This is a genomic window from Streptomyces sp. NPDC051576 (genome assembly GCF_040681835.1).
Lineage (GTDB): Bacteria > Actinomycetota > Actinomycetes > Streptomycetales > Streptomycetaceae > Streptomyces.
Genome location: NZ_JBFAZO010000001.1, coordinates 1,130,902 through 1,244,244, shown reverse-complemented (window position 1 = coordinate 1,244,244; position 113,343 = coordinate 1,130,902). Strand labels below are relative to the sequence as shown.

General features: G+C 68.2%; 109 protein-coding genes, 3 tRNA genes and 2 pseudogenes (2 of these 114 cut by a window edge). 42 read left to right on the top strand and 72 right to left on the bottom strand.

Annotated features, from left to right (window positions below; all coding sequences use genetic code 11):
- The 3 genes in view from AB0M63_RS05870 to AB0M63_RS05860 are tightly spaced (at most 3 nt apart) and all read left to right on the top strand, a layout consistent with a single transcriptional unit that may run on beyond the window.
- A protein-coding gene (locus AB0M63_RS05870; RefSeq protein WP_366018503.1) for an extracellular solute-binding protein crosses the window boundary here: on the top strand, positions 1-40 show its final stretch. It extends 1,334 nt beyond the left edge of the window; only the last 40 of its 1,374 coding nucleotides appear in the window; its start codon lies off the left edge, out of view; it ends in the stop codon at positions 38-40.
- A complete protein-coding gene (locus tag AB0M63_RS05865; protein WP_355912221.1) occupies positions 37-999 on the top strand; it encodes a sugar ABC transporter permease in 963 nt (320 codons plus the stop codon). Before AB0M63_RS05870 ends, AB0M63_RS05865 begins: the two co-directional genes overlap by 4 nt.
- A 3-nt stretch (positions 1,000-1,002) precedes the next feature.
- Positions 1,003-1,860: a carbohydrate ABC transporter permease gene (locus AB0M63_RS05860; protein WP_366018502.1), complete on the top strand. Its 858-nt coding sequence runs from the start codon at positions 1,003-1,005 to the stop codon at positions 1,858-1,860.
- Here the strand turns inward: AB0M63_RS05860 and AB0M63_RS05855 are convergent.
- Entirely contained in the window at positions 1,850-3,979 is a 2,130-nt protein-coding gene (locus AB0M63_RS05855; protein WP_366018501.1) for a tetratricopeptide repeat protein, read from the bottom strand. The two genes, AB0M63_RS05860 and AB0M63_RS05855, sit on opposite strands and share 11 nt — an antisense overlap.
- Positions 3,980-4,514: 535 nt before the next feature.
- Here AB0M63_RS05855 and AB0M63_RS05850 point away from each other — a divergent pair.
- Entirely contained in the window at positions 4,515-5,144 is a 630-nt protein-coding gene (locus AB0M63_RS05850) for an XRE family transcriptional regulator (RefSeq protein WP_366018540.1), read from the top strand.
- Positions 5,145-5,162: 18 nt separating this feature from the next.
- Here AB0M63_RS05850 and AB0M63_RS05845 read toward each other — a convergent pair whose 3' ends face one another.
- Complete coding sequence (locus tag AB0M63_RS05845) at positions 5,163-6,188, bottom strand: ATP-dependent 6-phosphofructokinase (RefSeq protein ID WP_355912212.1); 1,026 nt, start codon at positions 6,186-6,188, stop codon at positions 5,163-5,165.
- 234 nt (positions 6,189-6,422) lie between these two features.
- Between AB0M63_RS05845 and pta the strand changes: the two genes are divergently transcribed.
- The 3 genes from pta to pyk all read left to right on the top strand — a co-directional run bounded on the left by pta (position 6,423) and on the right by pyk (position 11,225).
- Entirely contained in the window at positions 6,423-8,513 is a 2,091-nt protein-coding gene (pta, locus tag AB0M63_RS05840) for a phosphate acetyltransferase (protein ID WP_355912209.1), read from the top strand.
- On the top strand, positions 8,510-9,721 hold the full coding sequence (locus AB0M63_RS05835; RefSeq protein WP_366018500.1) for an acetate kinase: 1,212 nt from the start codon (positions 8,510-8,512) through the stop codon (positions 9,719-9,721). The genes pta and AB0M63_RS05835 overlap by 4 nt, the downstream gene beginning before the upstream one ends.
- 73 nt (positions 9,722-9,794) lie before the next feature.
- Complete coding sequence (gene pyk, locus AB0M63_RS05830) at positions 9,795-11,225, top strand: pyruvate kinase (protein ID WP_355912203.1); 1,431 nt, start codon at positions 9,795-9,797, stop codon at positions 11,223-11,225.
- Positions 11,226-11,559: 334 nt separating this feature from the next.
- Here pyk and AB0M63_RS05825 read toward each other — a convergent pair whose 3' ends face one another.
- From AB0M63_RS05825 to AB0M63_RS05810, 4 genes are all read right to left on the bottom strand, one after another.
- Complete coding sequence (locus tag AB0M63_RS05825) at positions 11,560-12,894, bottom strand: hypothetical protein (protein WP_366018499.1); 1,335 nt, start codon at positions 12,892-12,894, stop codon at positions 11,560-11,562.
- Positions 12,884-13,492 carry a DUF6114 domain-containing protein gene (locus tag AB0M63_RS05820; protein WP_355912194.1) on the bottom strand — a complete coding sequence of 203 codons (609 nt, stop codon included), beginning with the start codon at positions 13,490-13,492 and terminating at the stop codon, positions 12,884-12,886. The genes AB0M63_RS05825 and AB0M63_RS05820 overlap by 11 nt, the downstream gene beginning before the upstream one ends.
- Positions 13,493-13,609: 117 nt before the next feature.
- Positions 13,610-14,260, bottom strand: coding sequence for a DUF6230 family protein (locus AB0M63_RS05815; RefSeq protein WP_355912191.1), 651 nt, complete (start codon positions 14,258-14,260; stop codon positions 13,610-13,612).
- Positions 14,261-14,906: 646 nt separating this feature from the next.
- On the bottom strand, positions 14,907-15,884 hold the full coding sequence (locus tag AB0M63_RS05810) for a tetratricopeptide repeat protein (protein ID WP_366018498.1): 978 nt from the start codon (positions 15,882-15,884) through the stop codon (positions 14,907-14,909).
- 201 nt (positions 15,885-16,085) lie between these two features.
- Between AB0M63_RS05810 and AB0M63_RS05805 the strand changes: the two genes are divergently transcribed.
- The gene (locus AB0M63_RS05805) at positions 16,086-16,727 is read left to right on the top strand and encodes a TetR/AcrR family transcriptional regulator (protein WP_355912185.1); all 642 of its coding nucleotides are present in this window, start codon (positions 16,086-16,088) and stop codon (positions 16,725-16,727) included.
- Here the strand turns inward: AB0M63_RS05805 and AB0M63_RS05800 are convergent.
- The 3 genes from AB0M63_RS05800 to AB0M63_RS05790 all read right to left on the bottom strand — a co-directional run bounded on the left by AB0M63_RS05800 (position 16,724) and on the right by AB0M63_RS05790 (position 19,391).
- Positions 16,724-18,424 (bottom strand): methylmalonyl-CoA mutase family protein, encoded by a 1,701-nt coding sequence (locus AB0M63_RS05800; protein WP_355912182.1) that lies wholly within the window; start codon positions 18,422-18,424, stop codon positions 16,724-16,726. The two genes, AB0M63_RS05805 and AB0M63_RS05800, sit on opposite strands and share 4 nt — an antisense overlap.
- A 75-nt stretch (positions 18,425-18,499) precedes the next feature.
- Entirely contained in the window at positions 18,500-18,838 is a 339-nt protein-coding gene (locus tag AB0M63_RS05795; protein WP_355912179.1) for a DUF3817 domain-containing protein, read from the bottom strand.
- 43 nt (positions 18,839-18,881) lie between these two features.
- Positions 18,882-19,391, bottom strand: coding sequence for a MarR family transcriptional regulator (locus tag AB0M63_RS05790; RefSeq protein ID WP_355912176.1), 510 nt, complete (start codon positions 19,389-19,391; stop codon positions 18,882-18,884).
- Positions 19,392-19,557: 166 nt separating this feature from the next.
- Here AB0M63_RS05790 and AB0M63_RS05785 point away from each other — a divergent pair, with 166 nt between their 5' ends.
- Positions 19,558-20,550, top strand: a complete 993-nt coding sequence (locus tag AB0M63_RS05785; RefSeq protein WP_366018497.1) for a glycoside hydrolase family 6 protein — start codon at positions 19,558-19,560, stop codon at positions 20,548-20,550.
- 18 nt (positions 20,551-20,568) lie between these two features.
- On the opposite strand, the gene AB0M63_RS05780 is transcribed toward AB0M63_RS05785, so the two are convergent.
- Both AB0M63_RS05780 and AB0M63_RS05775 read right to left on the bottom strand, forming a co-directional pair.
- On the bottom strand, positions 20,569-22,524 hold the full coding sequence (locus tag AB0M63_RS05780; protein WP_366018496.1) for a kelch motif-containing protein: 1,956 nt from the start codon (positions 22,522-22,524) through the stop codon (positions 20,569-20,571).
- A gap of 3 nt (positions 22,525-22,527) precedes the next feature.
- Entirely contained in the window at positions 22,528-24,312 is a 1,785-nt protein-coding gene (locus AB0M63_RS05775; protein WP_366018495.1) for a cellulose synthase catalytic subunit, read from the bottom strand.
- A gap of 227 nt (positions 24,313-24,539) precedes the next feature.
- On the opposite strand from AB0M63_RS05775, the gene AB0M63_RS05770 reads away from it, so the two are divergent.
- Together AB0M63_RS05770 and AB0M63_RS05765 are read left to right on the top strand one after the other, a co-directional pair.
- Positions 24,540-25,523, top strand: coding sequence for a phosphotransferase (locus tag AB0M63_RS05770; protein WP_366018494.1), 984 nt, complete (start codon positions 24,540-24,542; stop codon positions 25,521-25,523).
- Positions 25,520-26,239: a hypothetical protein gene (locus tag AB0M63_RS05765; RefSeq protein ID WP_366018493.1), complete on the top strand. Its 720-nt coding sequence runs from the start codon at positions 25,520-25,522 to the stop codon at positions 26,237-26,239. Before AB0M63_RS05770 ends, AB0M63_RS05765 begins: the two co-directional genes overlap by 4 nt.
- Before the next feature lie 556 nt (positions 26,240-26,795).
- Here AB0M63_RS05765 and AB0M63_RS05760 read toward each other — a convergent pair.
- Positions 26,796-27,089, bottom strand: a complete 294-nt coding sequence (locus AB0M63_RS05760) for an MTH1187 family thiamine-binding protein (protein WP_355912158.1) — start codon at positions 27,087-27,089, stop codon at positions 26,796-26,798.
- Positions 27,086-27,430 carry a DUF3817 domain-containing protein gene (locus AB0M63_RS05755; RefSeq protein WP_355912155.1) on the bottom strand — a complete coding sequence of 115 codons (345 nt, stop codon included), beginning with the start codon at positions 27,428-27,430 and terminating at the stop codon, positions 27,086-27,088. Before AB0M63_RS05755 ends, AB0M63_RS05760 begins: the two co-directional genes overlap by 4 nt.
- Before the next feature lie 186 nt (positions 27,431-27,616).
- Between AB0M63_RS05755 and AB0M63_RS05750 the strand changes: the two genes are divergently transcribed.
- From AB0M63_RS05750 to AB0M63_RS05735, 4 genes are all read left to right on the top strand, one after another.
- Entirely contained in the window at positions 27,617-28,249 is a 633-nt protein-coding gene (locus AB0M63_RS05750; protein ID WP_366018539.1) for an AIM24 family protein, read from the top strand.
- Position 28,250: 1 nt separating this feature from the next.
- Positions 28,251-28,901, top strand: coding sequence for an AIM24 family protein (locus AB0M63_RS05745; protein WP_355912152.1), 651 nt, complete (start codon positions 28,251-28,253; stop codon positions 28,899-28,901).
- Entirely contained in the window at positions 28,898-29,695 is a 798-nt protein-coding gene (locus AB0M63_RS05740) for an AIM24 family protein (RefSeq protein WP_355912149.1), read from the top strand. Before AB0M63_RS05745 ends, AB0M63_RS05740 begins: the two co-directional genes overlap by 4 nt.
- A gap of 92 nt (positions 29,696-29,787) precedes the next feature.
- A complete protein-coding gene (locus AB0M63_RS05735; RefSeq protein WP_366018492.1) occupies positions 29,788-30,264 on the top strand; it encodes a MarR family transcriptional regulator in 477 nt (158 codons plus the stop codon).
- A gap of 59 nt (positions 30,265-30,323) precedes the next feature.
- Here the strand turns inward: AB0M63_RS05735 and AB0M63_RS05730 are convergent, their stop codons facing one another.
- From AB0M63_RS05730 to AB0M63_RS05715, 4 genes are all read right to left on the bottom strand, one after another.
- Entirely contained in the window at positions 30,324-31,523 is a 1,200-nt protein-coding gene (locus tag AB0M63_RS05730) for an MFS transporter (RefSeq protein ID WP_366018491.1), read from the bottom strand.
- A gap of 121 nt (positions 31,524-31,644) precedes the next feature.
- Positions 31,645-31,782 (bottom strand): hypothetical protein, encoded by a 138-nt coding sequence (locus AB0M63_RS05725; RefSeq protein ID WP_366018490.1) that lies wholly within the window; start codon positions 31,780-31,782, stop codon positions 31,645-31,647.
- A 4-nt stretch (positions 31,783-31,786) separates the two neighbouring features.
- The gene (meaB, locus tag AB0M63_RS05720) at positions 31,787-32,743 is read right to left on the bottom strand and encodes a methylmalonyl Co-A mutase-associated GTPase MeaB (protein WP_355912140.1); all 957 of its coding nucleotides are present in this window, start codon (positions 32,741-32,743) and stop codon (positions 31,787-31,789) included.
- Positions 32,744-32,792: 49 nt separating this feature from the next.
- Positions 32,793-33,995 carry an acetyl-CoA C-acetyltransferase gene (locus AB0M63_RS05715; protein ID WP_366018489.1) on the bottom strand — a complete coding sequence of 401 codons (1,203 nt, stop codon included), beginning with the start codon at positions 33,993-33,995 and terminating at the stop codon, positions 32,793-32,795.
- Positions 33,996-34,144: 149 nt separating this feature from the next.
- Here AB0M63_RS05715 and mce point away from each other — a divergent pair, with 149 nt between their 5' ends.
- From mce to AB0M63_RS05700, 3 genes are all read left to right on the top strand, one after another.
- Complete coding sequence (gene mce, locus AB0M63_RS05710; RefSeq protein WP_366018488.1) at positions 34,145-34,585, top strand: methylmalonyl-CoA epimerase; 441 nt, start codon at positions 34,145-34,147, stop codon at positions 34,583-34,585.
- Between the two features lie 209 nt (positions 34,586-34,794).
- Positions 34,795-38,643 carry a polarized growth protein Scy gene (gene scy, locus AB0M63_RS05705; RefSeq protein WP_366018487.1) on the top strand — a complete coding sequence of 1,283 codons (3,849 nt, stop codon included), beginning with the start codon at positions 34,795-34,797 and terminating at the stop codon, positions 38,641-38,643.
- A gap of 195 nt (positions 38,644-38,838) precedes the next feature.
- Positions 38,839-39,774 (top strand): cellulose-binding protein, encoded by a 936-nt coding sequence (locus AB0M63_RS05700; protein WP_019073154.1) that lies wholly within the window; start codon positions 38,839-38,841, stop codon positions 39,772-39,774.
- A 49-nt stretch (positions 39,775-39,823) separates the two neighbouring features.
- On the opposite strand, the gene AB0M63_RS05695 is transcribed toward AB0M63_RS05700, so the two are convergent.
- Positions 39,824-40,066 carry a hypothetical protein gene (locus AB0M63_RS05695; protein WP_366018486.1) on the bottom strand — a complete coding sequence of 81 codons (243 nt, stop codon included), beginning with the start codon at positions 40,064-40,066 and terminating at the stop codon, positions 39,824-39,826.
- Between the two features lie 76 nt (positions 40,067-40,142).
- Here AB0M63_RS05695 and AB0M63_RS05690 point away from each other — a divergent pair, with 76 nt between their 5' ends.
- The 4 genes from AB0M63_RS05690 (at position 40,143) to AB0M63_RS05675 (ending at position 44,141) form a co-directional block, all read left to right on the top strand.
- On the top strand, positions 40,143-41,117 hold the full coding sequence (locus tag AB0M63_RS05690; RefSeq protein ID WP_366018485.1) for an ABC transporter ATP-binding protein: 975 nt from the start codon (positions 40,143-40,145) through the stop codon (positions 41,115-41,117).
- Positions 41,118-41,119: 2 nt separating this feature from the next.
- Positions 41,120-41,890, top strand: coding sequence for an ABC transporter permease (locus AB0M63_RS05685; RefSeq protein ID WP_355912121.1), 771 nt, complete (start codon positions 41,120-41,122; stop codon positions 41,888-41,890).
- 113 nt (positions 41,891-42,003) lie between these two features.
- Entirely contained in the window at positions 42,004-43,272 is a 1,269-nt protein-coding gene (locus tag AB0M63_RS05680; protein ID WP_366018484.1) for an ABC transporter ATP-binding protein, read from the top strand.
- Positions 43,269-44,141, top strand: a complete 873-nt coding sequence (locus AB0M63_RS05675) for an ABC transporter permease (RefSeq protein ID WP_355912114.1) — start codon at positions 43,269-43,271, stop codon at positions 44,139-44,141. The genes AB0M63_RS05680 and AB0M63_RS05675 overlap by 4 nt, the downstream gene beginning before the upstream one ends.
- Before the next feature lie 12 nt (positions 44,142-44,153).
- Here the strand turns inward: AB0M63_RS05675 and AB0M63_RS05670 are convergent, their stop codons facing one another.
- Positions 44,154-44,486: an ATP/GTP-binding protein gene (locus AB0M63_RS05670; protein ID WP_366018483.1), complete on the bottom strand. Its 333-nt coding sequence runs from the start codon at positions 44,484-44,486 to the stop codon at positions 44,154-44,156.
- 221 nt (positions 44,487-44,707) lie between these two features.
- Here AB0M63_RS05670 and AB0M63_RS05665 point away from each other — a divergent pair, with 221 nt between their 5' ends.
- Positions 44,708-45,736 (top strand): LLM class flavin-dependent oxidoreductase, encoded by a 1,029-nt coding sequence (locus tag AB0M63_RS05665; RefSeq protein ID WP_355912108.1) that lies wholly within the window; start codon positions 44,708-44,710, stop codon positions 45,734-45,736.
- A 78-nt stretch (positions 45,737-45,814) separates the two neighbouring features.
- On the opposite strand, the gene AB0M63_RS05660 is transcribed toward AB0M63_RS05665, so the two are convergent.
- On the bottom strand, positions 45,815-46,207 hold the full coding sequence (locus AB0M63_RS05660; RefSeq protein WP_200679793.1) for an SCO5389 family protein: 393 nt from the start codon (positions 46,205-46,207) through the stop codon (positions 45,815-45,817).
- A gap of 253 nt (positions 46,208-46,460) precedes the next feature.
- On the opposite strand from AB0M63_RS05660, the gene nucS reads away from it, so the two are divergent.
- Positions 46,461-47,144 (top strand): endonuclease NucS, encoded by a 684-nt coding sequence (gene nucS / locus AB0M63_RS05655; protein ID WP_355912104.1) that lies wholly within the window; start codon positions 46,461-46,463, stop codon positions 47,142-47,144.
- Positions 47,145-47,241: 97 nt separating this feature from the next.
- Here the strand turns inward: nucS and AB0M63_RS05650 are convergent, their stop codons facing one another.
- From AB0M63_RS05650 to AB0M63_RS05640, 3 genes are all read right to left on the bottom strand, one after another.
- On the bottom strand, positions 47,242-49,761 hold the full coding sequence (locus tag AB0M63_RS05650; protein ID WP_366018482.1) for an ATP-binding protein: 2,520 nt from the start codon (positions 49,759-49,761) through the stop codon (positions 47,242-47,244).
- 221 nt (positions 49,762-49,982) lie between these two features.
- Positions 49,983-50,306, bottom strand: a complete 324-nt coding sequence (locus AB0M63_RS05645) for an STAS domain-containing protein (RefSeq protein ID WP_043683078.1) — start codon at positions 50,304-50,306, stop codon at positions 49,983-49,985.
- Between the two features lie 146 nt (positions 50,307-50,452).
- Positions 50,453-51,301 carry a 3-hydroxyacyl-CoA dehydrogenase family protein gene (locus AB0M63_RS05640; RefSeq protein ID WP_366018481.1) on the bottom strand — a complete coding sequence of 283 codons (849 nt, stop codon included), beginning with the start codon at positions 51,299-51,301 and terminating at the stop codon, positions 50,453-50,455.
- A gap of 349 nt (positions 51,302-51,650) precedes the next feature.
- On the opposite strand from AB0M63_RS05640, the gene AB0M63_RS05635 reads away from it, so the two are divergent.
- Positions 51,651-52,223 (top strand): cob(I)yrinic acid a,c-diamide adenosyltransferase, encoded by a 573-nt coding sequence (locus AB0M63_RS05635; RefSeq protein WP_355912094.1) that lies wholly within the window; start codon positions 51,651-51,653, stop codon positions 52,221-52,223.
- A 56-nt stretch (positions 52,224-52,279) separates the two neighbouring features.
- Here AB0M63_RS05635 and AB0M63_RS05630 read toward each other — a convergent pair whose 3' ends face one another.
- From AB0M63_RS05630 to AB0M63_RS05615, 4 genes are read right to left on the bottom strand one after another with little or no spacing between them, the layout of a single operon-like run.
- A complete protein-coding gene (locus tag AB0M63_RS05630) occupies positions 52,280-52,477 on the bottom strand; it encodes a hypothetical protein (RefSeq protein WP_366018480.1) in 198 nt (65 codons plus the stop codon).
- Positions 52,477-52,866: a hypothetical protein gene (locus tag AB0M63_RS05625; RefSeq protein WP_355912088.1), complete on the bottom strand. Its 390-nt coding sequence runs from the start codon at positions 52,864-52,866 to the stop codon at positions 52,477-52,479. The genes AB0M63_RS05630 and AB0M63_RS05625 overlap by 1 nt, the downstream gene beginning before the upstream one ends.
- Before the next feature lie 51 nt (positions 52,867-52,917).
- Positions 52,918-54,384, bottom strand: coding sequence for a HAMP domain-containing sensor histidine kinase (locus AB0M63_RS05620; protein WP_366018479.1), 1,467 nt, complete (start codon positions 54,382-54,384; stop codon positions 52,918-52,920).
- Positions 54,381-55,076, bottom strand: a complete 696-nt coding sequence (locus AB0M63_RS05615; RefSeq protein ID WP_366018478.1) for a response regulator transcription factor — start codon at positions 55,074-55,076, stop codon at positions 54,381-54,383. The genes AB0M63_RS05620 and AB0M63_RS05615 overlap by 4 nt, the downstream gene beginning before the upstream one ends.
- A 167-nt stretch (positions 55,077-55,243) precedes the next feature.
- Between AB0M63_RS05615 and AB0M63_RS05610 the strand changes: the two genes are divergently transcribed.
- On the top strand, positions 55,244-57,070 hold the full coding sequence (locus AB0M63_RS05610; protein ID WP_366018477.1) for a glycoside hydrolase family 18 chitinase: 1,827 nt from the start codon (positions 55,244-55,246) through the stop codon (positions 57,068-57,070).
- A gap of 172 nt (positions 57,071-57,242) precedes the next feature.
- Positions 57,243-57,437, top strand: coding sequence for a hypothetical protein (locus tag AB0M63_RS05605; protein WP_355912076.1), 195 nt, complete (start codon positions 57,243-57,245; stop codon positions 57,435-57,437).
- Here the strand turns inward: AB0M63_RS05605 and AB0M63_RS05600 are convergent.
- From AB0M63_RS05600 to AB0M63_RS05475, 26 genes are all read right to left on the bottom strand, one after another.
- On the bottom strand, positions 57,416-57,862 hold the full coding sequence (locus tag AB0M63_RS05600) for a DUF2550 domain-containing protein (protein ID WP_355912074.1): 447 nt from the start codon (positions 57,860-57,862) through the stop codon (positions 57,416-57,418). The genes AB0M63_RS05605 and AB0M63_RS05600 overlap by 22 nt on opposite strands.
- A gap of 130 nt (positions 57,863-57,992) precedes the next feature.
- Positions 57,993-58,367 (bottom strand): F0F1 ATP synthase subunit epsilon, encoded by a 375-nt coding sequence (locus AB0M63_RS05595; RefSeq protein ID WP_355912071.1) that lies wholly within the window; start codon positions 58,365-58,367, stop codon positions 57,993-57,995.
- A 110-nt stretch (positions 58,368-58,477) separates the two neighbouring features.
- The gene (gene atpD, locus AB0M63_RS05590; protein ID WP_355912068.1) at positions 58,478-59,914 is read right to left on the bottom strand and encodes a F0F1 ATP synthase subunit beta; all 1,437 of its coding nucleotides are present in this window, start codon (positions 59,912-59,914) and stop codon (positions 58,478-58,480) included.
- Positions 59,914-60,831 (bottom strand): F0F1 ATP synthase subunit gamma, encoded by a 918-nt coding sequence (locus tag AB0M63_RS05585; RefSeq protein ID WP_366018476.1) that lies wholly within the window; start codon positions 60,829-60,831, stop codon positions 59,914-59,916. Before AB0M63_RS05585 ends, atpD begins: the two co-directional genes overlap by 1 nt.
- Before the next feature lie 21 nt (positions 60,832-60,852).
- Positions 60,853-62,442 (bottom strand): F0F1 ATP synthase subunit alpha, encoded by a 1,590-nt coding sequence (gene atpA, locus AB0M63_RS05580; RefSeq protein WP_355912062.1) that lies wholly within the window; start codon positions 62,440-62,442, stop codon positions 60,853-60,855.
- 129 nt (positions 62,443-62,571) lie between these two features.
- Positions 62,572-63,387 (bottom strand): F0F1 ATP synthase subunit delta, encoded by an 816-nt coding sequence (locus tag AB0M63_RS05575; protein ID WP_355912059.1) that lies wholly within the window; start codon positions 63,385-63,387, stop codon positions 62,572-62,574.
- On the bottom strand, positions 63,384-63,926 hold the full coding sequence (locus AB0M63_RS05570) for a F0F1 ATP synthase subunit B (protein WP_366018475.1): 543 nt from the start codon (positions 63,924-63,926) through the stop codon (positions 63,384-63,386). Before AB0M63_RS05570 ends, AB0M63_RS05575 begins: the two co-directional genes overlap by 4 nt.
- 43 nt (positions 63,927-63,969) lie before the next feature.
- Positions 63,970-64,206 (bottom strand): F0F1 ATP synthase subunit C, encoded by a 237-nt coding sequence (locus AB0M63_RS05565; RefSeq protein WP_093629141.1) that lies wholly within the window; start codon positions 64,204-64,206, stop codon positions 63,970-63,972.
- A gap of 75 nt (positions 64,207-64,281) precedes the next feature.
- Positions 64,282-65,103, bottom strand: coding sequence for a F0F1 ATP synthase subunit A (gene atpB, locus AB0M63_RS05560; RefSeq protein ID WP_366018474.1), 822 nt, complete (start codon positions 65,101-65,103; stop codon positions 64,282-64,284).
- Positions 65,104-65,328: 225 nt separating this feature from the next.
- Positions 65,329-65,742, bottom strand: a complete 414-nt coding sequence (locus AB0M63_RS05555; RefSeq protein WP_366018473.1) for a hypothetical protein — start codon at positions 65,740-65,742, stop codon at positions 65,329-65,331.
- 294 nt (positions 65,743-66,036) lie between these two features.
- Positions 66,037-67,356: an MraY family glycosyltransferase gene (locus AB0M63_RS05550; protein ID WP_355912046.1), complete on the bottom strand. Its 1,320-nt coding sequence runs from the start codon at positions 67,354-67,356 to the stop codon at positions 66,037-66,039.
- Positions 67,357-67,485: 129 nt separating this feature from the next.
- Entirely contained in the window at positions 67,486-68,724 is a 1,239-nt protein-coding gene (gene glyA / locus AB0M63_RS05545) for a serine hydroxymethyltransferase (protein ID WP_366018472.1), read from the bottom strand.
- Between the two features lie 72 nt (positions 68,725-68,796).
- Complete coding sequence (locus AB0M63_RS05540) at positions 68,797-69,465, bottom strand: protein-tyrosine-phosphatase (protein WP_355912042.1); 669 nt, start codon at positions 69,463-69,465, stop codon at positions 68,797-68,799.
- Positions 69,462-70,109, bottom strand: a complete 648-nt coding sequence (locus tag AB0M63_RS05535; protein ID WP_355912039.1) for an L-threonylcarbamoyladenylate synthase — start codon at positions 70,107-70,109, stop codon at positions 69,462-69,464. The genes AB0M63_RS05540 and AB0M63_RS05535 overlap by 4 nt, the downstream gene beginning before the upstream one ends.
- Before the next feature lie 55 nt (positions 70,110-70,164).
- Positions 70,165-71,010, bottom strand: a complete 846-nt coding sequence (gene prmC, locus AB0M63_RS05530) for a peptide chain release factor N(5)-glutamine methyltransferase (protein ID WP_355912036.1) — start codon at positions 71,008-71,010, stop codon at positions 70,165-70,167.
- A gap of 40 nt (positions 71,011-71,050) precedes the next feature.
- Positions 71,051-72,127, bottom strand: a complete 1,077-nt coding sequence (prfA, locus tag AB0M63_RS05525; protein ID WP_355912033.1) for a peptide chain release factor 1 — start codon at positions 72,125-72,127, stop codon at positions 71,051-71,053.
- Between the two features lie 105 nt (positions 72,128-72,232).
- Positions 72,233-72,457, bottom strand: a complete 225-nt coding sequence (gene rpmE / locus AB0M63_RS05520; RefSeq protein ID WP_019073185.1) for a 50S ribosomal protein L31 — start codon at positions 72,455-72,457, stop codon at positions 72,233-72,235.
- A gap of 137 nt (positions 72,458-72,594) precedes the next feature.
- Entirely contained in the window at positions 72,595-73,734 is a 1,140-nt protein-coding gene (locus AB0M63_RS05515) for an LCP family protein (RefSeq protein WP_366018471.1), read from the bottom strand.
- A gap of 197 nt (positions 73,735-73,931) precedes the next feature.
- Positions 73,932-74,393 carry a VCBS repeat-containing protein gene (locus AB0M63_RS05510; protein ID WP_366018470.1) on the bottom strand — a complete coding sequence of 154 codons (462 nt, stop codon included), beginning with the start codon at positions 74,391-74,393 and terminating at the stop codon, positions 73,932-73,934.
- Between the two features lie 54 nt (positions 74,394-74,447).
- Positions 74,448-76,481 carry a transcription termination factor Rho gene (gene rho, locus AB0M63_RS05505; RefSeq protein WP_355912023.1) on the bottom strand — a complete coding sequence of 678 codons (2,034 nt, stop codon included), beginning with the start codon at positions 76,479-76,481 and terminating at the stop codon, positions 74,448-74,450.
- Positions 76,482-76,892: 411 nt separating this feature from the next.
- Positions 76,893-77,822, bottom strand: coding sequence for a homoserine kinase (gene thrB / locus AB0M63_RS05500; RefSeq protein WP_355912020.1), 930 nt, complete (start codon positions 77,820-77,822; stop codon positions 76,893-76,895).
- Positions 77,823-78,102: 280 nt separating this feature from the next.
- Positions 78,103-79,161 (bottom strand): threonine synthase, encoded by a 1,059-nt coding sequence (thrC, locus tag AB0M63_RS05495; RefSeq protein WP_355912017.1) that lies wholly within the window; start codon positions 79,159-79,161, stop codon positions 78,103-78,105.
- 6 nt (positions 79,162-79,167) lie between these two features.
- On the bottom strand, positions 79,168-80,460 hold the full coding sequence (locus AB0M63_RS05490; protein ID WP_366018469.1) for a homoserine dehydrogenase: 1,293 nt from the start codon (positions 80,458-80,460) through the stop codon (positions 79,168-79,170).
- Between the two features lie 154 nt (positions 80,461-80,614).
- On the bottom strand, positions 80,615-82,012 hold the full coding sequence (gene lysA, locus AB0M63_RS05485; protein ID WP_355912011.1) for a diaminopimelate decarboxylase: 1,398 nt from the start codon (positions 82,010-82,012) through the stop codon (positions 80,615-80,617).
- 69 nt (positions 82,013-82,081) lie between these two features.
- Positions 82,082-83,206, bottom strand: coding sequence for an ArgS-related anticodon-binding protein NrtL (gene nrtL, locus AB0M63_RS05480; RefSeq protein ID WP_366018468.1), 1,125 nt, complete (start codon positions 83,204-83,206; stop codon positions 82,082-82,084).
- A gap of 114 nt (positions 83,207-83,320) precedes the next feature.
- On the bottom strand, positions 83,321-83,893 hold the full coding sequence (locus tag AB0M63_RS05475; RefSeq protein ID WP_355912005.1) for a response regulator: 573 nt from the start codon (positions 83,891-83,893) through the stop codon (positions 83,321-83,323).
- 58 nt (positions 83,894-83,951) lie between these two features.
- On the opposite strand from AB0M63_RS05475, the gene AB0M63_RS05470 reads away from it, so the two are divergent.
- A tRNA-Arg gene (locus tag AB0M63_RS05470) sits at positions 83,952-84,023 on the top strand.
- 223 nt (positions 84,024-84,246) lie between these two features.
- Complete coding sequence (locus AB0M63_RS05465; RefSeq protein WP_366018467.1) at positions 84,247-84,990, top strand: hypothetical protein; 744 nt, start codon at positions 84,247-84,249, stop codon at positions 84,988-84,990.
- A 78-nt stretch (positions 84,991-85,068) separates the two neighbouring features.
- Here AB0M63_RS05465 and AB0M63_RS05460 read toward each other — a convergent pair whose 3' ends face one another.
- The 8 genes from AB0M63_RS05460 to AB0M63_RS05425 all read right to left on the bottom strand — a co-directional run bounded on the left by AB0M63_RS05460 (position 85,069) and on the right by AB0M63_RS05425 (position 90,581).
- A complete protein-coding gene (locus AB0M63_RS05460) occupies positions 85,069-86,451 on the bottom strand; it encodes a tyrosine-type recombinase/integrase (RefSeq protein WP_366018466.1) in 1,383 nt (460 codons plus the stop codon).
- Positions 86,448-86,660 (bottom strand): helix-turn-helix domain-containing protein, encoded by a 213-nt coding sequence (locus tag AB0M63_RS05455; protein ID WP_366018465.1) that lies wholly within the window; start codon positions 86,658-86,660, stop codon positions 86,448-86,450. The genes AB0M63_RS05460 and AB0M63_RS05455 overlap by 4 nt, the downstream gene beginning before the upstream one ends.
- Positions 86,650-88,023 (bottom strand): replication initiator, encoded by a 1,374-nt coding sequence (locus tag AB0M63_RS05450; protein ID WP_366018464.1) that lies wholly within the window; start codon positions 88,021-88,023, stop codon positions 86,650-86,652. Before AB0M63_RS05450 ends, AB0M63_RS05455 begins: the two co-directional genes overlap by 11 nt.
- Positions 88,020-88,280: a hypothetical protein gene (locus AB0M63_RS05445; RefSeq protein WP_366018463.1), complete on the bottom strand. Its 261-nt coding sequence runs from the start codon at positions 88,278-88,280 to the stop codon at positions 88,020-88,022. Before AB0M63_RS05445 ends, AB0M63_RS05450 begins: the two co-directional genes overlap by 4 nt.
- Before the next feature lie 104 nt (positions 88,281-88,384).
- On the bottom strand, positions 88,385-88,675 hold the full coding sequence (locus AB0M63_RS05440; RefSeq protein WP_366018462.1) for a hypothetical protein: 291 nt from the start codon (positions 88,673-88,675) through the stop codon (positions 88,385-88,387).
- A gap of 32 nt (positions 88,676-88,707) precedes the next feature.
- Positions 88,708-88,902 carry a hypothetical protein gene (locus AB0M63_RS05435; protein WP_062234062.1) on the bottom strand — a complete coding sequence of 65 codons (195 nt, stop codon included), beginning with the start codon at positions 88,900-88,902 and terminating at the stop codon, positions 88,708-88,710.
- 12 nt (positions 88,903-88,914) lie between these two features.
- Positions 88,915-90,234, bottom strand: coding sequence for an FtsK/SpoIIIE domain-containing protein (locus AB0M63_RS05430; RefSeq protein WP_366018461.1), 1,320 nt, complete (start codon positions 90,232-90,234; stop codon positions 88,915-88,917).
- Complete coding sequence (locus AB0M63_RS05425) at positions 90,234-90,581, bottom strand: hypothetical protein (RefSeq protein WP_366018460.1); 348 nt, start codon at positions 90,579-90,581, stop codon at positions 90,234-90,236. Before AB0M63_RS05425 ends, AB0M63_RS05430 begins: the two co-directional genes overlap by 1 nt.
- Before the next feature lie 203 nt (positions 90,582-90,784).
- Between AB0M63_RS05425 and AB0M63_RS05420 the strand changes: the two genes are divergently transcribed.
- Both AB0M63_RS05420 and AB0M63_RS05415 read left to right on the top strand, forming a co-directional pair.
- Positions 90,785-91,525, top strand: a complete 741-nt coding sequence (locus AB0M63_RS05420; protein ID WP_366018459.1) for a GntR family transcriptional regulator — start codon at positions 90,785-90,787, stop codon at positions 91,523-91,525.
- A 525-nt stretch (positions 91,526-92,050) separates the two neighbouring features.
- Positions 92,051-92,941 carry a hypothetical protein gene (locus AB0M63_RS05415; RefSeq protein WP_366018458.1) on the top strand — a complete coding sequence of 297 codons (891 nt, stop codon included), beginning with the start codon at positions 92,051-92,053 and terminating at the stop codon, positions 92,939-92,941.
- 135 nt (positions 92,942-93,076) lie between these two features.
- Here the strand turns inward: AB0M63_RS05415 and AB0M63_RS05410 are convergent.
- Positions 93,077-93,171 (bottom strand) — tRNA-Ser (locus AB0M63_RS05410).
- Between the two features lie 88 nt (positions 93,172-93,259).
- On the opposite strand from AB0M63_RS05410, the gene AB0M63_RS05405 reads away from it, so the two are divergent.
- The 5 genes from AB0M63_RS05405 (at position 93,260) to AB0M63_RS05385 (ending at position 98,807) form a co-directional block, all read left to right on the top strand.
- Positions 93,260-94,720 carry an RNA-directed DNA polymerase gene (locus tag AB0M63_RS05405; RefSeq protein ID WP_366018538.1) on the top strand — a complete coding sequence of 487 codons (1,461 nt, stop codon included), beginning with the start codon at positions 93,260-93,262 and terminating at the stop codon, positions 94,718-94,720.
- Between the two features lie 15 nt (positions 94,721-94,735).
- Entirely contained in the window at positions 94,736-95,524 is a 789-nt protein-coding gene (locus AB0M63_RS05400; RefSeq protein WP_366018457.1) for a hypothetical protein, read from the top strand.
- A gap of 354 nt (positions 95,525-95,878) precedes the next feature.
- Positions 95,879-96,493 carry a hypothetical protein gene (locus AB0M63_RS05395; protein WP_366018456.1) on the top strand — a complete coding sequence of 205 codons (615 nt, stop codon included), beginning with the start codon at positions 95,879-95,881 and terminating at the stop codon, positions 96,491-96,493.
- The gene (locus AB0M63_RS05390) at positions 96,490-97,512 is read left to right on the top strand and encodes a DUF262 domain-containing protein (protein ID WP_366018454.1); all 1,023 of its coding nucleotides are present in this window, start codon (positions 96,490-96,492) and stop codon (positions 97,510-97,512) included. The genes AB0M63_RS05395 and AB0M63_RS05390 overlap by 4 nt, the downstream gene beginning before the upstream one ends.
- 929 nt (positions 97,513-98,441) lie before the next feature.
- The gene (locus AB0M63_RS05385) at positions 98,442-98,807 is read left to right on the top strand and encodes a Pycsar system effector family protein (protein WP_366018453.1); all 366 of its coding nucleotides are present in this window, start codon (positions 98,442-98,444) and stop codon (positions 98,805-98,807) included.
- A gap of 186 nt (positions 98,808-98,993) precedes the next feature.
- On the opposite strand, the gene AB0M63_RS05380 is transcribed toward AB0M63_RS05385, so the two are convergent.
- The 4 genes from AB0M63_RS05380 to AB0M63_RS05365 form a co-directional block, all read right to left on the bottom strand.
- The gene (locus AB0M63_RS05380) at positions 98,994-100,088 is read right to left on the bottom strand and encodes a TIGR02391 family protein (protein ID WP_366018452.1); all 1,095 of its coding nucleotides are present in this window, start codon (positions 100,086-100,088) and stop codon (positions 98,994-98,996) included.
- A gap of 450 nt (positions 100,089-100,538) precedes the next feature.
- Positions 100,539-100,859, bottom strand: coding sequence for a hypothetical protein (locus tag AB0M63_RS05375; RefSeq protein ID WP_366018451.1), 321 nt, complete (start codon positions 100,857-100,859; stop codon positions 100,539-100,541).
- 4 nt (positions 100,860-100,863) lie between these two features.
- The gene (locus AB0M63_RS05370; protein ID WP_366018450.1) at positions 100,864-101,184 is read right to left on the bottom strand and encodes a hypothetical protein; all 321 of its coding nucleotides are present in this window, start codon (positions 101,182-101,184) and stop codon (positions 100,864-100,866) included.
- Entirely contained in the window at positions 101,174-101,710 is a 537-nt protein-coding gene (locus tag AB0M63_RS05365) for a bifunctional DNA primase/polymerase (protein ID WP_366018448.1), read from the bottom strand. Before AB0M63_RS05365 ends, AB0M63_RS05370 begins: the two co-directional genes overlap by 11 nt.
- Positions 101,711-102,139: 429 nt before the next feature.
- Between AB0M63_RS05365 and AB0M63_RS05360 the strand changes: the two genes are divergently transcribed.
- Entirely contained in the window at positions 102,140-103,387 is a 1,248-nt protein-coding gene (locus AB0M63_RS05360; protein WP_366018447.1) for a hypothetical protein, read from the top strand.
- Positions 103,388-103,408: 21 nt separating this feature from the next.
- On the opposite strand, the gene AB0M63_RS05355 is transcribed toward AB0M63_RS05360, so the two are convergent.
- Positions 103,409-104,335 (bottom strand): aminoglycoside phosphotransferase family protein, encoded by a 927-nt coding sequence (locus AB0M63_RS05355; RefSeq protein WP_366018446.1) that lies wholly within the window; start codon positions 104,333-104,335, stop codon positions 103,409-103,411.
- A gap of 109 nt (positions 104,336-104,444) precedes the next feature.
- Here AB0M63_RS05355 and AB0M63_RS05350 point away from each other — a divergent pair.
- From AB0M63_RS05350 to AB0M63_RS05340, 3 genes and pseudogenes are all read left to right on the top strand, one after another.
- Positions 104,445-104,517: transfer RNA gene (locus tag AB0M63_RS05350), tRNA-Arg, on the top strand.
- A 1,216-nt stretch (positions 104,518-105,733) separates the two neighbouring features.
- A pseudogene (locus AB0M63_RS05345) lies at positions 105,734-106,909 on the top strand (helix-turn-helix domain-containing protein); the annotation flags it as partial.
- Entirely contained in the window at positions 106,909-107,958 is a 1,050-nt protein-coding gene (locus tag AB0M63_RS05340; protein WP_366018445.1) for a hypothetical protein, read from the top strand. The pseudogene AB0M63_RS05345 and the gene AB0M63_RS05340, both read left to right, overlap by 1 nt.
- Before the next feature lie 130 nt (positions 107,959-108,088).
- Here AB0M63_RS05340 and AB0M63_RS05335 read toward each other — a convergent pair whose 3' ends face one another.
- Positions 108,089-108,223, bottom strand: coding sequence for a hypothetical protein (locus tag AB0M63_RS05335; RefSeq protein WP_366018444.1), 135 nt, complete (start codon positions 108,221-108,223; stop codon positions 108,089-108,091).
- Between the two features lie 537 nt (positions 108,224-108,760).
- On the opposite strand from AB0M63_RS05335, the gene AB0M63_RS05330 reads away from it, so the two are divergent.
- Complete coding sequence (locus AB0M63_RS05330; protein ID WP_366018443.1) at positions 108,761-109,276, top strand: hypothetical protein; 516 nt, start codon at positions 108,761-108,763, stop codon at positions 109,274-109,276.
- Positions 109,277-109,436: 160 nt separating this feature from the next.
- On the opposite strand, the gene AB0M63_RS05325 is transcribed toward AB0M63_RS05330, so the two are convergent.
- The gene (locus tag AB0M63_RS05325; protein WP_366018442.1) at positions 109,437-109,691 is read right to left on the bottom strand and encodes a hypothetical protein; all 255 of its coding nucleotides are present in this window, start codon (positions 109,689-109,691) and stop codon (positions 109,437-109,439) included.
- Between the two features lie 350 nt (positions 109,692-110,041).
- Here AB0M63_RS05325 and AB0M63_RS05320 point away from each other — a divergent pair.
- Positions 110,042-110,347, top strand: a pseudogene (locus AB0M63_RS05320) (transposase); the annotation flags it as partial.
- Positions 110,348-110,657: 310 nt separating this feature from the next.
- Here AB0M63_RS05320 and AB0M63_RS05315 read toward each other — a convergent pair.
- The 3 genes from AB0M63_RS05315 to AB0M63_RS05305 form a co-directional block, all read right to left on the bottom strand.
- A complete protein-coding gene (locus tag AB0M63_RS05315; RefSeq protein WP_366018441.1) occupies positions 110,658-111,254 on the bottom strand; it encodes a TetR family transcriptional regulator in 597 nt (198 codons plus the stop codon).
- Positions 111,255-111,292: 38 nt separating this feature from the next.
- Positions 111,293-112,843, bottom strand: coding sequence for an MFS transporter (locus AB0M63_RS05310; RefSeq protein ID WP_366018440.1), 1,551 nt, complete (start codon positions 112,841-112,843; stop codon positions 111,293-111,295).
- 147 nt (positions 112,844-112,990) lie between these two features.
- Positions 112,991-113,343: the final stretch of an EthD domain-containing protein gene (locus tag AB0M63_RS05305; protein ID WP_366018439.1), read on the bottom strand. 430 nt of this gene lie beyond the right edge of the window; 353 of the gene's 783 nt are visible here — the last part of the coding sequence; its start codon lies beyond the right edge, outside the window; it ends in the stop codon at positions 112,991-112,993.

Below are 113,343 nucleotides of genomic sequence, written 5' to 3'. Positions count from 1 at the left end.
ACTCAAGACGGCCACCGACAACCAGGTGATCAAGAAGTGACCACCGCACCCCAGCACGCGCCGGGCCCGGACCTGACGAAGGTCCCCGCCGACCCGGACCCGGCGCCGTACAAGCCCACCCGCCCTCGGGGTCCGCACCCCGTGGCCCGTTCCCTGGCCCGGCTCCTCCCCCTCTCCCCCGCCCTGATCATCCTGCTCCTCTTCCTGGCCGGCCCGATCGGGTACTGCGTCTACCTCGCCTTCACCGACCTCCAACTCACCGGCCAGGCACACTCGTCGTTCGTCGGCTTCGCCAATTTCCGGGCGGCCTTCAAGGACACGGAGTTCCTCAACGCGGTCTGGCTGACGCTGGTCTTCACGGTGCTGTCGTCCCTGGTCGGCCAGAACACGCTGGGGCTGGCCCTCGCCTCCCTCATGCAGCGCGCGTCGAAGCCGGTCCGCACGCTGACGGGCGCGATCGTGATCACGGCGTGGGTACTGCCGGAGGTCGTGGCCGGCTTTCTGCTCTACGCCTTCTTCCGCCGCGAGGGAACCCTGGACGCCATCCTCCAGTGGCTCCATCTCCCGTCCCAGAACTGGCTGTACACCCTGCCGATCCTCGCGGTGTCGTTCGCGAACGTGTGGCGGGGCACCGCCTTCTCGATGCTGGTCTACTCGGCGGCCCTGAACGAGATCCCCAAGGAGATCACGGAGGCCGCGGAGGTCGACGGCGCGGGCGGCTGGCGCCGTATGTGGCACATCACGCTCCCGATGATCCGCCGCTCGATCGGCACGAACCTCATGCTCAACACCCTCCAGACCCTGTCCGTGTTCGGCCTGATCTGGGTGATGACACGAGGCGGCCCGGGCAACAGAAGCCAGACCCTCCCCCTCTTCATGTACGAACAGGCCTTCCAGAACAGCATGATCGGCTACGGCACGGCGGTGGCCCTGCTGCTGCTCCTGGTCGGCGCGCTCTTCTCCCTCGTGTACGTACGGCTGTTGCGGACGGAGGTCTGACCCATGGCACTCACCCCCACCTCCCGCTCCCCGCTCGTCTCCCGCCGAACGAGCCGACGCCTGGCCGCGGATGCCGGACTCCTCGTGGTCGCCGCCGCGTTCGCGCTGCCGCTGGCCTGGGTCGTCCTGTCCTCCCTCGACCCGCACGCGGGCCTGCGCGTGAAGGCCCCCGACGGCCTCACCCTCGACAACTTCGACGCGATCCTGAAGCCGGACATCACCTTCACGCCCCTGCTCAACAGCCTGATCCTGTGCGGCGGCGGCACACTCCTGACGGTCGTCTGCGCGGCCCTCGCCGCCTACCCCCTGTCCCGCTTCCGCTCACGCCTGAACCGCCCCTTCCTCCTCACGATCCTCTTCACCACCAGCCTCCCGATCACGGCGATCATGGTGCCGGTGTACGCCCTGTTCGTGCAGGTGAACCTCATCGACACCATGCAGGGCACCATCCTGTTCTTCGCCGCCTCTCAACTCCCCTTTGCCATCTGGCTGATGAAGAACTTCATGGACGGCGTACCGAAGGAACTGGAAGAGGCGGCCTGGACGGACGGGGCGTCGTCGTTCCAGTCCCTGCTCCGGATCGTGCTCCCCCTCATGGGCCCGGGCGTCGCCGTCGTGACGATCTTCTCGTTCGTGATGATGTGGGGGAACTTCTTCGTCCCCTTCATGCTGCTGCTGACGCCGGACCAGATGCCGGCGAGCGTGAGCATCAACGAGTTCTTCGGGAACCGGGGGATGGTGGCGTACGGGCAGTTGGCGGCGTTCTCTGTTGTCTACTCGACGCCGGTGATTTTGTTGTATGTGCTGGTGGCACGGCGGTTGGGTGGGGGGTTTGCTTTGGGGGGAGCGGTCAAGGGGTAGATGAGCCGGGCAGCGAACGCTGTTGTTCCTCGGCCAGAGCACGCGATTCGGCGGCCTCCGCCGCAGCGTCCGCTCGTCTATAGGCGTCGGAGGCCTGAAGCCACAACCCTGCGGCCCCAGCAGGGTCGTGTGCCTCGACGCTGAGCGCAGAGTTGTACAGAACCTGACCTGTCCAGTACCAGTCGCCCAGTTCCTGGAAGATGCCCCGTGCAGTTTCGAAGCTCTCGGTGGCCTCTCCCAACCGGCCGACCACAAGCAGGGCGACGCCGAGGTTGTTCCAGGCGCCGGCCTCTCGTCGCGGGTCCGCAACGGCCTTGAAGAGGTCACGGGCACGGGTGAGCGCCTCAACCGCATCCGCGACCCGCTCCGTCTGCGACAGGGCATTGCCGAGGCATTCCCATGTGACGGCCTCCGCATGGAGGTCGTCGACTGCGTGGAAGAGGTGGCGAGCACGGGTGTATACCTCGATCGCTTCCGCCTGCCGACACGCTGCCGCCAGATCCAAGCCCAGATTGTTCAGCGCCACAGCCTCGTGTCGGACCTCCCCGACCTCTCGAAAGAAGTCGCGAGCGCGCGTATGGGCCTCGATGGCTTCAGCGGTCTTTCCCACCGACCGTAGGGCGTTTCCGAGGTTGCTCAGCGCACCGGCCTCACGGTCCCGATCCCCGAGGCCGTGGGCAGCAAGCTGGGCGGACCGGCACGCTGTGAGCCAGTCGTCGAGATGCCGCTGCCTCTGCAGGTACACCGTCAGGCATGCTGCCAGCAGCACCGCGCTGCTCGCATATCGCTTTTCCTCCGCCCATCCGACCGCCACGACCAGGCCGGCCCGCTCCCCGTCGAGCCATGCCAACGCTTGGGCCGAGTCGGCGAACCACGGTGGCTCGGGCATCCCCTGCAACCACCGCAATCGTGCGTCAGCCGCATGCGCCCGCCGCAAGTACAGGTCCAACACCCGTTCCCGTGCCAGTTCCCCCTCATCCTCCGGGCCGGAATCCACTGCCAGCGCGAACGCCCGCACCAGGTCATGCAAGCGCCACCGCCGGCGCTCTCGCTCTGTCCCCCGGTCCACCAGATGCGTGCGGAAGAGCGCCTCCAGGACCCGGACGGGAGGGGTGTCCGTCCCGATCAGCGCGGCAGCGACTTCTTCACTCACGTCAGGCCCCGGCGCCAGAGCCAGCAGGCGCAGCATGCGGGCCTGCTCGGGCGGCAGCCTCTTGTACGACAGGTCGAAGGCCGCGCGGACACTGCGCTCACCGTCGTCGAGGTGCTCAAGCCGGTGCCCGAACTCGGTGAGTTCGGAGACGAGTTCGGCGACCGACTTCCCTCGGTCCATCACAAGCAGCGCCGCCGCGATCTGGAGAGCAAGCGGCAAGTACCCACAGCAGAAGGCGAGTTCCGCAGCCAACTCGACCTCGTCCGTGACACGGCCGTCGGAGGGATCGGCGATTCTCAGGGCGCGATCTAGGAGTTCGTACGCCTCCTCCTCACTCAACTCGTCCAACGACATGAGCCGCGCCCCCAGTTGAGGCAGCTTGCTGCGAGAAGTGACGAGCAACCGGTGCCGCGTCCCACCGGGAAGCAGTGGCCGCACCTGCTCGGCCGAGGATGCGTTGTCGGCCAGCACCAGCACCGCACCCCGCTCCCGCCCACGTTCCACGAGCGCCGACCGATACAGCGCTGCTCGCGCGTCGACCCCGGTCGGAATGTGTTCCGGCTCGACGCCCAGGGCCCTCAGCAGGGCCTCCACCGCCTGTTCCGCCGCGACGAGATCATCGTCGTAGCCATGGAGATTGACGAAGAGCACCCCGCCCGGGAACCACCCCTTCTCGCAGGCCGTGTGCGCCGCCTCCACCGCGAGCGCGGTCTTGCCGATCCCGCCGAGCCCGGACACGGCCGCGACCACCACGGCTTCCGGCGCATCGGCCACGGAGGGGTCGAACGCGTCGAGCAGCTGGGCCAGTTCATCTCCCCGGCCGGTGAACCCCGCCGCCCTCGCCGGCAGCGCATCCAGCGCGGTGGGCGCCGCCCCATGCTGGTGATACTCCGCCTTCGCGGTGAAGGGCCCGCTGAACTCCGCCCGCCCGAAATCGAGATGGTCCCCGCCGTACCCGGTCGTCATCGCACCGTCCCCGCGCCCCGTCGAACCCCACACGACATCACGGTACGCCGCCCCGACCCGACGCCCCTCAAGGTGCCCCAACCACACCCCGGCCCCGCCCCGAGGCACCCCACCATCGAAATCCCGCCACCCCCACTTCCTCCCACACCCGACCACCACCCCCACCCCAACCGCACTCCCCTTCGACCCCCGCCCACACACCCGACGCCGCCCGAACAACCCCCGCACTCCACCACCCCGGCAAATGGCAAGGTAGAGCGGCATATTCACCGCCCGGTAGCCGCCGCCGGACACCCTCAGTCGCCACGCACCGTCACCATTCACCCCCACCCCACCCCCAACCGATCTCTACCGACCGACCGGATCCGTACGTTCGCACAATCCGTAATCCTGGCCGAACAGACCGTAGTCACCGCACTCAGGCGCCCCTAGCTTGTGGCGCGTGCGCCGACCCCCTGCTCAGTCCAGCCAGTCCACGCCGCCCACGCCGCCCTTCAACGCCCCCGCCGCTCGCCGGCTCCGTACCGCTCTCAACATGGGGCCCGAGCATGTCGCGTACGGCATGCGTGCCTCGTACGGGCTGCCGTATGTCACGCCTGACCTGGTCATCGCCTGGGAGCGCGGGCTCACCGCGCCCTCCGGGCCCGAACTCATCGCGCTCGCCGGTGTGTTGTGGTGTTCCGCGGGTGAACTCATCGGCAGGCCACGCACACTGCGTGAGCACCGTCTCTCGCACGGCCTCGCGCCGGAGGACGTCGCGCGGACAGTCGGGCTCGAACTCCTCGCGTATCTGCGGATGGAGGAGCACGACCAGTGGCGCGGCACCGAGCGGCAGTCCGCCGCGCTCTCCGAGCTTCTCGATCTCTCGCTGCCCGACTTCGTCAGTGTCACCGGACGCGACGTGAAGCTCGCGGAGCTGCTGCGCAGTGCCATGACCACGCGCTGGCAGGGGTACGTACGCCCGATCGCCAAGATGGTGCCGCTGGACCGGCGTCTCCTGGAGGACGCCCTCCAGGAGTTGCACGACGACTACCAGGCGCAGATGGTCGCCACCCTCAGTTGGGGCGGCGGCAGTTCGGCCGTCGACGCGGGCGAGGCCGGCCGGGACTTCCTCGACCAGATCATCAGCCGGTTCTGGTCCATGGTCGAGAAGAGCACGTACTGAGCGGGAACGACCGAGGGCCTAGAAGACCGACTCCGCCTCGTCCATCCGGTCCTTCGGGACCGTCTTCAGCTCGGTGACCGCCTCCGCCAGCGGGACCATCACCACGTCCGTCCCGCGCAGCGCGGTCATCCGCCCGAACTCGCCCCGGTGCGCCGCCTCCACCGCGTGCCAGCCGAACCGGGTCGCCAGCACCCTGTCGTACGCGGTCGGTACGCCACCGCGCTGGATGTGGCCGAGGATGACCGGCTTGGCCTCCTTGCCGAGGCGGCGTTCGAGTTCGTAGGCCAGTGCCGTGCCGATGCCCTGGAACCGCTCGTGGCCGAACTGGTCGATCTCGCCCTTGCCGTAGTCCATGGAGCCCTCGGCGGGGTGCGCGCCCTCGGCGACGCAGACGACGGCGAACTTCTTGCCGCGGGCGAAGCGCTCCTCGACCATCTTGACCAGGTCGGCGGGGTCGAAGGGGCGCTCCGGGAGGCAGATGCCGTGGGCGCCCGCCGCCATGCCGGACTCCAGCGCGATCCAGCCCGCGTGGCGGCCCATGACCTCGACGACCATCACGCGCTGGTGCGATTCCGCCGTGGTCTTGAGGCGGTCCATCGCCTCCGTGGCGACGCCGACCGCCGTGTCGAAGCCGAACGTGCGGTCCGTGGACGAGATGTCGTTGTCGATCGTCTTCGGGACGCCGACGACCGGGAGGCCCGCGTCGGACAGCATGCGCGCCGCCGTCAGCGTGCCCTCGCCGCCGATCGGGATCAGCGCGTCGATGCCGAAGTCGCGCGCGATGTCCAGCGCGTTCTCGCAGGCCTCGCGCAGGCGGTCGCGCTCCAGTCGTGAGGAGCCGAGGATCGTGCCGCCGCGGGCGAGGATGCCGCTGACCGCGTCGAGGTCGAGGGTGCGGTAGCGGCCGTCGAGCAGTCCGGCGTAGCCGTCCTCGAAGCCGATGACCTCGTCGCCGTAGTTGTCGACCGCTCGGTGCACGACCGATCGGATCACTGCGTTCAGGCCGGGGCAGTCGCCGCCTGCGGTGAGAACTCCGATGCGCATCGTGCTGTGTCTCCTGCTCGCTGTTGATACCGGTGAGCCGACTCCAATTGTTTCACGTCCCTCAGGGCGGTGCCGCTTCCACCCGACCGGCGGGCGCCCTATCCACCCCCGGAGGTATTGTCAAGATGGTCCTGCTCACCTCGGTGGGCGATTTTTATGACCGCCGAGGACCGGCATCGAAGACCGCCGAAGGCCACCGCAGAAGGCCACCGCAGAAGCAAGGGGAGAACACGCGTGACGCGCAGCGTGTACGTGACCGGGATCGACCGCGGTGACGGCCGTCAGGTCGTGGAGCTGGGGGTCATGGAACTCCTGACCCGGCAGGTCGACCGGGTGGGGGTGTTCCGGCCCCTCGTCCACGACGGCCCCGATCGCCTGTTCGAGCTGCTGCGTGCGCGCTACCGGCTGTCCCAGGACCCGGCGACCGTCTACGGCATGGATTACCACGAGGCGTCCGCCCTCCAGGCCGAGCAGGGGACGGACGAGCTGGTGTCGACGCTCGTCGACCGGTTCCATCTCGTCGCCCGTGACTACGACGTCGTCCTCGTCCTCGGGACCGACTACGCGGACACCCAGTTCCCGGACGAGCTGTCCCTCAACGCCCGCCTCGCGAACGAGTTCGGCGCGTCGGTGATCCCCGTCGTGGGGGGACGCGGGCAGACCGCCGAGTCCGTGCTCGCGGAGACCCGGAACGCGTACCGGGCCTACGACGGGCTCGGGTGCGACGTCCTCGCCATGGTCGCCAACCGGGTGGCCCGCGAGGACCGGGACGCGATCGCCGGCCGGCTCGACGCCCGGCTGCCTGTGCCCTGCTATGCCGTACCGGACGAGCCCGCGCTCTCCGCGCCCACCGTCGCGCAGATCACCCACGCGCTCGGCGGCAGGGTGGTCCTGGGCGACGACTCGGGGCTCGCCCGCGACGCGATGGACTTCGTCTTCGGCGGAGCGATGCTGCCCAACTTCCTCAAGGCGCTGACCCCGGGCTGTCTCGTCGTCACGCCCGGCGACCGCGCCGACCTCGTCATCGGCGCGCTCGCCGCGCACAGCGCCGGCACCCCGCCGATAGCCGGCGTCCTGCTCACCCTGAACGAGGTGCCGGGCGACGGCATCCTCACCCTCGCCGCCCGCCTCGCCCCGGGCACCCCGGTGGTCTCGGTGCCCGGCACCTCCTTCCCCACCGCCGCCGAACTCTTCTCCCTGGAGGGGAAGTTGAACGCGGCCACCCCGCGCAAGGCGGAGACCGCGCTCGGCCTCTTCGAGCGGTACGTCGACACGAGCGACCTGCTCAAGCGGGTCTCCGCGCCCAGCAGCAACCGCCTCACGCCGATGATGTTCGAGCACACGCTCCTGGAGCGGGCCCGCTCCGACAAGCGGCGGATCGTGCTCCCCGAGGGCACCGAGCCCCGCGTCCTGCACGCCGCCGAGGTGCTGCTGCGCCGGGGCGTCTGCGAGCTGACCCTGCTCGGGCCCGAGGACCAGATCCGCAAGCGGGCCGCCGACCTGGGCATCGACCTCAGCGCCGCGCAGCTCGTCGACCCGAACACCTCCGAACTGCGGGACCGGTTCGCCGAGAAGTACGCCGAGTTGCGCGCCCACAAGGGCGTGACCGTCGAGCTGGCCTACGACGTCGTCGCCGACGTGAACTACTTCGGCACGCTGATGGTTCAGGAGGGGCTCGCCGACGGCATGGTCTCCGGGGCCGTGCACTCCACGGCCGCGACCATCCGGCCCGCCTTCGAGATCATCAAGACCAGGGCGGACGCCGGCATCGTCTCGTCCGTCTTCTTCATGTGCCTCGCCGACAAGGTGCTGGTCTACGGCGACTGCGCGGTCAACCCCGACCCGAACGCCGAGCAGTTGGCCGACATCGCCATCCAGTCGGCCGCCACCGCCGAGCAGTTCGGCGTCGCGGCACGGATCGCGATGCTGTCGTACTCCACCGGTACGTCCGGCTCGGGCATCGACGTCGACAAGGTGCGCGAGGCGACCGAACTGGTCCGGCTGCGGCGGGCCGATCTGCGGATCGAGGGGCCCATCCAGTACGACGCGGCCGTGGAGCCGACGGTCGCCGCGACCAAGCTGCCCGAGTCCGAAGTCGCGGGCCAGGCAAGCGTGTTGATCTTCCCCGACCTGAACACCGGCAACAACACCTACAAGGCCGTGCAGCGTTCGGCCGGCGCGATCGCCGTCGGGCCCGTGCTCCAGGGCCTGCGCAAGCCGGTCAACGACCTGTCCCGGGGCGCCCTCGTCTCGGACATCGTCAACACCGTCGCCATCACGGCGATCCAGGCCCAGCACCCGAACGAGAAGGCTGCCCAGCGGTGACCGCGACCCGTGTCCTCGTCCTCAACTCCGGCTCCTCGTCGGTGAAGTACCAGCTTCTCGACATGCGGGACGGCGAGCGGCTCGCCATGGGACTCGTCGAGCGCATCGGTGAGGAGACCTCCCGGCTCAAGCACACCTGCCGTACGACCGGCGCCGTACGGGAGCGGACCGGGCCGATCGCCGACCACGAGGCCGCCCTGAAGGCCGTAGCCGATGAACTGGCCGTGGACGGGCTGGGGTTGGACTCCCCCGAACTGGCCGCCATCGGGCATCGGGTGGTGCACGGCGGGCTGAGGTTCACCGAGCCGACCCTGATCGACGACGTGGTGCTCGCCGAGATCGAGCGGCTGATCCCCGTTGCTCCGCTGCACAATCCGGCGAACCTCGTCGGGATCCGTACGGCGATGGCGCTACGGCCCGATCTTCCGCAGGTCGCCGTGTTCGACACCGCGTTCCACACGACGATGCCGGAGTCGGCCGCCCGCTACGCGATCGACGTGGCGACCGCCGACGCGTACCGGATCCGGCGGTACGGGTTCCACGGGACCTCGCACGCGTTCGTGTCGCGGGCCACGGCGAAGCTGCTGGGGAAGGCGCCCGAGGACGTCAACGTGATCGTGCTGCACCTCGGGAACGGGGCGTCGGCCTCGGCCGTGCGGGGTGGGCGGTGTGTGGACACGTCGATGGGGCTGACCCCGCTGGAGGGGCTGGTGATGGGGACCCGGTCCGGAGACCTGGATCCGGCCGTCATCTTCCATTTGATGCGTGTTGGCGAAATGTCCACTGATGAGATCGACACTCTTCTCAACAAGAGGAGCGGTCTGATCGGGTTGTGCGGGGACAACGACATGCGGGAGATCCGGCGCCGGATCGACGAGGGTGACGAACGGGCGGAACTCGCCTTCGACATCTACATTCACCGTTTGAAGAAGTACATCGGCGCCTACTGCGCGGTCCTCGGCCGGGTGGACGCGGTCGCCTTCACGGCGGGCGTCGGGGAGAACGCGAGCGCGGTGCGGGAAGCCGCCGTCGCGGGCCTGGAGCTGCTGGGGCTCGAGGTCGACGGCGCGCTGAACTCCCTACGGAGCGAGGAGCCGCGGCTGATATCGCCCGCGTCCGCGCGGGTCGCGGTCGCCGTGGTGCCCACGGACGAGGAATTGGAGATCGCCACACAGACCTATGCACTGGTCGGAAATTCCAACGCCTGAGCGCCTGCCCGCCCATTTGTATCTTCCGCCAGACGGAATATTCCGTAGCGAAACAAACCGATAGGATCGTCCCATGCGCCGTTCGAAAATCGTCTGTACTCTCGGCCCCGCGGTCGACTCCCACGAGCAGTTGGTCTCGCTGATCGAGGCCGGCATGAATGTGGCCCGTTTCAATTTCAGCCACGGCACCCACGCCGAGCACCAGGGGCGGTACGACCGCGTCCGTGCCGCGGCCAAGGAGACCGGCCGTGCCATCGGTGTCCTCGCCGACCTGCAAGGACCGAAGATCCGCCTGGAGACCTTCGCCGAGGGTCCCGTCGAGCTGGTGCGCGGTGACGAGTTCACCATCACCACCGAGGACGTCCCGGGCGACAAGACCATCTGCGGGACGACGTACAAGGGCCTGCCCGGTGACGTCTCCCGCGGCGACCAGATCCTGATCAACGACGGCAACGTCGAGCTGAAGGTCCTGAACGTCGAGGGCCCGCGGGTGAAGTCGATCGTCATCGAGGGCGGTGTCATCTCCGACCACAAGGGGATCAACCTGCCCGGCGCGGCCGTCAACGTGCCCGCGCTGTCCGAGAAGGACGTCGAGGACCTGCGCTTCGCCCTGCGGATGGGCTGCGACATGGTCGCCCTGTCCTTCGTCCGCGACGCGGGCGACGTGTACGACGTCCACAAGGTGATGGACGAGGAGGGCCGCCGGGTCCCCGTCATCGCCAAGGTGGAGAAGCCGCAGGCGGTCGCCAACATGGAGGCCGTGGTCGCGGCCTTCGACGCGGTGATGGTGGCCCGCGGCGACCTCGCCGTGGAGTACCCGCTGGAGAAGGTCCCGATGGTGCAGAAGCGCCTGGTGGAGCTCTGCCGGCGCAACGCCAAGCCGGTGATCGTGGCGACCCAGATGATGGAGTCGATGATCACCAACTCCCGCCCCACGCGCGCCGAGGCCTCCGACGTGGCCAACGCGATCCTGGACGGCGCGGACGCGGTCATGCTGTCCGCCGAGTCCTCCGTGGGCGCCTATCCGATCGAGACCGTGCAGACGATGTCGAAGATCGTCGTCGCGGCCGAGGAGGAGCTGCTCAGCAAGGGCCTGCAGCCGCTCGTGCCGGGCAAGAAGCCGCGGACGCAGGGTGGTTCGGTCGCGCGTGCCGCGTGCGAGATCGCCGACTTCCTCGGCGGCACCGGCCTGGTCGCCTTCACGCAGTCCGGTGACACCGCCCGCCGGCTCTCCCGCTACCGCGCGGCCCAGCCGATCGTCGCCTTCACCACCGACGAGGGCACCCGCAACCAGCTCGCGCTGAGCTGGGGCGTGGAGTCGCACATCGTGCCGTTCGTGAACAGCACGGACGAGATGGTCGACATGGTCGACGCGGAGATGGCGAAGATCAACCGCTTCAACCCGGGCGAGATCGTCATCATCACGGCCGGCTCGCCCCCCGGCGTGGCCGGCACCACCAACATGCTGCGCGTCCACCACCTCGGCGGCACTCAGGGCAACTGACGCCCGCGTAGCGGGTCTTGTACGGCGCTGAGGGCGCCCCCTGGAGAAGGGGGCGCCCTCAGTGTGTGCGTGATGGTCAGGCGGCGATCAGGACCTGCCGCCGCCCGGGTCGTCGATCACCGGAGCGATCTCCCCCTCCGGCGGTAAGCACCACCCCCGCGACATCGAACATCTTATCGAATCAAGATGACATGTCCAGGGAGAATCGGGTCTTGATCGGGACCCCCCCGGCACCGTCCGGCTTCGAAGGGCTCACACACGAACTGAGGGCGCCCCCTGGCAAAGGGGGCGCCCTCAGTTCGTACGCGGCTCCCGAACGGGCTTGTGGACGGGCTCAGTTCTGGTAGCTGTGCAGCCCGGGGACGGTCAGCGTGCCGCCGAACTGGCCGGCCTGGACCACCTTCACGTTGGTGAAGTAGATCAGCGGGATGTTCAGCGGCGGCGGGTTGTCCGGGTCGAACGTGATCGGGATCAGTCCGAACAGGTTGCCCGAGATGGACTCCGTGTACATCACCGTGTCGCCGTCGCGGATCGTGGACGTCGAGCCGGCGGCCGCCTGCACGTTGTACGTCTTGCCGGACTGCTTGTCGTTGACCGTCTGGTGCAGGTCGCCGATGTCGGTGCCGTCGGAGATGACGTACTTCAGGACCTTCTTGACCGTGCCGTTGGCGGTCTTCACCTCGACGACGCCCTGGTAGTCGGCGCCCTTGAGCAGCAGCGAGCTGGCGTTCAGGTACCACGGGTCGTCGGGCAGCAGCACCTTGTTGTCGACACCGCTGGTGTCGTCCGTGGCGACCGGGCAGTCCGAGGTGTCGGTGCTCGCGCTCGCGGACGGGCTCGGGGTGGCCGTTGACGTGGCCGCGTCCTCCACCGCCTTGGTGGTGTCCTCGGCCGCCTTGGACGCGGCGTCGGTCGTGTCCTTCACGGTGTCGTTCACCGTGTCGGTGACCTTCTTGGTCGTGTCCTTGACGGTGTCGGACACGCTGGAGGAGTCGTCCGAGGACGAGTCCCCGCTCGCGCTAGCCGAGGCCGACGCGGTCGGCGTCGGGGTGGCGCTCGCCGTCGAGCCGGAACTCGACGAACCGCCGGTGAAGATGCCGGTGATGGCGTCACCGATGGTGTCCAGCAGGTTCCCGCTGGACGCGGACGCCGAGGGCGTCGCGGTCGCGGTGGAACCGGACGACGTACTGCCGGACTCGCTCGACTTGCTCGCGGAGGCCGAGGCGGACGGCGTGGGCGTGGACGTGTCGTCGGAACCTGAATCCGAGGACGCGGCCTTGTCCGAGTCCTTCGAGCCGGAGTCCGTCGCCGTGGCCGACGGCGTCGCGTCGTCCTTGGACGAGTCGGAGGACTCGCTCGCGGACGCGGACGGCGTGGCCGAGGCGCCCGCCGTCGAGTCGGCCAGCGCCGCGACACAGTCCTTGTACTCGTCGGCCGTCAGGCTCTTCGACGACGGCGAGGTCGTCGAGCCGTTGTCGGCGAGGGCGAGGGAGGACGTGAAGCCCATCCCCATGATGACCGCGGTCGGCATCGCCACCGTGGCTATCGCCTTGCCGGCGGGCATGTGGAACCTGGTGAACAGCGGCTTCTTGGGTGCCGCATGGCGCGGCCCGGTTCTCACACGGGACTCGTCCACATCAGTCCCGTGGGTCACCTCGTCAGCCGGCACTGTGCCTCCCGTTCGCCCCGTAGCTCACCGGGCTCGTTCCTGACAGATCGTTCGGCCCGCTCGCCTCGTCACCCGGTGCGTACGGCGCGGCCTCGGGGGCCTGCGCGTACGGCGCCGCCTCCTGAGGAGCCTGGTACGGCGCGGCCTCGGCGGGGGCGCCGCCCTCTCCCTGTGCGTCGTCCTGCACCGCCTGCGGCTCCGGCGGCGCGCCCGGCGCCCACGACACGGCCAGCGCCCCGCCGACCATGGCGAGGAGGAAGCCGATCAGGAAGCCGCCGAGATTGGACACGGGGATGGACACCAGCGCCAGCAGGATGGCCGCGGTACCCGCGAAGGTGCGTACATGCTTCTGGAACCAGAGGCTGAAGCCCAGGACGACGAGCAGCACGCCGATGATCAGGGACCCGGCGCCCGCGGTGGTGGACATCGCCAGGGTCAGATGGCCCACCTGGAGATGTGCGTACGGGAAGTAGGCGATCGGGAGTCCGCCGAGCATGACGAACAGACCGGCCCAGAACGGCCTCGTGCCACGCCAGCCGCGGAACTGCAGCCTCCGGCGGGTGAACTGGCCGGGTGCGGCAGGAGTCTCGGCGCTCATCGAAAACAGCTCCCTGGTACGGCGTTGCTGTGGTGGAGGGGTGCACCTCGTGTGAAGGTGCTGGTGGAAGAGGGACGGGCGGGGGCGCCACCGGCTCCCCCGCCCGTCGTCAAGTGCCTAGTAGCACTCGTGGGTGCCGGCCGAGACCGACATCTTCAGACCGCTGAGCTTGAAGGTTCCGGCAGTGGTGGCCCACGCCGTCTGCTGCACGTGGGTCAGTGTGGCCGACTCAGCCTGCTGGGCGAAGCCGTAGGGGTTGGCAGCCTCGCTGCCGCCCTTCATGCCCGGTCCCTTGCCGCCCTTGTCGGCACCCGTGTCGCCTGCCGCAACACCGATGTCGATGCCGTGGAACACGGCATCGGCGCTGAGGTCCTGGACGTCGATGTACAGGTTCTCGGCCTGTACCGGCGTACCACTGCCGCCCGCCTTCAGCACCAGGCTGACCGATCCGAGGATCGGGATGTTCGGGGTGACCACCGACTGACACATGTTGGTGATCGACGCGGACTTGAACGACGAGACCGCGACGGGGTGAGCCGTCTTGCTGCCGTCCAGGTTGTAGCCCGAGTCAAGCGCTCCGTACTGAGCGAAACCCGTGCCGTTGAGCTCGTCGGCCGTCACCTTGAACGACTGACCGGAAACGCTGAATGACGCGGCGAGAGCGCCCTGCGCGAGGGCCACACCTATACACGCCGTAGCGGCGACGCTGGGCACCATGACCACAGCGAAGCGCTTCCATCTGGTCCCGCCACGCACCTGGGACTCCATATTTCCTCCTTCTCGGACGTACATCTCCTGGCCCTGACTGCCCCCAGTTGGCGGCTCAGCCGGGCAGGGATGGGAGAAGTGCTACGTCCTCGGGAAGGGGAGCGCCTGTCTTCGGAGGCGCGAACCGCGCACCGATCACCGGCGATCACCCCCGAGCGACAACCACTGGTCGCGCCTGACGCACATCACGCACAACCTTGCTGGACAGGCTCCGCCGTACGGCGAAGACCCCCCTGCCCAAGAGCCGGCTCCACTGTCTCCGGCTCTACTCGGTGGGGACCCAGGAGACTCCGTCGACCCGACCGGCTGTCGGGGTGCGGAAATGGACCGAGCGTCGCCGATCGTGGTGCATTCTCGCCGCCCGCACAAGGGGCTTCGTTACTGGGTAGTAACGGCCGGATAACCGAACAACGACCCGCCGGTATCGGTCGGCGACGCTGGGTGCCATCGTGGGCCAGGACAAAACTGTTGATCCTCGGACGGAATCCGACAGAACAACGCCCTCGTCTTACTCCAAGTAACAGCGGCCGCGATTACCAAGATTTGGTAAAGCGCGGCCGCAGTGACACTCCGTCGGCAAATCTTTCACATCGGCACCACAGGTCCCGAGGTTTACCGACTGGTCAGAACCGGCCCCGCACCCCGCTCAGAACAACGCCCTCGCCAGTGCCCGCCGCGCCGCCGTCACCCTGGGGTCATCGGCGCCTACAACCTCGAACAGCTCCAGCAGCCGCACCCGTACGGCATCCCGGTCGTCACCCACCGTGCGCCGCACGGTGTCGATCAGCCGGCTGAAGGCGTCCTCGACATGACCGCCCACCAGATCCAGGTCCGCCGCGGCGATCTGCGCCTGCACGTCACCCGGCTTCTCGGCCGCCTCCATGCGCACCCGCTGCGGGTCGAGCGTCGACACCCGCTGGAGCAACTCGGCCTGGGCGAGCCCCAGTTTGGCCTCCGAGTTGGCCGGGTCGTCGCTCAGCACGTTCCTGTACGCCTGTACGGCCCCGCCGAAGTCCCCCGCGTCCAGGGCCCGTACGGCGGCTTCGAGCAGTCCGTCGTACGGTCCCGCCGGCATCTCGGCCGGGGCCTCGGGCCGCTCCCCCGGCGCGGCGTCCGGGTCGACCTCCAGCCCGGTGAGGCCGAAGCGCTGCTCGGCGACCTGGATCAACTGGTCGAGGGTCTGCCGGATCTGCTGCTCGCCCGCGGCCCCCTGGAAGAGCGGCAGCGCCTGGCCGGCGACCACCGCGAAGACCGCCGGGATGCCCTGCACCCCGAACTGCTGCATCAGCATCTGGTTGGCGTCGACGTCGATCTTGGCAAGGACGAAGCGGCCGTTGTAATCAAGGGCGAGCCGCTCCAGGAGCGGGCTGAGCTGCTTGCACGGCTCGCACCACTCGGCCCAGAAGTCGATGACGACCGGGACCTCGGTGGACCGCTGCAGGACCTCGCTCTCGAAGCCCGCCTCATCTACGTCGATCACCAGATCGGCCGGCGAGACGGCCCCGCCGCCGCCCTGCCTGGCGGTTTCGGCGCGCGCCTGCTCCGCCTTGACCTTGGCCTCCTGGGCCGCCTTCACCGCGGCGAGGTCGACGACTCCGCTCATGGACATGTTCCGTGGCTGCATGCGTCTATCCTCCCCCGTCCGCCCGTGTGAAGGAAAAGCGTTGTGAAAGCCGGTCCGCTTCCCGCTGTCCGACGCCGGGTCCCCACCCGCGCCCGTGGTTTCGCTACGAGTCGTAGCGTAATGGTGCCGGGTGCCTCTCGGATACCGATACCCGGTGATCTCCCTCACTGCACCACAGGAACCGACGGTTATGGTCGGGGGATGCAGAGCCGCACCCCCGCCCCACGCGCCGCAGGACGCCCCCGCAGCACCGCCGCGGACACCGCGATCCTCGCCGCCACCCGGGAGGCCCTGGTCGAACTCGGCTGGTCCAAGCTCACGTTGGGAGACGTCGCCACCCGCGCGGGGGTTGCGAAAACCACCCTCTACCGCCGCTGGGCCGGCAAGAACGAACTCGTCGTCGACGCCGTCGCCGAACTCTTCGACGAACTCCGCCTCCCCGACCGGGGCACCCTGGCCGCCGACATCGAGGGCGTGGTCCTCCAGTTCGCGGCGATCCTGGCCCGCCCCGAGGCCAAGAGCGGACTGATGGCGGTGGTCGCCGAGTCCATCCGCGACGACGCCCTGCGCGAGCGCATCCGCGAGTCGATCGTCGACCGGCAGAAGTGCCTCGTCGTGGAGGGCAGGGCACGCGCCCAGGCGCGCGGTGAACTGCCCCCGGAGACCGACCCGGAGGAAGCCGCCCGCACCGCCGACCTGATCTTCGACGTGGTGGCGGGCGCGGTGGTCCACCGCACCCTGGTGAGCGCGGAACCGGCCGACGAGGACTGGGTCCGCAGCTTCACCCAGGTCCTCCTCCTCGGCCTGACCTCGCTCAGCTCAGGTCAGGCCCCGACACCCTAGAAGCCGGCGGGCTCGGTGTAGACCCCCCACTCCTCCCGCAGCACCCCGCAGATCTCCCCCAGCGTCGCCTCCGCCCGCACCGCGTCCAGCATCGGCCCGATCATGTTCGACCCGTCCCGCGCGGCCGCGAGCATCGCGTCCAGGGCCGCCCCTACGGCCGCCTCGTCCCGTACGCCCTTGCGCGCCCCCAACTCCCTTACCTGCTCCCGCTCCACCTCGTGACTGACCCGCAGAATCTCCAGGTCCCCGGTGACCGAACCGTGGTGCACATTGACCCCCACGACCCGCTTGTCGCCCTTCTCCACGGACCGCTGGTACTGGAACGCGGCCTCGGCGATCTCGCCGGTGAACCAGCCGTCCTCGATCCCGCGCAGGATCCCCGAGGTGACCGGCCCGATCGGGTGCTGCCCGTCCGGGTGGGCCCGCAGCCCCCGCTCCTTGATCTGCTCGAAGATCTTCTCGGCGTCCGCCTCGATCCGGTCCGTGAGCTGCTCGACGTACCACGAACCACCCAGCGGATCCGCCACGTTGGCGACCCCGGTCTCCTCCATCAGCACCTGCTGCGTGCGCAGCGCGATCTCCGCGGCCTGCTCGCTGGGCAGCGCGAGGGTCTCGTCCAGGGCGTTGGTGTGCAGCGAGTTGGTCCCGCCGAGCACGGCGGCGAGCGCCTCGACCGCCGTACGCACGACGTTGTTGTACGGCTGCTGCGCGGTCAGCGAGACGCCGGCGGTCTGGGTGTGGAAGCGCAGCCACTGCGCCTTCTCGGACCTGGCGCCGTAGACGTCCCGCATCCAGCGGGCCCAAATGCGGCGCGCGGCACGGAACTTGGCGATCTCCTCGAAGAAGTCGACATGCGCGTCGAAGAAGAAGGAGAGGCCGGGCGCGAAGACGTCCACGTCCAGGCCGCGGCTGAGCCCCAGCTCGACGTACCCGAAGCCGTCCGCCAGCGTGTACGCCAGCTCCTGCGCGGCCGTGGAGCCGGCCTCGCGGATGTGGTAGCCGGAGACGGACAGCGGCTTGTAGGCGGGGATGCCGGACGCGCAGTACTCCATGAGGTCGCCGATGAGGCGCAGATGCGGCTCGGGCTGGAAGAGCCACTCCTTCTGGGCGATGTACTCCTTGAAGATGTCCGTCTGGAGCGTGCCGTTGAGGACGGCGGGGTCGACGCCCTGCCGCTCGGCGGCCACCAGGTACATGCAGAAGACGGGGACGGCAGGCCCGCTGATGGTCATGGACGTCGTGACATCGCCGAGCGGGATGTCCTTGAAAAGGACCTCCATGTCGGCGGCCGAGTCGATGGCCACCCCGCAGTGGCCGACCTCGCCGAGCGAGCGCGGGTCGTCGGAGTCGCGCCCCATGAGCGTCGGCATGTCGAAGGCGACCGACAGCCCGCCGCCGCCGTTGGCCAGGATCTTCTTGTACCGCTCGTTGGTCTGCTCGGCGTTGCCGAACCCGGCGAACTGCCGGATCGTCCAGGTCCGCCCCCGGTAGCCTGTCGCGTACAGCCCGCGCGTGTACGGATACTCGCCGGGCCAGCCGATCCGCTCGAAGCCGTCGTACGTGTCCCCGGGGCGTGGCCCGTACACCGGCTCGACGGGGTCTCCGGAGAGCGTGGTGAAGTCGGCCTCACGCGTACGTGAAGCGTCGAACCGGGCCTGCCAGCGTCGGCGGCCCTCTGCGATGGCGTCAGCGTCCATACCCTCGAATTTACTAGGACGTCCTAGTAAATGTCGATGGACAACCGCCGTACGCGACCCGTACGGCGGTGGGACCTACACCTTGGCGGCGACCGGAGCGGGGTCCACGATCTTGGACTCCAGCTCGTGGCTGATCTTCCGCTCCACGAAGAACGCGGCCGTCGGGATCGTCCCCGCGAGCAGCACCCAGAGCTGCTTGCCGACCGGCCACTTCGCCTTGGAGCCCAGGTCGAACGCGAAGAGCAGGTAGACGACGTACAGCCAGCCGTGCGCGATGGCGACGACCTCGGTGAAGCTTCCGGCGCCGTCGATCTTGAGGAGGTACTTGGCGATCATGCTGAGGCACAGCAGGACCAGCAGGACACCCGTGACGTACGCCATGACGCGGTAGCGGGTCAGCACGCTCTTTTTCATGAGGACGAGCGTAACGACCGGTTCCGGGCGATCTTTCCCCGGGTCAGTCCTCGTCGAAGTCGGCGGCGGCGACCCGGAGCGGCCGCAGCATCGCGAAGATCTCCGCGCACTCCTCGGCGTCGTAGGCCCCCAGCCCGAAGTCCATCTCCATCAGGTCGCGGGTGGCCGCGTCGCAGACCTCGCGGCCCTTGTCGGTGATGGAGGCGAGGGTGCCGCGGCCGTCGTTGGGGTTGGGGCGCTTGGCGACGAGCCCGGATCTGGCCAGCCGGTCCACGGTGTTCGTCACGGACGTGGGATGCACCATGAGCCGCTCGCCGATCTTGGACATCGGCAGCTCCCCCGCCTTGGAGAAGGTGAGCAGCACCAGCGCCTCGTACCGCGCGAAGGTCAGTCCGTAGGGCTTCACGACCGCGTCGACCTCGGCGAGCAGGATCTGCTGCGCCCGCATGATCGAGGTGATGGCGGCCATGGACGGCACGTTTCCCCAGCGCTGTCTCCAGTGTTCGTCGGCGCGGGCGATGGGGTCGAAAGGGAGACTGAGCGGCTTCGGCACGGCACCAGACCTTACCGGCCGGTCACATCGTGGTCAGCCCCGTCTCGCCCATCGGTCCCACCCGGCCGTGTCCGTGCGCCCGGTGTCGCGCCGAGGCGAAATGGCCCATTCATGTCAGGATTACCGACTGATTGTCACTGTATGTCCCCTCGCGCAAGGGAGCAGCATGTCCCGGCTGATCCACACCGTCGCGGCGCTCGCGGCGCTCGGGCTCACGGCGGGCTGTTCGTCCGCGTCCGACGTCGACGAGGCCTCCGTCGCCGGTGCCCGGTCCAAGGACCCGGCCCGCGCCACGTCCTTCTGGGTCGACCCGGCGAGCCCGGCGGCCGAGCAGATCCAGATGTGGGAGCGGGAGGGACGCAAGCAGGACGCGGCTCTGCTCAAGCGGATCGCCGACCAGCCGACCGCGCTGTGGCCGGCCGGGGAGATCGACCCGGGCCCGGTGATCAGGTCGGCGACGGCGGCCGCGCGGCAGGAGGGGCGCACCGCGCTCTTCGTGGCCTACGACATCCCGCACCGGGACTGCGGTCAGCACTCCGCGGGCGGGGCGGAGGACGCGGACGCCTACCGGGCGTGGATCGGCAAGTTCGCCGAGGCGCTCGGGGACTCCAGGGCGCTGGTCGTGCTGGAGCCCGACGCCGTCGCGCACATGGTGGACGGGTGCACACCCGGCGAGTACCAGGCCGAGCGGGAGCAGTTGCTGAGCGAGGCGGTGGTCCGGCTGAAGCAGCAGTCCGGTACGACGGTGTACCTCGACGCGGGCAACCCGGCCTGGATCCAGGACCCTTGGAAGCTGGTGGAGCCGCTGAAGCGGGCCGGGGTCGAGCAGGCCGACGGGTTCTCGCTGAACGTCTCCAACTTCCAGACGGACGCGGTGACGAAGGAGTACGGCCTCCATCTGTCGCGGGACCTCGGCGGCAAGCACTTCGTCGTCGACACCAGCCGCAACGGCAACGGGCCGCTGCCCGGCGCCTGGTGCAATCCGCCGGGCCGGGGTCTGGGCACCCGGCCGACCACCGACACCGGCGAGGCCGCCCTGGACGCCTATCTGTGGATCAAGCGGCCCGGCGCCTCGGACGGCCCCTGTGAGGGCGGTCCCGACGCCGGGCAGTGGTGGCCGGAGTACGCCCTGGAGCTGGCGCGCAACTCCAAGGCGTAGCAAGGCGGTTCATCAACCTCACTGGACCTGGATCCACTTGGCTTCCGACGGTGTGCCCTGCCCGTCCGTCACGAACAGCATGTACCAGCCGGGCGGTACCAGCGCCCGGTCGTTCGGTACGTCCACCGTCACCGACTTGCCGTCCTTGACCAGGCCCAGTTCGATGGAGCGCTGCTCGACGTCCGTCGTGTGGGTCACCGAACTCGGGCGCATCAGGCGGGCCTTGACGACCCGTTCGGGGTGGTCGGTGCGGAAGGTCGCCCGGTGGTGGCGGTCGAGGGTCTCCGGACCGTCCTGGAGTACGGGCCTGTTGGAGCCGTTCTTGTGCAGCGCGGGCGGGGTGAAGATCTCCATGCGCTGCTCGAAGTGGCCGAGTTTGGTGTTGGCCTGGTCGTCGAAGAGCGGGTCGGAGCCGAAGGTGACGACCCGGCCGTCGGGCAACAGCAGCGCCTCGGAGTGGTAGTTGCGGCCGACCATCGGGGCGGCGGCCTCGCGGAAGGCGTTGCCCTTCGGGTCGTAGAACTGCGCCTTGAAGATGTTGCTGGCGCTGCGGCCGCGGTAGTCCTCGGAGCCGTTGGTGGTGAAGACCGAGTCGTCCGGCATGATCACGCTGTTCAAGTAGCGGGTGCCCTGGGGGAGGTTGGGGCCGTCCTTGAAGACCGGGCTGTCCTGCTTGAGGTCGACGACGGCGGTGCGCGGGGTCGACTTCCTGGACTCGCCGACGCCTCCGCCGCCGAGGATCATCACCTTCTGGTCCTGTGCGGGCGGCAGGAGGAGCGAGGACGAGGTCTCGGTCTCGTCGGGGTCGCGCAGCCCGGCCACCTTGGTGAACTTGTTGGTCTTCAGGTCCCAGAGTCCGGGCTCGCGGCCCTTGGTGGCGGGGCCGTAGCCGGCGTTGGAGGCCGGGTAGAAGAGCTTGCCGCCCTTGGTGAGGAAGAGGGCCGGGTAGGTGGGGAAGTAGCGCTTGGGGCCCGGGGTCCACTTCTTGGTCTTCGGGTCGTAGATCTCGTTGTCGCCCTGGTCGATCACGCCGACGTCGTCGAGGCCGGAGACGGCGAGGACACGGCCGTCGTCGAGGCCGACGAGGGTCGGGTACCAACGCGCCTTCTCCATCGGGTCGACGGCGATGTACCGCTCGGCCTTGGGGTCGAACTCGTAGGCGGCGCGGATGCCTTGGTAGTCCTGCTTGTCCAGGGTGATCTTCTCGGAGAGGCCGTACGTGTTGTGCGCGTCGATGCCCTTGAGGCCGACGATGTCGTACTGGGCCTGCTTCTCGGTGACGGACATCGGGCCCGCCTCGGCGGCCTCGACGAAGACGCGGACCTCGCTCGCGGTGACCTTGGTCTGCCAGGGCTGCATGACGCCGCGGGCGTTGTACGTCACCTTGAACTCGCGCTTGGCCTTGGGGACCGTGACGTCGAACCTGGTGACGTAGTCGACGCCGGCCGGTGAGCGGAAGACGGTGCCCTTCTTGAGGAACATCGCCTTGTTGGGGTTCTCGTTCTTGACCCGCATGCCGCCGCCGGCCCGCTTGACCTCGCCGTCGAGGAGTTCGTAGCGGGCGGTGCCGCCGGCCACCAGCAGGTTGCCGCTGGGGAGTTGGCTGTGTCCGCCGCAGAAGAAGTCCACCGGGGTGGGGATCTTCTTGAAGGTGTTCGCCTTCGGATCCCACAGGACGGTGTCGAAGGACCCGGCGTCGAACTTCTTCTGCTCGTTGCCCGAACCGGCCACGATCAGCACCTTGCCGGTGTGCAGCAGCGAGGCGTGGATGGCGTTGGTCCGGTACTTCTCCGGGATGTCGACCTGGTCCCAGGAGCCGTACTTGGCCATGTACCCGGGCCGCGTGATCTTGTAGTCGTGGTACTGCTCGCTCACGAAGTCGAAGGCGGCCGGCGCGTTGAGACCGGCCAGGACCGCGATGCCGCCGATGCCCAGGACGGTCTTCCTGGTTCTCTGGGATGGCTGGAAGGCCATGGTCTAGTTGCCCCCTGTCGTGGAGCTGGAGACGGACGGACCGGCGCCGGTGGTGGCGAGCGCGGGCTCGGCGGTGTCCACCGCGCGCGCGCCGCCGAGCAGCGACCGCCGCTCCCGGCGCTCCTTGAGCAGCGAGCCGGTCCACACCCCGAGCGGCGCCAGGGAGATCACCATGGCGAGGACGGCCCAGGTGCGCATGGCCGCGTGGGTGTGGTCGAGGACCACCGAGGCGGCCAGCGAGGTCGCCAGGAGGATCGCCCAGAAGAGGTGGATGCGGAAGGTCATCACCCGGTCGGGGCTGGCGTCGCCGCCCTTGGGGGTGACGACGAACCGGCTGGGCCTGCGGATGAGCGCCTCACCGAAGGACTTCAGATAGATCGGCGCGGAGAGCGCCGACATCGCCATGCCGGCGAGACCGCCGGACCCCTCCGGCTCGTGCGGGGAGACGTTGTGCCGCCGGTTCCAGAGATAGAGCCCGATCTGGAGCGCGGCGGCGTCGCTGTAGAGCATCAGCCACACCGACGCGGCGACCTGCGTACCGGAGGCGCCGAACCACAGGAACAGAAAGCAACTCATGATGCCCAGCAGCCAGTTGACGGCGGTCATCGGGTAGTAGACGAGCATCAGCGTGTACGAGAACAGCCGTCCCGGAGGCATGGTGAACGGCGCCTTCCAGTACTGCTTGATCAGCGTCTCGTACGTGCCCCGCGACCACCGCATCTGCTGGGTGAAGAAGTCGGTCCAGGAGGCCGGCCCCTCCCCCACCGCCAGCACGTCCGGGGTGTAGACGGACCGCCAGTGCGTGCGGGTGACGGGATTGCGGTGGCGGTGCAGCTCGAATCCGGTGGCCATGTCCTCGGTGATGGAGTCGTACAGCCCGCCGATCTGCTTGACGGCGGCGATCCGTACGACGTTGTTGGTGCCGACGAACATGGGGGCGCGGTAGCGGTTGCCGGCGCGCTGGATCAGCGCGTGGAAGAGAAACTGCTGCGACTCTGCGGCCTTGGTGACGGGGTTGTGGTAGTTCCCGTACACCTGCGGTCCCACGACGAAGGCCACGTCCGGGTCGCGGAAGTAACCCATCATCCGCTCAAGGAAGTTGGGGAGCGGTACGTGGTCGGTGTCGACCGAGGCGAAGAAGTCGTAGTCGCCGCCGTGCATCGCGATCCAGGCGTTGTAATTGCCGTGCTTCGTACGGGCCTTGTGGACGCCCTTGGGACGGTTCCACTCGGGAACTCCGTGCCGTGTGAAGTGGCGTACGCCCAACTCGGCGCACAGGGCCTTGGCTTGCTCGTCGTCCCCTTCGTCGAGGAGCCAGACGTCGAGAGACCCGGTATGGGTGACGCGGACAGCGCCTTCGAGAGTCGCGCGGACCATGGAGAGGGGTTCCTTGCCCGGGACGTAGGTCGTGAGGAAGGCGACGCGGGTGCCGGCTTCGGGGACGACGGGGATCGGGTCGCGGGCGACGAGGGTGGCGTGGGCGACGGAGGCGACGTTGACGACCATGAACAACTCGATGAGCCCGATGGCTATCAACATCGTGACATCGAGCCCGATCATCCACTCCTGACCGCCCTCGCGCTCCACCCAGTGGGTGGGCCAGACGAGGTAGACGAGCAGGGCTGCGGTGAGCACCGGGGCGAGGCTCATCAGGAGGACGGCGCGTATTCGGTGGGGCTCGCGCGCGAGGAGCGAGGTGTACTGCACCTGGTACGACGCACCGGACGGCTCCGTGAGCGGTCCGGCCAGTCGGCTGTAGGTGTCGTAGTCGTAGCCCTCCGGCCGCACAGCGCCCTCCATTGATTGAGGAGTGATCGACGCCCGGCGATCGATGATCGAGGGACCGTCTGGATCCGGAGATCGACCGGGCCGATAACCACACACAAGTGGAGATTTAAGGGCGTGTCGAACTGGGCGCGTCCAGGTGGGTGGGCGGTTGCCCCCGGCGGCGGAACGGGTCGAGGAGCGGCTGGGAGAGAATCCCTTCGCCGATCAGCACTCCGAAAGGGACTCGCATGCGCGACATGGCCGATCTCATCGCGGAGACCTACGCGCTCGGCGCCGGTCCGTGGACGATGACACCCGTCACCCGGGGCGCCCTGGGCCAGATCTGGAAGCTGTCGGGCGGCGGCTCCGCGTGGGCGGTCAAGGAACTCCTCTTCGGCTGCGACGAGGAACAGGTCCGCCGCGAGGCCGCGTTACGGCAGGCCGCCGAGGAGCTGGGCATCGCGTCCCCCCGGCTCCTGCCCGACCGCCAGGGCGCCTACGTCTCCCACCTCCCCCGCCCCTCCGGCGAATCCCACATCAAGCTGTACGACTGGATCGACGGCACCCGTGCGGACACCTCCGACCCCGGCCTCCTGGACTGGTTCGGGCGGACCATGGCGTTGCTGCACCGGGCGGGAGAGGGCGAGAGCCGGCTGCCGAGTTCCTGGTACGAGCGGTGCCCGGGGGACGCCGAATGGCACGAACTGCATACGAAGGTGGCGCGGGCGGGCCTCCCGTGGGCGGACGCGCTGGGCCACTTCATCACCACGTCCGCAACGGAGTTGGCGCACTGGATCACCCCGTCCGACCCCGCCGACCTGGTGACCTCCCACCTCGATCTCCAGCCCCAGAACGTCCTGGTCACCCCGGCCGGCCCGGTCCTCCTGGACTGGGACAACGCGGGATCGGCCTCCGCGGAAAGGGAGTTGGCCCGCGCCCTGTACGTCTGGTCGGGCGGCGACAAGGGGAATGTCGAGGCCGGTGCACGGGTGGCGCGGGCCTATCGCGACGCCGGAGGACGCGCCGCCGTCCATGGCCCCCACTCCTTCTCGATGCTCTTCGCGACCGACCTGAACTACGTGTACGTACAGGCCGAGTGCGCCATCGACCCTACGGTGACCGCGGCGCAGCGGGAGTTCGCGAGCGGCCAGGTGGTCGCCGCGCTGGGGCGGGTGCCGGACCTGGCGGTCGTCTCCCGGTTGAGCGGGGCCGTGGAGGGGAGTTGGCGGTGACGGTACTGGTCTCGGTGTGGGGAGCGGCTCCCGGCGTGGGCAAGTCCACCGTGTGCGCCGGGCTGGCCCGGTCACTCGCCGGTGCGGGGCTGCGAGTGGATCACTTCCACGAGGAGGAGATCCTGACCCGGCCTCAATTCGCTGCGGTGGCCGAGGAGTTCAGGGCAACGGGAGCGGTCGGCCTGAACACCCTGATCACGGCGACGGCACGCTTCGTCGAGTCGGTCCAGGCGCGGGGCGACGACGTGGTGATCGCGGACGCACTGGTCCCGTTCATGCCGACGCTGCTCGCGATGGGACACGGAGAGCAGACCATCGACACGTTCACGGCCGACCTGACGAGGGTCCTGTCCCCGCTCCGCCCGGTCATCGTCTTCCTCGACGGAGACCCGGCGATCGCCCTGTCCCGCGCCGCACTGCGGGAGGGCGCGGGGTGGCTGGACCAGTACGTCACCAAGCTCACCGCCTACGGGGTGATCCCACGGGTGACCGACCTCGCGTCGGCGGTGACGTACCTGCGACGAGAGCGCGCGATGACACTCGACGTGGCGGGCCGACCCGGGTGGGGGCTCGTCATGGTCGAACGGGCGGATGAACTGCCCCGGGAGGAGGTGCTGGGCGTCGCTGCGCGGGGGCTGGGGGCCTGGCTCGGCGGAGGTGACGGGGAGGCGCTGTTGCGTGCCGTTGAGGGGGAGAGACGTGAGCGGCCGGCCTGATGTGCCGGGAGGTCTACGCAGTGCGGCGGCTCCGAGCGGGGAGGCGCCATGGTCGAACGGGCGGATGAACTGCCCCGGGACTAGGTGCTGGGCGTCGCTGCGGGGGAGGCTGGGGGCCCGGCTCGACGGAGGTGACGGGGAGGGGCTGTCGCGTGCCGGCAAGCGGGAGGAACGTGAGCGGCCGGCCGGATGTGTCGGGAGGTCGACGCAGTGCCGCGGCTCCGAGCGGGAACACATCACGGTCGAACGGGCGGAAGAACTGCCCCCGGGACTAGGCGCTGAGCCTCGCCGGGCGGGGGCCTGCGTCCCTGACTCAACGGGGACGCCCCGTCCCGCGCCGTCAAGCGGGAAGAACCCGAGCCGGCACCGGCCTGACACGTCGGGAAGGGGTTCGTCATGTGCGAGGTGAGCCCTCCCGTGATCGGCCTCGCCTCGGCGGCGGTGACGTACCTGCGGGTGACCGGCCTCACCTTGACGGTGACGTACCTGCGGCGTCAGGTGCCGAAGGAGGGCAGACCTCACACCCTGGTACTCCCCTGCCCCCGCGACAGTCGCGCTACGGCGCCAGGTGGCGCTCGACCGTCTCCACCTTCGATGTGAGGCCGTCTGTCACGCCGGGGCGGATGTCTGCCTTGAGGACGACGGAGACGCGTGGGGCGCGGGCCTCGACCGCGGCGACCGCGCGTTTGACGACGTCCATGACCTCGTCCCAGTCGCCCTCGATGGAGGTGAACATCGCGTCGGTGCGGTTGGGGAGGCCCGACTCGCGGACCACGCGGACGGCGTCGGCGACGTACTCGCCGACGTCCTCGCCGACGCCGAGCGGTGTCACGGAGAAGGCGACGATCATGCGTTCACGATTCCTTCCTGGCGGGCGCGGGAGGCGATGACCGCGTCCTCGGCCTCGCGCTTGAGCTTGCGCTCGGCGAAGAAGCCGCCGGTGGGCAGCACGGAGAGGACGAAGTAGAAGGCCGCCTTCTTCGGGCCCCACTTGGTGCGGTTCCAGGCGTCGGCCCAGAAGAGGACGTAGAGGATGAAGAGGACGCCGTGGACCATGCCCATGACGGGCACCGCGTTGAAGTCCGTGGTCCGCTTCAGCACCGAGCAGACGAGCAGGAGCAGGAAGGACACGGCTTCGGGTGCCGACACCAGGCGGAGGCGGCGGATGGCGGTGGCGGTCTTGATGTCCACAGGTCACCTTCGGTGAGAGAGACGTCCACAGTTTGTGAACGCGAGCACAAACGTTCCCCCATTGTGGCAAACGGCTGAGCGTGTCAGGACCCGGGGTCCTGGACCCCTAGGGGCCAGGTCAGGGTCTTTCTCCACCCGCGGGCCCTGTCGGCGGGCGCACCCTGCGGCTACCTTCGCACCGTGGCGATGTTTCGACTCCAGGGCAGCAAGGTGCTCGCCGTCGACATGACCGGGGACGCCGTGAAGGCGAAGAACGGCTCGATGGTCGCGTACGACGGGCAGATGGCCTTCAAGAAGATGAGCGGCGGCGGTGAGGGCATCCGGGGCATGGTGACCCGGCGGCTCACCGGTGAGCAGATGACCGTGATGGAGGTGAGGGGGCAGGGGACCTGCTGGTTCGCGGACCGGGCCTCCGAGATCAACCTCGTGAGTCTCCAGGGGGACAAGCTGTACGTGGAGTCGAGCAATCTGCTCGCGACCGACGCCGGCCTCAGGACGGGCACGACCTTCACCGGGCTGCGCGGCGCCTCGCAGGGCAACGGGCTGTTCACGACGACCGTCGAGGGGCACGGCCAGGCGGCGATCATGTCGGACGGACCGGCGGTGGTGCTGCGGGTGAGCCGGCAGTATCCGCTGACCGTCGACCCCGGCGCCTACATCGCGCACCAGGGGAATCTGCAGCAGTCCTTCCAGTCCGGTGTGACCTTCCGCACCCTCTTCGGAGAGGGCGGCGGCGAGGCCTTCCAGATCCGCTTCGAGGGGGACGGGCTCGTCTACGTCCAGCCCAGCGAGCGGAACACGATCGCGGGGGACGTGTGAGATGGCCTTCACCGAGATCAACTCGAAGATGATCCAGGCCACGGTCATGCCGGGCCAGCGGGTGTTCAGCCAGCGCGGCGCGATGCTCGCCTACAAGGGAGACGTCTCCTTCACGCCCAACATCCAGGGTGGTCAGGGCGGTGTCATGTCGATGATCGGGCGCCGGGTGGCGAACGAGGCGACTCCGCTGATGACCGTCGAGGGCAGCGGCACCGTGATGTTCGGTCACGGCGGCCACCACATCCAGATCATCGAGCTGACCGGCGACACCCTCTACGTGGAGGCCGACCGCCTGCTCGCCTTCGAGGGCACCCTCCAGCAGGGCACGATGTTCATGGGCTCACAGGGCGGCGTCATGGGCATGGTCCGCGGCCAGGTCACCGGCCAGGGGCTGTTCACGACCACCCTCCAGGGCCGGGGCGCGGTCGCCGTGATGGCCCACGGCGGGGTCTTCGAGGTGCCGATCACCCCCGGCCGTCCCGTCCATGTCGACCCGCAGGCCTACGTCGCCCACCACGGCGACGTACGCAACAAGCTGTCCACGGCGCTCGGTTGGCGCGACATGGTGGGCCGGGGCTCCGGCGAGGCGTTCCAGTTGGAGCTGAGCGGCAGCGGCGCGGTCTACGTCCAGGCCTCGGAGGAGAAGCTGTGAGCCAGTACGCGGGGTCCGGCCCCACGGTCTTCGACCCCATGACCCTGCCGGTCGACGACAACGTCAACAAGTACACCTTCTGCGTGGAGTTGAAAGGGAGCCAGTGGTTCCTGCAGAAGGGGAAGATGATCGCCTACTACGGCTCGATGGAGTTCAACGGCATCGGGCACGGGCGACTCGACCGACTTGTCCGTACCTCGTTCCATTCGCCTCTGCACGCGAGCGACTGGGTCGTGGCGGAGGGTTCGGGCAAGATGCTGCTCGCCGACCGGGCCTTCGACGTGAATTCGTACGACCTCGAAGACGGCAACCTGACCATTCGCTCGGGCAACCTGCTCGCTTTTCAGCCAAGTCTCGCTCTCAAGCAGTCGATCGTTCCCGGTTTTCTGACACTGATCGGCACGGGCAAGTTCGTGGCCGCGTCGAACGGCCCGGTGGTGTTCATGGAGCCCCCGATCAGAGTCGATCCGCAGGCGCTCGTCGGCTGGGCCGACTGCCCCTCGCCCTGCCATCACTACGACCACGGCTACATGACCGGCCTGATGGGCGGCCTACGTGCCATGACGGGCATCGGCGGAGCCTCCGGGGAGGAGCACCAGTTCGAGTTCGTCGGGGCGGGTACGGTACTGCTCCAGTCGTCGGAGACCCTCATGGCCGAGCAGGCCACAGGGGTTGTGCCGCACGAACCCGGGGTACCGGGTGGAGGCGTAGCCCCCACAGGCCCCTCACAGCAAGCGGGCGCACCGCGCCTTCCCGGACAGCTCGGAGATCTCCAGCGTCGCTTCGGGCTGTGAGCGGTAGTCTGCGGAGTGTGACGTCGAACGTGTGCGCGCCGTCACGCCACCCTCACTAGTTCGCCTTTCAACATTTTAGGTAGACTTCATTCATGGAGACCGAGACGGCCACGCGCTGGCTGACCGATGAGGAGCAGTGCGCCTGGCGCACCCATCTGGAGGTCAACAGGCTGCTGACGTACCAGCTCGAAAAAGATCTGCAACCGTTCGGCCTGACGATGAACGACTACGAGATCCTGGTGAATCTCTCCGAGGCGGAGGACGTACGGCTGCGGATGAGCGACCTCGCGGCCGCCACCCTCCAGTCCAAGAGCCGCCTCTCGCACCAGATCACCCGCATGGAGAACGCGGACCTGGTACGCCGGGAGAACTGCGAGTCGGACCGCCGGGGACTGTACGCGGTGCTCACCGAGCACGGCCTGGAGACGATGAAGAAGGTCGCGCCGCACCATGTGGCGTCCGTACGGCGGCACTTCATCGATCTCGTGACGCCCGAGGGTCTGTCGGAACTCGACAAAACCCTGAAGCCGATCGCGGAACATCTGCGAGGGCACCGGGGGCGCCCGTAGCGACAACCGCGCGACCGGCGGCCGGAGTTCGAGCGGAACTCCGGCCGCCGTCGCCGTTCTCAGCGCCTCACCGCCGACACCGCCCCCGCGACGACCGCCACCACCCCCGCCAGCACGAAGCAGACCCCCAGCGGCAGCCGCCCGATGAGCAGCCCCGCCACCACCGAACCACCCGAACTCCCGGCGTTCACCGCCATGTTGACCCACGCCCCGGCCTGCGTCCGCGCCTCCGGCGCCGCCACCTCGTCGGCGAGCAGATACGCGGTCGTCAGCGCCGGTGCGACGAAGAACCCGGCGCACCCCACCGCCACGGTGAGTGACCACAGTCCCGACGCGAGCCCGGCCGCCGCCAGCGCCAGCCCGAGGCCCAGCGCCGACCCCGCCAGCCGGGTCCGCGCGGCCGTACGCCAGTTGACCGCGCCGTTCAGCAGTCCGCCGGCCGCGCTGCCCACCGACACGGCCGCCAGCACCCAGGGCACGACGTCGTCGCCGTATCCCCGCTGCTCGACGAAGGCCAGCACCAGCAGGGAGACGGCGCTCAGCGCGAGTCCCATCCCGGCAGCCACGACGACCGGGCCGAGCAGCCCGCGGACCCGGGTGAGCCTCAACGCCCGTCCGGGGCGCGCCTGGACGCGTACCCCGGCCAGCGCGGGTGACATGACGAAGGCGAGGGTGCCCGCGCCGATCAGGGCCGCGCTGAGCAGGACCCCGGTGGCCGGCGGGGCGAAGGTCAGGACTGCTCCGACCAGCAACGGGCCGATGACGTACAGGAGTTCCTCGGCAACCCCGTCGAGGCTGTAGGCGCGCTGCAACAGCCCGCGATCACCGACGAGTTGGGCCCACACCGAGCGCATGGTGGGGCCAAGTGGGGGCGCGCACATGCCGGTCAGCGCGGCCACCGTGCCGAGCACCACCTCCGGTGTCCCGGGGCGCCAGGTCACCGCCGCGAGGACGCACAGGAGGCAGCCGTAGAGCAGGGCCATGGGGAGCAGGGCGCGGCGTGGGCCGTGGCGGTCGACCACCGCGGCGCGCACGGGCAGCAGCAGGACGGTCGCGGCGCCGAAGACGGCCATGACCGTACCGGCCACGGCGTACGAGCCGGTGGAGCGGACGACCGCGAGCAGCACGGCCGGGGAGACCATGCCGTAGGAGAGCCGTCCGGCGAGGGCGGCGGCGAAGGTGCGGCGCGCGTGCGGGACGCGCAGCACGGCGGCATACGAAGGGCACGCCGAAGTCGGCGTGGAAGAGGGCGCGGACATGCGAGAGGTTCCTCAACTGGAGGCATGAGTAAGGGACGCCGGTGGTGTTCGGCGTGCCCTATGCCATGAGGAGGAACATGCGGGTCAACGTAGCAGCGCCTTGCGGGCGTTGACCACCGGCTTATCCCTCGGTGATGCCCGCTGCCAGTTGCTCCGCCGCCCGATACTGGTCCAGGCCTCCGATGCGGGCGCGCAGCGCCGTGACCGCGACAGACTCGATCTCGCGGGCAGCGCGGCGAGCGGCCCGGACATCGACCACCGACTCACCCCTCCGTGATACCCGCGACCAACTCATCCGCCGCCCGATACGGATCCAGCTCGCCCGCCACGATCCGCTCCGCGAGCGCGTCGAGGCGGCGGTCTCCGTGCAGGTCGCCGATGCGGGCTCGGAGGGCGGTGACGGCGATGGTCTCGACCTCGCGGGCGGCGCGGGACGCGCGGCGTTCGGCGAGGACGCCGTGCTCCTCCATCCACGCGCGGTGTTTCTCCAGGGCTTCCACGACCTCGTCGATGCCCTCGGCGCGGGCGGCGACCGTCTTGACGATCGGGGGGCGCCAGTCGCCGGGGGCGCGGGACTCGCCGAGGCCGAGCATGTGGTTCAGCTCGCGGGCGGTCGCGTCGGCGCCGTCCCGGTCGGCCTTGTTGACGACGTAGACGTCGCCGATCTCCAGGATTCCGGCCTTCGCCGCCTGGATGCCGTCGCCCATGCCGGGGGCCAGGAGGACCACGGACGTGTCTGCCTGGGAGGCGATCTCCACCTCCGACTGGCCTACGCCGACCGTCTCCACCAGGATCACCTCGCAGCCCGCCGCGTCCAGGACGCGGATCGCTTGCGGGGCCGACCAGGCGAGGCCGCCGAGGTGGCCGCGGGTGGCCATCGAGCGGATGTAGACGCCGGGGTCGGAGGAGTGGTCCGACATCCGGACGCGGTCGCCGAGCAGCGCGCCGCCGGAGAACGGCGAGGACGGGTCGACGGCCAGGACGCCGACCCGCCTGCCCTGCTTGCGGTAGGCCGTGACCAGCGCGGAGGTCGAGGTCGACTTGCCCACGCCGGGCGATCCGGTGAGGCCGACGACGTATGCTCCGCCGGTCAGCGGCGCGAGCGCCGCCATGACCTCCCTGAGCTGCGGGGACGCCCCCTCCACCAGGGAGATCAGCCGGGCCACGGCCCGCGGCCGGCCTTCCCTGGCCTGGGCCACCAGCGAGGCGACGTCCTGCATCACGGCTCCATTCCGAGTAGCAATGTACAAACGTACATACGACGACGGTTCAGGCCTTGGGCACCCGCACGATCAGCGCGTCACCCTGACCGCCGCCGCCGCACAGCGCCGCCGCGCCGACCCCGCCGCCGCGCCGCCTCAGCTCCAGCGCCAGGTGCAGCACCAGACGGGCGCCGGACATGCCGATGGGGTGGCCCAGGGCGATGGCCCCGCCGTTGACGTTCACCTTTTCCGTGGACACCCCGAGGTCCTTCATTGACTGGACCGCCACGGCGGCGAAGGCCTCGTTGATCTCGATCAGGTCGAGGCTCTCGACCTCCAGGCCCTCCTTCTTCAGGGCGTGCAGGATCGCGTTGGACGGCTGCGACTGGAGGGAGTTGTCGGGTCCCGCCACATTGCCGTGGGCGCCGATCTCGGCGATCCACTGGAGGCCCAGCTCCTGCGCCTTGGTCTTGCTCATCACGACCACGGCCGCCGCACCGTCCGAGATCTGCGAGGAGGTGCCGGCGGTGATGGTGCCGTCCCTGGTGAACGCGGGGCGCAGCTTGCCCAGCGACTCGACCGTGGTCTCGGCGCGGATGCCCTCGTCCTTGCTGAAGACGACGGGCTCGCCCTTGCGCTGCGGGATCTCTACCGGGGTGATCTCGGCCTCGAAGATCCCGTTCTGCTGTGCGGCCGCCGCCCGCTGGTGGGACAGCGCGGCGATCTCGTCCTGCTCGGGGCGGGCGATGCCGAGCCGTGTGTTGTGCTTCTCCGTGGACTCGCCCATGGCGATGTTCTCGAAGGCGTCGGTCAGGCCGTCGTAGGCCATCGCGTCGAGCATCTCGATCGCGCCGTACTTGAAGCCCTCGCGGGACTTCGGCAGCAGGTGCGGGGCGTTGGTCATGGACTCCTGGCCGCCCGCGACGACGACGTCGAACTCACCTGCACGGATGAGCTGGTCGGCGAGTGCGATGGCGTCCAGGCCCGAGAGACAGACCTTGTTGATGGTGAGCGCCGGGACGCTCATGGGGATGCCCGCCTTGACGGCGGCCTGGCGTGCCGGGATCTGCCCTGCCCCGGCCTGGAGCACCTGGCCCATGATCACGTACTGCACCTGGTCGCCACCGATACCCGCACGGTCGAGGGCGGCCTTGATCGCGAAGCCGCCGAGATCGGCTCCGGAGAAGGACTTCAGGGAGCCCAGCAGGCGTCCCATGGGCGTCCGCGCCCCCGAGACGATCACCGAGGTCGTGCTGTTCGTTCCAGACATGAGGTGCGATCCCCTTCCAGCGTGTTTCAGCTGAGGAGTGAACGAGGGTTTACTTCGAATGTACTGAGCGGTAGACCACCTCGTCATCGGGCCGTCGGTGTGATCGCGCGCACGTTGCGTAACCACCCGGTGAGCGCTGCACTACATACATGCTGACGCGAATCGACCACATCGGGATCGCCTGCTTCGACCTCGACACGACTGTCGAGTTCTACCGGGCCACGTACGGCTTCGAGGTGTTCCACTCCGAGGTCAACGAGGAACAGGGCGTGCGCGAGGCCATGTTGAAGATCAACAACACGGACGACGGCGGCGCCACCTACCTCCAGCTCCTGGAGCCCACCCGCGAGGACTCGGCCGTGGGCAAGTGGCTGGCCAAGAACGGGGAGGGGGTCCACCACATCGCCTTCGGTACGGCGGACGTCGACGCGGACTCCGCGGACATCCGGGGGAAGGGCGTACGCGTTCTGTACGACGAGCCCCGGATCGGTTCCATGGGGTCGCGGATCACGTTCCTGCATCCAAAGGATTGCCATGGCGTACTGACAGAACTGGTCACTTCGGCGCCTGTTGAGTCACCTGAGCACTGACCCTCGTACATATGGGCCGGTAGGGTTGGGGTCGGTCGTCGCTCGCAACCAGGGCAACGGCATGCCGGGGTCCGGTTTCGGGGGGCGAGCGTCGGGGCAGCAGCCCGTGCTCCGCCGTTGATCTGACACCATTCCCCGGGAGCACCGTCCGGCGGATGGACGGCGCTCGTTGGAGTAAACCGCGACCAGGGGACGGATGGGACCGCGCAGTGCGGGGCTACGAACGCCAGGAGCGAGAGCCGGCGGCTGACGTCGACCACCTCTCTCGGTTCGAGGCCGAGATGGAGCGGCTGAAGACCGAGCGGGAAAAGGCGATCCAGCATGCCGAGGACCTCGGCTACCAGGTCGAGGTGCTGCGCGCCAAGCTGCACGAGGCGCGCCGCACCCTCATGTCCCGGCCGGCTTACGACGGCGGTGACATCGGCTATCAGGCCGAGCAGATGCTTCGTAATGCCCAGGTCCAGGCCGACCAGTTGCGGCAGGACGCCGAGCGGGAGCTGAGCCAGGCCCGCGCGCAGACCCAGCGCATCCTCCAGGAGCACGCCGAGCAGGCCGCGCGCCTCCAGGCGGAGCTGCACCAGGAGGCGGTGACCCGGCGCCAGCAGCTCGACCAGGAGCTGGCGGAGCGCCGGCAGAACGTCGAGTCGCACGTCAACGAGAACGTGGCGTGGGCGGAGAACCTGCGCGCCCGCTCCGAGTCCCAGGCCCGCCGTCTGGTGGAGGAGTCCCGGGCCGAGGCCGAGCAGGCCCTGGCCGCCGCCCGCGCCGAGGCCGAGCGGGTCGCCGCCGAGGCCCGGCAGCGGCTGGAGATGGACGCCGAGGCGGCCCGCGCGGAGGCCGAGCAACTTCTGCGCCGCGCCCGCACGGACGCCGAGCGACTGCTCAACGCGGCGTCCACGCAGGCCCAGGAGGCCACCGACCACGCCGAGCAGCTCCGCAGCTCCACGGTCAACGAGTCGGATTCCGCCCGCCGTCAGGCCACCGAGCTGAGCCGGGCCGCCGAGACGCGTATGGCGGAGGCCGAAACCTCACTGCGCGAGGCGCGCGTCGAGGCCGAGAAGGTCCTCACCGAGGCCAAGGAGGCCGCGGCCAAGGCCATCGCGAGCGCCGAGTCGGCCAACGAGCAGCGCACGCGTACGGCGAAGGAGCAGGTCGCCCGGCTGGTCACGGAGGCCACCAAGGAGGCCGAGGCCACCAAGTCGGACGCCGAGCAGATCGTCGCGGACGCCCAGGCCAAGGCCGACAAGATCGTCGCGGAGGCCGAGGAGAACGCCCGCAGCCTCACCGCCGAGGAGACCGCCTCCCAACTCGCCAAGGCCGCCCGTACCGCCGAGGACGTCCTCGACAAGGCGTCCGAGGAGGCCAAGAACACCACCAAGGCCGCCACCGAGGAGGCCGAGCGGATCCGCTCCGAGGCGGAGGCCGAGGCCGACCGGCTGCGCGCCCAGGCGCACGACATCGCCGAGGGGCTCAAGGGCGCGGCGAAGGACGACACCAAGGAGTACCGGGCCAAGACGGTCGAACTCCAGGAGGAGGCCCGGCGGCTGCGCGGCGAGGCCGAGCAGTTGCGCGCCGACGCGGTCGGCGAGGGCGAGCGCATCCGTGCCGAGGCCCGCCGTGAGGCCGTCCAGCAGATCGAGGAGGCGGCCAGGACCGCCGAGGAGCTGCTGTCCAAGGCCCGGGCCGACGCCGACGAGCTGCGCCAGACCGCCACCGCGGACAGCGAGAAGGTCCGCACCGAGGCCATCGAGCGCGCCACCACGCTGCGCCGGCAGGCCGAGGAGACCCTCGACCGCACCCGCAAGGAGGCCGAGCGGCACCGCTCGGAGGTGATCGAGCAGTCCGAGGGCATCAAGGCGGACGCCGAACAGGCCGCACTCGAGCTGCGCGAGGAGACCGAGCGGGCCATAGAGGCCCGCCGCGAGGAGGCCGCCCAGGGCCTGGCGCGGCTGCACACGGAGGCCGAGGAGCGGCTCGCCGCGGCCGAGCAGGCGCTCACCGACGCCCGCGAGGAGGCCGAGCGGATCCGCCGCGAGGCCGCCGAGGAGACGGAACGCCTGCGTGGCGAGGCCGCCGACCGCATCCGCTCCCTCCAGGCGCAGGCCGAGACCGAGGCCGACCGGCTGCGCAACGAGGCCGCGGCCGACGCGTCCGCCTCCCGCGCCGAGGGCGAGGCCATCGCCGTACGCCTGCGATCCGAGGCGTCCGCCGAGGCCGAGCGGCTCAAGACCGAGGCGCAGGACACCGCCGACCGGGTCCGCGCGGAGGCGCAGGCCGCCGCCGAGCGGCTGGCCACGGAGGCGTCGGAGACGCTGGCCGCCGCCCAGGAGGAGGCCGTACGACGACGTCGTGAGGCCGAGGAGCTGCTCGGGTCGGCCCGTGAGGAGGCCGGGCAGGAGCGCGAGCAGGCCCGCGAGCAGAGCGAGGAGCTGCTGGCCTCCGCGCGCACCCGCGTCGAGGAGGCGCAGGCCGAGGCGCTGCGGCTGGTCGAGGAGGCCGACCGGCGCGCCACCGAGATGGTGTCGGGCGCCGAGCTCCACGCCCAGCAGGTGCGGGACTCCGTCGCCGGGCTGCACGAACAGGCCCAGGAGGACATCCAGGGCATCAGGTCGGCCGCCGAGCACGCTGCGGACCGTACCCGGCGCGAGGCGCAGGAGGAGGCGGACCGGGTCCGCGCCGACGCCTACAGCGAGCGGGAGCGGGCCACCGAGGACGCCAATCGTCTCCGGCGCCGGTCGAGCGAGGAGACGGAAGCCGCCAAGGCCCTTGCGGAGCGCACCGTTTCGGACGCGATCGCGGAGTCCGAGCGGCTGCGCTCGGAGGCCGCCGAGCACGCCCAGCAGGTGCGCACGGAGGCGTCGGACGCGATCGCGCAGGCCGACCAGGACGCGGCGCGGGCCCGGGCGGACGCCCGCGAGGACGCCAACCGGATCCGTTCGGACGCGGCGACGCAGGCCGACACCCTCATCACCGAGGTGACGGCGGAGGCCGAGCGGCTCCAGACGGAGACGGTCAACGAGGCCGAGCGGGTGCGCGCGGAGGCCGTGGCCAAGGCCGAGAAGCTCATCTCGGACGCGACCGGGGACGCGGAGCGGCTGCGTGCCGAGGCCGCCGACACGGTCGGGTCCGCGCAGCAGCATGCCGAGCGGATCCGCGCCGAGTCCGCGCGCCTCAAGGCGGACGCGGAGGCGGAGGCCGAGCGGGTCACCGCGGCGGCCCGCGAGGAGTCCGAGCGGACGCTGGACGAGGCCCGCAAGGAGGCCAACAAACGGCGGTCGGACGTCGCCGAGCAGGTCGACACCCTCATCACGGAGACCGCGGCGGAGGCCGACAAGCTGCTCAGCGAGGCGCAGCAGCAGGCCCAGAAGACGACGGCGGACGCCGAGGCGCAGGCCGACTCCATGGTCGGCGCGGCCCGCAGCGAGGCCGAGCGGCTGGTGTCCGAGGGGACGGTCGAGGGCAACTCGCTGGTGGAGCGGGCCCGTACGGACGCGGACGAGCTGCTCGTCGGTGCCCGCCGGGACGCCACCGCCATAAGGGAGCGGTCCGAAGAGCTGCGCGACCGCATCACGACCGAGATCGAGAATCTGCACGAGCGGGCCCGCCGGGAGTCCGCGGAGACGATGAGGTCGGCCGGCGACCGCTGCGACGCGCTCATCAAGGCCGCTGAGGAGCAGCTCGGCAAGGCGCAGATGAAGGCCAAGGAACTGGTCTCGGAGGCCAACTCCGAGGCGGGCAAGGTCCGTATCGCCGCCGTGAAGAAGGCCGAGGGTCTCCTCAAGGAGGCCGAGCAGAAGAAGTCCACGCTGATCCGCGAGGCCGAGGAGCTGAAGGCGGAGGCGATCCGCGAGGCCCGGCGCACGGTCGAGGAGGGCAAGCGCGAACTCGACGTGCTGGTCCGCCGGCGCGAGGACATCAATGCCGAGATCTCCCGTGTCCAGGACGTCCTTGAGGCGTTGGAGTCTTTCGAGGCCCCCACGGCGGCCAAGGACGGCGGGGTCAAGGCCGGAGCGGCGGCGGGCGCAACCCGTTCGGGTGGCAAGTCTGTTGAAGGCTAGTCAGACCCTGGGCAGACCCTGTGAGGTTCGGGGCGTTCTGGGGCCTTTGGCCAAGATTTTGGCAAGCGGTCCGACGGTTAGCCACTCAAAAGGGGTGTCATTCTCCAGATCAAACACGCATCCGCTCGATGACACACCGCTTCGGCCCCTAGGATTCCACCTATCACCTCACCGGTCTCATTCGACAGGAACCCCATGAGCGACACTTCCCCCTACGGCTTCGAGCTTGTGCGGCGTGGATACGACCGCGCTCAGGTGGACGAACGCATCTCGAAGCTCGTCTCCGACCGTGACAGCGCTCTGGCCCGTATCACCGCACTCGAAAAGCGCATCGAGGAGCTCCACCTCGAAACGCAGAACGCCCAGGCGCAGGTAAGCGACGCCGAGCCGTCGTACGCCGGTCTCGGCGCGCGTGTCGAGAAGATCCTCCGCCTCGCCGAGGAGGAGGCCAAGGATCTGCGCGAGGAGGCGCGGCGCGCGGCCGAGCAGCACCGCGAACTCGCGGAGTCCGCGGCCCAGCAGGTCCGCAACGACGCAGAATCGTTCGCTGCGGAGCGCAAGGCCAAGGCGGAGGACGAGGGCGTCCGGATCGTCGAGAAGGCCAAGAGCGACGCTTCCCAGCTGCGCGGCGAGGCGCAGAAGGACGCGCAGTCGAAGCGCGAGGAGGCCGACGCCCTCTTCGAGGAGACCCGCGCCAAGGCCGCGCAGGCCGCCGCCGACTTCGAGACGAACCTCGCCAAGCGCCGCGAGCAGTCCGAGCGCGACCTGGCGTCGCGTCAGCAGAAGGCCGAGAAGCGTCTCGCGGAGATCGAGCACCGCGCGGAGCAGCTCCGCCTGGAGGCCGAGAAGCTGCGCACGGACGCCGAGCGCCGCGCCCGCCAGACGGTGGAGACGGCTCAGCGCCAGGCCGAGGACATCGTGGCCGACGCGAACGCCAAGGCGGACCGCATCCGTTCGGAGTCCGAGCGCGAGCTGGCGGCTCTGACGAACCGCCGCGACTCGATCAACGCCCAGCTGACGAACGTGCGCGAGATGCTCGCCACGCTCACCGGCGCCGCGGTGGCCGCCGCGAGCTCCCCGGTCGAGGACGAGCCCATCTCCCGCGGGGTTCCGGCTCAGCAGTCCCGGTAACGAACAGCGCGACCTGAGGCCCGCACCGTCTCCCCCGGGGGTGCGGGCCTCAGCCGTGTCCGAGGAGCAGCGGCAGGTGGACGTCGACGACGATCTCGCCGAGGGTGCGGTCCTCGACCGGGTCGCGGGACCTACGGCTGTTCCGGGACCGCACCTTCACCGTCTCCTCGGTGCTGACCGACCGGCTCGGGCCGCGCACCGCGCCGCTCACCGCCGTCCTCGCGACGGTCCTCGCCCACGGGCACGGCAGCACGGCCTTCCCGCACGCGTTCGCCTGGGCGACGGCGTTCACGGTTGTTGCCTGCGGCGTCGGACTCTGTTTGCCCGTTCGGGTGGCATCCGCCGAACGGCCGTCTTAGCGTGGCCGCATGATCGAGCTCGAGGGGCTGACGAAGCGGTACGGCGAGAAGGTCGCGGTCAACAATCTCACCTTCGCCGTCAGACCCGGCATCGTCACGGGCTTCCTCGGCCCGAACGGCGCCGGCAAGTCGACGACGATGCGCATGATGCTCGGGCTCGACCGTCCGACCGCGGGTGACGTGCGGATCGACGGCCAGCACTACGACCAGCTCAAGGACCCGCTGACGTACATCGGCGCGCTCCTCGACGCGAAGGCCATGCACGGCGGGCGCAGCGCCTTCAACCATCTGCTGTGCCTGGCGCAGAGCAACGGCATCCCGAGGGCCCGGGTGCACGAGGTGCTCGACACCGTCGGACTGACCTCCGTGGCGAAGAAGAAGGCCAAGGGGTTCTCGCTGGGCATGGGGCAGCGGCTCGGTATCGCGGGCGCGCTGCTCGGCGATCCGCGGATCCTGATGTTCGACGAGCCGGTGAACGGACTCGACCCCGAGGGCATCCACTGGATCCGCAACCTGATGAAGTCCCTTGCCGGGCAGGGCCGTACGGTCTTCGTCTCCTCGCACCTGATGAGCGAGATGGCGCTGACGGCCGATCACCTCGTCGTCATCGGCCAGGGCCGGCTGCTCGCGGACACCACCATGGCGGACTTCATCCAGCAGAACTCGCGGTCCTACGTCAGGATCCGCACCCCGCAGCGCGAGCGGCTGCTCGACGTGCTGCACCAGGCGGGCATCACCGTCGTCGAGAGCGGCAGCGGAGCGCTCGAAGTCGACGGGGGCAAGTCCGAGCAGATCGGTGAGCTGGCCGCGCAGCACCAGCTCGTGCTGCACGAGCTGAGTCCCCAACAGGCCTCCCTGGAGGAGGCGTTCATGCAGTTGACCGCAGAGTCGGTGGAGTACCACGCGCATTCCGACACATCCCCCGCGCCCCTCGCGGCGCCTGCCGGACAGCAGGGCTGGGGCGACGGCTGGAAGAAGGGCTGAGCATGGCGGCGACCCAGGTCATCCGGTCGGAGTGGACCAAGATCCGCTCCGTCGCGTCGACGGTGTGGACGCTCTCGCTCGCCCTGGTGGTGACGATCGCGCTCGGCATGCTGATCTCGGCGCTGTCGAAGAGCCAGTTCGACGACATGAGCGCCAAGGACAAGCTGTCCTTCGACCCGACGTTCATCAGCTTCGCCGGGATGAGTCTCGGGCAGCTCGCGATGATCGTGTTCGGGGTGCTCGTCGTGTCGAACGAGTACAGCACCGGCATGATCCGCACCTCTCTCGCGGCGGTCCCGCAGCGCGGCACCTTCCTGTTCGGCAAGATCGTGGTGGCGACCGGGCTCTGTCTGGTCGTCGGGCTGGTGACGAGCTTCGTCACGTTCTTCCTCGGGCAGGCGATGCTCGGCTCGCACCGGGCGGAGATCGGTGACCCGGGCGTGCTGCGCGCGGTGATCGGCGGCGGCCTCTACATGACCCTGATCGCGATGTTCTCCATGGGCGTCGCCTCGATGCTGCGCTCGCCGATGCTGTCGCTGGGCATCCTGATGCCGTTCTTCTTCCTGATCTCCAACATCCTCGGCAACGTCTCCGCGACCAAGAAGATCGGCCGCTACCTGCCCGACCAGGCCGGCAGCAAGATCATGCAGGTGGTCACCCCGGTCGACGACTCCACGCCGTACGGACCCTGGGGCGGGCTCGGCATCATGGCCCTGTGGGTGGCGGCGGCGCTGCTCGGTGCCTACGTGCTGCTGAAGCGACGGGACGCGTAGCCACGGCCAAGGCTTTACTTTCCTTTGGGCGGAACCGTCAGCGCCCCGATATCCTCCTAACCCTTACGGGGGCGTGTGCCCTGCTGTCCTGATCCTTTCGATGGGTGCGGAGCATGATCGAGGCTGTCGGCCTGACCAAGCGCTACGGCGACAAGACCGCCGTGTACAACCTTTCCTTCCAGGTGCGGCCCGGTGCCGTGACCGGCTTCCTCGGACCCAACGGTTCGGGCAAGTCGACGACGATGCGCATGATCCTCGGCCTGGACAATCCCACGTCGGGCCAGGTGACGATCGGCGGCTTCCCCTACCGCAAGCTGCCGAACGCCCCCAGACAGGTCGGCGCCCTGCTCGACGCCAAGGCCGTGCACGGCGGCCGGCACGCCCGCAACCACCTGCTGAGCCTGGCCCAGCTCTCGGGCATCCCGGCCCGGCGGGTGGACGAGGTGCTCGGGGTGGTGGGCCTCCAGGACGTGGCCAGAAGGCGCTCCAAGGGCTTCTCGCTGGGCATGGGGCAGCGGCTGGGCATCGCCGCCGCGCTGCTCGGCGACCCGCAGGTGCTGCTGTTCGACGAGCCGGTCAACGGACTCGACCCCGAGGGCATCCTCTGGGTGCGCAACCTGATGAAGGCGCTCGCGGCGGAGGGCCGTACCGTCTTCGTCTCCTCGCACCTGATGAGCGAGATGGCGCTGACGGCGGACCACCTGATCGTGATCGGGCGCGGGCAGTTGCTCTCGGACATGAGCGTGCGGGACTTCATCTCGGCGAACTCGGCCGACTTCGCGCGCGTGCGCACCCCCGACAGCGAGCCGCAGTTGCGCGAGAAGCTGACCTCCGCGCTGACCGAGGCCGGCGGGCATGTGCTGCCCGAGCAGGACGGCGGGCTGCGCGTCACGGGACTGCCGCTGCCCCGCATCAGCGACATCGCGCACGACACGGACGTACGGCTGTGGGAGCTGTCCCCGCATCAGGCCTCGCTGGAGGAGGCGTACATGCGGATGACGCAGGGCGCGGTCGACTACCGCTCGACCACCGACCAGAAGGCCGGTCTGATGCAGCAGATGCCGCCGGGCGCGCAGCCGCCCATGCCGGTACCGGGCCAGGGCCAGCCGGGCTGGTACGCCCCGCCGTCGCCGCAGCAGGGCGGTCAGCCGTTCGCCATGGGACAGCAACCCCCGGCGAATCCTTACGGCACCCCGAACCCGTACGGCGCCCCTGCGGCGCCCGGCGGGGGAATGCCGGGCCCGTACGGACCTCCGGCGCCCGTGACCCCGCAGACGGCGACTCAGCCGCCTCAGGCCGCCCCGGCACCGGCGGCGGACGCCGCCCCCGCGCAGCCCTCCTCCCCCGCCACCGACCTGACCAAGCCCGAGGACGCCCGATGAGTACGCCCCAGCCCCCGATGCCGCAGGCAGCCGCGCCCAACTGGCAGGCGGCGGCCGGTCCTTCGTACGGCGGGTACACCTCGCCGATCCCGGTGGTGCGCACGCACCTCGGGCACGCGCTCGCCTCCGAGTGGACGAAGATCAAGTCGGTGCGTTCGACGCTCTGGACGCTCGGCGTGTTCGTGGTGCTCGTCATCGGCATCGGCGTGCTCGCCGCCGTCGTGGTCAGCAACTCCTCCTCCGAGCTGAACGGCGAGAACCCGCTCTCCTTCGGCTTCTTCGGGTTGCTGCTCGGCGTCATGTGCGTCATCACGCTCGGTGTGCTGACCACCGCCTCCGAGTACGGCACCGGCATGATCCGCACCACGATGACCGCGTGCCCCAGCCGGGTCCGCGTCCTCGCCGCGAAGTCGATCGTGTTCTTCGCGGTCGCCTTCACGGTCACGCTGGTGGCCGTGGCGTTCGTCGCCTTCGTGGACGTCTCGCTGCTGGAGGGCAACGGCGCCAAGGACCCGTCCGCCGGCGAGTGGCTGAAGGGGACTGTCGGCATCTCCCTCTACATCGCGCTGCTCGGACTGCTCTCGCTGATCATCGGCTCGATCATCCGGCACTCGGCGGGCGCGATCACCATCATGATCGGCGCGGTGCTCGCCCCGCTGGTCATCGCGCTGTTCATGTTCTCGCAGTCCCTGGAGAGCACGCGCCAGGCGCTGTTCGAGTACTCGATCCCGAACCAGCTGAGCGTCTTCTACTCCAACTCCCTCACCGAGTCCGGCCCGAGCGGCTGGGACCCGCTGTGGATCATCGTGGGGGTGACGGCCGTCGCGTTCGCGAGTGCCGTCGCGCTGCTGGAGAAGCGGGACGTGTAGGCCGTAGGGCCCTCAGAACCTCGGCGCGTTCCTGGACCGCTGCACCCGTGTGGTGCGGCGGTCCTTCGCGTTCCAGCAGGCCTTGTGCCAGTGGCGGCGGTCGTCCACGCCCGAGTGCTCCGGCCAGGCCACGACGTGCGGGACGGCGGAGGGGATCTGCTGGTCGCAGCCGGGGCAGCGGTACGTCTTGCCCTCCGCGCTCGCCCCGGCGACATGGCGCACGCTCCACTCCTCGCCCTGCCAGTGCTCCGTGGACTGCCAGCCGCCGTAGCGGCCCGAGCGGTCGTCGTCGGCGCTCTGGCCGGAGGAACCGGACTCCTTGGGTCGGTTGCGACGCGGGGACACAGAACACCTCACGGGGCTATACAGGAGGCAAGGGCTGTGTCCAGCGTACGTGCCCCGGACACGGGTACGCGAAGGGCAGCAACCCGCGCAAGTCCCCCTCCGGGCCGCCCATTCTGAAGACAATCCGCAAATCTCTCCGCCAGGCCGTGTCCTCGGCACGTGTCGGACGGTTATGCCCGGTGGGGGAGCTCCGAGCCGGAGCCAAGGAAGCAGGAAGTGCCATGCGCGTCGGAAGTTTTGTGTTGGCGGCCCAGTTCCCGGGGCAGGGCCAGGGGGAGGCGCTCCACCGGGCGGTCCGTTCGGTGGAGGTCGCGGAGGAAGCGGGCCTGGACACGGCCTGGCTGGCCGAACACCACTTCGTGCCCTACGGCACCTGCCCCTCCGCGGTCACCCTGGCCGCCCTGCTGCTGGGCCGCACCCGGCGCATCCGGATCGGCACCGCGGTCAGTGTGCTGCCCACCGTCCACCCGGTCGCCCTCGGCGAGCAGGCCGCGTTGCTGCATGTGACGAGCGGCGGACGCTTCTCACTGGGTGTGGGGCGCGGCGGGCCGTGGGTCGACCTGGAGGTGTTCGGTTCGGGCCTGGCCGCATACGAACAGGGGTTCCCGGAATCGCTCGATCTGCTGATGCGCTGGCTGCGCGAGCCCTCGGTCGCGGGCACCGGGGACCGCTTCGCGTTCCGTGAAGTCCCCGTCGTACCAAGGCCGTCGGAGTCGCTGTCGGACGCGCCGGGCCCCGAGGTCGTCGTCGCCTGCACCTCGCCCGCGAGCGTGCGGCTGGCGGCCGAGCGGGGCCTGCCGATGCTGCTCGGCATGCATGTCGGGGACGAGGAGAAGGCCGAGATGGTCACCCAGTGGCGGCGGTTGGCGCGGGCGGCCGGGCGGCCCGAGGAGGAGATCCGCGGTGCGGCCCATGTGTCGGCCGGGGTCTGCCAGATCGCGGACCGGCGTGCCGACGCCGTGGAGGCGCTCGTGAAGGCGATGCCGGGCTGGCTGAGGCAGGGGCTCGACGCCCATGTCACCGTGGACGACCGCGAGCGCCGGATGCGCGACCCGCTGGCGTACACCGAACTCCTTTGCGGGCTGCACCCGGTGGGCACCCCGCGCCTGTGCGTCGACCGGCTCGCGGCGACCTCCGAGCGGACCGGCATCTCCCGCTTCGCGCTGCTCGTCGAGGGGTCCGGAGACCTCGCGGCGACCGAGGAGAACGTACGGCGGCTCGGAGCCGAGGTGCTCCCCCACCTCGGCTGAGCGAACCGCGGGGAGCTTGCCGCCCCAGTACAGAGCACCTCCCGCGTACGGAGCGGCAAGCAGTGCGCCACCGCCGCGTCAGCAGTCCCTGAACTCCGGGGACTGGTTCAGCAGTTGACTGCGCACCGAGGTGAAGCGGGTCAGCGTCTCGTCGACCGAGCCGTCCAACGGGAACACTGCCACCCGATGGCAGTTCTGGAAGGCCAGCCGCACACCGAAGTGCCGCTGCAGCGCGCCGCGTATCGCGTCACTCGCGAGCGCACGCAGCAACTGACCGCGTGCCTGCTCGTCCGGCGGCGGCGTCTGGTTGTCGGCGAACGCACCGCCGTCGACCTTCAGCTGAGCCACCAGGGAGCTGATCATCTCCCATGCGTAAGGCAGGGAGGTCCGGACGCAGTCGACGAATTCCGCTTCGTCGACCTCGCCTCGCTCGGCCTTTTCGAGTAGGGCCGGTGAGACGTCGAGCGACATGGGTTCTCCTCTCGCACCCCCAACACCCGGGGGTTGCCGGACAGATAAGGGAGTCCGCGATTACGAACACGCTGCGTACACGTCTCGCGACCTCCCGTTTATACGGTAGGCAACGGAGGGGGGCGGCACCAGGAGAATGCGTACATAGGGAACTCCCAATAGGCCCACAATCGGCCATGAATGAACAAGGGGCGTCACGGGTCTTCCAGGGCGAATCGCGTGCACCCACGCCCGTCGAGTAGCGTTGCCGACCATGCGTCTCGTCATTGCCCGGTGTTCCGTGGACTACGCGGGCCGGCTCACCGCCCACCTCCCCTCCGCCCCCCGTCTCATCCTGGTGAAGGCGGACGGCAGCGTCTCGATCCACGCGGACGACCGGGCCTACAAGCCCCTGAACTGGATGTCGCCGCCCTGCACGCTGAAGGAGGAGTCCGGTGACTTCCCCGAAGGCGCCGTCGGCCTCTGGACCGTCATCAACAAGGCGGGCGAGAAGCTCATCATCACGATGGAGGAGATCCTGCACGACTCCTCGCACGAACTCGGCGTGGACCCCGGCCTGATCAAGGACGGCGTGGAAGCGCACCTCCAGGAGCTGCTCGCCGACCGCATCGACACCCTCGGCGACGGCTACACCCTCATCCGCCGCGAGTACATGACGGCCATCGGCCCGGTCGACATCCTGTGCCGGGACGCCGAGGGTCAGACCGTCGCGATCGAGATCAAGCGGCGCGGCGAGATCGACGGCGTGGAGCAACTCACGCGCTATCTGGAGCTGTTGAACCGCGACCCGCATCTCGCCCCCGTCCGCGGCATCTTCGCCGCCCAGGAGATCAAGCCCCAGGCCCGCGTCCTCGCCACCGACCGCGGCATCGGCTGCACGGTCCTCGACTACGACGCCCTGCGCGGCATCGAGGACGACAAGCTGCGGCTGTTCTGACCGACTCGGACTTCGCACGAATTCAGTGCGGACCTCACTACGACGAAAAGGGCCGGTTCCGATCATCGGAGCCGGCCCTTTCGTGTCGTACGGAGTGTCAGATCACGGTGTCCGCGGCCGCGCTGCTGCTCTGGGGCGCGGCCGAACCGGTCGTCTCCACGGGGGCACTTGAGGAGGCCGCGCCGCTCGCCGAGGTCTCCGTGGACGGGGCGCTGGACGTGTCCGTGGGCGTCGGCGACGTGGTGTCCGTCGGCGGAGTCGTGGCCGGCGTGGAAGGGCTGCTCGGCGTCGTCGGCCTCGAGGTGGTCGGGCTCGGCGAGGTGGGCTTGCTCGTCGTGGGCTTGGACGGCGTGGGTGTCGTCGCCCCGCCCCCCGAACCGCTCGTCCCGCTCGGCTTGTCCGAGGGCTGCCCGCCACCATCCGTGGGCGTCGGGTCGTCGGACGTGCCGTAGGTGCCGTCCGGGCCGGGGTCGGTCGGGCTGCTACTGGCCGTGCCGGTGTCGGTGCCGTCGCCCTTCTTCGCCTTGTCGGCGCCGAGGCTGTCGTCGTCGGTGCCCTGGCTGGCGGACGGGTTGACGCCGACCTTGTCGGACGGGTCGTCGGCGTTGTTGTTGGACGTGGCGCCGAGGGTGACGACCGTGCCGAGGACGACGGCGAGCAGGACACCCGCGCCGGCCGCGACGAGGTTGCGCCGGGCGTAGCCGCGCAGACCGCCCCGCGCCTTGTTGTGGGGCGTGGGGGTCGAGGGCTGGTGGGAGACGAGGGTGTAGGTCTCGCCGGGCGGCTGGAGCGGCGGGAAGGGCGCCGGTGTCCCGGCGGGCGGTGAGGCGGACTCCTCGTAGCGGGCGTCGGGCACCTCTTCGCCGACCATGGAGCCGAGGCCGATCGTGACGCCGGAGCGGTCGGCGACCAGGGCGAGGGCACGGCGGCCGGCGACGGTGCCGCGCTTGTCGGCGGCGGCCTCGCGCAGGGCGAGGGAGGACTCCAGCTCGGCACGGGCCAGGTCGAGGTCGCCGTCGCACAGCGCGAGGACGCCCAACTCATGGTGGAAATAGGCCTGTTCACCCACGTTGCCGGCGAGCTGGGCGGCTTCGGAGCCCGCCCGCAGCACCCGCTCCCAGGCGCTCCAGTGCAGTCCTGCGGCGAACGCGGGCGCCGCCGTGCGGGCCAGTTCGACGGTGGCGCTCTCCTCGCCCTCGCCGGGCGGGGTCGTCGCCGGCAGGTGGGCGACGAGCGCGGCGAGCAGGGCGTCCGCCTCGGCGCAGACGCGCTCGGGTGTGACCGAGGGGTGTCCGGCCCACCAGGAGTAGTGCAGGGCGGCGATGAGGGCACCGGAGTCGACCTCGTCGCCGTATCCGGCGGCCTCCAACTGGGTCTGGACACCGGCCGCGAGCCGGTATCGGGAGCCGACCGGGGAGACCAGTCCGCAGCCCGCGAGCTCGCCGAGGGCGGCGTCCGCGTGGGTGTCGCCGACGAGCGCGGGCAGATGCGCCTGGTGCGGCACCTCGCCGCCGAGCGCGACGGCGAAGCGCAGGGTGGCGCGGGCCGAGGCGCTGAGCCGGGAGGCGAGCAGCGGGGCGGGCGCGGCGGCCTCGCCGAGGGACGGCAGAGGTATCTCGTCGGCCGTGTCGGAGGCGAGGGGCGCGTCGAAGGGGGCGTCGGCCGGGGGCGCGTCCTGGAAGACGCCGAACTCCTCGACGGCGCTGGTGCCGACGCGCAGTTCGTCGCGCTGCCGGAGCAGGGCGCCGGCCTGGACGAAGCGCAGGGGCAGGCCCTCGGACTCGAAGTAGAGGTCGCCCGCCCAGTTCGCCTCCTCCTCGGTGAGGACGCGGCCCGCGGTGCGTTCCAGGACATCCACGGCGCCCGCCCGCTGCAGACCGCCGAGGAAGACCTCCTCGATGACGGAGTCGGCGGCCGGGGCCGGGACCTCCGGGGTCGCGGCGATCAGGAAGGCGCACTCGGGGGTCGCGTCGAGGAGTTCCTCCAGGGCGGCGCCGCCGAACTCGATGTCGTCGAGGACGACGACCGCGCCGATCTCCCGGGTCAGAGTGAGCAGTTCGTCCCGGTCGGGCCGGTACAGCGGGGCGTCGTAGACGGCGTGGAAGAGGTCGTGCAGGAGGTCGGTGGCCGTGCGGTGGAAGCCGGTGAGGCGGACCACGCCGTCGGGGGCGAGGTCCAGGCAGTCCTCGGCGACGAGGTCCAGCAGGCTGGTGCGGCCCGAGCCCCCGGGGCCGGTGAGGCGCACGGAACGGCCGCGGGCGAGCAGCCGTACCAGCCGCTCACGCTCTTCCTGGCGTTCCAGGAGTGGTGGCGTGGGCCGGTTCAGGCCCGGCGGTACCGGCGGCTTGGCGGCGCGGGCGGTCTCGGCGCGTTCGGCGGCGGTGCGCTTCGCGGGCCGGCCGGGCCGCTGTCCGGGCGGGCAGGCCTCGATCTCGCTGCCGTCGACCGGGTTGACGGTGAGCAGAAAGTCGCCGGTGACCACCTGCACGGTGCGCGCGAGTGCGGGTGTGTGCTGGCCGAAGTCGGGTGTCAGGGGTTCCCGGGGCGGACGCTGACGCGACGACGTGTCGCCGGCGTCATGGCCGTACTCCTCGGGTCCCCGGTCGATCGGGTCCATAGGTCCAAGCCCCCCAAAAGCGTCGTGTGCGGGCCACAACGGCCCAGGCCCCTCCCGGCCTTGCTGCACACCGCGCTGTCGCTTCTGGTCCGGGCCCGCTCGAAGGGTTGTCTGGCAGCGGGCGACCGAACCCTAAACCTTCGCACAGTATCTACGACAGACCGGGGTACCGCGCCGTCCGAGACGTCACAGTCTCATGAGGATTGTGCGCGGTGGAACCGTCACACCCTGGGAAGCGACTCGACCCCGATCCCGCCCTCGATGGCCAGGATGCGGTGCAGCCGGGTGGCCACGAGCAGGCGCTGCATCTGCGGCGGTACGTCGCGCAGCACCAGGCGGCGGCCGCAGCGGCCGGCCCGTCGGTGGGCTCCCATGATGACGCCGAGGCCGGTGGCGTCCCAGGAGTCGAGCTCGGACAGGTCCAGCACCAGATCGCCGACGCCGTCGTCGACCGCCGAGTGCAGGACCGTACGGGCGTCCGCCGCGCTGCGGACGTCGAGGCGGCCCCCGACGACCAGCTCGACGTGGTCGCCCCTGATGTACATATGCGCTCCCCGTGAGTGCGGTGGCGTACTCCGTGATGTAGGTGATGCACCCTCTGACTGCGTGAAGTGTCGAGAGGTTGCCGTCTGTGAGCGAACCGATACCGAATTCACCCCTGGGTGTGATGGCTCAGGGGTGCTGTGCGGTTTCAGTGCTTGTAGAAGCCCTGCCCGCTCTTGCGTCCGATGTCACCGGCGTCCACCATTCGGCGCATCAGCTCCGGCGGGGCGAACTTCTCGTCCTGTGACTCGGTGTAGATGTTGCTCGTCGCGTGCAGCAGGATGTCGACGCCGGTGAGGTCCGCCGTCGCCAGCGGGCCCATCGCGTGGCCGAAGCCCAGCTTGCAGGCGAGGTCGATGTCCTCGGCGCTGGCGACGCCCGACTCGTACAGCTTCGCCGCCTCGACGACGAGCGCCGAGATGAGACGGGTCGTCACGAAGCCGGCCACGTCACGGTTGACGACGATGCAGGTCTTGCCGACGGACTCGGCGAACTCCCGCGCGGTGGCGAGGGTTTCGTCGCTCGTCTTGTAGCCGCGGACGAGTTCGCAGAGCTGCATCATCGGGACCGGCGAGAAGAAGTGCGTGCCGACCACGCGCTCCGGACGCTCCGTCACGGCCGCGATCTTCGTGATCGGGATGGCGGAGGTGTTGGAGGCGAGGACGGCGTCGTCCCGCACGATCTTGTCGAGCGCGCGGAAGATCTCGTGCTTGACTTCCAGCTTCTCGAAGACGGCCTCGACGACGATGTCGGCGTCGGCGACGGCGTCCAGATCGGTGGTCGCGGTGATCCGGCCGAGGGCCGCGTCGGCGTCGTGCGCCTCCAGCTTCCCCTTGCTCACGAACTTGTCGCACGAGGCCTTGATGCCGTCGGTGCCACGCTTCAGGGCCTCGTCGGTGACATCGCGCAGGACGACGTCCCAGCCCGCCTGCGCGGAGACCTGGGCGATACCGGAACCCATGAGTCCGGCGCCGATGACGGCAAGCTTCCGTGCCACTGTGCGACTCCCCTTTGAAACGCCAACAGCGTGTGTCCGTGCGTATCCGTATGCCTCTTCGGCGGACCCTAGCGAAGGTGGGCGGCTGTGTGGCCGGTAAGTAACGCGCGTCACGTCTCATCTGACGGACATCACACCGGCAGAGGTCATTCCGCCGCTCGTACGGCGTAGTTGAGGACCTTCCGGCTCAAAAGGTCCTCCCTGTCGTCGAGCGGACCGAGGGCTTCGGATCTCGTGCCGCTCCTCCATCTCCTTTTCTTCGGGCCGCTGCTGACGCATGACCCCCGTGAGCCGGCTCGCGCTGCTCGGTGTGTGTTCCGAACCGCCGGGGCGTAACTACGCTGGCCACATGGTCAATCTGACGCGCATCTACACCAGGACCGGCGACCAGGGCACCACCGCCCTCGGCGACATGAGCCGGGTCGCCAAGACCGATCTGCGGATCTCGGCGTACGCGGACGCCAACGAGGCGAACGCGGTGATCGGTACGGCGATCGCGCTGGGCGGTCTCGACGAGGAGGTCGTCGGGGTGCTCACCCGCGTGCAGAACGACCTGTTCGACGTGGGCGCCGATCTCTCCACTCCAGTGGTCGAGAAGCCCGAGTTTCCGCCGCTGCGCGTGGAGCAGTTCTACATCGACAAGCTGGAAGCCGACTGCGACCGCTTCAACGAACGGCTGGAGAAGCTGCGGTCCTTCATCCTGCCGGGCGGTACGGCGGGCGCGGCCCTGCTGCACCAGGCGTGCACGGTCGTCCGGCGGGCCGAGCGGTCGACGTGGGCCGCCCTGGAGGTCCACGGCGAGGTGATGAACCCCCTGACCGCGACCTACCTGAACCGGCTGTCGGACCTGCTGTTCATCCTGGCCCGAACGGCGAACAAGGACGCGGGGGACGTCCTCTGGGTGCCCGGCGGGGAGCGCTGAGGAGTGCCGGGCGGGGAGCGCTGAGCCGAAGCGCCCCCCGCCCTCCCCCCCTCTTCTCAGTGGCTCGTGTCCTGGGCCGCGTCCTCGTCGGCCTGTGCGAGCGCCGACTCGGCGGCGGCCACCTTCTGCTGCATCCCCGGGTATCCGGAGGGCGACGCCGAAGGAGACCCGTCCGCCGCGCCCCCGTGGCCCGCGCAGCCCACGGCCGAGGCGGCGAGGAGGGCGATCACTGCCGCCGCCGCCCTCAGGCGCATCAGCTCGCGCCCTCGTCGTTGTTCTCGCACCACGTCTTCACGTCCACCAGGTCCTGCTGCCGCTGCTGAAGCGTCGGCACCAGGGACTGCCGGAAGGTCAGCCGGTCCTGGAGATACGTGGCGATCTCGTCGTCGCCGGCCGACTTGGCCTTGTCGACGCGCTGCTGCAGGCGGGCGATGGAGCCACGCTTGTCCGCGGCGGCGTTCAGCCGGGTCAGGGCGCGGTCGATCCGGTTGTCGATCTTCGGCAGTCGCTTGCAGAGTGCCTGGGCTCCGTCGCCGGTCGGTGTCGGCGCGGGGGTGCTCTCCGCGCTGGCCGCCGTCGTGGCGCCCGCCAGCAGGGCCGCCGCGGCGAGGCCCACGAACAGGTGCCGTCCCCTTGCGTGCATGGTTGTCCTCCGTTCTCGGACGGTCCCGTCGGCCGTCCGACGCATCGGAGGCTAGGAGGCTTCTTTGGGGAAACTCTGTGACCGGTTTGTCCCGGCTGTGCCGATCAGCCAGTCGCGGTGGGCGGGCAGCACACCGCCGGTGGACGGCAGCCACACCTCGAAACGGGCCCCGGTACCGGACGGGCCGTCCGTCACCGTGACGCTTCCCCGGTGCAGGGCGGCCTGCTGGGACACCAGGGTCAGCCCGAGTCCGGAGCCGGAGCTGGCCGGCCCCCGCTGGAAGCGCTCGAAGACGCGGGCCCGGGCGTCCGGGGGCACACCGGGGCCGTGATCGTCCACCGTGATCACGATCTGATCGCCCGCTCGCCGGACGCCGACGGCCACGGTCGCCGTGCCCGCCCTGTCCCGCCCGTGGGCCAGCGCGTTGGCCACCAGGTTGTCGAGCAGGAGGCGGATGCCCGGTTCCCAGCCGTGGACGGTCAGCCCGGGTGCCGCGTCCAGCGTGATCCGCGCGTCCTGGTCGCGGCGCCGGGCCTCCGCCACCGAGGCGTCCGCCGCCTCCGTCACGTCCACGGTCCGCAGCGCCTCCGCCTCCACCAGGTCCCCGCGGCCCAGTTCCCGCAGCATCACCAACAGACCCTGCAGCCGGGCGTGTTCACCGCGCAGGTCGGCCAGCACCTCGGCGCGGTCCGGTTCGGGGAGGTCGGGGTGGGCGGTGAGGATGTCGAGGTTGGTGCCCATGCTCATGAGCGGGGTGCGGAGTTCGTGGGAGGCCGCCGCCGAGAAGGACCGGGCCGTGTCCAGCGCCTCGGCGGTGCGTCGGGCCTGCTCGTCGTAGCGGGCGAGGACCGTGCGCAGGGTGGCGGCCAGGTCGTCGACCTCGGTGATGCCGGTCGGTTCGTCGGGCGGGCGGACGGTGCTGGTGCGCGGGTCGAGTCCCGCGGTACGGCGGCCCAGGCGCCGCAGCGGACCGGTCGCACCGGTGGCGATGCCCCAGGCGAGCAGGCCGGACAGGGGGGCGGCGAGCAGGGAGGTCACCGCCACCCGTCGCCGTACCAGCCGGAGTTGGGCCTGGTCGGCCGCGTTGGGCGAGAAGACCCACAGGGTGCCCGAGCCGCGCGTGGTGGTCATCGGCACGGACAGCGCACGCCAACTGGTCCCGCCGGAACGGATGGTGACCGGCCGCCCCGAAGTCCCCTTCGGCAGGCGGACCTTGGCGTCCGGCTGCGGCCCGCCGGTGAAGGTGCCGCCGGGTCCGACGACCCGTACGCCGACGTCGAGCGCGGCGCTGAACAGCCGTCGTTCCCGGGTGTCGGCGGCCCCCGGCCGACTGGCGGACGAGGCGCGCAGCAGGGCACGCGCGTCCGGGGTCACGGCTGTGGCGCGGGCGCGCAGATGGTCGTCCTCGGCGTGGTGGAGGTCGTGGTTGACCAGGCGGAGCAGCAGCCAGCCGGAGGCCAGCACCAGCAGCGGCACGGTCAGGCCGACCGCGAGGCCGATCCGGGTCGACAGTCTCATGACGGTTCTTCCCGCAGGACGAAGCCCACTCCGCGCACGGTGTGCACCAGCCGCGGCCGTCCGTCCGCCTCCAGCTTGCGCCGCAGATAGCTGACGAAGGTGTCGACCGCGTCGGTGCGGACGTCGAAGTCGTAGCCCCAGACCCGCTCCAGGAGTTGGTCGCGGGTGAGGACCAACCCGGCGTTGCGGGCCAGCACTTCGAGGAGTTCGAACTCGCGCCGGGTCAGATCGAGGGCACGCCCGTCCCGCAGCGCCGTACGCGCCGCCGGGTCGATCACCAGTCCGGCGACCCGCAGCACCTCTCCCGCGGGCGGCCGGCGTCGCAGCAACGCGCGCAGCCGCAGCACCAGTTCCTGCAGCGCGAACGGCTTGACCAGGTAGTCGTCGCCGCCCGCCTGGAGCCCGGCGATGCGGTCGGCGGTCTCGTCGAGGGCCGAGAGCATCAGCACGGGGAGATCCCGGCCGTCGTCGCGCAGCCGCGCACACACCTCGATGCCACTCATCCCGGGCATCGACACATCGAGGACGAGCACGTCGGGCGACGTCTCCTGGATCGCGTCCAGCGCCGCGCGACCACCGTCCGCCGTCCGCACGCGGAAGCCGCTCAGCCTGAGGCCGCGCTCCAGCGAGCGACGGATGGCCGGATCGTCGTCCACCACCAGCACCGCTCCGGGGTGGGCCATGTCACTCATCCGGACAGCGTACGACCCGTATGAGCCAAGGATTCGGGGGATCGTACGCCCTCAACCCCCGAAGTGGTCCAGACCTATTGACCCGTGGTCCAGACCTTCCTATTCTCGCGGGACTGTGGGTGCGAAGGCTCAGTCGCACCCCCCAACTCCCCCATAGGAGGCGCGACATGCGCTTCAGACACAGAGTCGCGGCGGGTCTCGCCACCCTGGTGCTGCCGCTCGCCGGGCTCGTCGGACTGGCGGCTCCCGCTCAGGCCGCCTCGACCGCCACCGCCACGTTCACCAAGTCCAGCGACTGGGGTACCGGCTTCGGCGGTCAGTGGACCGTCAAGAACACCGGTACCGGCGCGATCAGTTCATGGACGGTCGAGTGGGACTTCCCCTCGGGTACGTCCGTCACCTCGGCCTGGGACGCGGACGTCACCAACTCCGGGACCCACTGGACCGCGAAGAACAAGTCCTACAACGGCACCATCGCCCCGGGTGCCTCGGTCTCCTTCGGCTTCAACGGGGCGGGATCCGGATCCCCCTCCAACTGCCTTCTCAACGGCGGCAGTTGTGACGGCGGCACCACCGTCCCCGGTGACGCGGCACCCTCCGCGCCCGGTACCCCCACCGCCTCCGCCGTCACCGACACCTCGGTGAACCTCTCCTGGAGCGCGGCCACCGACGACAAGGGCGTCAAGAACTACGACGTGCTGCGCGACGGCGCCAAGGTCGCCACGGTGACGACGACGTCGTACACCAACACCGGCCTCACCGCCGGCACCGACTACTCGTACACCGTGCAGGCCCGGGACACCGCCGACCAGACCGGCCCGGTCAGCGGCGCGGTCGCGGTGCACACCACGGGCGGTACGACCACTCCCCCGGCCACCGCCGGCACGGTCAAGCTCGGGTACCTCCCCGAGTGGGACACCTACACACGCAACTACCAGGTCAAGAACCTGGTGACCTCCGGCACCGCCGCGAAGATCACGCACATCAACTACGCCTTCGGCAACGTGACCAACGGCCAGTGCGCGATGGGCGACGCCTACGCCGACTACCAGAAGACGTTCACCGCCGACCAGTCGGTCAGCGGCGTCGCCGACACCTGGGACCAGCCGGTCGCGGGCAACTTCAACCAGCTGCGTGAGCTGAAGGCGAAGTACCCGAACCTCAAGATCCTGTGGTCCTTCGGCGGCTGGACCTGGTCCGGCGGCTTCGGGCAGGCGGCGGCCAACCCGACCGCGTTCGCGCAGTCCTGCTACAACCTGGTCGAGGACCCGCGCTGGGCCGACATCTTCGACGGCATCGACATCGACTGGGAGTACCCGAACGCCTGCGGGCTCTCCTGCGACACCAGCGGAGCCGCGGCCTACAAGAACCTGATGGCCGCCCTGCGCGCGAAGTTCGGCACCGGCAACCTCGTCACCTCGGCCGTCACCGCCGACGCCACCTCCGGCGGCAAGATCGACGCCGCGGACTACGCGGGCGCGGCCCAGTACGTCGACTGGTACAACGTGATGTCGTACGACTTCTTCGGCGCCTTCAACGCGACCGGCCCCACCGCCCCGCACTCCCCGCTCACCTCCTACACCGGCATCCCGACCCCCGGCTTCACCACGGCGGACGCGATCGCCAAGTTCAAGTCGAAGGGAGTCCCCGCCGGCAAGCTCCTGATCGGCATCGGCTTCTACGGCAGAGGCTGGACCGGCGTCACCCAGGACGCCCCCGGCGGCACGGCCACGGGCGCGGCGACCGGCACCTACGAGCCGGGCATCGAGGACTACAAGGTCCTCAAGACGTCCTGCCCGGTCACCGGCACCATCGCGGGCACCGCCTACGCCCACTGCGGCAGCAACTGGTGGTCCTACGACACCCCGAGCACGATCGCCGGAAAGATGAGCTGGGCCAAGGCCCAGGGTCTCGGCGGCGCGTTCGTCTGGGAGTTCAGCGGCGACACCAGCAACGGCGAGCTGATCAGCGCCGTCAGCAGCGGGCTGAGCTGACAGTCTGTCCGGTCCACACCTGGGGCGCGCGGCGCATGCCGCGCGCCCCAGGCGTGCGCGGCATGGGGCCATACGGCCCGCCCGGCAGGAAGGTCGGCGCGTGCGGCAAGCCGCTGACCGGGAACATTCTGTATCTCAGCAGGCAAGCGGAACGACGCATTCAGGGGGAAGCATGAAACGCAGGCCACAGAAGAGCCGTACGACCAAGCGCCCCGCCAGGCGCCTGGCGACATCGGCCGGAGTCTTCGTGGGGGCGGCGGCCGCGGCCTTCATGGCCGCGGCACCGGTGGACGTGACGGTAGCGATCAGCCCCCCGCCGCACCCGATATGCGTACTGGCCGAGGATCAGGCCACGTTCACGCGCTGACCGGGCGGTGCCGCCTCCAGCCAGGCCAGGAAACCGGTCAACGCGTCTTCGCTCATGGCGAGTTCGAGACGTGTGCCCCGGTGCAGACAGGTCAGGATGATGGCGTCGGAGAGCAGCGCAAGCTCCTCCTCGCCCTCGGGGAGGCGGCGGCCGGCCACCTCGATCGCCGAGCGTTCCAGGGTGCGGCGCGGGCGGTAGGCGTAGGAGAAGACGCGGTACCACTCGATGCGGTCGCCGTTGTAGCGGGCGACGCCGTAGCTCCAGCCCTTGCCGTTGGTGTCGGGTTTCTCCGGGACGTCCCAGCGCAGGGAACAGTCGAAGGTGCCGCCGGAGCGCTGGATGAGCCGGCGGCGCAGGCCGAAGACGAACAGGCCCACCACCACAAGGGCGACAGCGATTCCGCACACAGTCAGAGCGAGGACCATCGACACCGACCTCCTCGTCTCCTAGGTAACGGAACGGAAAAAACACCCACATTCGCCTCAGCCGCGGCTGGGACCGGATTCCTCCGGTCCCAGCCGCGGCTGAGTCACGTCATCGCGTGCTATGCCAGGTTCAGTTGGTCGCCACCGCACGCAGTCGGACGTCCGCGCGGCGCTCGGCGGAGGCATCGCCTTCGGCCTTCGCCTGCTCCAGCTCACGCTCCACGCGCTGGACGTCGATCTCGTCCGACAGCTCGGCGATCTCGGCGAGCAGCGACAGCTTGTTGTCCGCGAACGAGATGAAACCGCCGTGCACCGCGGCCACGACCGTTCCACCGTCGCTGGTGCGGATGGTCACCGGGCCCGACTCCAGCACACCGAGCAGCGGCTGGTGACCGGGCATGACGCCGATGTCGCCGGACGTGGTGCGCGCGACGACCAGGGTGGCCTCGCCGGACCAGACCTGGCGGTCCGCGGCGACGAGCTCGACATGCAGCTCAGCAGCCAAGGTGGGCTCCTCGGGTCACCACCCGGCGATCGTGCCGGGTGTGGGTTCAATTCTAGTAGGCGTGAAAGAGGGGGTGGGACACGCCCCACCCCCTCAGGTGAAGCACGGGGTCAGGAGACGCCCAGCTCCTTCGCGTTCGCCTTCAGGTCCTCGATACCACCGCAGAGGAAGAACGCCTGCTCCGGGAAGTGGTCGTACTCGCCGTCGATGATCGAGTTGAAGGCCACGATCGACTCGTCCAGCGGGACGTCCGACCCGTCGACGCCGGTGAACTGCTTGGCGACGTGGGTGTTCTGGGACAGGAAGCGCTCCACGCGACGGGCACGGTGGACGGTGAGCTTGTCCTCCTCGCCCAGCTCGTCGATACCGAGGATCGCGATGATGTCCTGGAGGTCCTTGTACTTCTGGAGGACCGTCTTGACGCGCATCGCGGTGTTGTAGTGCTCCGCCGAGATGTAGCGCGGGTCCAGGATGCGGGACGTGGAGTCCAGCGGGTCCACGGCCGGGTAGATGCCCTTCTCGGAGATCGGACGGGAGAGAACCGTCGTCGCGTCGAGGTGGGCGAAGGTGGTGGCCGGGGCCGGGTCGGTCAGGTCGTCCGCGGGGACGTAGATCGCCTGCATCGAGGTGATCGAGTGACCGCGGGTCGAGGTGATGCGCTCCTGGAGGAGGCCCATCTCGTCGGCCAGGTTCGGCTGGTAGCCCACCGCGGAGGGCATCCGGCCGAGCAGGGTCGAGACCTCGGAACCGGCCTGCGTGAAGCGGAAGATGTTGTCGATGAAGAACAGCACGTCCTGCTTCTGCACATCGCGGAAGTACTCCGCCATGGTCAGACCCGCGAGGGCCACGCGCAGACGGGTGCCCGGGGGCTCGTCCATCTGGCCGAAGACAAGCGCGGTCTTGTCGATGACGCCCGAGTCGGCCATCTCCTCGATGAGGTCGTTGCCCTCACGGGTGCGCTCGCCGACACCGGCGAACACGGAGACACCGTCGTGGTTGTTGGCGACGCGGTAGATCATCTCCTGGATGAGCACCGTCTTGCCGACGCCGGCACCGCCGAACAGGCCGATCTTGCCGCCCTTGACGTACGGGGTGAGCAGGTCGATGACCTTGACGCCGGTCTCGAACATCTCGGTCTTCGACTCGAGCTCGTCGAAGTTCGGGGCCTTGCGGTGGATGGACCAGCGCTCGCCCGTGTACTGCTCGTCGACGTTCAGCACCTCACCGAGGGTGTTGAACACCTTGCCCTTGGTGAAGTCGCCGACCGGGACGGTGATGCCGTCGCCGGTGTCGGTGACCGGGGCCTGGCGGACCAGACCGTCGGTGGGCTGCATCGAGATGGTGCGGACCAGACCCTCACCCAGGTGCTGGGCGACCTCAAGGGTCAGGGTCTTCTTCGCACCCTCCTGGGCCGGGTCGGCCACCTCGACATGCAGAGCGTTGTAGATCTCCGGCATCGCGTCGACGGGGAACTCCACGTCGACGACCGGGCCGATGACCCGGGCGACGCGGCCCGTGGCAACGGCCGTCTCAACTGTCGTCGTCATTACTTGTCACTCCCCGCGGTCGCGTCGGCCAGGGCTGCGGAGCCACCGACGATCTCGCTGATTTCCTGGGTGATTTCGGCCTGGCGGGCCGCGTTGGCAAGACGGGAGAGCGTGGTGATCAGGTCTCCCGCGTTGTCGGTCGCCGACTTCATCGCGCGGCGGGTGGCGGCGTGCTTGGAGGCAGCCGACTGGAGCAGCGCGTTGTAGATACGGCTCTCGACGTACCGCGGCAGCAGGGCGTCCAGGACGTCCTCCGCCGACGGCTCGAAGTCGTACAGCGGAAGGATCTCGCCCTGGGGGACGGCCTCTTCCGCGACCTCTTCGAGGCTGAGGGGGAGCAGCCGGCTGTCGATCGCCGTCTGCGTCATCATCGAGATGAACTCGGTGTAGACGATGTGGAGTTCGTCCACGCCGCCCTCGGCCGTGTCCCGCTCGATGGCCTCGATCAGCGGACCCGCGACCTTCTTAGCGTCCGCGTACGTGGGCTCGTCGGTGAAGCCGGTCCACTGGTCCGCGATCTTGCGCTCACGGAAGTTGTAGTGGGCGACACCGCGGCGGCCGACGATGTACGTGTCGACCTCCTTGCCCTCGGCCTCAAGGCGCGCGGTCAACTGCTCCGCGGCCTTGATGGCGTTGGCGTTGAAGGCGCCGGCCAGACCGCGGTCGCTCGTGAGGAGCAGCACCGCGGAACGGGTCGGCGTCTCGGCCTCGGTGGTCAGCGGGTGCTTGGTGTTCGAACCCGTACCGACCGCCGTGACCGCACGCGTCAGTTCCTTCGCGTACGGCGTCGAGGCCTGCACCTTGCGGTGCGCCTTGACGACGCGCGAGGCGGCGATCATCTCCATCGCCTTGGTGATCTTCTTGGTCGCGGTGACGGATCGGATGCGACGCTTGTAGACCCGGAGCTGGGCTCCCATGAGTCAGGTCCCTTCCTTACGTCACTTGGCCGTGGCCGGAGTGTCCTCGCCGAGAAGCTTGCCGTCCGAGGTCTCGAACTGCTTCTTGAAGTCGGCGATCGCGTCCGCGGCGGCGGTGAGGGTGTCGTCCGACATCTTGCCGCCCTCCTTGATGGAGGTCATGAGGCCCTGCTCCTTGCGGTGCAGGTACTCAAGCAGCTCCTTCTCGAAGCGGCGAATGTCCTCGACCGGTACGTCGTCCATCTTGCCGGTGGTCGCGGACCACACGGAGACGACCTGGTCCTCGGTGGGCATCGGCTGGTACTGCGGCTGCTTGAGCAGCTCGACCAGTCGCTGACCGCGCTCCAGCTGGGCCTTCGACGCGGCGTCCAGGTCGGAACCGAAGGCGGCGAACGCCTCCAGCTCGCGGTACTGGGCGAGGTCGAGGCGCAGTCGGCCGGAGACCTGCTTCATCGCCTTGTGCTGCGCGGAACCACCGACTCGGGAGACGGAGATACCGACGTTCAGCGCGGGGCGCTGACCGGCGTTGAAGAGGTCCGACTCCAGGAAGCACTGGCCGTCGGTGATGGAGATGACGTTGGTCGGGATGAACGCCGACACGTCGTTGGCCTTGGTCTCGACGATCGGGAGGCCGGTCATCGAGCCCTTGCCCATCTCATCGGAGAGCTTCGCGCAGCGCTCCAGCAGACGGGAGTGCAGGTAGAAGACGTCACCCGGGTAGGCCTCGCGGCCCGGCGGACGGCGCAGCAGCAGGGACACGGCGCGGTAGGCGTCGGCCTGCTTGGAGAGGTCGTCGAAGATGATGAGGACGTGCTTGCCCTCGTACATCCACTGCTGGCCGATGGCCGAACCGGTGTACGGCGCAAGGTACTTGAAGCCGGCCGGGTCGGACGCCGGGGCGGCGACGATGGTCGTGTACTCCAGCGCGCCGGCCTCTTCGAGCGCACCACGCACGGAGGCGATGGTGGAGCCCTTCTGACCGATGGCGACGTAGATGCAGCGGACCTGCTTGTTCACGTCGCCCGAGCGCCAGTTGTCGCGCTGGTTGATGATCGTGTCGACGGCCAGGGCGGTCTTGCCGGTCTGGCGGTCGCCGATGATCAGCTGACGCTGGCCACGGCCGATCGGGGTCATCGCGTCGACGGCCTTGTAGCCGGTCTCCATCGGCTCGTGCACCGACTTACGGGCCATGACGCCCGGGGCCTGCAGCTCCAGCGCGCGGCGACCGGTGGTCTCGATCTCGCCGAGGCCGTCGATCGGGTTGCCGAGCGGGTCGACGACACGGCCGAGGTAGCCCTCGCCGACGGCGACGGACAGGACCTCTCCGGTGCGGGTGACCGGCTGGCCCTCCTCGACGCCGCTGAACTCACCGAGGATGACGGTACCGATCTCGCGCTCTTCGAGGTTGAGCGCGAGACCGAGGGTGCCGTCCTCGAACTTCAGCAGTTCGTTGGCCATGGCCGAGGGCAGGCCCTCGACCTTCGCGATGCCGTCGCCGGCAAGAGTGACCGTGCCGACCTCCTCGCGCGAGGCCGCGTCCGGCTTGTACGACTGGACGAAGTTCTCCAGCGCGTCCCGGATCTCCTCCGGCCGGATCGTGAGCTCCGCCATCTGGGTTCCCTGCTCTCCTTGTTGGGCCCGAAGTTTCACTTGGGGGGATGGGGGACTCCCCCCTGAACGAGGTGAATCCTCTGCACGGCCCAACTCGGGCCGCCTTACTACGTCTTTGTTGTGGTGCTGCTAGCTCGCCATACGGCGGGTGGCGTCATCGAGGCGGTCCGCGATGGAGCCGTTGATGACCTCGTCGCCGACCTGCACCCGGATTCCGCCGAGGACCTCGGGGTCCACGTCGATGTTGAGGTGCATCTGGCGGCCGTAGAGCTTCGCGAGGGCGGCGCCCAGGCGCTGCTTCTGCGGGTCGCTCAGCGGGACCGCCGTGGTGACGACGGCCACCAGGCGACTACGGCGCTCGGCGGCGAGCTTGGAGAGGGCGTCGAGCCCCGCTTCCAGGCTACGTCCTCGCGGCGCGGTCACCAGGCGGGTCACCAGTCGCTCGGTGGCCGGCTTGGCCCGGCCGCCGAGCAGGCTGCGAAGCAGCTCGCCCTTGGCCGCGGTGCTCGCGGCGCGGTTGGTCAGCGCGGCGCGCAGTCCGGTGTTCGAGGAGACGATCCGGCCGAACCGGAACACCTCGTCCTCGACGTCGTCGAGCTGGCCCGACTGCTGGGCGGCGGTGAGGTCGGCGGTGGCCGCCAGCTCCTCCAGCGCGTCCACCAGGTCGCGGGACTGCGACCAGCGGGAGCGCACCATGCCGGACACCAGGTCGAGGGCGGCGCCGCCGACCTGGCCGCCGAGCAGGCGCTCGGCCAGCGCGGCCTTGGCCTCGCCGTCCTGCGCCGGGTCGGTGAGGACCCGACGCAACGACACCTCACGGCCGAGCAGCGCGGTGACGGCGGCCAGCTCGTCGGCGAGCTGCGTCGCGTTCACGGACGTGGAGTCCGTCAGCGCGTCGAGACGCTCACGTGCGGCTGCCAGGGCCTCGCGGCTCGCTCCGTTCATCGCGCGGCCTCGGCCTTCTCTTCGAGCTCGTCGAGGAAGCGGTCGATGACGCGGCTCTGCCGGGCGTGGTCCTCGAGGGACTCGCCGACGAGCTTGCCGGCCAGGTCGGTGGCGAGCTTGCCCACGTCCTGGCGCAGCGCGTGCGAAGCGGACTTGCGGTCGGCCTCGATCTGCGTGTGACCGGCGGCGATGATTTCCTCACGCTGCCGCTGGCCTTCCGCGCGCATCTCGGCGATGAGCGTGGCGCCCTGCTCCTGCGCCTCCTGGCGCAGGCGCGCGGCCTCGTGCCGGGCCTCGGCGAGCTGTGCCTTGTACTGCTCAAGGACGCTCTGTGCCTCGGTCTGGGCGGCCTCGGCCTTCTCGATACCGCCCTCGATGGCCTCGCGGCGCTCGTCCAGAACCTTGTTGATGTTCGGGAGGAGCTTCTTGGCGAGGAAGCCGAAGACGATGACGAAGGCGATCAGGCCGATGACAAGCTCGGGGATCGGCGGGACGAGAGGATTCTCCTTCTCGGCCGCCAGAATGAGCAGTTGGCTCATGTCAGTGCCTTTCGTCCAGTGGGCTGTTGCTGATCGCGGTCGATCAGGTGCCGTAGACGAACGGCATGACCAGGCCGATGAGGGCGAGCGCCTCACAGAAGGCGAAGCCGAGGATCTGGTTGGCGCGGATCAGGCCGGCGGCTTCGGGCTGACGGGCCAGGGCCTGGGTGCCGTTACCGAAGATGATGCCGACGCCGACGCCGGGACCGATGGCGGCGAGGCCGTAGCCGATCGAACCGAGCGAACCGCCGACGGCAGCGAGGGTCTCAATGGCAGCCATGCTGATTCTTCCTTATCTGTACGGACCGGCGGGGGTTGGCCGCCGGACACCAAGGGGGGTTCTGGAGGACGGTGCTCAGTGGTGCTCGGCGAGCGCGCCCTGGATGTAGGTGCAGGTCAACAGGACGAACACATAAGCCTGCAGAGCCTGGATGAAGAGCTCGAAGGCCGTCATCACGATCGTCATGACGAAGCTGACGCCCGCGTAGGCGATGCCGATGCCGTTCAGCAGGTACCAACTGGCGACCGTGAAGAGCAGCAGCAGCGTGTGGCCCGCGAACATGTTCGCGAACAGTCGGACGGCGTGCGTGAACGGGCGGACGATCAGGTTCGAGAAGAACTCGATCGTCATGGCCAGCGGCAGCACCGCTCCGAGCGACTTGTCGTAACCCGTGACGTTCTTGAAGAAGCCCACGAATCCGTGCCGCTTGAACGTCAGCGAGACCCAGGTGATGTAGACGATCGCGGCCAGCACGATCGGGTACGCGATGATCGACGTCACCGGGAACTGGGCGACCGGGACGATCGACCAGAGGTTCATCATCCAGATGAAGAAGAACAGCGAGACGACCAGCGGTACGTACTTCTCGCCCTCCTTCTTTCCGATGGTCTCGTAGACGACACCGCGGCGGATGAAGTCGTAGCCGGTCTCGGCGACCATCTGCAGCTTGCCGGGGACGACCTTCGGCTTGCGGAAGGCGGCCCAGAAGAAGCCGACAACGATGACCGAGCCGAGCAGCGCCAGCAGCATCGGCTTGTTGAAGTACACGTTGCTGTCGCCGTCCCCCAGAAGGGGCTTGAACAGGAACGAGTGCAGGCCGGGAGCCGGGAAGCCACAGCCGTCGAAGATGTGGCAGTCGGTCTCGAAGGCGAGCACCTGCGTCGGGTCAGCACTCACCGCGGGCTCCTTCAGCGTGGCGCATAGGTACGGCAACCTCGTTGTGTCGGCGCGGCGCACGGCCGCGGTTCGGCACTGGACTGGTGTTACGGATGTGGGGGCGGCAGTGGGGCATCGAGCCTCGCGATTGAGCAGGCGTCAGCTCAGATGCCCGCGCCCGCGATGCCGCAGTTGGCACCGGACGATAGCAGGGTCGCTTACGTGCTCTTATCCCGGCCCTACCGCTCACGACGAGTGCCCCGACTTCTCGGGCTCGACGTAGAGGATCTTGGCCTTCATGTGGGCACGGGTCTGCGCGACGACCCAGATGATGGTGCTGGCGAGCAGCGTGAACGCGAAGGCCTTGGGGTTGAACAGCGTGGTGTGCTTGAACGCGGCCAGGAAGATGAACAGCAGAAGAATCTGCGCCGCGAAAAGCATGAGCCCCATCGACTGGAACAGGTGCGGAAGCGATTTGGCGGTGCGCTGCAGAACGTAGAGCCCGATTCCCATGAAGAGGATCACGATCAGCGTCGCAACGGCTGCCCCAATGGCTCCTTTGCCGCCCGCGACCACACCACTGACGACGGCGGCAATCGCGCCGACGGCAGCTGTGGGCACAGCGGCCTGAAGGAGAATCCGGGCGTCATTGGACGGCATGGCGGCAACTCCGCTTGCTAAGGGGGGCGTGTCGTCATGGACGAGCGTAGTCCCGGGATGAGAGAGAACCTCACGCCAATGGACGGTCGCACTAGGGTCCTTCGGCTCTGTCCCGGGTTCTCGTGAACCGTATCACAAACTATTTGATGCGGTCTTTACCTAGAAGGTGTGCTTGCTGTCACACATGAGAGTGACGCTGCGCGTCTGTGCAAAATAGCGGCCAAGTTGTCTGGTATGGGGAGGCTTTGTCCTCCCACGAGATGGCAACGCTTTAGTCAGATTCTTACCTTGGCGTCAGCGCGAGGACTCCGCCTTACGCCGGTCCAGGAAGCGCGAACGGGGGCCGACAGCGGTCGCTCCGTTGACTCCTGACACTCCGGCGATCACCGGAGGGCGCGGGTCGCGGTCCTCCTCCGCCAGCACGGCCACGGGCTCAACAGCCGCCCCGCGACGGCGATAACGCGGCGGCACCAGGAACTCGGCCCAGCGCGGGGCCCGCGGGGTGAAGCGCGGCAGCAGGAGCAGCACCAGGCCGATCGCGCTCAGGAAGACGATGCCGAGGACGATCCACATCGAGGCCGAGTTGACCGAGTAGGACAGCGCGCCGAAGGCGATCAGCGCCGACCAGAAGTACATGATCAGCACCGCCCGGCTGTGCGAGTGGCCGATCTCCAGGAGCCGGTGGTGCAGATGGCCGCGGTCCGCGGCGAACGGCGACTGTCCGCGCCAGGTGCGCCGCACGATCGCGAGCACCAGGTCGGCGGCCGGCACCGCGATGATCGTCAGCGGCAGCAGCAGCGGGATGTAGACGGGCACCGTCGAGTGCACGGCCGCCTTCTCGGAGTGCAGGAACAACTGGAGCGCGTCCGGGTCGACCTGTCCCGTGATGGAGATCGCACCCGCGGCCAGCACCAGGCCGATCAGCATCGAGCCGGAGTCGCCCATGAAGATCCGCGCGGGGTGCATGTTGTGCGGCAGGAAGCCGAGGCACATGCCCATCAGGATCGCCGAGAAGAGCGTGGCCGGGGCGGCGGCCTCGATGCCGTACGAGTACCAGATCCGGTAGGCGTACAGGAAGAACGCGGCGGCCGCGATGCACACCATGCCGGAGGCCAGGCCGTCGAGGCCGTCGACGAAGTTGACCGCGTTGATGGTGATGACGACCAGGGCGACCGTGAGCAGGGTGCCCTGCCACTGGGTCAGCGCCACGTTGCCGACGGTCGGGATGGGCAGCCACAGGATCGTCAGACCCTGCATGACCATGACGCCGGCGGCGATCATCTGGCCGCCCAGCTTGATCAGGGCGTCGATCTCGAACTTGTCGTCCAGGACACCGATCAGCCAGATCAGGGCGGCGCCGGAGAGCAGGGCGCGCGGTTCGTTCGAGTTCTCGAAGACCTGGCTGAGGTTGGTCAGATGGTCGGCGACCAGCAGGCCGGCGCACAGACCGAAGAACATGGCGATACCGCCGAGCCGCGGAGTGGGTTCCCGGTGCACGTCACGGGCCCGGATCTCCGGCATCGCCCCGGCCACGATCGCGAACTTCCGCACCGGCCCGGTCAGCAGATACGTCACCGCGGCCGTCACGCAGAGCGTCAGCAGGTATTCACGCACAGGCTTCCCCACAGGTCTCGCTGGCCATCACAGCCCCACACCCTAGCGAGGGACGCATATGGTTGGGGACTTCCGGGTAGCGACGATGGTTGCACGTGTGGCTGTGTACCTGGTGACGGCTACCCCCGTTCAGCCGGGGTAGGGCGGAAATCTTTCCGCCAGCTCCCTCACTTCGTCACGCGCGTTCTTGCTCTGCACCTCGTCCCGCAGGACCCCGGCGATCAGCTCGCCGATCCGTGCCATCTCCCGCTCCCCCATGCCCTGTGTGGTGACCGCAGCCGTACCGAGCCGCAGCCCGCGGGCGTGCGCGTGCGGCAGCGCACAGCAGTCGAGGACCGTGCCGGCCGCCGCGAGGCGGCCGCGCGCGGTGCGGCCGTCGACGCCGAGGGGGGCCGGATCGGCGGTGATGAGGTGGGTGTCGGTGCCGCCCGTGGTGACGACGAGTCCCTCGGCGGCGAGTACGTCCGCGAGCACCCGGGCGTTGGCGACCACCTGATGGGCGTACGCCGTGAAGGCCGGCGTCGCCGCCTCGCCGAACGCGACCGCCTTCGCGGCGATGGTGTGCATCTGGGCGCCGCCCTGGGTGAACGGGAACACCGCCCGGTCCACCCGCTCGGCCAGCTCGCTCCCGCACAGGATCATCCCGCCGCGCGGCCCGCGCAGCACCTTGTGCGTGGTGGCGCAGACGACATCGGCGTACGGCACCGGGTTCGGCGCCGCTCCCCCGGCGACGAGACCGATGGGATGGGCGGCGTCCGCGATGAGATAGGCGCCGACCTCGTCGGCTACCTCACGGAAGTACGCGTAGTCGATGTGCCGGGGATAGGCGATGGACCCGCACACGATCGCCTTGGGCCGGTGCGTACGGGCCAGCGTGCGCACCTGGTCGTGGTCGATGAGCCCGGTCTCCGCGTCCACCCCGTAGCCGACGAAGTCGAACCAGCGGCCGGAGAAGTTCGCGGGCGACCCGTGCGTGAGATGCCCGCCGTACGGCAGGCCGAGGGCGAGGACGGTGTCGCCGGGCCGCAGCAGCGCGGCGTACGCGGCGAGCACGGCCGAAGACCCGGAGTGCGCCTGCACGTTGGCGTGCTCGGCACCGAACAGCGCCTTCGCCCGCGCCACCGCGACGCGCTCGGCGACGTCGACGATCTCGCAGCCGCCGTGGTGCCGGGCGCCGGGGTACCCCTCCGCGTACTTGTTGGCGAGCGGGGAGCCGAGCGCGGCCAGCACGGCGGGCGAGGTGAAGTTCTCGGCGGCGACCAACTGGAGCGTCGTCGACTGCCGCGCCAGCTCCCCGAGCAGGATCTCGGCCAGCTCGGGGTCCTGCCGACGCAGGACATCGGCCTCAAGGACAGGGATGACCGACATGATGGACTCCGGGGCGTCGACGGTGACGTACGTCCAATGTAGGCCCGGGGCCGGTGGGACGCGCGGCCGTCGCTACGTCTTCGCGGGTACGCCGGTGAGGGCGGTGACGACCGGGTCGATCGCCTGGTTTATCTCGTCCCCGATCGAGCGGAAGAACGGCAGCGGCGCCCCGTAGGGGTCGAAGACCTCGTCCGCCTCCGCGGTGGGGGCCAGGAGCCAGCCTCGGAGGGCGGCGGCCGCGCGGACCAGGGCTCGGGCGCGGGCCACCATGCCGTCCTCCAAGGGGGGCAGGGTCGCCGGGTCGATCGCCTTCACCAGGCGGGTGAACTCCTTGAGGGTGAAGGTGCGCAGGCCCGCCGAGTGGCCCATGGAGATGACCTGTTGGCGGTGGTCGCGGGTGGCGGTCAGCACCAGGTCGGCGCGGATCACGTGGTCGTCGAGCAGCTCCCGGCCGGTGAACCCGGAGGGGTCCGCGCCGAAGTCGGTCAGGACGGTCTCCGCGTTGGCCTCCATGGGCGCGCCCTCGTGACCCCAGGTGCCGGCGCTCTCCACGATCAGCCCGCCCCACAGCGGGTCGCCGAGCCGGTCCGCCAGGGCATGACGGGTCAGCCGCTCGGTGATCGGCGAGCGGCACACGTTGCCGGTGCTGACGTGGAGGATGCGGAAGCTGTCCATGGGGAGCCCGAAGGTCCCCGTCACTTCCCCGTTGCCTATGCCACGCCCCGCGTCAGGGGCTGTCAATTCGCCACCTCGAGGTCGGGTACGACCTTCCGCAGCTCCTCGGCCGAGATGGCGCCCGCACGCAGCAGCAGCGGCACCTCGCGGGTGACGTCGACGATCGACGACGGCACGTTGCCGGGCGTCGGACCGCCGTCGAGGTAGACGGAGACCGAGTCGCCGAGCATCTCCTGGGCCGCGTCGCAGTCCTCGGGGGACGGGTGGCCCGTGAGGTTGGCCGAGGAGACGGCCATCGGGCCGACCTCGGTGAGCAGTTCGATGGCGACCGGGTGCAGCGGCATGCGCACGGCGACCGTGCCCCGGGTGTCCCCCAGGTCCCACTGCAGGGACGGCTGGTGCTTGGCGACCAGCGTGAGGGCGCCCGGCCAGAAGGCGTCGACCAACTCCCAGGCCAGCTCGGAGAAGTCCGTGACGAGGCCGTGCAGGGTGTTCGGGGAGCCGATGAGGACGGGGGTGGGCATGTTGCGGCCCCGGCCCTTGGCGTCGAGGAGATCGGAGACGGCCTCCGAGGAGAACGCGTCCGCGCCGATGCCGTAGACCGTGTCGGTCGGCAGGACCACGAGTTCGCCCCGGCGGACGGCGGACGCGGCCTCGCGCAGACCCGTCGTGCGGTCGGTCGCGTCATTGGTGTCGTATCGCCGTGCCATGTCTAGCGGGCCTCCTCGTACACGTACTGCTGCGGGTCGGAAGTCGGGGCGCCGGTCACGGCGTCGCCCTGCGGGCGGTCGCGAAGCGCGGGCGGTTGTTGAGATCGGGGTGGTCGGCCGCGTCGGCCCAGCCACGCTCCTCGGTGAAGATCCACGGCACCTGGCCGCCCTGGGTGTCGGCGTGCTCGATGACGACGACACCGCCGGGGCGCAGCAGCCGGTGTGCGGTGCGCTCGATGCCGCGGATCAGGTCGAGGCCGTCCTCCCCAGAGAACAGGGCGAGTTCGGGGTCGTAGTCCCGGGCCTCGGGAGCGACGTACTCCCATTCGGTGAGCGGGATGTACGGCGGGTTGGAGATGACCAGGTCGACATGGCCGTCGAGGTCGGGGAAGGCGTCCAGGGCGTTGCCCTGCCGCAGGTCGACCCGGGAGCCGTCCATGTTCTTGCGGGTCCACTGGAGGGCGTCCTCGGAAAGCTCCACGGCGTGCACCCGGGAGCGCGGGACCTCTTGGGCGAGGGCGAGCGCGATGGCGCCGGATCCGGTGCAGAGGTCGACGATCAGCGGTTCTACGACGTCCATCGCGCGCACCGCGTCTATGGCCCAGCCGACCACCGACTCGGTCTCGGGGCGCGGCACGAACACCCCCGGCCCGACCTGGAGTTCCAGGTACCGGAAGAAGGCGCGGCCGGTGATGTGCTGGAGCGGCTCACGCTGCTCGCGCCGCGCGATGGCCTCCCAGTAGCGGGCGTCGAAGTCCGCGTCCTTCACGGAGTGCAGCTCGCCCCGCTTCACGCCGTGCACGAACGCGGCGAGCTCCTCCGCGTCGTTGCGCGGCGAGGGCACGCCGGCGTCGGCCAGCCGCTGGGTGGCCTGTGCCACCTCTGCGAGCAGCAGGTTCACGCATTCCTCCGTGTCGTACTGGGTCGTGCGTATGTGGCCTTTACGCCGCCGCGAGCTTGGCGGCCGAGTCCGCGTCCACGCAAGCCTGGATCATCGCGTCGAGGTCACCGTCCAGGACCTGGTCCAGGTTGTACGCCTTGAAGCCGACGCGGTGGTCGGAGATGCGGTTCTCCGGGAAGTTGTACGTACGGATCTTCTCGGAGCGGTCGACCGTGCGGACCTGGCTGCGGCGGGCGTCGGCGGCGTTCTTCTCCGCCTCCTCCTGTGCCGCGGCGAGCAGCCTGGAGCGCAGGATACGCATCGCCTGCTCCTTGTTCTGCAGTTGGCTCTTCTCGTTCTGGCAGGAGGCGACGACTCCGGTGGGAATGTGCGTGATGCGCACGGCGGAGTCGGTGGTGTTGACGGACTGTCCGCCGGGGCCGGAGGAGCGGTAGACGTCGATGCGGAGGTCGTTCGGGTTGATCTCGACGTCGACCTCCTCCGCCTCGGGGGTGACGAGGACACCGGCCGCGGAGGTGTGGATACGGCCCTGGGACTCGGTGGCCGGGACGCGCTGCACGCGGTGCACTCCGCCCTCGTACTTCAGACGGGCCCACACGCCCTGGCCGGGCTCGGTGGCGCCCTGGCCGCCCTTGGTCTTCACGGCGACCTGGACGTCCTTGTAGCCGCCCAGTTCGGACTCGGTGGCGTCGATGATCTCGGTCTTCCAGCCGACGCGCTCCGCGTACCGCAGGTACATGCGCAGCAGGTCGCCGGCGAACAGGGCGGACTCGTCGCCGCCCGCGCCCGCCTTGACCTCAAGGATCACGTCCTTGTCGTCGTTGGGGTCACGCGGCACCAGCAGCAGCCGCAGCCTCTCCGTGATCTCCTCGCGCTGCTTCTCCAGCTCCTTGACCTCGGCCGCGAACTCCGGGTCGTCGGCGCCGAGTTCACGCGCGGTCTCGATGTCGTCGCCGGTCTGCTTCCAGGAGCGGTACGTGGCGACGATCGGGGTCAGCTCGGCGTAGCGCTTGTTCAGCTTGCGCGCGTTGGCCTGGTCGGCGTGGACCGACGGGTCGGCGAGCTTCGTCTCAAGGTCGGCGTGCTCGCCGATGAGGTCCTCGACAGCCTCGAACATCTTGGGCTCCTGAAATGCGTGAAGAAAGGGAAGGCGGGCGACCAAAAACGCCGGTCCCGGCACGCCTGTGGAGGGCGTGGCCGTGGACCGGCGAAATGGAGCTCGCTACTTCTTGGAGCCGGCGCCAGCCTTGCCGAAGCGGGCCTCGAAGCGGGCCACGCGGCCACCGGTGTCGAGGATCTTCTGCTTGCCCGTGTAGAACGGGTGGCACTCGGAGCAGACCTCGGCGCGGATGTTGCCGCTGGTGATCGTGCTACGGGTGGTGAACGACGCGCCACAGGTGCAGCTGACCTGCGTCTCGACGTACTCGGGGTGGATCTCGCGCTTCAAGGTGTCTCCTAGTTCCGGGAGGGCACCGGGTCGCTGCCGCGGGGTGCGGTGGCGTGAACCGGGGCCGACGTACCAGTCTGCCAGGACTGGGGCCATCCCCCAAAACGGGGGACGTCGATCATCTATTCCCGGGAGCCTCAGGACGAGGTCACGACGCCCTTGGCCTCACCGGTGGCCGTGCCCTTCGTCGCCGCCGCGGGGATCGGCCGGTCGTTCTTCAGGGCCGTCCAGACCAACTGGGCCTTGGCCTTCTCGACGATGACGCGGTTCGGGTTCGCCGGGTCGTACTCGACCGGCATCGTGACCATGTTCATGTTCTTGGAGCTGATGCCCTTGAGGCCGTTGGCGAAGGACGTGAGGGAGTTCACCGAGCCGAGGTCGGAGTCGGTGGTGACGGCCTTCGTGGCCGTGTTGGCGAGGTCGTACAGCTTGGTCGGGCTGGTCAGGACGCCGATGTGCTTGACCTGGTTGACCAGGGCCTTGATGAAGGCCTGCTGGAGCTGGATCCGGCCGAGGTCTGAGCCGTCGCCGACGCCGTGCCGGGTGCGGACCAGGCCGAGGGCCTGCGAACCGTTGAGCGTGTGGGTGCCGGCCTTGAGGTTCAGGTGGCTCTGGCTGTCCTTGATGTCCTTGGTGGTGGTGATCTGGACACCACCCAGCTCGTTGATGAGCTTCTCGAAGCCGGCGAAGTCGACTTCGAGGTAGTGGTCCATCCGCAGGCCGGATATGGACTCGACGGTCTTCACGGCGCAGGCCGCACCGCCGGTCGAGTACGCGGAGTTGAACATGACGCCGGAGGCCGCGTCGTGCGTGACGCCCTTGGTGTCGGTGCACTCGGGCCGGTCGATGAGGGTGTCGCGCGGGATGGACACCACGCTGGCCTTCTTGTGGCCCTTGTAGACGTGCACGATCATCGCGGTGTCGGAGCGCGCGCTGCCGTCGTCGGTACCGCCGCCGAGCTTCTTGTTGCTGCCGGAGCGGGTGTCGGAGCCGAGGACCAGGATGTTCTCGGAGCCGTTGTCGACCTTGGCCGGCCGGTCGGTGCCGAGGGCCTGGTTGATGTCGACGCTCTTGATGTTGCCGTTGAGCTTGAAGTACACGTATCCGGCGCCGGTACCGCCCAGCACCAGAACACCGCCCGCGACCCAGGCCGTGATCATCAGGGCCTTGTGGCGGGGGCTGCGGTCCTTCTTCTTGCGGCCGCCCGCACGGTGACGCGGGCCGCTGTTGCCGTCCTTGCCCGGTATGACGGGCTCCGGCGTGCTCTCGGCGGACATGGGCTCCTCGAATCTCGTACCGGTCGGTTACCCCCTGCTTTCAGGGTCAGGCGCGGTCAGTACCGCTCCATCTTCGCTCCGCCTGGTCAGACGGGGGAACTCGGCAAAGGGTTGCACAACGCAGAGTGCCCATCGCGTACGGCGATGGGCACTCTGGGTAGTCGATTCAGCGGGTCACTCCGCGCTCACCTGCGATTTCACCCGAAGATGCCGTACCGCTGGAAACCGGTACCAAGCGGCTTCGGTGTGCCGAAGATCTCGCTCGTCGCCTTCCCGGTGCCCGGATACAGGTACAGCGGGCCGCCGACGTTGCGGATCAGGAGGTCCGCCTTGCCGTCACCGGTGAAGTCGCCCTTGCCGACCAGCGCGTTGTACTGGCTCCAGCCGCCGCCGACGCGCGAAGGCGAGCTGAAGGTGCCGTTGTTGCGGGTCTTCCAGTTGGTGAAGATCTCCGTGCTGGCCCAACTGCCGTCGTCCCGCGCGCTGTTGAGCACGACGTGGTCCCAGTAGACCGCGCCGGAGGTGGTCCGGTAGATCCAGTCCTGGTAGCCGTCCCGGTTCAGATCGGCGGAGAGGACGAGGTTGGAGGACTTGCGGGCGTAGACGTCGGCCTTGTTGTCGGTGTAGCTCAGGTTGCCGACGTCGGGAGGCACTGACAACACACAGGGCCGCCCCCTTAACAGGAGGCGGCCCTTTGGTAACGCTGACGTCCCTTAGTCCCCGTTGCCGGGCGTGGGGGTCGTCTTCTGGATCTGGAGCAGGAACTCGGCGTTCGACTTCGTCTGCTTCATCTTGTCGAGGAGCAGCTCGATCGCCTGCTGCTGGTCGAGCGCGTGCAGCACGCGGCGCAGCTTCCAGGTGATGGCCAGCTCGTCGCTGCCGAGCAGGATCTCTTCCTTACGGGTGCCGGACGCGTCGACGTCCACCGCCGGGAAGATGCGCTTGTCGGCGAGCTTCCGGTCGAGCTTCAGCTCGGCGTTGCCGGTGCCCTTGAACTCCTCGAAGATGACCTCGTCCATGCGCGAGCCGGTGTCGACGAGCGCGGTGGCGAGGATGGTCAGCGAGCCGCCGTCCTCGATGTTGCGCGCGGCACCGAAGAAGCGCTTGGGCGGGTACAGCGCCGTCGAGTCGACACCACCGGAGAGGATGCGGCCGGAGGCGGGCGCGGCGAGGTTGTAGGCACGGCCCAGACGCGTGATCGAGTCGAGCAGCACGACCACGTCGTGGCCCAGCTCCACCAGGCGCTTGGCGCGCTCGATGGCCAGCTCCGCGACCGTGGTGTGGTCCTCGGCCGGGCGGTCGAAGGTCGAGGAGATGACCTCGCCCTTCACCGACCGCTGCATGTCGGTGACCTCTTCCGGACGCTCGTCGACCAGGACGACCATCAGGTGGCACTCGGGGTTGTTGTGCGTGATCGCGTTGGCGATGGCCTGCATGATCATGGTCTTGCCGGTCTTCGGCGGGGCCACGATCAGACCGCGCTGGCCCTTACCGATCGGCGCGACGAGGTCGATGATGCGGGTCGTCAGCACACCCGGGTCGGTCTCCAGGCGGAGCCGGTCCTGCGGGTACAGCGGCGTCAGCTTGTTGAACTCCGGCCGCCCGCGGCCGTGTTCGGGTGCCATGCCGTTGACCGAGTCGAGGCGCACCAGCGCGTTGAACTTCTCGCGGCGCTCGCCCTCCTTCGGCTGGCGGACCGCGCCGGTGACGTGGTCGCCCTTGCGCAGGCCGTTCTTACGGACCTGGGCGAGGGAGACGTACACGTCGTTGGGACCCGGCAGGTAGCCCGACGTACGGATGAAGGCGTAGTTGTCGAGGATGTCGAGGATGCCCGCGACGGGGATCAGGACATCGTCGTCCGCGACCTGCGGCTCGCCGGCCGCGCCGCCGAACTCGTCACGGCCGCGACGGCCCCGGCGGTCGCGGTAACGGCCGCGGCGACCGCGCCGTCCGCCGTCGAAGTCGTCGTCGTCCTGCGGGCCGTTGTCACGCTGCTGACGGTCCTGACGGCCACCACCCTGCTGCTGGCCGCCCTGCTGACGGTCCTGCTGCTGGCGGTCCTGACGGCCGCCGCCCTGCTGCTGGCCGCCACCCTGCTGGTCGTCGCCGCTCTTGCGGCGGTCGCCGCGGTCACGGTCCTGACGGCCACCGCGGTCGCGGTCACGGCGGTCACGGCGGCCCTGACGGCCGTCGTCACCGGCGTCGGACCGGGCCTCGCCCTGCGCGGCGGCGGGCGTCTCGGACGCCGACTCGCTCTTCGCCTCGGCGGTGATCGTCTCGGGGCTGCCGGCCTCGGCGGTGGCGCGGCGACGACGACGCTCGACAGGCGCGTCGTCGCTGGCGGGCTGGCCGGGAATCTCGATCTGCTGCTGGGCCACGGCCTTCTCGGCGGCGACCTTCTCGGCCTTCTGCTCGGCCGGGGCGGCCGCCTCGTCGCCCGTACGGGCCTTGGAGGTGGCGCGGCGCTTCGGCTTGGTCTCGGTGGCGGTCTCGGCCTTGGCCGGAGCACCCCCGCCCGCCTGCGCGTCCTTGATGACCTCGATCAGCTGGCTCTTGCGCATGCGCGCGGTGCCCTTGATGCCGAGGCCGGATGCGACCTGCTGCAGCTCGGCCAGCACCATGCCGTCGAGGCCGGTACCACGGCGCCGCCGGGAGCCGGCACCGGTGGCAGGCGCGGAGGCGTCCGTGGCGGGCGCGGCAGCGGTCTCCTCGACACGTGCGCCCATCAGATCGGTGGTGTCGCTCACGAAGGGTCCTTCCCTGGAGCGGACGTCGGCCTGTCTGGCTCGGCGACCGGTTGTGCTGTCCGGCTTCGGTTCTTGCTGTGTGAACCGTGCCGGGGCGGTGGTCCGCCAATACGGCGGAAGAGATATCTGGTGATGGCGCTTCCCAGAGCAGTGGCACCGAGTGTCTGTGTCACATGGCTTGGTCGCACCAATTCCGGAGCGTGCCCGGCGAACCGCTCAGTGCCCGCGTACGAGGTACTGCCCGCGTACGTCGTACGAAACACAGTGCGGCTTGGGAGGCTCCCGGAAGAATGTCTGTCCCGGACGGGGACAACAAGCACCTCGCCATGGTGGGGTCGGGTGCAGACTTGAGATTAACACTACCGGATCCAACAAACATTCCCCCTCTCGAAATCCGGCGACGGTACGTAGTCAATGGGCACTGGGAGCCGCGAGCGGAAGCACGCAGGCGCCCTGTGCGTCGAGATCCAGCCGGTTGGCGGCCCAGCCCTCGCCGGCCAGGTGGGACACCTTGTCCGCGTTGTCGGCGTCGACCAGGGCCAGCACGGTCGGTCCGGCGCCGGAGATCACGGCCGGCACCCCGTCCGCCCGCAGCCGCTCGACGAGGGCCGCGCTGTCCGGCATGGCCGGCGCCCGGTACTCCTGGTGCAGACGGTCCTCGGTGGCGGGCAGCAGCAGCTCGGGGCGCCGGGTGAGGGCCTCTACGAGCAGGGCGGCACGGCCCGCGTTGGCGGCGGCGTCGACGTGCGGGACGCTGCGCGGGAGCAGACCGCGCGCGGTCTCGGTGAGCACGGGTTTCCCGGGCACGAAAACCACCGGAACGATGGAATCGGCGGGGTCCATCCTGATCGCCCGCGCGGCGCCGCCGTCCATCCAGGAGAGCGTGAAGCCGCCCAGCAGACAGGCCGCCACGTTGTCGGGGTGGCCCTCGATCTCGGTGGCCAGCTCCAGCAGGGCCGTGTCGTCGAGCTTGGAGTCCCCGCCTATGGTCACGGCCCGCGCGGCGACGATGCCGGCGCAGATGGCGGCGGACGAGGAGCCCAGGCCGCGGCCGTGCGGAATGCGGTTGGCGCAGACGATCTCCAGGCCGCGCGGCTGCCCGCCGAGCAGGTCGAAGGCGGTGCGCAGGGACCGTACGAGGAGGTGGTTCTCGTCGCGCGGGAGGGTCTCGCTGCCCTCGCCGGCGATGTCGATGAGCAGCCCGGAGTCGGCGACACGGACGACGACGTCGTCGTAGAGCCCCAGCGAGAGGCCGAAGGCGTCGAAGCCCGGGCCGAGGTTGGCGCTGGTGGCGGGGACGCGCACCCGGACGGCGGCGGCGCGGAAGGCTGGACCGGCCATCGCTCGATGACTCTCCTTGAGCTGCGTGATTGTCGAAGACATTCGATGGAATTCGATGAGATGCGATAGGTGCTTCAGATACTTCGATAGGTACGTGGAGACCCTCGGGCCGTGGAGACGGCGCGGTGCCGAGCCATGCGCGCAGGCATATGCGGCGGGCGGGTTCGGTACAGCCTATCGAAGGAAGGTTCTGTGGCGACATAGGGCGCACAGGAGGCGCACGATGCGTGTCGTAAGCCCCCTGTGCACCCCCCGTGGGGATGTCTCCCTGTCAGCCGTTCTACGCGAGTCCGAGTCGCTCGGCGGCCGTCGCCGCGTCGACCGGGACGGTGACGGGCTGCGGGGCGCCCGCGACGGCCCAGTCGGGGTCCTTGAGGCCGTTTCCGGTCACCGTGCAGACGATGGTCTGGCCCGGGTCGACCTTGCCCTGCTCGGCCGCCTTCAGCAGACCGGCGACAGAAGCGGCGGAGGCGGGCTCGACGAAAACGCCCTCCTGCGCGGCCAACAGCCGGTAGGCGCGCAGGATCTCACGGTCCGTCACCTCGTCGATGAACCCGCCGGACTCGTCCCGCGCGGCCAGCGCGTACTGCCAGGAGGCGGGGTTTCCGATGCGGATCGCGGTGGCGATCGTCGAGGGGTCCTTGACGATCTCGCCGCGCACGATGGGCGCGGAACCGGACGCCTGGAAGCCCCACATACGCGGGGTCCTGGCGGCGATGCCGTCCCCGGCGTACTCCTTGTAGCCCTTCCAGTACGCGGTGATGTTGCCCGCGTTGCCGACCGGCAGGACGTGGATGTCGGGGGCGTCGCCGAGCATGTCGACGATCTCGAAGGCGGCCGTCTTCTGGCCCTCGATGCGCACCGGGTTGACCGAATTCACCAGCGCCACAGGGTAGTTGTCACTCAGCTCGCGGGCGAGGGTGAGGCAGTCGTCGAAGTTCCCGTCGACCTGGAGGATCTTCGCGCCGTGCACGAGGGCCTGGCCCATCTTGCCGAGCGCGATCTTGCCGCGCGGCACGAGGACGGCACAGACCATCCCGGCGCGTACGGCGTAGGCGGCGGCGGACGCGGAGGTGTTGCCGGTGGAGGCGCAGATGACGGCCTGCGCGCCCTCCTCCTTGGCCCGCGTGATGGCCATGGTCATACCGCGGTCCTTGAAGGACCCGGTGGGGTTGGCGCCCTCCACCTTGAGGTGGACCTCACAGCCGGTGCGCTCGGAGAGCACCTGCGCGGGCACGAGGGGCGTACCGCCCTCGCGGAGGGAGACGACCGGCGTGCTGTCGGACACCGGGAGCCGGTCCCGGTACTCCTCGATGATTCCGCGCCACTGGTGGGTCATTGCTGGTTACTCTCCTTCAACCCGCATGATGCTGGCGACACCCCGCACGGTGTCGAGCTTGCGCAACGCCTCGACGGTCCCGGTGAGGGCGGCGTCGGACGCGCGGTGCGTGACGACGACGAGAGAGGCCTCGCCGTCCTTCCCCTGCTGCCGAACCGTATCGATCGAGACACCGTGCTCGGCGAACACGGTGGCGACCTGTGCGAGAACACCTGGTTTGTCGGCGACGTCGAGGCTGATGTGGTACCGCGTGACGACCTCGCCCATGCCCGACACCGGCAGTCCGGCGTACGCCGACTCCCCTGGCCCGGTGGTCGAGTTGAGCCGGTTGCGGCACACGGCGACGAGGTCGCCGAGCACGGCGGAGGCGGTGGGGGCGCCGCCCGCTCCGGGGCCGTAGAACATGAGCTGTCCGGAGGCGTCGGACTCGACGAACACGGCGTTGTAGGCGCCGCGTACGGAGGCGAGCGGGTGACTCAGCGGGATCATCGCGGGGTGCACGCGCGCGGTGACGGACCCGCCGTCCTCGGCCCGCTCGCAGATGGCGAGGAGCTTGATGGTGCAGCCCATGTTCTTCGCCGAGGCGAAGTCCGCGGCGGTGACCTCCGACATCCCCTCGCGGTAGACGTCGTCGAGACGCACGCGCGAGTGGAAGGCGATCCCGGCGAGGATGGCGGCCTTGGCGGCGGCGTCGAACCCCTCGACGTCGGCGGTCGGATCGGCTTCCGCGTACCCGAGCGCGGTGGCCTCGTCGAGGGCCTCCTGGTATCCCGCCCCCGTGCTGTCCATCTTGTCGAGGATGAAGTTGGTCGTCCCGTTGACGATCCCGAGCACCCGGTTGACCTTGTCACCGGCGAGGGACTCGCGCAGCGGCCGGATCAGCGGGATGGCACCGGCGACGGCGGCCTCGTAGTACAGGTCTTGGCCGTGCTGCTCGGCGGCGGCGTGCAGGACGGCACCGTCCTGGGCGAGCAGCGCCTTGTTGGCGGAGACGACGGAGGCGCCGTGCTCGAAGGCGGAGGTGATGAGGGTGCGGGCGGGCTCGATGCCCCCGATGACCTCGACGACCACGTCGATGTCGCCCCGTTTGACGAGGGCGGTGGCGTCGGTGGTGACGAGGGCGGGGTCGATGCCTTCGCGGACCTTGGACGGCCGCCGTACCGCGACGCCGGCAAGCTCGATCGGGGCGCCGATCCGGGCGGCGAGGTCGTCGGCGTGCGTCGTCATGATGCGCGCCACCTCTGAGCCGACCACTCCACAGCCCAGCAGCGCCACCTTCAGCGGACGCGTACGCATCATCCGACCTCGTTTCCTCATACCGTCTTCGGTTGCACCAGTCTCACTCACCGGACGGGAGTTTCTATCCATAGTCCGGATCGTGAGACATCGATTTCATTTCTACGGGGGTGGAAGACGGGAGATCTTCCACCCCTCCGTTGCGCCTCGTTTCTGCTCAGCCGACGTCGAGACGCAGCAGGTCCTCCTCCGTCTCCCGGCGGACGATGACCCGCGACTCGCCGTCCTTCACGGCGACGACCGGCGGGCGGAGGACGTGGTTGTAATTGCTGGCCATGGAGCGGCAGTACGCACCCGTCGCCGGTACGGCGATCAGGTCACCCGGTGCCAGGTCCCCCGGCAGGAACGCGTCCTTGACCACGATGTCCCCGCTCTCGCAGTGCTTGCCGACGACCCGCGCCAGCATGGGCTCGGCGTCGGAACGGCGGGACACGAGAGCGACGCTGTACTCGGCGTCGTAGAGCGCCGTCCGAATGTTGTCGGACATCCCGCCGTCGACCGACACATACGTCCGCAGCCCGTCGAGGGGCTTGATGGTGCCGACCTCGTACAGCGTGAACGCGGTCGGCCCGACGATGGCGCGCCCCGGCTCGACGGAGATACGCGGGGTCCGCAGCTTGGCGGAGTCGCACTCGCGGGTGACGATCTCGGTGAGCGCCTTGGCGATCTCGTGCGGCTCACGGGGATCGTCGTCGCTGGTGTAGGCGATCCCGAGCCCTCCACCGAGGTCGATCTCGGGCAGCTCGACACCGTGCTCGTCGCGGATGTCCTTCAGCAACCCGACGACGCGGTGCGCGGCGACCTCGAAGCCGGACATGTCGAAGATCTGCGACCCGATGTGGGAGTGGATGCCGATCAGTTCAAGCCCGTCGAGCTGAAGAGCACGCCGCACGGCTTCGGCGGCCTGTCCCCCGGCGAGCGGAATCCCGAACTTCTGGTCCTCGTGGGCGGTGGCGATGAACTCGTGGGTGTGCGCCTCCACGCCCACGGTGATCCGGATCTGCACGCGTTGCCGCTTGCCGAGGGACTGCGCGATGTGGGCGACGCGCACGATCTCCTGGAAAGAATCGAGGACGATACGCCCGACCCCGGCCTCGATCGCCCGGTGGATCTCGTCGGTGGACTTGTTGTTGCCGTGGAAGGCGATGCGGTCGGCGGGCATACCGGCGGAGAGGGCGGTGGCCAGCTCGCCCCCGGAGCACACATCGAGGTTGAGCCCCTCTTCGTGCAGCCACCGCACGACGGCGCGGGACAGGAACGCCTTGCCGGCGTAGAAGACGTCGGCGTCATGCCCGAAGGCAGTACGCCAGGCACGGGCACGCTCCCGGAAGTCCGCCTCGTCGAGGACGTAGGCCGGGGTGCCGTACTGCTCGGCGAGGGTCTTCACATCGATACCGCCGACGGTGACGACACCGTTCGCGCTCTCGTCACGGGTGACGGTCTGGGACCACACCTTGGGATCGAGTTCGTTGAGGTCGGCGGCCGGGCCGGAGTAGTGCCCCTCGGGCAGGACATCGGCGTGACGGGGACCGGCGGGGTGTGCGGAACGGCTCATGTCGTCTTCTCTTCTGTCTCTTCCTGGCGCGTAGACCGTGGTGTCTTCGTGTTCACGTGTTCTTGGCGCTCAGAGGTGTTGGGGTGCGTCGATGCCGAGCAGGGAGAGGCCACCGGCCAGCACCGCCCCGGCGGCTTCGGCGAGCGCGAGCCGGGCACGGTGGGCGGCCAAGGGTTTCTCGTCACCGAGCGGAAGCGTCGCGGCGAGGAGGGGAAGACCGGCATCGGCTACGGCGACCAGGTGACGGGCGAGGAGGTCGGGGCTGTGGTGGGTTGCCGCGCGGGCGAGGACGCGGGGGTGGTCGGCGAGGAGCGGGGTGAGGAGGGGGGTGTCTTCCTCTTGTACATCGCCGGGTTGGGCGGTGAGGCCGAGGTCGGCGGCGTTACGGCTGACGGCCCGGGTGCGGGCGTAGGCGTAACGGACCCGGAAGAGGGGATTCGTCTCCCGCTGCACGAGGTGGTCGGCGGCGAGGCGGGGCCGGTCATGGGCAGCGGGGTGGAGGAGGGCCCAGCGGGCGGCGTCACGGCCGAGGGCGAGGAGGGCTGCGAGGTCGGGGGCGGGCACGGGCCGTACGTCGACGTCGACGTCGGTTTCGGCTCCTGGTGGAACGAGTGCTTCCGAGCGGCTGCCGCAGGCGTCGATGTCACCGATACCGATGCTGATACCGATTCCGAGAACGGCGGCCCACTCGGGCTCGGGCCGGCCCTCACAACTGGTGCGGACGAGAACGCCCTGCGAACGCAGCAGACGGGCGACGACGTCCATGACGACGAGGGCGCGTGGCTCGCGGGGGGCGTGCAGCCGTACGGAATGGGCGACGGAAGTGTGCCGATCGCCGGCGAGGGCGTCGTCGACGAACCCGTACCGCGGTCCGCGCCGCAGGATCTCCTCGACGAGAAGGGTGGACGCCGTACTCCCCAGACTGATGTTGAGGAACCCGGGCCCGGTGATCTCGACACCGCTGACGCCAGGCGCCTCGACAAGACGCGGCCGCAGCAGCTCGGCGACACGACGGGGGGTCTCCCCGGCGGGCCCGGCGAGCTGAAGGGCGATGTTGGTGGCGTAGTCACCCCACCCGCCCGCCCCCGGCACGGTCACCAGCGCCCGCTCGGGCACGGCCACCGTCAGCTCCCCGTCCTCGACAGCACGGCGCACCGCGCGCAGCACGGTACGGGAGAGCTCGACGGGGGTCACGGGACAAGCGTATGGGAGGAGGGGGGTGGGTAGGCCAGCCGGTTTGGGAGGGTTCCGGGATGTGGACACCGACCGGTGTACGCGGTCGGAGCCGGCCACGCATGTCGGACGTCCTCAGCCGCCGCTACGACCGCCCCGCCCGGCCCGCTCGGCCTCACCGGCACCGAAGGCGCCACCGAGGGACAGCCCGTCGGCCGGGTCCCGCCGCCCGCGCTCGATCAACTGCCGTACCAGAGCGATGAGTTCGGAAGGTTCGAAGGGCTTGGCGAGGAAGGCGTCGACGCCGACGTCGAGCCCGCTCTCGACCTCGTGCTGAGTGCAGGCGCTGATGATGGCGAGGGGCAGGTCGCGGGTCCGGGGATCACTGCGCAGCCGGGCGGCGGTCCGCAGCCCGTCCAGCCGAGGCATGACGACATCAAGGGTCACGACGTCGGGCCCTACCTGATGGATGACGTCCAGACACTCGGCACCATCGGCCGCGGTCACGACCTCGAAACCCTCCAGTTCGAGATTGACCCTGATCAACTGCCGGATGACCTTGTTGTCGTCCACAACAAGCACCCGACCCGACGCGCCTGGCACAACTTGAGAGTAGGTCCGGACCGGCCACCGCGTCCGGGTTTTCCCCACTTCCACCCCCTGCGAGCGACCCAGCACGCCTCCCTGACCACCGAGAAACCTGTTCATGAACACCGGGAAGGAGCTGGTAGGGTTCTACCCGTCGCCGCAACACCGCGACCGACACGCCCCCGTAGCTCAGGGGATAGAGCAACGGCCTCCGGAGCCGTGTGCGCAGGTTCGAATCCTGCCGGGGGCACCTGTTATGAGGTGCCTAAAGACCCCGCCATCAGCGCGTTAGCTGAGTGCGGGGTCTTCGCGTTTGTGCAGGCGAATGCTGTTGAAAGCAGGCGTTTGCCAGTGATCACGTAATGACGACGTAATGATCTTGGTGAACCTACCACCAGGTCAGACCGTGCTTCCCGGCCCCAACCGCACGGGAATAGCGTGCATCAGAGGTCGAACCCACGAGGAGCGCTTACGTGATCGAAACCATCGTTGCTTCCCTAGTGGCTGCCGCGCTCATCGGGGTTGGCGTGGCCGTTCGACGTTGGGTGAAGCGCGGTGACCCGCTAGCTGTCACAGGGGAGGTGCTCGTTCCCAAAGCCTGGGAGCTCGCCCTGCCTACGGACGCAGCCCTGCCGCAGCACGTACCCCAAGACATGCGCACCTACATGCCGATGTATTGGCTGCTCCGACGACAAGGCGCCGCTGACTTCAAGGCGACAACCGTCAAGCTCCTGGTGGAAAACCGCTCAGAGCAGCCACTTACGATCACCGCCATCAACGTCCAGCGGAGACAAGTGGACGAGCCTTTCAGCGGTGTGTGGGTCAGGTATCCACCGGCCGGCGCAGCCGGGGCAATCGTCTTGGACTTCCTGCTTGACGATGATCGCCCCGAGGCGTGGGGCGCCGCCTACGAGGACTCGGTCCAACGTCTGGCCCGTACTGGCAGCCGTCCATATTTTGACGATCACGTCATCACACTCTCCCCAGGGGAATCCCAGTCGTTGCTGATCACTGGCCGTGCCGAGAGCGTGCGATGTTCATGGTCGTTGAAGATCGAAGTCACCCAAGCAGGGAAGCGACAAGTGGTCGATGTAGTGCCAGAAGGAGGCGCATTCTTTACGTCTGGCACGCCTGTGGGAGGTTTCGGGCAGCAACTGCAATGGAGCTGGTACGACGGAGCAGACGCAGGCTTCGTCACCCCGCCCTGGCTGACTTGACCTCGGGCTACACCCCCCACAGGTCAGAGCCCCGGAATGATCCGGGGCTCCTAACTCATTTCGATGGTGCCGCTTTCCTCAGTCTGTCCCCTCGTCGCCGAGTCCCTTGAGAATCCGGTCGTTCATCTCCTGCTCCTGGCCGTCAATGCACTTGGCGTAGATCTTCAGCAGAACGTCGACCGAGTGACCGGCGCGTGCCGCCACTTCCGGTGCGGGCACACCGGAGTTGAGCCACTGGGACACGCCCGCGTGCCGCAGGTCGTACGGCCGGAAGGCGAGCACCGAGGAGACCTGTTCGGGCAGGAACGCGAGCTCCCGCGCCTGTTTCCACACCCGCGAATACGAGGAGGCCGCCACGACGTTGCCTCGCTCACTCGCGAAGAGCCGGCCGTCCTTCGCCGTACCGAACTCGTCCAGGTGCTCACGAAGCAACCGCACCAACGGCGGCGGGATGGGCACGATCCGCACCTCTCCCTCTGCCCGCTGCTTGAGACCCCGCCGGTCGTGCGCCTCACCGGAGTCGGTCCATGCCTTGCCCGCTGTCGGCCGGGTCTCGGCCAGTTCGATGCGGCCCCAACCCTTCGCCGGAAGCACGCAGTCCGTACGGCGCAGACCCAGCGCCTCGCCCGGACGCATGGCCGCGTAATACAGGCACCCGTAGAACGCCCGCAGCCGCCGACCACTCGCCCGCTCGTAGCCGCCGACGTACGTCACCGCCGACAGCAGCTCACGCGCCTGCCGAGGGTTGACCACCACTCTTCGGTCAACCTCCTGCACGGGCCGCTTGCCTCGCTTGCGCCGCACACGGTTCAGCGGATTGGACGTCACCAACTCCAACTCGACTGCAAATTGAAGGGAGTTGAAGACCACCGCGCGCCGCCGCCGGTACGTCTGCGTCGCCGCGGGCTTGCCGTCCAGCTTCCGGCCGAGCACGTCGATCAGCTCGTGAACTCGCGCGATCTCCTGTAACTCCGCGACCGGAAGTGACGCTTTCTCAATCCAGCGCACGGCGCCAGCGATCTCCTCCGGCCGCTCCCTCTCCCTACGAGGCGGAGGCAGCAGGTACGAACGCAGCGCCCGCCGCAGGATCTCGGCAGTGGGGCGCCCACGTCCCGGCTTGACCAGTGAGGGGACAACCGTCGCCAACGAGTCGGTCATGCTGTCCCGTTGCTTCGCTGACGCCTCCGACCACCGGCTATCGATGTACTTGAGTGCCAACTCCAGGAACGACAACGCCGCCTTGCCACCCCGGAGCGAGTCCGGCAGGCCGGTCACGGTGTCGAACGGCTCGCCCTTGTCCGCCGCCCGAAGTAGCTTCGCGCGAAAGCGGTCAGCCAGCGCCTTTGTCTTGTGCGACTCGTGGAACGGCTCCCCGTCCACGGACCAGCGGACGAGGTAAGTCGGCTTCTTCGCCGAGCGGTTGATGCTGAGCTTCCAGATGACGACCTTGTACGACTTCACGACGCCGCCCCCTCCGCCCGGTCCTCCAACCAGTCGTTGAGCACGTCCCGACGCACGCGTAGCTCACCGTTCGGCAAGCGAATGCAGGCAGGGGCGATGCGCAGTTCCCGCCAGCGGTAGAAGGTTCGTCGGGAGATGCCGCCCAGTTCGTCGAGCACCTGCCGCACGGTGAGCAGTTCGGCCGCCTTGCCGCGGCTGTCACGTGCCATGACGAACACCGCCCTCCCGCACGGAGGCAGCAAGGAGCGCCGCTTCCGGCGAGTAGCCGCGCCCCGCGTAACGCCACTCGCCAACCGTGACGGTCGGAAGGTCAGCCATGCCGAGCAACGCCCTTTGCTGCTCCGCGCGGTGGTCAGCGCGGGCCTGCCGGAGAGCGGTGAGCGTGGTCGAGTAGCGGCGTGACTTGGTGGAGAAGTGACCGCCGTACCCGAGCATGTGGGCCCAACGCCGCAGCCCGAGCGGCTCGAACTCCGGCAGGCCGCCGAGCCACCAACACGTGCCGATCATGCGCAGCACGTGCGCCCGTACGGGCAGCATGACCATGTCTCGCGCCCGGTAGATCCGGCCGTCCACCGCGCCGGCGGTCTCCGCTCCTTTCGTGGCGTACTTGGCGATGTAGCCCGCGACAGCCGCCGCAGAGGCGGGCCGCTCCCCCGCATCCGGCCGGTACGAGGTGACCGGTCGGACGTCGACCTGCGTGCCGAAGCGGAGCTCCCGCGGGCCGACGACGTCCGCGCCCGGAGCGGCCAGCCGTACCCGACCGACCACCGCCCGTACGGCGTCCGCCAAGAGCGGCACGGTTGCCCAGCCCGGCGGACACGAGTCGGGCCCGTCCGGTCCGTCGAGCCGGATCACACCATGGAAGTGGACCAGGCCCCGCCGCTGGTACTCGGCGACCTTCGCGTACGAGAGTCGGGCAAATTCCCCGAACTCCGAACGTGACAGCCCGACTTGGCGTCCGACCTCACGCCGTAACTCCAACCCGAACCGGTGCCAGAGCCGACCGGCGAGCGCGTGCCAGAGGACCGCACCCGCGTAGTCGTAGCAGCGCGGGCAGAGCGGTTCGCCGAGGCGTGGATCGTCCGCCGAGTGGCGCGTACGGCATCCCGCCGGCCGGCCGTGGGGGCAGCACTCCCCCGGTCGACGAGGACGGCAAGTCCGTACGCGCCCGTCGCGTTCACGGCGAGTGTGAACCGGGCCGAAGCCGGGAGCGGTGAGCGTGGCGAACACACGTGGATACCCGCTCACCGCCTCCGTGACGTTCTTGCCGCCGACGAGTCCGGCACGGACGAGTTGGTACGTGTCCGCCCGGTACAGCGCCGAGCAGGCCGGGCAGACCGTCGCCCGCCGGTTGCCGCATGCGGTGAGCAGACGACCGCCGTAGACGTCCGACCCGTACGAGAGCAGGGCCGCGCCAGTGGTCGTGTCGAAGACAGTCGCAGCGCCCACCAGGTGAATCGGGTTGGTGCAGCCGCCTAGGCGGACGATGTTCCGGCGCCAGGCGGCGAACTCCGGTTCCGAGGCTCTGGAGATCAGAGCCTCGGCGCTACTCGGTAGGAGTGTGGTGGTCATCGTCGACCACCCCCGCCGCCGAACGCGTGCCCCATCACGGCCGAGATGCCTTCCGGCCTGGTCTTGGCGCTGAATCGGAGGGTCGGGTCGGTGAGCCAGAGCGCCGCAGCGTGCGCGGGGCACAGGCGATGCTCGGTGTCGTCGAGCCCGACGAGGACGACTTGTTCTCGTCCCGCGCAGGTCGAGACCTCCGAGTCCTCCTGCCTGAGTTCACAGTCGGGCAGCGGGGATTTGCGCGAATGATGCGCGGTGGACAAAGTGTGAATGCTCCTTTCACTGCTCATGTGGCGGATGGAGTGGGTTCCTGACGGGGTCGGGTTTGGCGACTTCGCGCCCCGTCGGGAGCCCGTCATACGGGCGATCACTGCCGCTCCTCGGGAGGAACCCCGACGGCGACGTAGGCGACCGGTCCGAAGTCGCGGCGTGCATCGAAGTAGCCCTGGCCGAGGTCCTCCGTCGGCACGCCGAGCGGAGCGGCGAGGGACTCCACTCCCTCTCGGCGAGCGGCGGAGTCGGATGCGTCGACCAGGACGGCGACGGATGCGTGGCGCGGCACGACGACCGCGGGGTTGGCGGTCAGGAAGTCGACCAGTTCCCGCAGACCGGCGAGAAACTCGTTGCGGTCACCGGAGCGGATGACGTAGTTGGACACGTGGAGTCCCCTTGTCTTGTCAACGGGCGCTTTCAGAACCGAAGTTGGCCGAGGAAGCCGTTCACGCCATCGAGGAAGGCTTGAGCGAACGGCGCGGCCACGGTCTTGGAGAGCAGGAAGCCGAAGGCTCCGCAGAGCAGCGCGTCGACCCATCGCAGGTAGCGGATGCGCAGGAGGAACCAGATCAGCAGTCCGAGCAGCAGCACGGCGGACATGGACACCAGCACGGCAGGCCCCTTTCACGGCGCTTCGACGTGCAGTTCGGACAGGATGGGAGTCAGGTGCGCGTACTCGGCAGCGACGGCTTCCGCCTCCGCCTCTGTGATCAGGTGGGACCGGGCGCGTTCCCAGCCGTCACCTGAGGCGAGGACGGCCGTACCGGCCTGTTCCGGGGTGATGGCCTGCGCTGCCTTGAGCGCATCGGGGTTGAGGTCGCCAAGCGCCATTTCGGCTGTCCCGGGGTCGGCCACGCGATGGCAGACACGGCCGCCCAGTTGTGCCCGCAGTGCGGTGACTCCGGGCCCAAGGTCGGAGCCCACACGTTGGCCGGCGACCACGAGGAACACCCCGAGGGCCGCGCCGAGTTGGGCCAGCCGGATAAGCGCCGTACCGGCCGCCTGAGCTTCGTCTTTCTCGCTCCGGCTCGCGATGAGGAAGAGTTCCGCGATCTCGTCGACGATCACGACGATGGGGACCGGGCGTTCCTTGTCCGGCAGACCCCAGACGTTGCGGACGCGAGCCGCCCGGCACACGCTCATGCGGTCGAGGGTCAGATCGACGAGTGCGGCCAGGAGACGTACCGCCTGTTCACGGTTGGTCGCGAGAGCCGACAACCGCGGTTCGTAGAGGGACAGTTCCATACCGCCCTTGCAGTCGATGCCGACCAGGGCGACGTGCTGCGGAGCCAGACCGGCCACGAGCGCATTGATGAGCGTCGACTTACCGGAACGGGTGGCCCCCACGATCAGCCAGTGCGGCACGCGCCGCAGGTCCACCACCCACGTGGCCCCGGTCTCCAGCACGCCCACGGCAACTCGAAGCAGGTGGCCAGGGCCCCGCTGCTTCGGCACCCGAGGAGCCACCAACGGGTCGGACACCGACACGACGATCCGTACAACCCCCGGCTTCCAGGAGGTCACCCGCACCGTGTGAACCTGCCAGTCCTCCGCCATGGCGGGCGCAGCCTTGACGAAGTCCTCCGGCACTTGGCCCGGCAACAGCCGTACCAGCAACACGAATCCGCCTGCGGTCGGACGTATGAAGCCGAAACGCGGGACACGCGGCTGCGGTGGAGGCGCCCCGTTGCCGACGAGCCCTGACACGACCGTCAGCGCTGGCCGCCGACTCACGGCGAGCCCGCAGCCGGCCATCAAGGGCCGCCAGGTCCGTATGACCCGGAAGGCTGTGGCCGGGAAGCCGAGTAACAGCCACCAGGCGAGGGGGTAGCGGCGGCGCAGGGCCGGGCCCGCAAGAAGCAGGCCCGACACCAGCACTGAGGCCACCACCAGAACCCAACTCAGACCGGACGTACCGGCCGAGGCGGTGGAGGCCAGGTTCATCACTGCCCAGCCCCCTTGCCCGCCGGGGCGGGAGCGCTCAGGGGCCGGATCTCCGCCGCACGGAACGCGACCCCGTGCCGCCCGTCGTTCTCCCACGGCGTGGCGACCAGGTCGCACACGGCCACCGGCATGCCGAGCTGCACACCCGCCGGCTCACCGGCCACGCTCACGTTCACGACGTCTGCCGACGAACCCGCCATCAGGCAGAGGCCGACTTGGTACATGGTCTTTCCGGTGTCGCGGTCGACGCGGAGCTGACCGGTCTCACGGTTGGCGATCCGCGGAGCCGGGGGCACGGCGCAGATGATCCCCGTGAACTTCGCGGTGTCGATCGGAAGGCTTGCCACTGTTCGGATCTCCTCATCTCTGGCACCCGAAGGCCCATCCTTCGGATTGCTAGACCACCCGTAGTACGGGTGACGCAGACCAGAGTGCCGACCCGTAGTACGGGTTGTCAACCGACCTAGCGATAGGAGAAGCTGTCCACGATCGTGGGCGCGCCGTCCACGACGACGAACAGCCGCAGAAGCCACGGCCACGGAGGGCTCGCATGCCACCGAAGAACACGCAGCCGAAGTATCGGCAGATCGCCGACTACCTGCGCGATGGCATCCTGAATGGCACCTTCCCTGCCGGCCAACCGCTCCCGTCCGAGGAGGCGTTGGCGAAACAGTTCGGCGTGACGCGTCCCACAGTCCGTCAGGGCCTGGCGGAGCTACGGGCATCCGGTCTCGTCGAGGCCATCATGGGCCGCGGCACCTTCGCGCGCTCACCGCACAGCCGCCCCGGCCTCACACGCCCACGCGGCGTACGCCGAGCCGCGGACGGCCGGTTCATCGAGGCGGACGGCATCCGCTGGGCCGACGCCGAGCCACCGGTAGCCACTCGCACCGACGCGCCGATGGCACTAGCGGACCTACTCCGCATCCCGCCGGGCGAGCCGATGTTCACGTACGACGCCCTACAGTCCACAGACAACGGCCGCCTCCGCCAACTCCACCGGACTTACGTGCCGTTCTCAGTGCTGGTCGACACCAAGTACGAGGAGGAAGCGCCACCGCCGGCGCCGGAGCTCTACAGCGCTCTCGCCGACCTGGGTCACGAACTCCGCTTCACGGAGTACATCCGCACCCGCATGCCCTTGCCGGACCAGGCTCAGGCCCTGCGACTAGCCGATGGGGTCCCGCTCCTGCACGTCCTGCGGGTGACGCTCACGGAGGCCGACAAGCCCTTGGCTCTGGAGGAGTTCCACCTACCGGGCGACGAGCTGGAGCTGTCGTTCAGGCTGTAGCGGAACCCGAGTTGGCTCAGAGTTTCCTCACGTAATCAAGTGCCCGCGCAAGCGCGGGCTGGCCCCTGGGCTCCGGCCCCTCTGCGCCTTCGGCGCCGGGCCCAAGCCCTGGGGCCGCAGCAAGTTACGGCCCCGAGTAGAGACCTGGACACGCAGTAGCCACGGCCAGAACAAGCCTCCGGCGGGGGATCAGCCGGCACCGGGATGGAGGGGGCGCCGTACGCGGCTGCGGGCCCGTAGGGGTGTGCGTGCGTGGGGTGCTTCCATCCCGACCACCATCGACCCAGGCAGAGCCGAGCAGACGAGGCCCCTGGCGTCCAGGTCGTTCGTACAGTGGCGCGCTCCACCTGGACGCCAGGAACCACGCCCGCTCCACGGTGTGTGGGTCGACGGCGGACGGGATGGAAGCTGGGGCGAGTGGTGGGTGAGGCGAGCGAAAAGGGCTTCGGTCGGCGTATGCAAATATCGCCTGCTTTGGTGATCTGTCCAAACTAAGCTCACCCACGAGCAACCGTTGGGGGACCCGTGCAAGCAACTGAGCAAGAGAAACAGGACATTCGGCTGTACGCCGAGGATCAAGCCCACGAGGCAGTTGTGCACCTTGAGAAGGTCGCCAGCGAGATGGTTGGGCCGGTCCGCCATGACATCTGGGACGTCCACTGCGAGGACAGTCGCTGGTGGGTCGTCACGAACCCCACCAACCTGTACAGCCAGCAGGACTTCAAGAGTCGTGATGTGGTTCTCACATTTCACGTCGGCTTGATGATGCGCGTGACCTACCTCCGTGAACGTGAAGTTCCCTTCACTCCCGAGGCAGCCGACCTCCTGCCCGGTTCCTGGCGTCGTTGGGAGCAAGCCTTCAGCGCCTACGACGGCGGTGATGAAGCCGAGGACTTCCAGGCCGTGGGAGTCCGCCTCCGCGAGTGCCTCGTCTCGTTCGTAGGGGAGACCAGCTCAGACGAACTGGTTCCGGACGGCAAGGAGCGGCCGAAAAACGCCGACTTCCGAGCCTGGTCCGACCTGTTGGCCAACCGCCTTGCTGAAGGGCCATCGGCAGCCAAGCTGCGGTCCTACCTGAAGAAGATCGCTGTTGAGACCTGGGAGTACGTCAACTGGCTCACTCACGCAAAGAACGCTCTCCGAATCGACGCGGAGATCGGCCTTAAAGCCGTAGAACACCTCCTCGTGATGTTCACGGAAGCACGTCTCCGGTTTGGCCAGGCGGCAACACGCTGTGAGGAATGCGGCTCGTACATGGTTGTCGCAGGAATCTGCAAGCACTGCGATTGGGAAGATCCCAACTACCAACCGCCCGAGCGCCGGCCAGTGTCGGAGGAGGAGATGGCGAGACGACTGGCAACCCCGTGCACTCCGAGCTCGGACATCTCAACGTTCATGAGCCCTCACGACCTCTGACAGGGATGAGGCTCGCGCTAGCCATGCCTCAGCCGTGCCCGATCGAGCGGGAAACCACGGTGAACCACGGCGACGAGCGGGCACAGCGGAGCACGACGGCCCCTGACGGTCTTGCCTGGTCAGGGGCCGTTCTCCTGCGGTGGGTGTGGGATTTGAACCCACGGTCACATCGCTGCGACGACGGTTTTCAAGATCGCTGCTGTGTTGGCTCGCACGTTGCGAGTCCACCGGGCTTCCATACTGGAATGCCGACCTTGGTGCCGGTAACCTACTGCAAGATAGGGGCACTTGACGGAACGACAGGAAACACTCGTGGCGATGGCACAGTACTTGGATCTTTCGGCTCGCCGCTTATTCAAAGTAGAGAGTCGCCGCGAGCTACCAGACATCATCAATTTCTACGATGTCAGATCCTCATGGAGAGACTATCGCCAAGAAATACTAGAGCACCTATCTAGTCCGCATTGCGGCCCAAACAGGGTAGAAATAATTGAACACCCAAAAGACCCGATCTCGGTACGCCCGCTGGCGAGATTCGACATCAGGGATCGACTAACCTACGAATCCTTGGTCGCCGAAGCATCAGCCACAATTGACCCTCTAATTTCTGAAAGTGTATTCAGTTATCGCGCCAATCGAAGTCAGGTACATTCGGTAAACGACTGGCTGGAATGGAGAAGTCAAGCGCGCAAAATTCTTGCCTCAGCACCTAACCTGATGATGGCGAGAACAGATGTGGTTTCCTTTTATGAAAACATTGACATCGACGTCCTCAAGCTAGATCTCGCAAAGGGGGGTATCGATGAACCTCTACTTGGTCAGCTATACCACTTCTTGCAAAGATTCCAGCAGCAGTCACAGGCCTGGGGCCTCCCTCAAGGATCCAGCGCATCGGGAGCCCTCTCTAATGTTTACCTGCTACCTCTCGATGAATTCATTAGGCAATCCGGTGTTAAACACGTGCGATACTCCGACGATACATATCTATTCGCGGACAGTTGGGAGCGGCTGCGTTCAGCATTGACGGGGGCTAACCAGGCTCTAAGGGCACGCCGCCTGACTATATCAGCAAAGAAAACAGAGATATTAGACCGAGCGGCCGCACTTGATCACCTAGATGATTACACCCGCGATCAAATCTCCTACCTCTACTACCGGGGTGCGCCCCACGCCAGGAGATTGCTGCATGACCTGTTTGGTAACGCCGCAGACCATCAGCCAGTAAAAGAGCGAGATGTCAAATTTTCCCTCACCCGCTTCCGTAGGAGACGCGACGATACCGCAATTCATTGGGCTCTAGAAAACCTAAAAGAGATGCACCATCTCTCTGATCAGCTCCTTCGCTACGTTGAGAGCTTGTCTGGATACCGAGAAGATTTGACGAACGCGCTCGAGTCTCTAGCGATCGACTTCCCGCTTGCCGACTATCCATACCTTGAAAGAAATCTACTCCACTCCGCACTACGCAAGCAGATTGATTCAAAGATCTTGAAAGACTACGCATGGAACGTGTTGCGGGATAAAAATAGATCCAACTACCCTCGCGAGTTCTCTGCCCGATACATAGGACGCTACTCAGATATGGCAGACGGCCCACTTCTACGCATGCAGTATGAGGGTGAGTCGAGTGAGCCGGTCCAGCGAGCGACACTCATAGCGCTCTATGAATGTCACTACCTTCCACCCCGGATTCTCGAAAATCTGTCGAAGTCAACTTCTGACTTACGCTGGACTGCACGCTATCTTCTCCGAGATCCACTCGTCCCCCTCCCCGCTTAGCCAAAAGGAGTCACATTGCTAAGAGCCGTCGTCTACATTATCGCGGCCGCCACGCTTCTCGGGCTGGGATTTTCGTTTCAGAATACCACCATTGGCGATATCTCAACGGGCGGATTCTTGGCACTGGTGGTGCCCGCAGCACTCGCCGCAAATGCAAGTAGGGTGGAAATCCGCATGAGGTGGTACTCGCTGAGATACCGAACTCAGGAGGTTCGAGTATCCGCAGCCTATCTCTTCCGAATCAAGATTGATGGCAAATATCTTCTCGTTAAGGGTTCGAGGTTTCCGCACTACCAGCCTGTCGGGGGCGTCTTTAAGGTTTCCCCCAAAGGGCAGGCATTCCTTTCAGGAATCGATGTCCAAGATGATGATCTAATTCCCATCGATCAGACGAGTGAGGCGGATCTTCGTATCCGCCTGAGAGGCGCTAATCTCTCCAAATTCTATGCGTGGTTTGACAACCGCACCGGCCGCGAAGATTCACCGTGGCGCGAGTTCCATGAAGAACTACTTGCCACGTCCATACTTCCCCCTGCCCCCTTTCCTTATATTTTCCACGAATATCAAGGGAGAATTGTCGATAAAATTCGGTTTAGCCCTCATGCTGACTCGCAAGAAGTGATCATTGCTGAAATCTATGAACTACTTCCTACTGGAGAACAAGACGCGGCATTGAGGTCAACTTTCGGGGTCCAACAGGATGGATTCGGGTGGTTCTCAAGTGATGCGATCAAACGGCGCGGTGTCCTTCCTGGAGTACCAAATGTGACCCCGATCGCCGAGCATGCTCGAAAGATCCTTTGAAACTTCGACGAGCCCAAGATCAGCTTGGCTCTTAGATTAAGGCCGGGCCCTAGACTAGCGTCACCAACGCAGATTGTTGAAACTTCACCAGCTTCATCGTGTAGCTAGGCATGCAAACACGCGTGACCGGAAGCGAGCGTGAACGAAGTCGGCTGACAGCGATGCCTCAAGCTGCCTTCGCATCCTTGGCCGTCAGGTTTCGTGTGTCTGAGCGAACGTCCGTGCCCGTTAGGTGCAAGCGAACACCGGCCCTGTGCTCGTGTGCGGCGTGATAGAGGGGGCAACGATGGGACTGACAGACCCCACATGTGGACGTCAGCGCACAAACACGCTGCTCCCATATATCGTGCTCGTGTGACAGTCGATGGAGCGGCGGACCTTGAGACCCTGATTCAAGGGTCTCTGGAGAAGTTCCGCGATGGCTTGAAGAGACATGCTGAACCGATCGGTGTCGTCAGGGAGTTCATCACGCACGGTCCCTGCGTCGCCATATCCAGCGAAGTCCACGCACTTCTTCGTGAGGCCGTCGCAAAGCACGTCAATATCCACCCCAACAGGGATGTTTATACGGTTGGTTCCGCCAAACTGGGGTTCAGTATCAACCCAAACCATCGATATTCGTACTTTGGTGACGAATCCGATGTAGATGTTGCCATTGTATCCCCTGAGCTCTACGGAAGCCTGTGGCGAGAAGCACGGACCTTCGTGTCTTCTGGCGGATTATGGGAAAATGACACGCTGGCCGACTTCCAAGAGAACCATTTTCGCGGATACGTCAAGCCGGACCAGATGCCCGTTTCTCTGCTCACTCCGACGGCGGCAAGTCTCTGGGAGCTTGCGAGAGGGCTGCATCAGAGACAAGCTGCGGGTCCGTACGCAGTGACATTTGTAGTTTGGCATGACATGGACGCACTTGAAGCTTACCAAGGTGCGGCTGTGGCCGCCTGTCAAGAAAGTGATCGGCTGTGAAAACGACTGCAACGAACAAGAGGATCCGAGAGCTACTCACCGCAATCACGAATAACACCTTGATCCCACAACCGGAATTTCAACGCCGTCTCGTGTGGACCAATCGCCACAAGCAAGAATTCATCAAGACGGTGCTCGAAGGTCTCCCTTTTCCTGAGATTTTTCTTTGCGATGGTGACACAGACCTGCAGACTGGAATTGGCACTCAACAGATCGTTGACGGCCAGCAGCGCATTACTACGCTTTACCAGTACTTCAGGGCGTCCCCGGATTTTCGACTCGGCGACCTCACTGCATACACGGACCTTGGTGAGACGACTCAGCATTCATTTCTGAACTACGAAGTAGTAGTAAGAGATCTCGGCCAGCTCACGATCCAGCAAGTTCGAAACGTCTTCTATCGTATGAACTCGACTAATTACGGCCTTAATACAATGGAGGTCAATAATGCTCGATTTGATGGAGCTTTGAAGAGGGCGGCAGAAGAAGTGAGTTCATGGCCTTTCTTTGATGAGCACAGAACATTCACAGCCGCAGACTATCGACGCATGGGAGACGTGCGTTGGTGCCTCACCGTGCTGATCACCGTAATTTCTGGCTACTTCAGTCGAGATGTGGAGCATGAGAAGTACCTGCGTCAATACAATGACGAATTCCCCCTGAAGGATCAGGCCCTAGCGAAACTGCGAGCAGCGGTTGCCTTGCTCGAATCTCTTGAGCTCGAGAGGGATAGTCGAGCTTGGCAAAAGAATGATCTATTTACGCTACTTGTGGAAATCGTCAGGATGGGTGCAGAGAACTGCCGTGACCGGGCCGGTCTAGCCGAATCACTGAATCTATTCTATGCGTCGGTAAATCTCGTGGCGAAAGGCGAGTACCCGCAAGGAGAATTTGGTAGCGCTGCCACGTCTTACCACACAGATGTCATTTCGGGGAGTAATGAGCGGGCTCGACGAGCGAGGAGGGGGGAGATCATTCACAAACTGTGTGAGCCTTATTTTGAAGGTGAGGTCACGTAGTTGGTTTCCAACCACAAAAGGCGAGCAGTCGTCGCCAACCTCTGATGGGTATCGCGTTCGGCTCCAAGCCCAACTCTCGGAAGATCACAGTGCCCCGGCCCTCGGGACATTCACTGGAAAGCGCGCGGAACAGCATGCGGTTCCTACTCAAAGGCACGACGGAGGCGCTGCGTAACCTTCGCATGCACAGGCCAGACGACAGGGACAACAGCCATACCGGTAGCACTGCGAGGGGTCGTGTGGGAGCCGCTCGATCGAACTTCCAAAGCGGGCATACGCGAGCCAGCACGTGCTGACCGATGAGGACGCGCGCCGGCGGTGCTTGCCGAGATCGGCGACGTGCGGCGCCACGTCACGAGCCACCTTGAGATCCTGCGCGTGGAGGTCCTGCCGTTTCGGTGGGTCTTCTACTGGGGGGGGCAGTGAGAGACGGTCGGAGCGGACAGCGCCCTCGGTTGGGGGACAACAGTCCTTCCCTGGTGGATCGTGAAAACGAGCGGCTGTTCCGAACTGCCACCAGCGCCTGCATAACCCGCCAGATCGCGACTACGAACCCCGCTGCGCCGCGAAGCTCACGCGCGGAACGCGGCAGCAAAGCAAGCTGCGCAGCAGCCGTGAGTCTCTAACTGCGTGACAACGCCAGCAGACAACGGCGAACAACCGCGAACGTCTGCGGACCATCCACGCAGGTGGAACCCTCACCACCCCAAGGCACCACCTCCACCCAAGTTGCTTCGGGACGAAGCGGTCCGTGGGTATTGCGCACCGGACTTGCTCGGCGCGGGCGAACCAGTAGCCGCCCGTCGACGTCTCCGTTTCAGGGGATGGAGGCTCCATGGCACAGGGATTGGACAGCGGCGCGGACCATTCGTCCGACAACTTAAACGCTCACCAGCGAACTCGCACGGGCTGACACCAAAGCAAGCATCGTGCTGGCGACGACCGGGGTGGGGCTTGGTTTCGTCGCGACACAGAGCCCCGACCACCAGGGGGTGACCGTACAAGCTGTCGGTGCGGCCGGCGCGATGTGCCTCGTGATCGCCATCATGGTTCTGTTGATCACCGTCCGACCAGTCCACATCGACACTGTGACCGCCGAAGGCTGGTCACGTTGGGCGGCTCTGGAACCCGAGACGCTACGCGACCACATGCGCGCGGATCTGCGAGCCGAGCGGGTTTCCTTCCTCTCCCGCACAGTCGTAATCAAGTTCCGCCGGCTCCGCCTAGCAATCCACCTCATCCTGGCTGGGGTCATCCTGCTGATTGCCGCAACTATGCTGAGCTTGATCCTTTAGACCTGCGACCGCAGGATGGAGCGCCGTGCCAGACTCGTGCCAGGTTGTGCGGGAAACCACGGGGAATAGCAGGGAAAACGTTGCCGACTTGGTCCGGCCCGCTAGCAGCTTCGCCGCAGGTCAGCTAAGAAAACGCCCGTAGAAGACCCAAGCTTCCCAAGCTCATAGCTCGTGATGCGGTTAGTTCTACGATCCCGAGTCATTTGTTTCACCATCCGAAATCTGCAGACGCTGCTGTGCGATATCCAGGCGGCGTGAGAGGAAACTAAGGAAGGCTAGAATCTCAAAAGCCTCTTCCTCGGAGTATACTGGGTAATTTCCATGTCCGCCCATGTTGCGGACAGCTTGCATCATACCCATGAAGAGGTACTGGAATCCCTCTTGCTCGTCTTGGCGCGAAAAATCGTCAGTCGCCATAGTGGGATCAAGCAAAGGGGATTTCAAGTTGAATACTCTACCCATCAATCCCTTTCCACTGGACTTGGGATCCGCGAGCGTCTGTACCCGGTGTTCGACGTGCTTACACATCTCGAACACCGCTTGCTTGATATAACCATCACGAAAAAGGGCGCCGGACTTGGAGTCCACGTCTGCATGAAGACCGGTCAGCATGCTGGCAACTGTGCCTACCACCTCCGCAACGGCATCGAACGCGGTTGCGTCGACAGTTGCCACTCCAGCAAGAGCAGCGACATGGTCGGCCGTCGGCGCTGGCGCCAGCACACGAGCCCGCCTCTGCCAGTAGTCCGCTAGGTCCTGGACGCCAGCAAAAGGCCGGATGCGACGATCGAAAGACAAACGCCAGTAAAAATCGGCAGGATTAAACCCCATTCCTGAACTCCACGGCTCGTTCAGTGCTAGCGGGGCAGCTCGATACAGCACCTCAGGTGTTGGAAGAAGGTTTGGATCGAAGATTGCATGGTCCTTCAGCACTTCAGGGTCGAGGTAAGGCTGATGCGGAGCATCCTGCGATTTCGATGGCTCCCAATCGCGCTCAATTCCAGCCCCTAGACGCACGAGCCCTAGGAATGCGTTGACCTCTGCTGCAGAGTTATCACAGTTGGCCACACCAGCCAGCGTGAGTTGGACTGGCTGCGTGAACGATGTAGAGCTCAGACGCACCAGGTCGATCCCCCAAACTAGCCCCTTGGGGATCTCCTTTAGAGCATTCTCGACGAAGGAAGCATCACCTTCACGTCGGTAGAGTTCCCGGTCGATCTGGTCCAAGGTAGGCCACTCGTTCTCCGCCTTGAACCACTTCCAGATTGCGTTGAGAAGCATGGATCCTTTGGTGCCAGACGGAGTTGGCAATCCGTCAGGCAGTGAGGTGTGGAACGCCATAAGTTGTCCTTGCTCGCTGCCCCAGTCTCAGAGCGTCCCGAGAGCGCGGCCATGTACGGATGAACGACCCGCGTCAGGCACCGGCCGCTGGTCCATGAGGACACCAGGAGCCAACACGTTGCCGCAGCTCACATATTGGTCCAGTCTCAGGCAGACTGCCTACGATTTACATCCGCACTTCCACCGACCGGTGGGGCAGGGGCACACCAACCTCATCAGGCCTGGTAGCGGAGTACGACGTCGAGCGGCAGCAGACCGCCGCACCACAAGCACACCAGATCGAGCGGGGAACCAGGGTGTAGCAGTTGTCCTGCCGTTCGTCCGGGCTGCGGCGCTGGGGCGCCGGTCCCGGACGAACGGCAGGACAACCAACCGCCACCGAGCATCGGTTCATGCCGCAGGCGCTTCCCGAGGTGAGAGCAGAGGCGCCTTTGTCGTCATGTCACTCGACTCCGCAGCAAGCCCGGCCGCAATCAGCCCCGCCAGCAGCTCGGCCGCTTCCGGGCGAATGGTCCCGAGCTGCACGATCCCGTCACCGAAGACGTTCACGTCGGCCACCAAGCCGGCGAAGTCGGAGTCCAGCCCGAGCACCACGAGCTGATCAGCCAGTGCGTCAGCGCCCTGCCGTGCGCGGTTCCAGCCGCGTACGTAGGGCACGCCAGGCGACAAGTTCTCCGCTCGTTTGGCCACCACTCCGCGCCGGTCGGTCATGGCGTCAAGCCCTTCCCTCGTGTTCTTCGGCAATGGACGATCCGTGACTTCCGTCGTTTCCGTCTCGGCGGTATCCGCTTGCCAGCGCCAGGCGAAGGAGCTCCGCGAGACGCTCGGCCGTGGCGGGGGACACTCGGCCCAAGTCGACGAGGCCGTGCCCGAAGGCGTTCACGTCCGCGCGTAGGTAAGGGAAGTCCTTCTCCAGGCCAGCGCGAACAAGGACGTCGCGCAATGCGGTGGTCGCGTCTCGGGCTGCGTACCAGCCGTCGCTGTCGAGAGGCGACCACGCGGCAGCGTCGCGTCCGTGGGTCGGCTCATCCGGCATCTGTGGTCGTCTCCTCGGGGAGGGCAACGACCGCCGAGTACGGCGTCGGGTATTGCTCGTCGAAGCGGTCCATCCTTGCCAGGAGTTCCGCGGAGGCCACCAGGGCGGTTGCTAGGGCGACCGGGCGCAGCGGATTGGCTTCCGGTCGGCGATTAGGTGCGCGAAGCCATTGGTAACGGTCTTCGGACAGAGGGATGGCTCCGGGGACGACGATGGCGCAGCCGTTGTCGAGGTACCGGTACGACGGTGGCGATGACGTTTCGCGTTCGAGGTAGTACGCGAAGACCTCGCGGCCATGCGAGCCCAGAAAGAATCCGACTCGCTGCGCCCTGCGGTCGACGACCGCCGGCCCGAACGGCATGCCATTTCGTCGGAGGCGATCGAACATCTCCATCCCGAGGCGCTGGTCCACACTCACCACGTCGAAGAACCGGCCGGTCGACAGCGCGCAGGGCCTTCGGGGATCGTCCGCCCAGACTTGCCGACACTCGGCGGGGTTGTCCGCTGCCGCAGAGAGCCATTCCATGCCACTTCTGGTAATCCGCTGCACGTCATCTCACCTCGGTCAGAACCCAGTTGCGGCCGCAATGCCGCCTGGTGTCCAGACTCAGGGGCGCCACCCTGGTGAGGGCAGATGACGAGAGGTGACGGGGGATGACACGTCCCAGGTGCACGCGTCATCCCTCGTCACGGGTCAACAACCCACGAACTCCTATTACTTGCAGCGCGCACCGGTGAACAGCGCGTACATTCGGTCGGGAAGCCAAAGAATCGCGTGCCCCAGAAGTCGCACCCATGTACAAGTGGGGAGGGAACGGTCACGTCCTCGCTGGAGCCGATCAGCGTTCACTTACGGCAAGCCCGAGTAGGTCGCGGCTGGAGTCAGCCGCGGTTGGTACGGGAGTTGCGTCAGGTTGCGCTCCGCCGTGGCCACCAACTTCCGTCGGACGCCAGCGTGAAGCGCCGTATCGCCAGTTGGGAGAACGGGCACAGCACACCGGACGACTTCTACGGTCCGCTTCTGTGCGAGGCGTACGGCCTCAGCGCCGCCGAGTTGGGGCTGAACCACGAGGGCCAGCGAGACACCGGGCTCCTGGACGCCGGTTATCCAGCGAGCCCCGAAGGAGCGATCGAAACCGTCGGCCTGCTGTGGCGCGCTGATCTGAACCGGTACGAACCCCTGTTACAGGCGGAGCCCTCCGAGCCGGCATGGAACGAAGCCTCGCTTAGGTGGCTGGTCGCTCCTGAGCCGGCCGTTCCCCGGCAACATCGGGACGGAATTCGCGTCGGTTTCGGAGACGTAGCCGCCATCAAGACCACGTCGGACATGTTCGCGGAGTTGGACGACCGTTTCGGCGGCGACCACGCTCGGCACGCAGCAGTCCAATACCTCAGCACCGAAGTGACTCCGCTCCTGCGCGGGCAGTACACCGAGCAGGTCGGGCGGGCCCTGTTCTCCACCGTGGCCGAGGCGACTCTCCTGGCCGGTTGGATGTCCTACGACGCCTGCCGCCACGGCTTGGCGCAGCGGTACTTCCTCCAGGCGCTCCGACTGGCCCAGGACGCCAACGACCGCCGACTTGCCGGAAGCATCCTGTCCGCCATGAGTCATCAGGCGACGTTCCTCGGTCGCTACACCCAGGCCGCGACGCTCGCTCGGGCCGCCCTCATGGGCATCTCCCCTGTCGCTACTCCGACACTGCGCGCCCAGTTCCACGTCATGGAAGCCCGCGCTCTTGCCCGGACTGGCGACGTAGGCGCCTGCGAAGGCGCGTTGAGCGCAGCTACGAGGGCACTGGAGAGCCGCAACAGCGACGACGAGCCCGAATGGATCAGCTACTTCGACGAGACCGAGCTTGCCGCCGAAGCTGCGCATTGCTTCCGTGACGTCAACAGCGCCCGGCAGGCCGTCGCGCACGCCGAGAACGCCATGAGCGGCAGTCACGTACGAAGCGACTTCTTCGCCACGATGGTTCTCGCCGACGCGCACCTACGTGCCGGCGACATCGAGGAGGCGTGCAGAGTAGCGCTCGATGCCCTCGACCTCGGCGAGCAGCTCAAGTCAGCCCGATGCGTCAGCTACCTCGCTGAGTTTCGGCAAGGCCTCGCAGCCGTAGGCAACACCACCGAAGCGCGAGCCTTCACTGAGCAAGTCGAAGAGCACAGACTCTGGGTCGCATCCGAGGCTCACGTCAGTGTCTGACTCCCGTACATGGTGCCCCGCTCAGAACGGACCCCACGCGTCTCGTCCCTCACCGGTACGAAGTGACCTCACGCGCCGCGCAAACTCGGCCGCGGAACGCCCGCTGCCGGCGACCTGGTGGCCGAGCCAGGAAACCATCATCAGCTCACGGAGATCCGCCAGCGTCTCGTAGCCAGGCCAGTTCATGACGTCGAAGCCGTATCGGTGAACGAACTCGTCGTACTCGGCCTTCGTGTGCCAGCCGTACCGGTCGTAGAACATAGCGGTCTGGATCAGATCCCACTCGCGCGCTGCCAGCGCGAACCCGTCGAGGTCGATGAGCACCGCGTGACCGTCCCGGTGGCGAAGCACGTTGCCTATGCTCGCGTCGCCGTGGATCATCCCGAATGGGAGGACGAAGTCCAACCGGTCGTAGTCCTTGTGGAGTTGTGCGGCGCGGTCTTCCAGGAACGTGCGGTCTTCCTCCGGGATGCCGTCCATCTGTCTCAGGGAGCCCGACAGCTTCGCAAACGGGTCGAAGTACGGCAACCTCAGGGACTCGGGTTCCTCAAGCCAGTGGAGTCGACGAAGCAGGTCGGCCAACTCGCCTACCGTGGCGTACTCTTCGCGCTCTTGAACGCTCTCCCAGATGGTCACGACCCGGCCGCCGATCACCAGGGGTTGCGTGACGCCTGCCGGCACCCGAGTAGCCGGGAGATCTTGCTCCTCCAGCCACCGCGCAACCCGTACCGCCCGTTCCATCTCCTCCAGGACATCTGGGTCACGGGCAACGCGGACGATCGTCGGTGACGTCGATAAGCGGTACACGGCATTGGAGCCAAGCCGCAGCAACTCAGCCCCGTCCGAGTCCAGTTGGGCTGTCGCGCACGCTTCTCGCAGGACAACCCCGAGGCCCTCCTCCGTGAACTCCGTGCCGCCGTCCTGGTCCCCGCCGCTGCCCGAGATCATGCCTTCGACCATACGGCGCCGCCCTGCTGCTCGACAGGCCGCCCACGTAATAGGGACGTGATGACCTTGCTCAGCAGGCCCCACGGAGCCCCCTCCCCCGCAGGTCAGCGCCCCAAAAGAGCAACGGTCTCCGATGGCCTCCGGAGCCGTGTGCGCAGGTTCGAATCCTGCCGGGGGCACCAGTCACACTGCGAGTTCTCGCAGGTCAGGGCCACAAATGGCCCTACCTGTGAGACTTCCTGTGATTCATGCCAAATCAGCCACGCGGGAAGATCACACGCGTCCCTAGTGTGACCTCACACGTCATTGCCGCAGGTGAGCGGCACAGTCGCGGAGTCCGAACGCGCCTGGGCGACTGCCGCAGGTTCGAGCCATACGGGGACTTCCAGTAGCAAGCACATTAGTCACACTGTGTAGTGCGGCATCGCCAGACGGCTTACGAGCTTTCGTCTGAATGCGGGGAGGCGCTGCGTGGGGTTCCGCTGCACCTCACGACCCGCTCTCCTCCTCGGGAGCGGTCACTCCTGCAGCCAGTTCCGTGACCTTGCGTTCTGGGACGCCAGGACGCGCAAGGGCCTCATCCCACTCTCGGTTGGGCATCATCTCGACCTCCGCCGGTCCATGGTTCCCTGAGATTGGGTGGGGCTACAGGCTCGGAGCGGCGAAGAGCGCTGGACTACCCGCAGGACGGAAATTCTTTTTTCGCGAATTCGCGCCAGGCGGGAGAGACCCCCGCTCCAACTCGGCGCCGACGGCTAGGAGATGATGGAGCCGGTCTGACGCGTGCCCGGTGATGCTTCTGGTCGGTGCCGTCGTCGACGTAGCACTACCGGTGGTGGGCTACTGCATCTCGGCGCCCGCCTTTCACGGTGCGGGACCGGTCCGGTTGTCTGTTCATGAGCGGCTGTGGCCTCCTACGGTGGCTGCCGCAGGTCAAAGAGAGCCGGGGACTCCACGCCCCGGCTTTTCCGGCATCGGGCAACGGGGGTAGGCACGTTGAGGGAGCTCGCTGCAGCTGGTGCCGCCATGCTGGCAGAGCACGTGCTGAAGGATTCCTGGCCAACGGTCCGCGACGCCGTCGCCGCCTTGCTGATACGCAATGAGTCTCAGGACGGCGCCCGCGCGGGCGAGACCAGGGAGCAACTGGAACAGGCCCGTGCGGACCTCATCCGGGCACGGGTCCGGAAGGAACCGGGGATTGCCGCCGACGTGGAGGCCTCGTGGCGCATGCGCTTGTGGCGCGTCCTGCGCGACGAACCGGCAGCCTCTGAGCAGCTCCGGTCGATCCTGCGCCAGTACTCGCCCCGATCTCGAGAAGCCGGGCCTTCCTTAATGCCGAGCTCCGACACACATGCTGGGTCCGGGCCGCCGCCCGCCGGCTCCACGGACGCGACGGTTCGGAAGCCTTCCGGGCGACGCCGCAAGGAGATCGTCGCGGTGCTGCTGTTCAGCGGTGGCCCCATCTTCGAGAGCTCCATACCGATGTCGGTATTCGGAATCGACCGCCAGGACGCGGGGATCCCGCGCTACCGCCTGCTGGTGACAGCAGGCGAAGAAGGCCTGCTGCGGACCACCGGGGGTCTGCAACTCGTCGCGCCCCACGGGCTGGAGGCGATATCCCGAGCAGGCACGGTCGTCGTACCGGCATGGCGTTCGATCACTACTCCGCCGCCGCAGGAGGCGCTCGACGCACTACGCCGCGCTCATGAGGAAGGCGCCCGCATCGTCGGGCTGAGCACCGGCGCCTTCGTTCTGGCGGCGGCGGGCCTGCTGGACGGCCGCCCCGCGACCACGCACTGGATGTACGCGCCGACGCTGGCCAAGCGCTACCCGTCAGTGCACGTGGATCCACGAGAACTCTTCGTGGACGACGGCGACGTACTGACATCAGCGGGCACGGCGGCAGGAATCGACCTCTGTCTGCACATCGTGCGGATGGACCACGGAAATGAGGCGGCCGGCGCGCTGGCCCGCCGCCTGGTGGTCCCGCCACGACGGAGCGGTGGCCAGGAGCGCTACCTCGACCGGGCTTTGCCGGAGGAGATCGGCAACGATCCACTCGCTGAGGTCGTCGCCTGGGCCCTGGAGCACCTCCACGAGCAGTTCGACGTCGAGACACTCGCCGCACGCGCATACATGGGTCGGCGCACCTTCGACCGCCGCTTCCGTGCCCTGACGGGCAGCGCCCCCATGCAGTGGCTGATCACCCAGCGCGTCCTGCAGGCCCAACGTCTGCTGGAGACGTCGGACTACTCGGTGGACGAGATCGCGGGCCGCTGCGGCTTCCGCTCACCAGTGGCGCTGCGCGGCCACTTCCGCCGCCAGCTCGGCTCGTCACCGGCCGCGTACCGCGACGCGTACCGCGCGCGCCGGCCGCAGGGCGACCAACCAGCGAGCCCAGCAGATCCCCCGATCCAAGTCAGGCGGAAAGCAGCCTCATCTCGGATCATGCACACCTCGCCCGGCCCTTCCCCCGCCCCGGACGACGACGAGTGGCCCGACCCGAGCCCCTCTGCTCCCGCACCTACTCCGCTGGTGACCCCGCAGTCCCCCGAGCAAAGTGCGCGCGGCTGATGGGCGACATCGCCAAGGGAGCACTGGGCGGCGCCTGGAGCCTGCTGGTCGGATGGATCCTGCCGACCGCCCTCAACCTCGCCGTCATCAGCGCGACCCTGCTGCCCGGTCTGCGTGACGTCCCGCCCTTCGAGCGGCTCGCGGACCTCGCTGAGGGCAGGCGCGCGCTCGCTTTCCTCACCGCCTCGCTGATGCTGGGGCTGGTCCTCAACGCCCTTCAGAATCCGCTCTACCGAATCCTGGAGGGCTACCTGCTGTGGCCGTCCATCACCTACGACCACGGCTGCCGCCGCCATCGCCGGCGCCGACACGGGCTCGCAGACCGCTTGATGGTCATACGCCTGGAGAGACGGGCAGACGACGGCTCACTGCCACCCGCCCAAGCGGCAGACCTCGCCCGGCTCCAGGACAATCCGCGCATAGCCCGGCACGGTCACCGCGACCGCCGCAGCACCGTGATCCGCCATGCCCTCCTGCAGGAGCGCCTTGCCCGCTATCCCGTCGAAGACACCCAACTGGCCCCAACCCAGCTCGGCAATGCGATTCGCCGCTTCGAGGAGTACGCCTACGACCGCTACCGGCTCGACTCACAGCTGCTATGGAATGAACTGACCGCCACGGCACCCGAGCAGGCGCGCCGTCAGGTCGACACGGCCCGCACCAGCGTGGACTTCTTCGTATGCCTGCTCTACGGCCACGTTGTCGTGGTGCTCGGCGCACTCGCCACGCTTGCCTCGTCGGCCGCCGACATCCCGGTCGTGGCCACTACGGCGACCGTGCTACTGGCCCTCATCCCGGTGTGGTACCGCAGCGCGGTTGTCGCCACCGACGAGTGGGCCGCCGCCGTACGCGCCCTGATCAATGTCGGACGCTATCCACTCGCCGGCTCTCTGGGCCTCGGCGTCCCCCAGGAACTGGCCGCCGAACGCGAGATGTGGGCCATGGTCTCGCGCCTGTCACGCATCCCCTACCACGAACGCGCAACCGCCCTGGACCGCTTCCGACGCCAGCCCCCGCCCCGCCCAGGTAACGAGGACCCCGCTCTATGAAGGGGCACACCGTGGTTGCGCCACCACCCGCACCCGCCAGCTTCATCCTCAGCCTCCATCAGACCCGGAGCGCTTCACTATCTGGTGAACCGGGTTGTTCCGGGGCGGCAAAGCCGCCCCGGAACAACCCCTAACGGGTCAGGGCCCGCACCATGCCGGCCGTCTGTTTGCCGACGTCCAGCGCATACTGGCGAGCCGGCGGGACCACTACCGCGATCAGCCACACCAGGCCGAGCGCAGTGACCAGGAGCGTCACTGGCACCATCAGAAATGCCCTTGCCCACACGCTGGTTGGGACCGTCATCGACGCCCCCTCAAGGCCGGCGCCTGCGCGATTCCGTCTTGCCTGACGCCCCGAGAGCGCCTTATGGTGGGTTCCAAGCAGACCTTCCCCTAACCGGACGAAGGTGGAGACGGCTCCCGCGCCATCGGGGGCCGTCGGCATATGTGGCGACGGCCAGCCTCCCTGTTCTCACAGGCTAACTGGCCCGCCCTGGCTCAGAGTTCCTCCACCAGGAGCGCGGAAATCGCGATTTGACAAGCCTCGGACGAAACTCTGGCTGGATTAGGACCAAGACTGTCCAAGTGGTCGGCCCGCAAAGCCGCTGGTGAATGCCCGAACGGTCCCCGCAGCCTTCACGCGCAATGGCGCGGCACAGGTGGCTGATTCCAGACCTGACGCCAGACAAAGGCTGTCAACTATTTTCGACGGATGACAAAGCGGGGGTGGCTTGGGCCGTCACACTTTGATGACCGCCCGGAATCGTATGGTGACGATCTCACGCTCCCGCTGGGGACACGCGTGCTGCGCGAAGCCATGACACGACTCCGGGAACTGGCCAAGCGCCCGCGCACGGGAGGGACCGAGGAACTCCTGGACGCCCTGGAGCGCCTGAGAGCCATCGAGCTGGCCATCCACGCGGAGAAGACCCTGCTCATTGCCGAGTTACTGGCCAACGGAGGAACCTGGCAGAAGGCCGCTGACGCCTGCAATGCCCAGAAGCAGACTCTGCACAAAGCGTTCAAGGACAAGGTCAACGCGGTCTCCCGCATCTGCAATGACAGCTCACCCGAGAAGGTCCTTCGGCTGATGGACCTCCTCCACCCGCAGACCGTGGCCTGGCTGATCCGCCTGGGGCACGTCGAGGTCCAAGCCGCATTCGCCAACGGGCGAAGGGAACGCGTGCTCCGGCGCAACGTCTCGGCAATCGCCGTCGACGAACAACACGCCAAGCGGACTCGTCAAGGCCGCCCAGCGACAGGCGTCCAACCCCAAACACTGCGGCAGTTCCCGCTTCCACGACGTTCATCCAACTGACCCCGGGAGGGTGGATCCTTCCCCGCCGATCGGACTCTCAGACGAAGCCGTGAGACTCCCCGCAGGGATGTCACAACCGCCTTGTCCCGCAAGGCAAGGAAGCACTCGTGAGAGTGTCAAACGGTGGAGAAAACTTCCGGATCGACTGCGTCGATCCAGATCAGTCACCGACCGGAACCTGCTCGCGATACAGATCGCCGATCCGGGCAACGGCTTCAGCTGGAGCCTCATAGAGCGGCGGCAGCTCGCAGCCTGCGATGTCGAGGTCTCGTGCATCCGGCAACGGTTCAGGTCGGAGCATCGCTGCTCCCTCGGCAGTGCTCAGGTAGAGCTCGATCGCGCGCTCGATACGACTCGCCGCGGCGAGGTTGTACTCGGCGAGGGCGTGCAGGGGCACACTGTCGGGTGCGGTCATCGTGCTGATCTCCTTCGAGGCTTCGACACTTCGAAGATCAGCCGGTGGCCGTTCATCTATGCGGGCCTCATCCCGACGCCGGAGCAAACCCCCGGATCAGGTCGAACCCGTACACCACTTCCCTGGACGCAACCCGATGAGTGGCCGCCAGCAGGTGAGCACTGCCAAGCCCGGAACCGTTGGAGTTCTGGTGTCAGACCGTGCCCCTGCTGGTCGGCCGGAAGGCCCGACTGCTGATGGGATGGCGTGCCCGCCGGGGCTGTGGCGGCGTGAGCACTGGATCCATTAGGGCGCGAGCTGTGTCTTCCGCTGGCCGCACGCACGTGTACGTCGAGAGGTTGGAGAAGCGGGTGCTGTTCGTCGGTGACGACTGGGCCGAAGATCACCACGATGTCGAGGTCCAGGACGGTTCGGGCCGCAGGCCCGGGTCCGCCCGACTGATGGAGGGCGTCGAAGGCATCGCGAAGCTGCACGCCCTGATCGCGAGGCACGCTGGCGAGGACCTGGAGCCGGAGCAGGTGATGGTCGGGATCGAGACCGCCCGCGGCCCGTGGGTGCAGGCCCTGCTCGCGGTCGGCTACCAGGTCTACGCGGTCAACCCGCGCCAGGCGGCCCGGTTCAAGGAACGCTACGGCACCTCCGGCGCGAAGAGTGACAAGGACGGCCGACATGTGCCCGCAGAGCCTGATCAGCGGCGTGCCCGCATAGCTGCCGACGGGCCCGGATCCGGATGTCGGACACTGGCTCACGTGGGAAGAGTTTCCCCACCACCACAGGGAGCGAGTACGGCATGAGCTTGAGCTGAACTGCTGAGAGGCAGCAGGACACCGGCGTGTGCCCGAAGGACCCCGATCAATTCAAGCCGACGCGGCAGTAGGGCGCAAAGTCTGTGGGCAAGATCGGTTCGACGCCGATGGCCCAGCCTCGAGGGGAACCCACCGACCGATACCCCCTGCTGAACCGCCGTCAGCTCTGTGGCTCGATAAGTGCTCGCACCACCGGTACCGCGATCCGGAGCACGTCCTCCAGGGGCGCCTCGGCGAGATCCGGCATCTGAAGCAGGTAGCGGTGGGTGGCGAGCCCCATCATGACCGCCGCGAAGACCGCCGCCCGCAGCCGCGCGTCGGGGTCGTCCAGCCTCTCGGCGATCCGGTCCACGGCCTCACCGGTAACCCGGTCCCGGAGCATCTCGGCGGCTTCCTCGCTGGTCATGCTGGCGCGCACCAGCACCGACATGGGGCTGTCGGGGTTGGCCGCCCAATTGGTCAGCAGACCGCGCAGATAGTTCTCCGCCGACTCGGCGGGATCGGCACCGGCCAGTTCGTCGATCCGGATGTGCCAGCTGACGGCCTCGTGGAAGAGGTTCTGCTTGGTGCCGAAGTACTGCACGACCGAGGCCTTGTCCACGTCGGCGGCCTGGGCGATGCCTCGCACGGTGGCCCGTTCGAAGCCCAGTCGACCGAACTCCTTCCGGGCCGCCTCCAGGATCCGCCGACGAGTCCGCGCACCCTTGCGTTCGACGGGTCCGGCCAAGCCGGCGTCGGCGCCGAGTGGGTCGGGCACTGACCGTGCTCCCTTCCGTTCCAGCTTCCGTGGTGATTTCAGATCGTACCGGCGGCCCCCGAGTCCTTGGCCGCGCCGCTTGCGTCCTGCCGTCCGGTGGTGATGGCGAGTCCCGCGACCAGCGCACCCGCCAGGAACACCAGGGAGCCGACGGTGAAGGCGCTCGTGTAGCCGTGCGTCATGGCGTCCACCGCGCGGACGACCAGGTCCTGCCGATGGGAGCGGACGGCCGTGATCCAGGTCTGCGCGGCATGGGGCAGCCGGTCGTCGGCGGCGGAGTTCGCAAGCGTGGTGAGCGCCGCGAGACCGAGGGCGCCTCCGATCTGCTGGGAGGTGTTCAACATCGCGGAGGCGATACCGGAGTCGCCGCGGGCAACGCCGCTCACAGCGCTTAGGGTCATCGGCACGAAGCAGCAGCCCAGGCCAATCGCGGTCACGAACATGGCGGGCGCGAGCCGAGTGGCGTAGGACGAGCCGGGGGTCAGGGTACTGAGCCAGAACATCCCGGCCGCGGCGATGCACAGACCTGGCCCGGTCAGCAGCCTGGGCGGCACCTTGGCGACCAGCTTGGAGACGATGCCGGCGGTGGCGCCCATGCCGATACTGAACGGCAGATAGGCGAGGCCAGCGCGGGCGGCGCCGTAGCCGAGGACCTGCTGCATGTAGAGCGTGAGGAAGTAGAAGGTGGCGAACATGCCGACGCCGACGCACAACATCACGCCGTAGGAGCCGGCACGGTCGCGGTTCCGGAGGACGCGCAGCGGAAGCATGGGGTGACGGCCGCGGGCCTGGAGGACCAGGAAGACCGCCAGCAGAACGGCGGCGGCCGCGAAGCAGGCGAGGGTCACACCGTCGGTCCAGCCGTCCCGGCCGCCTCGGGTGATGCCGTAGACGAGGGAGAGCATGCCGCCGGTTCCGGTGACAGCACCGGGCAGGTCGAGCCGGCCGCTGCCGCGGTCGCCCTCACCCAGCACCACGGTGCCAGCCAGCACCGCGACCCCGATCGGCACGTTGACCAGCAGGACCCAGCGCCAGTCGAGGTACTCGGTGAGGACGCCGCCGAGCAGTAGTCCGATGGTCGAGCCGAGTCCGGCCATCGCCCCATAGACGCCCATGGCCCGGTTGCGCGACCTGCCCTCGGGAAACGTTGTGGCGATCAGCGACAGGGCGGTCGGGGCTGCGACGGCGGCGCCGGCGCCCTGGGCGACCCGGGCCGCGATGAGCAGTCCGGCGTTCGGGGCGAGGCCGCCGAGCAGGGAGGCGAGGGTGAACAGGACGATGCCTGCCCGGAAAGTGCGGCGCCGCCCGAACAGGTCTCCTGCCCGACCACCGACCAGCATCAGCCCACCGAAGGCCAGGGCGTAGGCGTTGACGATCCAGGCCAGCCGGTCGGCGGAGATGCCGAACGCGGACTGCACGCTGGGCAAAGCGATGTTCACGATCGTGCCGTCGAGCACCACCATCAGCTGAGTCGTGGCGAGGATCGCCAGGGCGACACCGGGATACCTACTGCCGCCGGACAGCGCTCCGGCGGCAGCGGTTTTCCGGTGATCTCGGTGGTCTCGGTCGTCCCGCGCATCGAGGGACATGGGGCCTCCAGGTGGACCGTGGTCGGGGACCGGCACCGGGGATCGGCACCGGTGGTCACTGCACCCAGAAACTCTACGACTGTATAGATATTACCGCTCGTATATTTCCGTACGCCCGGTGATTTTTTACCGGGCCGTTACGGTGACTCACCGCGGCCTTGCCGTCACGAGATGCTCACGCGCGACCAGGGAGAAGCTGCCACGGACATCCGCGTAGGGGGTCCGCGCCGCCTCCGTCCGCCGGGTCAGCGAGGCAAGCCGGGGCAGGCTCGCGGGGTCGTCGAGCCAAAGCTGGACGATGACGTCGTGGTCCGCACCCCGCAGACCTCCGACGACGACGTCGTGCTCACGACGGCGCACCACGGACCGGTACTCCGCATCCTGGGCGAGCAACTCGCCCTCAGCGCGCACGGCTGCCTGAAGTCCCTCGGCGGTGATACCGGAGTGGCGCCGGACGAAGTCGAAGACTCGGATGCCGCCGACCGGTTCCGCGGCTCCGA

Bases quoted from the DNA above. Each gene is read 5' to 3' on its own strand.
- atpD (WP_355912068.1), bottom strand. From the start codon at position 59,914: ATGACGACGACAGTTGAGACGGCCGTTGCCACGGGCCGCGTCGCCCGG.
- AB0M63_RS05690 (WP_366018485.1), top strand. From the start codon at position 40,143: ATGATCGAGCTCGAGGGGCTGACGAAGCGGTACGGCGAGAAGGTCGCG.
- AB0M63_RS05770 (WP_366018494.1), top strand. From the start codon at position 24,540: ATGCGCGACATGGCCGATCTCATCGCGGAGACCTACGCGCTCGGCGCC.
- AB0M63_RS05405 (WP_366018538.1), top strand. From the start codon at position 93,260: ATGGCACAGTACTTGGATCTTTCGGCTCGCCGCTTATTCAAAGTAGAG.
- AB0M63_RS05340 (WP_366018445.1), top strand. From the start codon at position 106,909: ATGGGCGACATCGCCAAGGGAGCACTGGGCGGCGCCTGGAGCCTGCTG.
- AB0M63_RS05820 (WP_355912194.1), bottom strand. From the start codon at position 13,492: ATGAGCGCCGAGACTCCTGCCGCACCCGGCCAGTTCACCCGCCGGAGG.
- AB0M63_RS05555 (WP_366018473.1), bottom strand. From the start codon at position 65,742: ATGCCGTCCAATGACGCCCGGATTCTCCTTCAGGCCGCTGTGCCCACA.
- AB0M63_RS05615 (WP_366018478.1), bottom strand. From the start codon at position 55,076: ATGAGTGACATGGCCCACCCCGGAGCGGTGCTGGTGGTGGACGACGAT.
- AB0M63_RS05860 (WP_366018502.1), top strand. From the start codon at position 1,003: ATGGCACTCACCCCCACCTCCCGCTCCCCGCTCGTCTCCCGCCGAACG.
- AB0M63_RS05660 (WP_200679793.1), bottom strand. From the start codon at position 46,207: ATGTCGCTCGACGTCTCACCGGCCCTACTCGAAAAGGCCGAGCGAGGC.
- AB0M63_RS05420 (WP_366018459.1), top strand. From the start codon at position 90,785: ATGCCACCGAAGAACACGCAGCCGAAGTATCGGCAGATCGCCGACTAC.
- AB0M63_RS05845 (WP_355912212.1), bottom strand. From the start codon at position 6,188: ATGCGCATCGGAGTTCTCACCGCAGGCGGCGACTGCCCCGGCCTGAAC.
- lysA (WP_355912011.1), bottom strand. From the start codon at position 82,012: ATGAGCCGTTCCGCACACCCCGCCGGTCCCCGTCACGCCGATGTCCTG.
- AB0M63_RS05375 (WP_366018451.1), bottom strand. From the start codon at position 100,859: ATGACCGACCGGCGCGGAGTGGTGGCCAAACGAGCGGAGAACTTGTCG.
- AB0M63_RS05515 (WP_366018471.1), bottom strand. From the start codon at position 73,734: ATGTCCGCCGAGAGCACGCCGGAGCCCGTCATACCGGGCAAGGACGGC.
- AB0M63_RS05620 (WP_366018479.1), bottom strand. From the start codon at position 54,384: ATGAGACTGTCGACCCGGATCGGCCTCGCGGTCGGCCTGACCGTGCCG.
- AB0M63_RS05610 (WP_366018477.1), top strand. From the start codon at position 55,244: ATGCGCTTCAGACACAGAGTCGCGGCGGGTCTCGCCACCCTGGTGCTG.
- prfA (WP_355912033.1), bottom strand. From the start codon at position 72,127: ATGTTCGAGGCTGTCGAGGACCTCATCGGCGAGCACGCCGACCTTGAG.
- AB0M63_RS05370 (WP_366018450.1), bottom strand. From the start codon at position 101,184: ATGCCGGATGAGCCGACCCACGGACGCGACGCTGCCGCGTGGTCGCCT.
- AB0M63_RS05730 (WP_366018491.1), bottom strand. From the start codon at position 31,523: ATGTCCGCGCCCTCTTCCACGCCGACTTCGGCGTGCCCTTCGTATGCC.
- AB0M63_RS05475 (WP_355912005.1), bottom strand. From the start codon at position 83,893: ATGAACAGGTTTCTCGGTGGTCAGGGAGGCGTGCTGGGTCGCTCGCAG.
- AB0M63_RS05680 (WP_366018484.1), top strand. From the start codon at position 42,004: ATGATCGAGGCTGTCGGCCTGACCAAGCGCTACGGCGACAAGACCGCC.
- AB0M63_RS05605 (WP_355912076.1), top strand. From the start codon at position 57,243: ATGAAACGCAGGCCACAGAAGAGCCGTACGACCAAGCGCCCCGCCAGG.
- AB0M63_RS05570 (WP_366018475.1), bottom strand. From the start codon at position 63,926: ATGAGCCAACTGCTCATTCTGGCGGCCGAGAAGGAGAATCCTCTCGTC.
- AB0M63_RS05365 (WP_366018448.1), bottom strand. From the start codon at position 101,710: ATGGAATGGCTCTCTGCGGCAGCGGACAACCCCGCCGAGTGTCGGCAA.
- AB0M63_RS05565 (WP_093629141.1), bottom strand. From the start codon at position 64,206: ATGGCTGCCATTGAGACCCTCGCTGCCGTCGGCGGTTCGCTCGGTTCG.
- meaB (WP_355912140.1), bottom strand. From the start codon at position 32,743: ATGCAGGACGTCGCCTCGCTGGTGGCCCAGGCCAGGGAAGGCCGGCCG.
- AB0M63_RS05335 (WP_366018444.1), bottom strand. From the start codon at position 108,223: ATGGTGCCAGTGACGCTCCTGGTCACTGCGCTCGGCCTGGTGTGGCTG.
- AB0M63_RS05450 (WP_366018464.1), bottom strand. From the start codon at position 88,023: ATGACCACCACACTCCTACCGAGTAGCGCCGAGGCTCTGATCTCCAGA.
- AB0M63_RS05325 (WP_366018442.1), bottom strand. From the start codon at position 109,691: ATGACCGCACCCGACAGTGTGCCCCTGCACGCCCTCGCCGAGTACAAC.
- AB0M63_RS05815 (WP_355912191.1), bottom strand. From the start codon at position 14,260: ATGGAGTCCCAGGTGCGTGGCGGGACCAGATGGAAGCGCTTCGCTGTG.
- AB0M63_RS05785 (WP_366018497.1), top strand. From the start codon at position 19,558: ATGTCCCGGCTGATCCACACCGTCGCGGCGCTCGCGGCGCTCGGGCTC.
- AB0M63_RS05855 (WP_366018501.1), bottom strand. From the start codon at position 3,979: ATGACGACCGGGTACGGCGGGGACCATCTCGATTTCGGGCGGGCGGAG.
- AB0M63_RS05600 (WP_355912074.1), bottom strand. From the start codon at position 57,862: ATGGTCCTCGCTCTGACTGTGTGCGGAATCGCTGTCGCCCTTGTGGTG.
- AB0M63_RS05700 (WP_019073154.1), top strand. From the start codon at position 38,839: ATGAGCGACACTTCCCCCTACGGCTTCGAGCTTGTGCGGCGTGGATAC.
- thrB (WP_355912020.1), bottom strand. From the start codon at position 77,822: ATGGCCGGTCCAGCCTTCCGCGCCGCCGCCGTCCGGGTGCGCGTCCCC.
- AB0M63_RS05675 (WP_355912114.1), top strand. From the start codon at position 43,269: ATGAGTACGCCCCAGCCCCCGATGCCGCAGGCAGCCGCGCCCAACTGG.
- thrC (WP_355912017.1), bottom strand. From the start codon at position 79,161: ATGACCCACCAGTGGCGCGGAATCATCGAGGAGTACCGGGACCGGCTC.
- AB0M63_RS05745 (WP_355912152.1), top strand. From the start codon at position 28,251: ATGGCCTTCACCGAGATCAACTCGAAGATGATCCAGGCCACGGTCATG.
- AB0M63_RS05645 (WP_043683078.1), bottom strand. From the start codon at position 50,306: ATGTACATCAGGGGCGACCACGTCGAGCTGGTCGTCGGGGGCCGCCTC.
- mce (WP_366018488.1), top strand. From the start codon at position 34,145: ATGCTGACGCGAATCGACCACATCGGGATCGCCTGCTTCGACCTCGAC.
- pyk (WP_355912203.1), top strand. From the start codon at position 9,795: ATGCGCCGTTCGAAAATCGTCTGTACTCTCGGCCCCGCGGTCGACTCC.
- AB0M63_RS05575 (WP_355912059.1), bottom strand. From the start codon at position 63,387: ATGAACGGAGCGAGCCGCGAGGCCCTGGCAGCCGCACGTGAGCGTCTC.
- AB0M63_RS05810 (WP_366018498.1), bottom strand. From the start codon at position 15,884: ATGCAGCCACGGAACATGTCCATGAGCGGAGTCGTCGACCTCGCCGCG.
- AB0M63_RS05625 (WP_355912088.1), bottom strand. From the start codon at position 52,866: ATGCACGCAAGGGGACGGCACCTGTTCGTGGGCCTCGCCGCGGCGGCC.
- AB0M63_RS05535 (WP_355912039.1), bottom strand. From the start codon at position 70,109: ATGGCACGGCGATACGACACCAATGACGCGACCGACCGCACGACGGGT.
- AB0M63_RS05665 (WP_355912108.1), top strand. From the start codon at position 44,708: ATGCGCGTCGGAAGTTTTGTGTTGGCGGCCCAGTTCCCGGGGCAGGGC.
- AB0M63_RS05355 (WP_366018446.1), bottom strand. From the start codon at position 104,335: ATGATCTCGGGCAGCGGCGGGGACCAGGACGGCGGCACGGAGTTCACG.
- AB0M63_RS05800 (WP_355912182.1), bottom strand. From the start codon at position 18,424: ATGGACGCTGACGCCATCGCAGAGGGCCGCCGACGCTGGCAGGCCCGG.
- AB0M63_RS05310 (WP_366018440.1), bottom strand. From the start codon at position 112,843: ATGTCCCTCGATGCGCGGGACGACCGAGACCACCGAGATCACCGGAAA.
- atpA (WP_355912062.1), bottom strand. From the start codon at position 62,442: ATGGCGGAGCTCACGATCCGGCCGGAGGAGATCCGGGACGCGCTGGAG.
- AB0M63_RS05490 (WP_366018469.1), bottom strand. From the start codon at position 80,460: ATGATGCGTACGCGTCCGCTGAAGGTGGCGCTGCTGGGCTGTGGAGTG.
- nucS (WP_355912104.1), top strand. From the start codon at position 46,461: ATGCGTCTCGTCATTGCCCGGTGTTCCGTGGACTACGCGGGCCGGCTC.
- AB0M63_RS05380 (WP_366018452.1), bottom strand. From the start codon at position 100,088: ATGCTTCTCAACGCAATCTGGAAGTGGTTCAAGGCGGAGAACGAGTGG.
- AB0M63_RS05715 (WP_366018489.1), bottom strand. From the start codon at position 33,995: ATGTCTGGAACGAACAGCACGACCTCGGTGATCGTCTCGGGGGCGCGG.
- AB0M63_RS05430 (WP_366018461.1), bottom strand. From the start codon at position 90,234: ATGAACCTGGCCTCCACCGCCTCGGCCGGTACGTCCGGTCTGAGTTGG.
- AB0M63_RS05455 (WP_366018465.1), bottom strand. From the start codon at position 86,660: ATGGCACGTGACAGCCGCGGCAAGGCGGCCGAACTGCTCACCGTGCGG.
- AB0M63_RS05630 (WP_366018480.1), bottom strand. From the start codon at position 52,477: ATGCGCCTGAGGGCGGCGGCGGCAGTGATCGCCCTCCTCGCCGCCTCG.
- glyA (WP_366018472.1), bottom strand. From the start codon at position 68,724: ATGTCGGTCATCCCTGTCCTTGAGGCCGATGTCCTGCGTCGGCAGGAC.
- AB0M63_RS05850 (WP_366018540.1), top strand. From the start codon at position 4,515: ATGGGGCCCGAGCATGTCGCGTACGGCATGCGTGCCTCGTACGGGCTG.
- AB0M63_RS05795 (WP_355912179.1), bottom strand. From the start codon at position 18,838: ATGAAAAAGAGCGTGCTGACCCGCTACCGCGTCATGGCGTACGTCACG.
- AB0M63_RS05750 (WP_366018539.1), top strand. From the start codon at position 27,617: ATGTTTCGACTCCAGGGCAGCAAGGTGCTCGCCGTCGACATGACCGGG.
- AB0M63_RS05805 (WP_355912185.1), top strand. From the start codon at position 16,086: ATGCAGAGCCGCACCCCCGCCCCACGCGCCGCAGGACGCCCCCGCAGC.
- AB0M63_RS05780 (WP_366018496.1), bottom strand. From the start codon at position 22,524: ATGGCCTTCCAGCCATCCCAGAGAACCAGGAAGACCGTCCTGGGCATC.
- AB0M63_RS05635 (WP_355912094.1), top strand. From the start codon at position 51,651: ATGGTCAATCTGACGCGCATCTACACCAGGACCGGCGACCAGGGCACC.
- AB0M63_RS05735 (WP_366018492.1), top strand. From the start codon at position 29,788: ATGGAGACCGAGACGGCCACGCGCTGGCTGACCGATGAGGAGCAGTGC.
- AB0M63_RS05685 (WP_355912121.1), top strand. From the start codon at position 41,120: ATGGCGGCGACCCAGGTCATCCGGTCGGAGTGGACCAAGATCCGCTCC.
- AB0M63_RS05760 (WP_355912158.1), bottom strand. From the start codon at position 27,089: ATGATCGTCGCCTTCTCCGTGACACCGCTCGGCGTCGGCGAGGACGTC.
- AB0M63_RS05585 (WP_366018476.1), bottom strand. From the start codon at position 60,831: ATGGGAGCCCAGCTCCGGGTCTACAAGCGTCGCATCCGATCCGTCACC.
- AB0M63_RS05650 (WP_366018482.1), bottom strand. From the start codon at position 49,761: ATGGACCCGATCGACCGGGGACCCGAGGAGTACGGCCATGACGCCGGC.